The organism is Marinomonas foliarum, from assembly GCF_016906065.1.
Lineage (GTDB): Bacteria > Pseudomonadota > Gammaproteobacteria > Pseudomonadales > Marinomonadaceae > Marinomonas > Marinomonas foliarum.
The window spans coordinates 1,108,014-1,223,356 of sequence record NZ_CP070273.1; the positions used below are offsets into that span (position 1 = coordinate 1,108,014).

A 115,343-nucleotide genomic window follows, 5' to 3' on the forward strand; every position below is an offset into this window, starting at 1 on the left:
ATGCTCACCCGGCTTCCATTCATCAAGCTCAGGACGCATAAGAACAACCGCAAATGGCAAACCATAGCCGCTCAATGATTTCGACATAGTAACAATGTCAGGTTTAATTCCAGCATCTTCAAAGCTAAAGAAAGTGCCTGTACGACCACAACCAGCTTGAATATCATCGACAATTAATAGAACACCGTGTTTCTTACAAACCGCTTCAAGGTTTTGTAACCATTCAAAACTCGCCACATTAATGCCACCCTCACCTTGAACAGTTTCAACGATAACAGCCGCTGGCGTATCTACACCACTACTAGAATCTGACAATACTTTGTCTAGGTATTCGGTTGTTTCAATACCATCACCTAAATAGCCATCAAATGGGACTGTAGAAACACCTGCACCTAATGTTGTCCCTGCTGCGCCACGGTGATGAGAATTACCAGTAACAGATAAAGCACCCAAACTACAACCGTGGAAGCCGTTAGTGAAACTAATAATATTTTCGCGGCCTGTAACATTACGAGCCAGTTTAAGCGCAGCTTCAACTGCATTGGTACCTGTCGGTCCTGTAAACTGCATCATATATTCCAAGCCACGAGGCTCTAAAATATATTGCTTGAAAGACTCTAAAAACTCACCTTTGGCTTTGGTATGCAAATCAAGCCCATGTGTAATACCGTCTTCCATGATGTATTCAACTAGCTTTTCTTTAAAGACAGGGTTGTTATGGCCATAATTCAATGTTCCAGCACCAGCCAAGAAATCTAGGTATTTATTGCCTTCCTCATCAAACAAATGAGCACCGAGTGCACGATTAAAAATTCGAGGAAAAGAGCGTGCATAAGATTGTACTTCTGATTCGATTTCGTCAAAAATTTTCATATTTCTATTATCCTTTTAAGTTCATTACTGTTTTAGATCAAAAAGCTGAGAGCGAAAGCTTGGCTTTCAAGCGTCTCGTCTTCTTAGATCACAAGACTATTGGACCAATCCGAACGAGGTGTTCGGTATCATGCAAGCCGTTAAAGTGAGCCTGTTTATCGAACATCACAGACTCTTCCAAAGGCGCTTTAAGCTGATCAGCAAGACGACGAAACAAAGCCCAAGATCCGTTATTTGCTGCTGTAATACTGGTTTCGATGTAACGCACACCCGAACAATTGGAGCGTTCAAGTAGTGATGAAACCATTTTTTTAGCAAGTCCTTGGCCGCGAGCTTTCTCACTTACCGCAACTTGCCAAACAAACAAAGTATCCAACTGGTTAGGAATAACATAACCAGAGACAAAACCGACTAATTCTCCACTTTCCAAGCTTGCTGCAACCGATGTTTCACTGAAGTGACTGGCTTGCAATAAATTGCAATAGGCGGAATTAGTATCCAATGGAGGGCAAGATGCCACCAGCTGATTCACAGCCATTCCATCTTTTGCTGTTGGTTTTGATAACACTATTTTTTTTGAATCCATAACTACATCCATTAGAAATCAAAGTATTAAGTATCAAACACAATCGATATATAGAAGATTTGCAGGTTTAGTTGAGCGTTTCAGACTGCAAAATAGTTTGATGTCTAATCATTATACCTAAAATGAAATGCTTGGCTACATTTTATTTAGAGAACTAATCATTACATAACTAATATTTATTACATTTATAGTACTAACCACAGCCCCGAGAAGACCAAAAAGCACCTTTCATAGAAGCAAATAGAATAAAAACATCTTTTTTGTTGCATATATGCACTGAAATTCGGAAAATCCTGCCCCTATTCGGAGTTTTGCTGACTAGTCTCTTTCTATTGACTAGCAAAAGTGGGAAGCACAGGTTTGGCTATGAAACCGACTTCGAACGCTGTTTATATATTTATATCAATAACTTAGAGATAACTATGAAGAATAAAACATCGATCCAAGGCTCGTGGGCGAGTCGATGGATTTTCATTTTAGCGGCGACAGGCTCTGCCGTTGGTTTAGGTAATATCTGGAAATTCCCTTACATCACAGGTGAAAACGGTGGTGGGGCATTTGTTCTTGTTTATTTAGCTTGCATACTGATGGTTGGTATTCCAATTATGATGGCCGAGGTATTTATTGGCCGTCGCGCTCGTAAAAACCCTATCAATGCATTAGCAGATGTCGCTGAAGAGTCTGAAAGCACAAAGAAGTGGGGCGTTATTGGTCTCATGGGTATGCTTTCTGGCGTTCTGATTTTCTCCTTCTACTCTGTTGTAGGTGGTTGGGTCCTTCATTACATTAAAGTAATGCTTACAGGTGAAATGATAGGTGTTACATCTGATGCCGCTGGTTCTGCATTTGGTGCGCTACTTGCAGATCCTGCGACACTACTTGGCTGGCACACTCTATTCAGCATTATGTCTATTGCAGTCGTTGCTGCAGGTATCAACAAAGGCATAGAGACAGCAACTCGTATCATGATGCCAGCTTTGTTCGTGCTATTAATCATTTTACTTGGCTACGCTATGACAACTGGTGGTTTTGCTCAAGGCTGGAACTTCATGTTCGAGTTTGATTTCAGCAAACTAACTTGGAATGCTGCTTTAGTTGCATTAGGTCATTCATTCTTTACCCTATCTTTGGGTATGGGAACCATCATGGCGTATGGCTCTTATATGACTAAAGATGCGTCCATCGGTAAAACGGTATTAGCAATCGGCGGCTTGGATACATTAGTAGCTTTGGTTGCAGGCTTAGCCATCTTCCCGATTATTTTCTCAAACGGAATGGATCCTGCCGCTGGCCCAGGTTTGATGTTTATCTCTTTACCTGTTGCTTTTGGTCAAATGGCTTTTGGCCAATTATTTGGTGTTTTGTTCTTCGTTCTTATCGGTGTTGCGGCATGGACATCTGCTATTTCGTTGCTAGAGCCAACCGTCGCATTCTTGGTCGAGCGCCTCAAGATAAAACGTATTACGGCAGCAGTTGGCTTAGGTATTATTGTTTGGGGATTAGGAATTGCATGCTTAGGCTCATTTAGCTTTATGTCTGATGTGACTTTCTTCGGCAAGAACACTTTTGACTTCTTTGACTACATCACTGCAAACATTATGCTTCCATTAGGCGGTATCTTCATTGCTTTGTTTGCTGGTTGGGTCGTAAAAGACAAATTCGCACAAGATGAACTGCAACTTCCAAGTGCTGTTTTTAAATTGTGGAATATATCAATGAAATATACAGCGCCAATCGCTGTTGCCATTGTGTTGTATTTCTTGATCAACCCAATGCAATAAGCGTAATTAAGGTTGCTTCCATAGCCCCATTGGTACTCTTTGCCAATGGGGCTTACTTTTTCTACACACGCCAAATATCACATCGATCTTAGCGCATAATTTTCTCCCGCAGACTGAATTGTCTGACTTAATTCAGCAGTAATGTCCGCTTGTTGGACTTTATTCCAAACGAGCTCATGAAAATAGAATGCAACGGTATTAATAGCGGGCTCTACAATAGCCACCAAACCACCCACTAATAAACTCCCAGTAATAAGGTAAGCAACAGAGAACGCGATAGAAAAATGCATTACTGCAAAAGTCATTGTTTTAGCCATGATGAATCTCCTTCTTTTCGATAATAAGAAGAGTAGTGAAGCCAGGCTCATTATGAAAATATATTATAGATATCCATCTAATAGTTTTTAACATTTAGTCATTGTTAGCTGTGAAGGTTACTCGTGCTATGAAATCATTCACTCCATCAAAAGCCTCTGAATAGATCCTCACTTCCTGCGATTCAATTAGATTACTCTCATTAACCGCTATCCAAAAACTCGCCCCTATAACAGCAACTGGACGCTGCCATTGCTTCATCTGGCACACCAAATCTGCCGCTTTGTTATTCAAATCACTTTCACAAAAAGCCAATACCGACTGAGCCTGAACACCCTCTACTAAACTAAGCCAGTCATTACTTTGCAGAACATTTGGCACCACGCAACATGACAACCCTTTATCTAATAACATGGCTGCAGCCATGTAACACCACAAGCTGCGCTGAGATGACAACCCCGTAATCAACACCTTGTGTGCGCTCTTTTTCTGCACTTTAAAGCTACTTACGCGAGCTATTAAACATGACATTACAATCGATTCACAAAACGCTAAGGCAGCCCCTTTTCCCAACTGCTCAAAGCTAGGCAGCAACCAATCTCGCACAGCAATATCGGCGGGGTATTGAGAAAATATTTGCTGATACATTTGCTCAATTTTTTCACCTTGAAAAGCGTCTGCCGCCATCACAAGAGCCGCTTGCCACTCCAGCCATTCGTTCGATGGAGCAACCGCATCAAACATTACTCCTTGATCTATTAAAGCTCGCACTTTACTGACAGCAACACCCTGCTGAATCCAACGCAAAATCCCTTCGACACGTTGAACGTCACCTTGGTCATACAATCGATGCCCCTTGTTGGTTCGCTTTGGTTTTAGTAAACCGTAACGACGCTCCCAAGCTCGCAACGTGACAGAATTAACGCCTGTTTTTAATGATAGTTCACGAATAGGAAAAAACGCCTCGCTAGCTAAAGGCACAATGTCATCTAAAGGTTCAGGTGTTTTAAGACTTTCCATTCCCAAGTTTTGTTTTGACTGACTCATACTCTTATCCCAATAAATCATCATTCACATAAGGTGATTTACCCATTGTGACCTAAACTTAATATAGCCTTTAAAAACTATACAAATATTTTTTTGTACAATTTAATTGCTTTTGTTGTACAAGATTCTATATTGTATAAGAAAGCAATGCACTAACTGGGAAAACAATATGAGCACATTAACCACCAACCAAATACCAACACCAGCCTTCGATATCGCCATCATTGGCGCAGGCTTAGCTGGCAGCCTGTGTGCGCATTTGTTAGCCCAATCAGGCAATAGTGTTTGCATCATAGACAAAAGCCGTGGCAGTGGGGGGCGTGCCAGTAGCAAAAGACTGGAAGATAATGCTAGCTGCGACCTAGGCACTCCCTTTATCTTAACGCAGCATCCAGACGTGATTACTCTCTTGCAGCAACTAACCAACGAGCAAGTAGCAGCGCCATGGAAACAGCTAAATAAAGGTAACGTACAAGCCTTTGTCGGTACTCCTAAAATGAGCGCTATAACTAGACACTGGATTCAACCAGCTCAATTTATAACAGGCACTCGCATTCACCACCTTGATCAAGTGACACAAGAAGGCGATACAAAGACAAGTTGGCTATTAAGAAATGATAAATATCAACCCGTTGTCATGGCTAAAAAAGTCATCATCGCTGCACCAGCCCCTCAAACGGCATCAATATTGGCTACCCACGAAAAACTAGCCGTACTGTTACTGAGAGCAAATCAAGCGAGCGCTTCTTACCAATCTCAGTGGGCCATGTGGTTAGAAACAGAGCCATGCGATCTAAATGCTCTAATTGAACCTAAAAACTCTTTAATTAAACGCATGATAAAAGACAACTATAAGCCCATGCGAAATAGTGAAAAAGTAGACCGGTGGGTTATACAAACGGATACTAACTGGACAAAGCAGCACCTTGATTCCGATATAGAATGGGTCACTCAAACGTTACTTCAAGCCTTTGCAGAAATAACGGAACACAGAGTATTAAAGCACGGAGAGCCACACCGCTGGTTCCTTAGCCGCTTTTCGGAAAGTATGGGGAATAAATGCTTCGCTTGGTCTCCTGAACATAATGTTGGTCTAGCTAGTGACTGGTTATGTCAGGGCGACGCTGAAGGCGCCTTACTCAGTGCCCTATCACTAGTTAATCATATAAAAGATTCAAAATAGAACAATGACGTTGTCTAATGGAGGACTCATCTATGCCACATTCTCAACCATCACCAGATCAGTTAACACATAAGATTCCCGTGGGTATTAGCGCCTGCTTATTAGGTGAAAATGTTCGCTACAACGGTGGTCATAGCCATTCTGATTATTGTGACAAAGTGCTGAGTCATTATTTTGATTATCAAAAGTTTTGCCCTGAAGTCGCGGCAGGTTTTGGTACACCGCGCCCAACGCTTCGCTTAGAAGGTGATCCAGATTCACCAAGAATGGTCTTTAGTAAAAACTCAGAAGAGGATGTTTCTAATGAGTTTATGGCCGCGTCGAATAAGTATCTAGAAAACCTATCACATCTTGATGGCTACATTTTGATGAAAAAGTCCCCCAGCTGCGGCATGGAGCGCATCAAGGTATATCAAGAAAATGGTCATCCTCATATGCAACGAAGTGCAGGGCTGTTTACCAAAGCCCTCCAGCAGCGCTATCCATTATTACCAGTCGAAGAAGACGGTCGTTTAAATGACCCAGCCTTACGGGAGAACTTTTTATTACGTGTTTTCACCCATCACGACTTCCGCCACAGCATGGGCGAACAAGCAAAGATGAAAGACCTTATCGCTTTTCACAGCCGTTATAAATATATGGTGATGGCACATTCCCAGCCTATTTATCGCAAGCTTGGACGCATGCTTTCTGGTAATGACCCAAGACCCATAGAACAACTAAAAACGGCTTACTTTGAAATACTAATGACGACCCTATCAAAGCCCGCAGCACGCAAAAATCATTGCAACGTGTTGATGCACTTAGTTGGCTATCTAAAACACGCTGTGGATGTGTCCGTTCGAAAAGATATTTTGGATGTGGTTGAACAATACCGTCGAGGCGAAGTAAACCTTGCCACGCCCGTTACCTTGCTCCATCACTACCTAAAACATTACGGAAGTGACTATATAAATCAACAAAGTTACTTCATTCCCTACCCTTCACCACTCGGCATCCGTAATACGGTTTAAGGTAATTCAATAGTATGAAAGTTGAACATCTAGTGTGGTTGCGCAATGATTTACGTCACTTGGATAATCCAGCACTTCATTTTGCCGCCATGGAAGCTCGCTCACAAAATACAAAGCTTGCCGTACTTATTACGCCGACACCAGCACAGTGGGCAGAACATCATGAGTCGAATGCAAAGACGGGATTACGCGCTGGGTTAATCAAAAGCCTAGCAAAAGCACTGGCACCTCTTGGTATTCCCGTACATTTTCTTGAGGTAAATAACTTCAATCAACTGCCTGATGCTATTACCCAATTTTGCCTCAGGCATCACATAAAACATCTTTGGTTTAATCGTGATATGCCAATTCACGAGCAACAACGTGATAAAGCTGTATGTGAACAACTGGCTCAACACCAGATTGACTCTCATATTCAGGCCGCTGACATTATTGTTCCGCAGGATGTACTGAGCCAACAAGGAACGCCATTCAAGGTGTTCACACCCTTTTTTAACCGATGGGTGGCAATGTTAGGTCTACAAGATATAACCCCTCTTGAGTCTCCCGAACCTCAGGCGGCCCCATTACCAGAACCCGATATAGAGTTCACATGGGAGAAGCCTTTTAGAAAAGATTTATGGCCTGCCGATCAAGACACTGCCAAACAAAAGCTTTGGCAATTTTGTCACCATAAAGAGCGCCACTACCAAGCAGGAAGAGATTATCCAATTGAGCCCGCCACCAGCACTTTATCACCTTATCTAGCACTAGGCGCTTTGGGGCCAAGACAATGCTTGGAAGCCATCTTTTATACCTGTAACCAAGAAGAAAAACGCTGGCAGGACAGCATTTGGTTAAAAGAGCTCGCATGGCGAGACTTTTATCGTCAATTAATGATGCACTTTCCTTTTCTGTCTAAACACCAACCGTTCAAAATGGAAACAAACGCCTTAATTTGGCGAAGTAATAAAGAAGAATTCCAAGCATGGTGTGAAGGTAAGACAGGTTTTCCCATTGTGGATGCGGCCATGCGGCAACTGAACCAGACTGGCTGGATGCACAATCGACTAAGAATGGTGACAGCTAGCTTCTTCACCAAACTTATGTTTGCTGACTGGCGTAAAGGCGAAGCATATTTTATGAGTAAACTAATTGATGGTGAGTTCGCAGCAAACAATGGTGGATGGCAATGGAGTGCATCGACAGGCTGTGATGCCGCGCCCTATTTTCGAGTTTTCAATCCCACCAGACAATCTCAAACTTATGACAAAAACGGTGACTTTATCCGTCGCTTTGTTCCAGAACTTGCAAGCTTGGATGCTAAGTCTATCCATGATCCAAAACCTGACCAAAGAAAGCAGTGTAATTATCCAGATCCCATTATCGATTATAAGCCAGCTAGGTTGCATGCCATTGAAGCATTTGACGCGCTAAAAAGCAGATAAATGCTATAAGAGGTATTTTTCGAGTTTACTATGCTTTATGCGAAAAATACCTCTATAGTTTGAGCTGTAACATTATTTTTAAACTTCGCTTTTACAGACTCTAACAAAGCTTTATAATTCGTGAAATTTTTTGGATCTATTACAGCTATGTCTAACTCACCACAACACTTACATGACGTCCTAGTCCACTTGCGACGTATCATCCGCGCCACCGACCTACAATCCAAGCGTGTAGTAAAAGCCTGCGGTTTAACCATTCCTCAAATCATGGTGCTTCGCTCTATTGAAGAACTAGGTGATGTAACTGTACGAAAAATTTCAGACAGCGTGTCATTAAGCCAAGCAACTGTTACCACCATTTTAAATCGCTTAGAAGATAGAAAATACGTTGAAAGAGTTAGAGGTCAAAAGGATAAGCGTATTGTCAATGCACGCTTAACCAGCTTTGGTATTGAAATATTAAAAACGACTCCACCCCTTTTGCATGAAAAATTCATCGATGAATTTGATTCGTTAGAAGGCTGGGAGCAAACCCAAGTACTTGCTTCGCTGCAACGTATAGCGATGATGATGGATGCTGAAACGCTGGACGCTGCTCCTTTGCTTGATATTAACTCGCCAGACGCCTAATAAGCACAAGCTGCTAAGCACCAAAGAACAGAAAGCTAGAAACAAGAATGGCCGCATATTTGCGGCCATTCTTGTTTCTAGAGGGTGGATAATCACTTCAGATTAAGCACGTCCTGCATGTCGTACATGCCAGCAGACTTTCCTTTTAACCAACTTGCTGCACGGACAGCTCCTTTGGCGAAAGTCATACGACTACTAGCCTTGTGAACTATTTCAATTCTCTCGCCTTCAGTCGCGAACCAAACACTGTGTTCACCAACAACGTCGCCAGCACGAATAGTTTCAAAACCAATTTCTTTCTGAGTACGAGCGCCAGTTTGGCCTTCACGACCATATACAGCACATTCTTTTAGATCGCGGCCTAATGCTTCGGCAACTACTTCCCCCATGCGCAACGCAGTACCAGAAGGAGAATCTACTTTATGACGGTGATGCGCTTCTACAATTTCCACATCATAATCATCGCCTAAAATTTGCGCTGCTGTTGCAAGTAATTTAAGAGTTAAATTTACGCCAACACTCATATTTGGAGCAAAAACCACTGATGACTGTTGAGCAGCTTCGTTTAATGTCTCTTTTTCTGAGTCATTTAAACCGGTTGTCCCAACTACAATGCCTTTTTGATACTTAGCGCAAAACGCCGCATTTTCTAAGGTCAAACTTGGTGTAGTAAAATCAATTAATACATCGAAATCGTTCACACAATCTGCTAACGATGCAACGGCTGCAACCCCCAGTTTTCCAACACCAGCGATTTCACCTGCGTCTGCACCAATTAGGCTACTACCAGGTTTTAAAATAGCAGCCCCTAAAGTGACGCCGCTCGCATCGTGAATGGCTGTAATTAGATTTTTACCCATGCGCCCTGATGCGCCAATAACTGCTACTCGCATTTCTCTGCTTCCTCAATTTTGTCTTGGTAAACCATAACAAAAAACCGTCTAAATCTCAGCATTAAAAATCAACAACACTTTTTACAGGCCATAAAAAAAGGAGCGCTAGCTCCTTTATTAAATCTCTACAATAAACATCTAACTAAGGTTTTTAGAAAATCTCGTCTGGCCTCAATTCATCGACCATATCAAGATCAAACTCCAGAACACCATCTGTCGAAATTTCATCCACAGTATTGCGCATTTTCGGGCGTGATGTGTCATTTTGCTTAATAACAATCTCTACTCGTCGGTTTGTTGCTCTATGGGCAGCGGTATCATTTGCCACTAATGGCCGAGTGTCTGCATAACCTGTTACAGCAAAACGGCTTTGATCAAGCTGTCCTGTTGAGAATAGCTCTTCAGCAACAGAAATCGCACGCGCAGAAGACAGTTGCCAATTTGAACGAAAACGACCACTAACGATAGGAACGTTATCCGTATTACCTTCGACAGAAATCGTCCCTTGTATACCAACAAGAACATCACGAATCACATCGATTACAGGAATAAAGTCGTAATTCAGCTCAGCTGAACCTGATTCAAATGAACCTTGGTCTTTAATTCGTATGGTGATGGTTTGTTCCTGTGTTTCAATTTCTACTAAGCCTTTCGAGACTTCCTCACGCATGATCGAGGCGATCATTTGAGCATCACCCTCTGTTTCCTGTATTTTTTTCTCACGATCAAGATCCGCGTTTGATTTATCAACATAAGTTACTGGCGAAGGAGAGCCTGAATCGCTTTGATCTTTTAATTCGGCATCACCAGGCTTACATATCACCTCAAGTGTATTTTCAGGCGTAGTATCTGCCTTTTGTTTAACTTCATTGATTGGTGTTGGCTCAGGTCGACCAGGGCTGAATTCTTGAGCAATCACAGATGTCCCCATAGGAATAGATTCTGCGCTAACCTCACGCTGAACACCAAACGCCATTTTTAATGAACCTGCAATTTGCTTGAACTTGATAACATCCATTTCAGAGAATGAAAGTAACAGCACAAAGAAACACATCAGCAAAGACATGAGATCCGCAAAGGTCCCCATGTAAGCAGGTAGGCCCTCTACACATTCAGGGCAATCTGACTCTTCTTCATCGCTCATTCAAATATTCCATTAACAACTAAAATATTATTCACGTTCTGACCGCTTATTTTCGGCCATATAAGCTTTCAACGCACCATCCAAAATACGAGGATTCTGACCAGACTGAATAGCAAGCAAAGCATCCAATATTAATTTTTGGCAAATTAACTCTTCATCAGCACGAATATTTAGTTTTACTTGCATGGGCAAAAACACCATATTCGCCATCATGGCACCGTACAGTGTTGTTAATAGAGCAACCGCCATAGCAGGGCCAATTGCTTTTGGATCTGACATGTTTGCCAGCATCTGTACCAAGCCAACTAATGTACCAATCATCCCCATGGCAGGGCCAACATCGCCAAAGGCTTTAAATACTTTCGCACCAGCAGTATGCCGTATATAAGCCTGATTCATATCCTTAGATAACTGACTTTTAACAACGGTACTGTCATGCCCGTCTACCAGCATTTGAATCCCTTTCGACAAGAAAGGATGACTCACTTCTCTCCCTTCTAACGAAAGCAGACCACCTTTACGAGCTTCATCAGCCAAGCCATAAATTTCATCAATCAAAGTATCCAGTGGAACACTTTTAAACATGAAGGCTTTTGCTGCAACTTTACCAGCACTCAAAAACTGGCTTAGTGGATATTGCATTAATACAACAAATAAAGAACCAATCAGTACAATCAATATTGATGGCATATTGACGAACATCCCTGCCGATCCACCAACAAAAATAGCTGAGATAATTACTATAAAGGACCCAATAAGTCCTATTAACGTTGCGATATCCACACACGTCTCCTGACAAAAAAGCTATAATACGACCGATACGTTTCTGCAATTCTATACGAAAGTAAGACTAAGAATGACATCTTCTTACATGATTTTTGTAATTTTCCTTAACACTCCCTCGAACAGTAGACCATTTTCTGTTACAAAACGTGGGTTAAAACAAGAGTAGTCATCATGTCTCGAAAAACAACTGTACGTCATTTTGAAGAAAATCTAAGTGAACTAGACTCACTTGTTACTCAACTAGAGTCTAATCAACTTTCTCTAGAGGAAGCATTAAAGGCTTTCGAGAAAGGCGTTAAACTTAGCCAAGATTGCCAATCCGTTCTTACTCAAGCGGAACAAAAAGTTCAAATTCTGCTAGAGAAACAAGATGGCGAGCACCTAGAAACTTTTGACCCGGAATCAAACTCGTGACCTTAGACGATTTTTCTGACTATACTCGTCACCGAGTTAATGATTATTTAAAGCAAAACCTAAGCCTATATACGCCCGCGACACATCTACAAGACGCTATGATGTATAGCCTATTTAATGGTGGGAAGCGAGTTCGACCAATGCTGACCTACGCTGCAGCGTCTTTGTTTGGTCCCGCTTGTGAGCTAACTGACGCGAGCGCTGCTGCCGTCGAGTCTATTCATGCTTATTCATTAATTCATGACGACCTACCAGCAATGGACGACGATGACCTGCGCCGCGGTAAACCCACTTGTCATATTCAATTCGATGAAGCCACTGCTATTCTGGCTGGCGATGCCTTGCAAACTTTTGCTTTTGAGCTATTGAGTGACGTAAAACACCAAAGCACTGATACTCAGCTGCAGTTAATTCAAGAGCTTGTTCATGCTTCTGGCCGTCATGGCATGGTGACAGGGCAAATGATCGACTTAGCCAATGTCGACAAAGACATTGATGTTAAAGCGCTAGAGCAAATGCACCAACACAAAACGGGTGCGTTAATTCGAGCCAGCGTGCGCATGGGTGCTATCAGTACTGGCGCTCATAGTGAACGCGATTTAGCAGCCCTAGACGCTTATGCTGCAGCTATTGGCCTAGCCTTTCAGGTTCAAGACGATATTATTGATATCACCAGCGACACAGCGACACTTGGAAAAACACAATTCTCGGATGAAGAAGCCAATAAGCCAACTTATCCAAAACTGCTAGGGCTAGAAGGTGCACAAGCACTTGCTAAACACCTACATAAACAAGCTATTACAGCGGTCTCACCATTTGGAGAGGCTGCCAAACCCTTAGTTGAGCTCGCGAACTATATTATTGACCGCAACCACTGATATACTTACCCGCTTTTTTAGATTAATTAAATGTGACTAAACCCGTGCCCATGTTCGAAGAGATACCAACAGCGCGCCCTGAAACGCCGCTACTTGATCAAGTCAATTCTCCTGCTGACTTGCGTGCTTTAAAAAAAGAGCAATTACCTGCGCTTGTCCGCGAACTACGAGAGTTCATGCTATATAGCGTAGGACAAACGGGTGGGCACTTTGGTGCAGGACTGGGCGTGGTCGAACTTACTGTCGCTCTGCATTACTTATACAACACTCCTGAAGATCGTATCGTCTGGGATGTAGGCCATCAAGCCTACCCACACAAAATTCTGACGGGACGTCGTGAAGCTTTACTCAACATTCGACAAGAAAACGGTATATCCGGTTTTCCTAAACGCGATGAAAGTGAATACGATACCTTTGGCGTTGGGCACTCAAGTACATCCATTGGCGCTGCGCTTGGTATGTCCCTAGCTGCACGTCAATTAAAAACAAACCGCAAAGCCGTTGCTATCATTGGTGATGGCGCCATGTCTGCTGGTATGGCGTTCGAGGCACTTAATCATGCGGGGGATGTAAAAGCCGATATGCTGGTCATTCTAAATGACAACGAAATGTCCATTTCGAAGCCGGTTGGCGCATTATCCAGTTATTTTGCCCGTATTTGGGCCAGTAAAACTTATGACCACATTAGAGAAGGTGGCAGAAAAGTTTTTTCAGGTTTGCCTTCCGCATTAGAACTGGCTCGAAAAGCCGAAGAGCACATGAAAGGCATGGTATCGCCAGGCATGATGTTTGAAGAACTTGGCTTTAACTATATCGGGCCGATTGATGGCCACGATATGGACCACTTATTAACTACTATCGCTAATCTAAAAGACAGAAAAGGCCCTCAATTCCTTCATGTCATAACAAAAAAAGGCAAAGGCTTTGAACCCGCTGAAGGCGACCCTATCGGCTATCATGCTATCAATAAGATCGAGCCTGATCCGAAACCAAACGTAGAGAAAAGCAAATTACCAAAATACTGTAATGTGTTTGGGAAATGGGTATGTGATGCCGCCGAACAAGATGACAAATTGGTCGCTATCACTCCAGCTATGAAAGAAGGCTCTGACCTCATTGAGTTTGCTGATCGCTTTCCAGAAAGATACTTTGATGTTGCCATTGCAGAGCAACACGCGGTGACATTAGCCGCTGGCATGGCATGTGATGGCGTGAAACCCGTTGTCGCAATTTACTCGACTTTTCTGCAACGCGCTTACGATCAACTTATCCACGATGTCGCTTTGCAAAACCTTGATGTTTTGTTCGCCATTGACCGAGCGGGATTAGTCGGTGAAGACGGCCCAACTCATGCTGGCGTTTACGATTTAAGTTACCTTCGTTGCATTCCAAACATGGTTGTTATGGCGCCTTCTGATGAAGACGAATGCCGTAAAATGCTACAAACAGGCTACGAATACAAAGGCCCCGCTGCCGTGCGTTATCCGCGTGGAACAGGGCAAGGTGTTGATATTGAATCAACATTGAGCACACTTGAAATTGGCAAGTCTCGTACACTAAGAACAGGTCAATCTGGTGTTATCATTTGCGGTTTTGGTCGCCCTACTTACGATGCTCTACAAGCCGCAGATAAATTAGACGCGACCTTGCTCGATATGCGCTTTGTTAAACCGATCGATGAAGAAGCGTTACTTGCTAATCGCGAGGCAAAACTTATCGTAACCGTTGAAGAGAATGCCATCATGGGCGGAGCAGGTTCAGCAGTAAGTGAGTTCCTACTTGCTAACAACATAAACATTCCAACACTTCACCTTGGTTTGCCTGATCAATATGAAGAACATGCCAGCCATTCTTCTATGCTAAAACGCGTAGGGTTGGACGCAGAAGGCATTCAAAAAGCCATCAAAAAGAAGCTGAACTCGCTTTAGAAGACTTCCAATGCTGAATCTAAGCCACGGTCTGTCTTTATGCAGACCGTGGTGCAAACATAATAATCGCCATCCCCAATAGCGCCACCGCAGAACCAAGCATATCCCACGTCGTTGGACGAATACCGTCAACAAACCAGAGCCATAAAACGGCCATGAAGATATAAACACCACCGTAAGCCGCATAGACCCTGCCTGATGCTGTCGGATGCAGCGTTAACAACCAAGCAAATGCCACTAAGCTAAATGCAGCAGGCACTAATAACCAGATTGTTTTGCCTTCACGCAACCAAAGGTAAGGCAAATAGCAGCCAACAATCTCTGCCAGTGCGGTTACCATAAAAAGACCTAGTGTTTTTAACTCAGGCAAAAGGGTATTCCTTCTAATAATCTAATCAACGCACCAAACACATAGGCACAAAGCGAATACCATTAAAATCGGCCTCGCTCCCTGTTACTTCAAACCCATAAGATTCATAAAAGCCAACCGCATTCACTGACGAACGCAGACTGATCTCTTTAGCGTCTGTCGTATTTAATAAAGTACCAAGAAGCCGCTTTCCTATTCCCTGACCTTGCACCGATTTAGACACAAATAAGTGAGTAAGATAATTACCATCACGTAACGCAGCAAAACCAATGACCTCGCCGGAGTCAACGACCTTTAGCGTCTGAAAACGCTCTGTATCAAATGTCGTAATAATATCGGGGAAGACACGCGCTTGGTATTCCACTTTTCCTTGATCATTGAAGTTAGGCAACACGTCCACTGCAGATACTTGACTAATAAAGAGCTTAACAGGTTCTAAATCTGCAACATCCACTTGCTGAATATCCATTTCTACTCCGTAAACGCAGACCTTAAGTCTCAGTATTTCATCTAAAAATATCAGTTTACAAGCGAAGCGAACAATACAGAAGGTTGTTCTGTGAACATTTTTTTAGCTAGCTCTATTGAGACAACAGCATTTGAAGAAGTAAAGACGAAAGTGGCCTAGCCGATCTATTGTTTACAAATCGACTAGGCCACTAAAGGTAACAGGATGAATAATTAAGCAGCTTTTAAACTGCGCTTGTTACTCAAATAGATCATTGTGATCGCGCCAATTAACAACAGAATCGCAATGTATCTGCTGCTATCTAATGGAATAATATTATTTTCCAACCAGCCAAAATGGTCGATGACCAGACTCATAATCAATTGACCTGAAATCGTACAGACTGTCGCTGCTGCTATACCAATTTTAGGCACAGCAAACACCACAATTAACATATACATCACACCAAATAACGCTCCCATAAGCTGCCACTTAGGCGCACTAAAAAGGGTGACGTCATGGTTTGGTTCAAAGAAGAAAAACAGCAAGAAGGAGATAGCGAAACCAATCACAAAAGTCAGCCAAGCACTGGCAATTACGCCAACCGTATTGCCAAGACGGCCATTAATGGAAGACTGAACAGACAGGGCCACACCACCCAATATCAACATAAACACGGCGATAATTACGGTCATACTATTTTCTCCTAACTCAAAAGCCAAAGGGCAGCAACAATCATCACCACAGCCAAAATTCGATACGGATCAATCCCGCGCTTTTCACTGCCCAGCAAACCATAATGATCTATCACCAAACTCATGCCGATTTGCCCTAATAAAACACTGGTCATTGTCATACCTACACCAATAATCGGTGTCGCTATGGTGAGAAAAACAACATAAACAGGCCCTAAGACGCCGCCAGTCAATAACCATTTAGGCTGTTTAAACAACTCAGGTAAATTAGGCTTAGCAAAGAACACCATAATCAATGACAATAATATCGATCCAATCATAAAAATCGCCAACGTCGCTGAAAAATGCCCGACTAACTCGCCTAATGGCCCTAATAGTCCAGCCTCAACAGACAACCCCATGCCAGCGGCCAACACCAAGAGATAAACAATTATTTGCATAGCTTTTATTCCACTCGTTTTCGTTGCGGGCATTGTTCATTGATGCTTAAATTAAATCAATAACACAAATAACAAGTGATAATTGCATTATGAGCATCAAACCACTGAGAGTTTTTCTTTCCGTTGCTAAGACAGGTAGCTTTGTTGCCGCCGCGCGGGAACTAGATTTACCACCCTCCTCTATCTCTCGATACATTTCAGCCCTAGAAGAAGAGCTTGGCCAGCGACTATTTTATCGACACACCCGAGCGGTAAAACTCACCGAAGTGGGCGCCTATTATTTTACGGAAGTGAGAGAAGCATTAACCAGCTTGGATTTGGCCACAGAGCACGCCAAAGGATCGCTTCTTACTCCACAGGGCAATCTGAACATTAATGCGCCCGTTTCATTTGGCCGATTACACTTATGCAGATTAATCGGTCAGTTTCAGCAGCGCTATCCAGACATTAATGTTGAATTGATGCTAACCGATGCCTATGTCGATCCTGTCGCGAATGGCTCTGATATTGTTATTAGAATTGGTGGTTTTGAAGACTCTAGTTTGAATTACCAAGCCATTGCCGACGAACAATTCGTACTGTGCGCAGCACCAAGTTATCTTGAAAGCATAAAAGAAAAAATCGACACCCTAACTCAGCCAAAGCAACTGCTCGATTTAAACTGCTTGGTTTATAAAGGCAATAACGGACGTCGTAGCTGGTTCTTCCAACAGGAAGGCAAGACCGCATTTGAGTACATTGAAGTCACTGGCAACCTATGCAGCAACAATGCAGACATTCTGGTGCAAGCTGCCTTAGCTGGCCAAGGAATTATTTTATTTCCACGCTGGTTAGTATTTAAGCACTTGGCATCAGGAGAATTGGTTGCCTTGCTAGAGAACTGGGAAGGATCAGAGAAAGACACCCAACAAAGCATTTATGCTCTCTATCCAGGCAACAGACTAAAGTCTTCAAAAGTGGTGTATTTTCTTGATTTTATGGCAGACTTTTTTGGCCGTTCGCATCCCTACTGGGATAAACGCCTTATTGAAAACGCATAAGAAAGGGGTAGATGAAAATACACCTCCCCCTTGTGAATCAATAATCTTCGACATTATTTTGCTGTGATTACGTCCATCACTAGCTTGCCGTTCACCTTGATAGGGCCATCTTCTTTCGCACCTAAGGTGTATTCAAAAATACCGGTTTTCATGCCACCAGCCTCACCATGTAACATCAGCATCAACATTTCACCTGATTTAACAGGCTCAGTTAAAATCGCTGATACATCATGATTCATACCTTTTCTAAGTGGTGCATAGGCCACGACAGGACCGGGTTTCATCGCCTTATCTGTACGATGAACAACTAACCAGCCATTGCTATCAGCGGTAACGACATCTGCACTTACTGTACCACCAGATACATCTTGATCACTGCCTTTTACCGAAAGCTTGCCGCTCATTCCACCTGCTAACGCAGCACCAGTCATTGTCAAAATACCTAAGCCAAGTGCTATACGTGAAAATGTATTTTTCATAATAAACTCCTAAATATTGTCTTATTGAGTAGTATTTTCCTTTTACACTGATAGCTACGAGCACAATTGAAAAAGGTTTCAACCAATTAGTGTTTTCTTAGATTTTTTTTAACACTTGAAAATAAATGCCAACCCACCACATATGAGAAGTACAAATCTTTCTAATTAAGAGAAGAGTTAAACGCCAATAAACTCCGACAAAAAAAACAATTTACACCTCTAATTTAGCCCCCCCGCTCAAATACTCAGGGTACCTTTTTCAGCTAAAAAGCAACCAAATCAAGCATATTAGACGCATACAATCACAACTAAAGCGGCTAAATATTTGAAATACAATAATTAGAGATGTAAGTTAATAGTCAACCTCCCATAAGAAAATTAAAAAAGCCTGATAAAAATCATCACTAAAGGACACTATTATGAAAAGTAAACTGCTACTTTCTGTCGCCCTTACCCTAGGCGCTTCAGGGGTGTTCGCGGCTCATCATGAATGCGGAAAAGTGACTATTGCAGACATGAACTGGAGTTCAGCTTCATTGATTGCCAACATTGATAAATTCATTCTAGCCAATGGTTTTGGTTGTGACGCAGAATTAGTACCGGGCGACACAATGCCAACTGGTACGTCAATGATTGAAAAAGGACAACCAGACATAGCGCCGGAACTCTGGACCAACTCTTTCAATGACTTATTGAATCAAGGTGTTGATGAGGGTCGCTTAAAACTGGCAGGCAAATCTCTATCTGACGGCGGTGAAGAAGGCTTCTGGGTTCCTGCTTACATGGTTAAAGAAAATCCTGAACTTGCCACAATCGAAGGAGTAATTAAACACGCAAAAGAATTTCCACACACTGAAGATGACAGCGTATCAGGCTTTTACGGCTGTCCTGCAGGTTGGGGGTGCCAGATTTCTAGTTCTAATTTATTTCGAGCCCTAAAACTGAAGGAAGCAGGGTTTGAATTGATCGACCCAGGTTCTGGCGCGGGTCTGGCAGGCTCCATCGCCAAGGCTTATGAGCGTAAAGCACCATGGTTTGGCTACTACTGGGCACCAACGGCTGTACTTGGTAAGTACAAAATGGTTCAAGTCGACTTTGGCTCAGGTGTGAAAAAAGAGGAATTCCTAAATTGTATTGCGTTAGCAGACTGTTTAGAGCCAACAGTGTCTATGTTCCCACCTTCTCCGGTCTACACCGTCACCACAGACGAATTTGCTGACAAATCACCACAAGCATATGACTACCTAGGCAAACGCTCTTTCACCAATGAGCAAATGAATAGCTTGCTTGCTTGGATTGAAGAAAATCAGGCGGATGGACAATATGCAGCTGAAAATTTTATGTTTGAGCATGAGGATATCTGGTCGAAGTGGGTCAGTACTGAGGTAAAAAACAAACTTATAGCCGCATTAGATAATCTATAAGTTTGTCGTATAACATTCACATTATGAGCATGACCTCTTCCCTGCTCATAATGTTTCCTATCTGATATAACAGAAAGAATACACTATGACAGATCAATCTTGGCTTACTGAATTTCCCGATATGAGCCGTAGAGAACTTCTGGGAATACGAAAAACACTCGATGGTGCATACCGCGATTTTTCACGCGCCTATGGTGATCAAATCGAAGCTTTCTTCGATCCTCTACTAAGTTTCCTAGTATGGTTTGAAAACTTACTGTTAAATACACCTTGGTGGTTAGTATTGGGGGTTCTAGCAGGCTTAGTCTATTTCATGAGTCGATCTTGGAAACTTAGTGCTGGAGTCACTATCTCCTTATTAGCCATTGGTTATTTTGGCATGTGGGATAATACGATGAGAACGCTCAGTATTATTACCGTTTGCACCTTCTTGGCCATCGTCATAGGCATTCCCGTAGGAATCATGATGGCTCGTTCAAATCGAGCGCAATCCATTATCACCCCCTTTTTAGACATAATGCAGACCATGCCTGCCTTTGTGTATTTAATTCCTGTCGTGATGCTATTGGGCATTGGTAAAATTCCGGGGGTAATAGCCGTGGTAATCTACGCCATACCGCCAGTCATTCGCTTAACCAATTTGGGGATTCGACTAGTACCGCACGAAACCTTGGAAGCGGCGACAGCATTTGGAGCAACTCCGACACAACGTTTATTTGGTGTTCAACTACCACTCGCCATGCCAACGATTATGGCTGGTATCAACCAAACTATCATGATGGCTCTTGCCATGGTCGTTATCGCTTCCATGATTGGTGTAAAAGGTCTTGGACAACCCGTTTTGAAATCCATTACCAATCAATATTTCACGCTAGGCCTACTGAATGGATTAGCGATTGTCGCCCTCGCCATCATGTTTGACCGCGTCTCTCAGAGCTATGCAAAGCGTACACAAAAACACCTTGGAGACGTCAAAAATGGACAATAACGTAAGGCCCATTATTGAGATTAAGTCTCTCACTCAAATCTTTGGCAGCAACCCTATAAAGGTACTAGCAAAGGTGAATGACGGGATGAGCAAAAGTGATGTGCTCGCCAAAACAGGCCACACCGTTGGTTTGCGTGACATTAATTTATCGGTTAATCGCGGTGAAATTTTTGTCATTATGGGATTGTCTGGGTCTGGTAAATCCACCTTGATTCGCCATTTTAACCGCTTAATAGACCCAACAGCGGGCAAAATCAAAGTGGAAGGCGAAGACATACTAACTTTAAGTCCAAAAGAATTAGTCGCATTCCGTCGTCATAAGATGTCTATGGTGTTCCAACATTTTGGTTTATTGCCTCACCGCAGTGTTCTGGACAATGTGGGATACGGCCTGTCTGTACAAGGGGAAAAACCTAATATTTGGAAAAACAAAGCCAAAGAGTGGCTTGAAGTCGTAGGTCTAGAAGGCTATGAGGATCAATACCCTTCTCAATTATCTGGTGGTCAGCAACAGCGGGTTGGATTAGCCCGAGCCCTGTGTACGGACGCTGATATACTATTAATGGACGAAGCTTTTTCTGCGCTTGATCCACTGATCCGCTATGAAATGCAAACTCAGTTAATTGCATTACAAGGCAAATTACAGAAAACCATCATCTTCATCACTCACGATCTAGATGAAGCATTACGTTTAGGTGATCGGATTGCCGTACTAAAAGATGGCGAAATGATTCAAGTTGGCACACCTGAAGATATCATTCTCAACCCAGCCGATGATTATGTGAGAGATTTCGCCAAAGACGTGAATCGCGCCAAGGCGTTAAAAGTTAAGCATATTATGGATCGAAGCAAGAACAAAATCATCGACTGCGATTCAGTAGAAGGCTTAAATGATGCGTTCAAAAAGCATGACGCCTTAGTTTGGATCAAAAACAATCAGCTGCAAGGAGTGGTCAGTAAAAACCGTCTAGCGGCTTACCAAGCAGGTCGTATCGATTCACCACTTTTGCATCAAACCAGTGTGAAAGAGAAAGACTACTTACAAACTGTGCTACCGACCGCTCTGTTAACGGACCATCATTTGTTGCCAGTGCTAGACAGTGACAACCAAGTGATTGGCTGCCTTTCAAATGATGCCATTGCAGAAGTATTAAGCCCAAGTTTTGACGCTGCTTGACGACAAAGCTCTGTTCAAAAAAAGATGATACAGATTACTAATCAGCCCTAGCGACCTGCTAGGGCTGATTTCTTAGTTCAACTTTGCACCACCGCGATTCCTTCATCACAAAGACGTTGGATATAGTCTACCGTGAATGGCTGGCCCAGTTGGTACTCCGGTTGGTGAACCGCCTGCAGGTTCAACGCTTATGCCAAACGTCGCGTGGCGAATCACCGCTGGATCGTAATTAATTTGCTTTTGAATAGGGTTAGCAACATTGGCCAACAAACCTAAAGAGCGTGGCGCTGGGCCAATTTCATCAGCCTTAATCCACAACTGATAGGTTTTACCTTCACCTTGTCCCTGCGCACTGACAGGACGAACAGTAAGCTGGCGAGTATCAATATCCAGCGACATGATAAAAGCAGGTTGTTTATCGTCTGCTTGAAACACAGCAACAAAAGGTGCATTAGCTTGAACGGCTGGCACAACAGGTGGCTTAACTACCATAAAGATAGCAAGACAAGCCGCAATGGCCGACGCACCAAACGCACCAAATTGCCAACGCTTCAGCTTGGCCCGCATCGTTTCCATTTCGACAACAACAGCAGAGGCTAAATTTAGTGAACTATTGCTCACAGATTTTTTATCAGTTTGTTGATCGAGCTTAGCTAAAATTTCATCAAACAAACCTTCCCTTGGCTCTGCATCCTGCACATAGTCGTTTAGCCCAGCAAAGTGCGCTTGCCAACATACAATGGCTTGTTCAAGCAAAGGTTCATTCAAACGGCGAGCTTCTACCGCGTCGCGCTCGTCTTTATCCAGAGTACCCAGTACGTACTCTGCTGCTAATGTTTGAATGAATGTTTCTTCGTCGTTATTCATAAGTTCATACAACCTTGCAACTGTTTAATGCTGCGATGAAGCCAAGTTTTAATAGTGCCTAAAGGCTGTTCGAAACGCTCAGCAAGCTCCTGACGGGAACAACCATCAAGGTATGCCGCTTTTATCATTTCCGCACGAGGCGATTCGAGGCCGGTCAAGCAAGACTCAAGCTTTAGTAAATCTCGACTCTTGCTAAAAGAATCATCTGGCGCCATCGAATCATCTACGATTAAATCAAAGTCCACATCAGCATCACTGTCTGGCAATTGATTTTTCCTTACTTCATCAATGGTACGGTTACGTGCAATCGTCGCCATCCAAGTAATCGGTGATGCAAGGCTCGCATCAAAGCTTGATGCTTTATCCCATATTTTAAGGTAAACCTCTTGCAGTACTTCTTCGGATACCGCCTGATTCTTCAAGATACGATAAACAATGCCAAAAAGTTTCCGATAAGTTGCTTCATATAGTTCAGAGAAGGCAGAACGATCTTCTTTTGCCACTCGAATAAGCAAATTCGCCAAGGATTCCGTCGTGTGCTGTTCCGATAATAAAGATTGATTCATAAGACTCGCATCAATTAGGTGCCCACTTCATAAGATGTCAGTATTACACTATTTTTGGTTAAACCCAATTCAAGAAACCATAACCTCAATAAACCACTTTGGCTGCATACCTTCGAAGTCAGTTCGAATATTCGCAGGTAAGTAACTGGCGGAATCTAGCACAAAAGCTTTGCCATCAACCCGCTTAAACACCACCCAATGCCAGAAGTCTTTGCCTTCTTCTTGATGATGCTTAATAGCTAGCAAAGCTAAATCTGGTAGAGTACTCCATGATGCAAAAGGGATCTCTTCGGTCGATGTTCTCGCACCAGCAGCAGACAACATTTGCCTTACATACTGAGTGTCCGACCAAAGAGATTTGTCGTCCGCATAAATTCCCATCGCATTGGCAGAGGCTTTCATTTGTGAATAGGTTTTACCCAGAATATTCGCCACAGCAGCAATGCCGCAACCAGTGGCTTCCTCTTGTATTACAGGTTCAAACACACCCAACTCCCGATAATTTAGGCCCCTCATTTTCATCAGTGCCTTAAAGTCATTAAAAGTTTCTTGGCTAAATACATGAATACCATGCTGCACCAGTAATGCCGCAGCCACGCCTTGCCCTTGCTTTTTAATGCCATCAAACGCGCCATTATAAATTGTTGCACTCCCACAAGATGGGCTGGATTCAGTCAGCATGGCAAAGCGAATATTGTTTGTTTGGCAAGTTTGCAAAGCCAAATAAGCGCCATTTATAAATGCTTCGGAAACATCCTCGCCATCGCTACCTATAACTCTAGAACCGCCCGACAATACATCCGATCCAGCGCCAGCGTCAATCTCGGCTGGCGGCCTAGGTGTAGGCAATCCTCCTGCCACTTCAGGGCAAAAAGACACCAGCTCAAAATGCTCTGCCAACCAACTAAAATCGGCCCGACTCATTGGAAGGTCACTACCGTTATAACGTACTTTACAACCCATTAGACAAGAGCTGACTAACAATTTTTCCATGAGAACTCTTTAAAAAAACAAATAAAAACTAATGGTGCTTTTGCTGGCAAAAAAACCGCTCATTGAAGAACGGCTTTTCAAATTCAGCGTTTAATAAAGGCTATAATTAGCAATTACAGTGTTTTCAACGCCGCCGTGAGTGAGGCCATTTCTTCATCCGTACCAATAGTAATACGTAGATAGTTACCAATACGTGGTTTGTTACTACCAAAGAAACGCACAAGGATGCCCAGCTCTTTTAGAGCCAAGTAAATTTGCTCAGCGTCTTTGTCTGGGTGTGTTGCGAAAACAAAGTTGGTCGCAGAAGGAATGATGTTGAACCCTAACGCTTGCAGATCTTTAACAGACTGCTCGCGCGTAGCGATGGTTTTGTCACAAATCTCTTTTAGATACGCTTCATCTTCCACCGCTGCTGTCGCACCTGCTAAAGCAATGCGATCGATTGGATAAGAGTTGAAAGAGTTCTTCAAACGCTCCAAACCTTCAATCAAATCTGGGTGTCCCAATGCATAACCAACACGAATCCCTGCCAAGGCACGGGATTTAGACAAGGTTTGCACAACCAACAGATTTGGATATTGATTGATCAAAGACGCGGCACTTTGTGCGCCAAAGTCCACATAAGCCTCATCTACTAACACAACCACATCTGGATTCGCTTTTAGAATCGCTTCAATATCAACCAAAGGCAAGGCTTTACCCGTTGGAGCATTCGGGTTGGTTATGACAACACCTGACACATCTAGGTTTTCATAATCTGCAGAGACAATATCGAAATCATCGTTAAGCGGGATCAGTTTTGGTTCGATGCTGTATAAACCAGCGTACACTTTATAGAAGCTATAAGTAATGTCAGCGAAGGCCAATGGTTTACCACCAGCAAAATACCCCATGAAAGCCAACGCCAAGACTTCGTCCGAGCCATTACCAACAAACACTTGGTTCGCTTCTAACTGGTAACTTTTTGCCAAAGCATTTTTCAGCGTGACACAATTTGGATCAGGGTAAAGACGTAAACGCTCACTGACCTCAAGCGCCATCGCCTCTAACGCCTTAGGAGACGGCGAGTATGGACTTTCGTTGGTATTTAGCTTGATGTACTTTTTATCTTGCGGTTGTTCGCCTGGCACATAAGGGTCAAGAGAAGCAATTTTATCTGTCCAAAAACGACTCATGGAATGCTCCGTTGTACGTCATCAAAAATAGAGTATGGAAACAAAATAAGGCCTCAATAGAGGCCTTATAAATACATTACTAAGTATCAGTGACTATCCGGCCTGGGATCAGTCCTGGGGCTTCATATGCGGGAACAACAATACATCACGGATAGATGGTGCATCAGTAAACAACATCACCAAACGGTCGATACCAATACCTTCACCAGCGGTTGGTGGTAGGCCGTATTCCAGTGCATTGATATAGTCTGCATCGTAATGCATGGCTTCATCATCACCTGCGTCTTTCTCTGCAACCTGACGCATGAAACGCTCTGCTTGGTCTTCTGGATCGTTAAGCTCCGAGAAACCGTTAGCGATTTCACGACCACCAACAAAGAATTCAAAACGGTCGGTAATGAAATCATTGTCATCATTACGACGCGCCAGTGGCGATACTTCCGCTGGGTATTCCGTAATGAAGGTCGGTTGATCCAATTTGTGTTCTGCGGTTTCTTCGAAGATTTCCGTCCAAAGCTTGCCAAGACCCCAAATCGGTTTCACGTCGATTTTTAGTTTCTTCGCAACAGCTGTTGCGCCTTCCAATGTTTCTATATCTGCAGCAGTCAATTCTGGGTTGTAGTGCAAAATCGAATCCAACATGCTCATGCGAACAAACGGCGCACCAAAGTCATATTCAGAGCCCTGGTAAGTTACTGTCGTTGTGCCCAGAACTTTCTCAGCCACTTCGCGCAACATAGCTTCCGTTAGATCCATTAGATCTTTGTAGTCTGCGTACGCTTGGTAGAATTCGATCATGGTGAATTCTGGGTTGTGGCGAGTCGATGTACCTTCGTTACGAAAGTTACGGTTAATCTCGAATACACGCTCAAAACCACCGACAACCAAACGCTTCAAGTAAAGCTCTGGCGCGATACGCAAGTACATGCTCATGTCCATCGCATTATGATGCGTAACAAATGGACGCGCTGACGCACCACCTGGAATGGTTTGCAACATTGGCGTTTCAACTTCCATGAAACGACGATCTTCTAGGAAGCGACGAATCGTAGAGATTATTTTTGAACGCACTTGGAAAGTCTCGCGAGACTCTTCGTTTACGATCAAATCAACATAACGTTGACGGTAACGCATTTCCATATCAGACAAACCGTGATGCTTGTCTGGTAATGGACGTAGAGATTTGGTTAGCAATTGCGCTTCTTGCATATCAATATACAGGTCGCCTTTGCCAGATTTGTGCACAGGACCAGAAATACCGATGATGTCACCCAAATCCCATGTTTTTTGATCAGCCAATAGCTCAGGGCTCAAAGCTTTACGGTTTACATAAGCTTGGATTTGACCTGTCATGTCTTGTAACAACATGAAAGCGCCACGGTTACGCACGATACGACCAGCAATACTAACCTTGTGGTCTTTTTCTTCTAGCTCGGCTTTTTCTAGTTCGCCGAATTCCGCTTGAAGATCCGCTGCGTAAGCATCTGGACGAAACGTATTTGGGTAAGCATTGCGCTCAGCGCGAATAGTCGCCAATTTACTACGACGTTCCGCTACTAAACGGTTGTCGTCTGATTGCACTGTGGATTCTGTGTTTTTTTCGTTAGCCATGATTTTGCTATCTACTCTTTTTAAATGTTCTAAATAAGAAACGCCGCGTTATAGGCCTTGCTTTAAGCTTGCAACAATAAACTGGTCCAAGTTGCCATCCAGCACAGCGCCAGTATTAGAGCTTTCCACGCCAGTACGTAAATCCTTGATACGTGATGCGTCCAAAACGTAAGAACGAATTTGACTTCCCCATCCGATATCAGACTTACTGTCTTCTACCGCTTGCGCCGCTTCCGTACGCTTCATCATTTCAAACTCGTACAGTTTTGCACGAAGTTGTTTCATGGCAAAGTCACGGTTAGCGTGTTGAGAGCGCTGATTCTGACATTGTACAACAATGCCTGTCGGAACATGGGTAATCCGCACAGCTGAGTCAGTGGTGTTTACGTGCTGACCACCGGCACCAGATGAACGGTAAGTATCTGTACGGATGTCTGCAGGATTGATTTCAATATCAACATTGTCGTCGATCTCAGGAGAAACGAAGACAGACGCAAACGACGTATGACGACGGTTACCTGAATCAAAGGGCGACTTACGAACCAAACGGTGTACACCGGTTTCTGTACGCAGCCAACCAAAAGCATACTCGCCTTCAAAACGAATAGTCGCGGATTTAATTCCTGCCACATCGCCCGCGGAAACTTCCATCAGCTCAACTTTAAAGCCTTTGTCCTCACCCCAACGCAAATACATGCGCAACAGAATGTTGGCCCAATCTTGAGCTTCTGTACCACCAGAGCCAGACTGAATATCCAAGAAGGCACTGTTTTCATCCATTTCTTTGGAAAACATTCGACGGAATTCTAACTTGGCTAACAGAGTTTCTAACTCTTCTAATTCAAGTTCAACCGCTTCTACAGAATCTTCGTCGTTATCTTCTACGGCGATATCTAACAGTTCTTTAGAATCATTAAGACCTGATTCCATGCTGTCTAGCGTTTCAACAACGGCTTCAAGCGCTGCACGCTCTTTACCGAGTTTTTGGGCGTATTCTGGATCGTTCCAAATAGCTGGATCTTCCAGTTCACGGTTAACTTCCTCTAAGCGTTCTTTCTTTGACTCGTAGTCAAAGATACCCCCGAAGGGTTAAAGCACGAGCTGAAAGGTCTTTTATCTTTGAAAGTATCGGGTTTATTTCCATATTGGCGTCAATTTGCTATAAACAGTGTGGATAAATGTAATTCGGAATTGTAACGAATTTAGTCGCAGCATAAAATGCCATTCGCTACCCAATGATGGAAAAACAGACCATTTTTTGTGGGCCTTGCTATCAAATGGAGTCAATATGGATAAGCCAACTGTTTCAGTCGCCATACTGGGACAAAATTATAAGATTAATTGCCCTAAAGGGCATGAAGCAGATTTGAAAGAAGCTGCTGAATATTTGAATAATCAAATGCGTGAAATCAAAGCCAGTGGGAAAATCATCGGCCTTGAAAAAATTGCCGTTCTTGCGGCATTGAATATTACTCACGATATGCTTAACAACAGAAAATACGCTCGCTCTAACGAGCAACAGTTGCGAGAACTGACATCGCAGCTTGATGCAGCATTAGCGCATGAAACAAAGTTGGTTAACGAATAAACATTCATGGTTTGTTTCTTGATCTACTTTTTTGATTGCAAGCGTAGAACACGAATTTTCTTCATGGAGCACAGAAAACGAATGGGGCGATTGAGTGATTTATCTATCAACATACTCTATACTGCACTTCGTTTCCTGGGTTGTTCGAAGCGGCTTAACGCCCTTGAGCCTATGAGTAATACCCCGGAAAGAGCCTGCTGGTTTGGTGTGCATGTCCGTGCGTCGGAAAGCCTAAAGAATCACAGCTCTCTCCACCTTGAACCACTGGGTTCAAGGCCAATAGCCGAAACGGCAACTTGGGAAACTCTTTTATGACCTCTCATCTAGACCCTAGACAAACACTTCGTCGACAGCTAAGACAAACTAGAAGAAACCTATCAGCAGAAGAACAACTAACCGCTGCGACTCAGCTGGTTTCTTGCATTAAGAATTGTCCTGACCTTCCTGAAATAGAGAACGCTAAACGCGTCGCCTTGTACCTTACAAATGATGGTGAAATTTCCCCACACCTTTTATGCGACTATTATTGGCAACAAGGAATCCAGACTTACCTTCCTGTTGTACAAGGGAAACAATTAACTTTTGCACACTATTCCCCCGATACTGTTTGGCAAGAAAATGTTTTTGGCATTAAAGAGCCCGTGACCACAGAATATCTGTCAGGGGATGAACTGGATATCGTTTTGCTACCTTTGGTGGGATTTGATACAAAAGGTGGTCGTCTTGGTATGGGAGGTGGTTTCTACGACAGAACATTCGCCGACAAGAAAGCCAACGAAAAGCCACTATTGATCGGTTTGGCGCACAACTGCCAAGAGGTAAAAAGTCTGCCTATTGAAGGTTGGGATGTGCCATTACAAGCGATAATAACACCAAGCCATATTATCAATGTCTAAGTTAAAAGACCTAAAATGCGAACGCATACCCTAAAGAAAAGCTAACGCTTCTCGGTGTACTACCGGCTGTTTCTAAACCATAAGCCAAATCAAAGTTTAAGCGCCTACTTAAGGTTAGACCACCTGTTAAATAGCTCAACTGACTGCCTACATGGTTCTTTCTGTAGCCAATACGAATACCGGGGAAGAGAATATTGTCGCTAAAATGAGAAATCGACACTGTACTCCATTGATATTTATCACCCAAAGGCCCGGCAATTGAGTTCACATCAAATGATCCTGCTAGGGACCAGTTTTGATTAACACTCATAATCGCTGCATCAACTGTCAACTGCGCTTTCTTCTTATAAGTTTCATTAAGTGTTAGTTTGTTTTTATCTGCCAATTCAATGGCCACATTACAAGCATTCAATTTAGAACCGGATAAGCCTGCGCAATTACCCAGTTTTTTAAACTTAAACTCTGGTTCATTAACGTTAGCTACCGTCGCACCTAGTTGATAATTCGGCGCAGCCCAGATCGCACCAAGATCTATTCCTATCCCAGAATCAACATAATCGCGGTCAAATATGTAGCTCATCGACAAGCTATCATCACCGTCACCTTCTGATAACACTGAAATTTTTTGGCCTAGGGCCATTCTATGCAAGTTTACTTTCCCCCCTACAATAAGCGCACCACTGACTGGCCTGCCCACCAACTGACTATAACCAACACCAAAGCGATAATCCGTTGCCCGCTTTATAATGACAGAAGAGTTAGATTCAAAATTAAAATCACTGCCTGTATTAACAACTGAAATATCGTCCGCTATTAACCCTAATCGAGCGACGAAAGAAGCACTCGCATCGATAGAAAAAGCGCCTCGATTCCGAGTCTTGTAAATAATTGGTGCAAATGGCGCTTGTAAGGAACCATAGACTTTAACGTAAGCATCGCTTTCTAACGACGCAAGAGAGGCGTTTACTTCAACTAAAGCAGCATTAATTTCAGCTTCGGTACTATAGTCTGCTTCCAGTTTATCACCAAGATCACTAGCTTTGTCCTCTATTCCCTTCACATCACCAATCTCTAACCCAAAATCTAAAGGCCCCAAAAAACCGACTCGAAAATTATTTATGGGGGTCATCAAATAAGATGCGGCAGGATTTGATAAAGATGTCTCTAATGATTGTCTATTTGCGTAGCCCCCTAAAGAAGTATTGGAGCCAATAGGTACATACACGGGCACGGATGCCGCGACATTTATGCTAATAACAACCAAAAATAAAACTAAATACCGCATCAATCCATTATCCATTTCGGGAAAATATTTTATGTATCAGTGCTTCAAATAAAAAAAGCCGACAACCTTAATAAGGTTATCGGCTTTATTTATTAAATCTTTACAGTTTTAGAACGCAGTATCGTAACCAATTGAGAAGAAAGCACTACGAGGCATTTCATCGCCATCTTCGTCTTCAACTGTGTCCAAACCAACAGCAAGATCAATGTTTAGACGCTTAAGAAATGTCAAACCAAAAGTCGCGTAACTTAGCTCAGTACCCGCCATATTTTGACGGTAGCCAGCTCTGAGGCCTGGAAGAAAGTGTGAGTCGCCATAGTAAGACACAGACGCTGCAGCCCATTGATATTCATCACCAACGGCATCTTTAACAGGGTTTGTATCGTAAGACATGCCTAAAGTAACTTGTTTGCCTTTAGTCGAAACAGCTGCATCAATTGTGGTCTGCATTTCCATCACGTATTTGTCTGACGCGGTAATACCGTACTTATCAGAAGCAGCATTCGCTGTAATAGGAGCACCATCAAATTCAGGCTCGTTAATATTCGCAACAGTCACACCAACTTGGTAGTAATTAGACACCCAAACAGCGCCTAAATCGATACCCACACCAGTGCTGCTAACGGCATCATCTGAAATCGAATCTGAAATAGCATCACCCGCTTCAACGTCTTCATCATCTAATTTCACCAAGGCACGACCCATAGAGAGATTATGAAGATTCGCTTTAGCACCACCCACTAACATACCATGGGAATTTTCCCATATAGACTGGCTGTACCCAAGCCCAATCTGAAGGTCAACGGCAGTTTGCGCATAAAATGAAGTATCTGTTGTAATATCACTGCCTACCGCTGTAACGTCATCAGCCAACAAGCTGCCTTTAGCAACAGCAGACACACTTGCATCCAAAATGAACGCAGCATTGTTATCGGTTCTGTAAATCACAGGCATCAAAGGTACTTGCATACCAAGGGATGTTTTTACATACGCGGTATTACCAATTTCATCTAGAATATCATTAGCACGATTAGCATTAGAGCTAGCATTACCAGCATTGGCATTATCAATAAGATCTTCTATCTCTTCAATTTGATCGCCCAGGTCACTCACATCCCCCATCTCGATACCAACACTCAGAGGACCGACAATACCAAAACGGAAGTTGTCTTCATCGTCTTGGTTTACCATTAAAAATGGTGCGGCTGGGTTAGCAAGAGCGGTAGCCAATGCACGTTGGTTAGGCGCATTACTCAAGGTAAAGCTAGAGCCTACTGGCTGATTGACCGGCATTGCTGCCAATACTGCGGTGCTTAATAAGCTGCTTGATACAAGTATGAGTTTTTTCATGATTTAGCCCTTCGCGACACAAAATGTAAGTAATTAGCAAAAAATGATCACCTTTAAACTAATTGTATACGTATTACTTACATTTTTCCTACCCTAAATGAGGGAAAAATATACCAACCAAACACATAAAGCATAAAAAAAACGGCAAACCTAATAAGGTTTGCCGTTTTAATTGTTTTTTTTAAATAAATAGACTAAATGCTATCTAAAGAAAGCTGATACCTAAGCTTTTCCAAATCTTCTGGCGTATCCACACCATGAGTAGGCAAACCATCAGCCAATGCTACTTGCACCTTGATACCTTGATGCAAGAAGCGTAGTTGCTCCAGCTTTTCCCAACGCTCTAATGGCGACATAGGTAAATCCGCGTATCTCGCCAATAAGCTGGCACGATAAACATATAAACCAATATGCCGAAGCGCCGGAAAATCAGTAGGCAGCATACCGGTTCGCTCCAGATTGCTCGCAAAACCATCTCTATCCCACGGCATAGGTGAGCGACTAAAATACAGCGCGCGCTGCTTTTCATCACAAACCACTTTCACCACATTGGGATTAAAGAAGTCTTCGGCCTGATCAATCGCGCAGGCAACCGTTGCCATCTCAGCTTCTTTATCTTGGTTTAACGCGATTACACTTGAATGAATCAAGTTAACCGGTAAAAAAGGTTCGTCACCCTGCACGTTAACGACAATCTCATCGCCCAGCCAACCCATTTTTGCCGCCACTTCAGCAAGACGTTCTGTGCCGTTTTCATGGTCATCACGAGTCATCACCACTGAAGCACCAAAACCTATTGCCGCTTTTTCAATAAGTTGATGGTCTGTGGCAATCGTCACAGACTTTGCGCCAGCCTTCAAAGCGAGCTCATAAACCCACCGTAATACTGGCTTACCACCCAAATCTGCCATTAGCTTTTGTGGAAAACGTTGAGAAGCGTAACGAGCAGGAATAACAATGTGAAAATCAGGTAAAGATTGAGAGGTCATTATTTTTCAAACTCCGGCTTTTGAGCCAATTCATAGGCGTGTTCCAAAGACATTCTAGACGCTAACACCATGTCAGCAACCTCCCTTGCGACGCCTTCACCAGCGGCTTTACTAAGTATAATTGGACAATGACGTTGCAATAAAATATGTGCGTCTGCCGGGCATAGGGCAACACCAATTTTAGGCATGACTTGAAGGTCAATCACATCATCCCCTACATAAGCGGCTTCATCTGGTGTAATCCCCAAACGCTCGACCAACCCATCAAACGCTTCAGCTTTGTTATGACAACCGGGATAGAAATACTCTACTTTTAGCTCTTTCATCCGCTGTCTTAATGGTGCAGAGTCTTTTGCGGTGATCACCGCAACCTGAACGCCCCACTTTGGCAATAACTTCATTGCTACGCCATCTTTTACATTGAAGCGTTTTATGGTTTCGCCTTGCTCAGTATAAAGCAGACGTCCGTCAGTTAGTACGCCATCCACATCAAAAACCACCAGCTTCAAGGCTTGTAGTTTAGCTAACAAACCTTGATCAGCTGCAAGCGCAGGATAAGAAGAAAGAAAAGCCGCATCCATTTATTAAACGCTCGTATCCAATGTTTCGAAGGTTTTTACCAATTCATCAAGCTGTTTCATCTGCTTTAGGAATGGCGCCAATTTACCCAAAGGCAAAGCACATGGACCATCGCATTTAGCATTATCTGGATCTGGGTGGGTTTCTAAAAACAAACTAGACAAGCCAAGTGACATACCGGCACGAGCCAGTTCTGTTACTTGCGCACGACGACCATCGGCAGAATCTTCACGGCCACCCGGACGCTGCAAAGAATGGGTTACATCAAACATGACAGGGAAACCAAACTTTTTCATTTCACCAAAGCCAAGCATATCAACAACCAAGTTGTTGTAGCCCATCATGGTGCCACGCTCACAAAGCATAAGTTGATCATTTCCGGCTTCTTGGCATTTTGTCAGGATATGCTTCATTTCGTGAGGAGCTAAAAACTGCGCCTTTTTTATATTAATTACAGCACCAGTTTTTGCCATTGCAACAACCAAGTCTGTTTGACGAGATAGGAATGCAGGCAATTGAATCACATCTGCTACTTCTGCAACTGGCGCACATTGGTATTCTTCGTGAACATCGGTAATCACTGGCACACCAAAGGTGTCTTTGATCTCTTGGAGAATTTTTAGACCTTCTTCCATACCTGGACCGCGGAAAGAGTTGATAGACGAGCGGTTCGCTTTATCAAAAGAGCCTTTAAAGACATAAGGGATACCCAGCGCCTCTGTTACTTTTACATGCTCTTCTGCAACACGCATTGCCAAGTCGCGAGACTCTAGTACATTCACACCACTGAACAATACAAAAGGAAGGTGGTTAGCTACTTCAACCTTGTTGCCAATTTTAATAATCTTTGATTCTTGAGCTGACTGCGTCATGAGAACTCCATTTTAATCTAGGTTTGCTCACTTTAGACAAATCTAAAGCGGCGTAGAATTTGTTAAGCCGTTTTTTATCGATCGTAAATTTCTAAAATACCGGATACGTTATTCGTATCGTCCACCACAACTAACAAGGTGATTTTATCGTGCAGCATTTGCTCTTCCGCTTGCACTATCATCACATTTTCATTGATGGTTTTTGGATTGGATGTCATTAAACTGGCCATGGTTTTATGTATCATACCCTCGCTTTCTTTTAGCATGGCACGACGTAAGTCACCATCGGTAAAAATACCCAGTAACTTGCCGGCTTGTTGAATCAATACAACACCCATTCTGCCATAAGTCATAACTGTTATAGCGTCTTTTAATGTGGTCTCTGGTGCACAAACTGGCAGGTTATCTTTGTGCATCAGGTCTTTAACACGAGTTAACAGTTTACGACCTAAGCTGCCACCAGGGTGAAAGCGGGCAAAGTCTTGTGGTTGAAAGTTACGGCATTCCATCAAAGCCACGGCCAAGGCATCACCCATGGCAGTTGTCATGGTCGTCGATGTCGTAGGGGCTAAATTATTTGGGCAGGTTTCTTTATCAATAGAAAGATCCAGTACGCAATCGCAATGTTTCGCCAAAGTAGAATCTGTGTTTCCTACCATGGCAATACTTGGGTTTCCGAAACTTTTAAGAGAAGGCAGTAAACGCATCAGCTCTTCGGTTTCACCAGAAAAACTGATCAATACCAAAACATCTTCTGGCTGGATCATGCCTAAATCACCATGAAAGGCTTCACCCGGATGGAGAAAGAAACTAGGCGTGCCTGTTGAGGCTAAAGTAGCCGCGATTTTTTTACCGATTAGGCCAGATTTACCCATGCCACAAATAATGGTACGACCCTTACTTGCAAGAATCATTCGAACGGCTTTGGGGAATTCTTCGGTTACTTGATTGGCTAGATTAGCTAAGGCTTGAGCTTGTGTCGATAAAGTGCGTCGAGCACTTTCAGTAAGGATATCGGAGTGGGTACTCAAATCAGTACTCAAATTAAATAGATCGCTCATAAAGCCTCGCTGCTCAATGTAATAATCGTAAAGTGAAATCATTATACAGAGGAGGAAGCGGAAGAACTATCAAAGAGCAAGCATTCAACACTTACTCTTTGATAAACGCAGAAGAATTATCCTAAGCAGCTAAGAAATTGACCGCTTAAGCTGTCTAAGAATGAAAAATAAGCATTTGTCCCCATCTTCACTTTGCTACCTAATGGATCCAAAGGTGCTGTTTTTACATCAGTACCATCAAGTAAGGTTTTCACTATTGCGGGACTAAATTGCGGCTCACTAAACACACACTGCACTTTGTGCTCTTGGATTTCATGACGGATCTCAGCAACCTTTTTCGCGCCTGGTTTACGCTCTGGGCTGACGGTAATTTCGCCAGCGTGGCTCAAACCATAATGCTGCTCAAAGTAACTATAGCCATCATGGAATACAATATAAGGAACTTTATTGACCTTGTTGAGTGCTTTGCGAATTTCTGCATCTTTCGCACTCAAACCTTTCTCAAAGGACGCCAAGTTCTCTTTGTAATACTCAGCATTCGCCGAATCTAATGACACCAAACGAGCTGTGACAGCTTTTGCCAATACTCTAGCGTTATCAGGTGATAGCCAAACATGTGGATCTACGCCATCATGATGATGTCCTTCGTGTCCTTCGTGATCACCATGCTCTTCGTGATCATGATCATCATGCGCTTCGTGGTCATGATCATCATGAGACTTTTCTGCTTCGTCCTCATCATGATGTTCTTTAGCGAAGTTATGCAATGCCATACCATCTAATGCTAACCACTCGATTGACGAGTCTTCTTTGCCTGCATTTTCAAGTGGTTTTTCTAAAAAGCGTTCTAAAGACTCACCTACCCAAACGACAGTATCTGCTTTCAATATTTTTTTGAGATCCGAAGGACGCATTGCAAAATCATGCGGCGATGCCGTACTAGATACGATCTGCTGTATATCCGCTTTATCACCAGCGATTGCTGCCACTACCATAGAAACAGGCTTAATACTGGTGGCAATAACAGGTTTAGCTAATGCTAAGGGAGATAGAGCAGATACACCTAAGGCAAGAAGAAGTTTGTTCATTATTTACTACCACTTAATTAATGTTATAACGTAACAATACGATATAAAAAAAAGAGATTCAAGCAGTTTGGCTTAAATCTCTTTTTTTACACGCCATGAGCATAGCTCAATTAAGCTGTAAATCGTCCAGTGCTACTGGTCGTACCATCAAACCAGCACGCTGCCCAATCGGAAGGTTCGTGTTGGGGAATACGATGGCATCACCTGTTTGCTTTATATAATAAGCACTCTTCTTCGAATGAGCCATGCGATGGCCTTCTTCAAACTGAGTAAAATTCTTTACCTCATTATCGATAGAGAGCTCATAGCTGTCGTCGTCTTTCACCAAGCTATCCAATACACGAAATACCTGCAAATCAGCTAAAGAAGACTCCGCAAAATCACCCTTTTCTAGTAATAATATTAAGCTGGCATCTAGGTCGGCAAAACGCGACAAATCATTCTCACCAAAAGGATATACTTTCCCAAGCTCTACTGTAAAAGCATGAGCACCGTGCTCCACATAGCTATAGTATGAAAAGGTTGTGGTCGGTTGATGTGACAGCAATACAGCGTTAATACCACTGGCAGATAAGAATGCGAGTTGCTCTTTGTTATACACCGCATTTTTGACATAAGGGTAAACCACAAATTTTTCATGCATTGAGCCGCGAATTGCAGTATGCAAATCATAATGTAACTTTACACACTCTACTTCATTATCAGAAATCGCATAAAAATCACTAATTGCCTGCTCTAGACGCTGAGCCCTCCGGGCTTCAAAGCCTTCGTAATTCTTCCAACCACCATTAAAAAGACGGTTAAGGTTTACGTCACAAAAACGCTTAGCTAAGTTTGCCGCCACAGGATTGCCAATTAATACCAACAACCTTATTTTCAATGAAATTCGACCGTCTAAAACAGCTGCGACCAAGTTGTTCACCAGCTCAATTGGCCCAGTCTCATTACCATGAACTCCAACCGATAACACAAGGCTAATGCGACTTCTTTGCTTAGGTTCAAGGCGTAAAATACCGGTATCTTCAACAAAGCCCGCACCACTTGGAAAAGTGAACTGAAACGGTGCTACAGCATCTTGATTTTCGAGTGTAAAAGCTAAAAAATCATTGTTCAAAATGGACATATTTCACCAACTTTTCCTATCATTTTTTTCACAAGATAAGCCTATAATACGTTTTAATCATACTGTTTTTACACACGTGATCACCCGTAATCTTTGTAGCCGCATGAAATGTATAAAAACAGGTCGCTTTTTTTATACTCTCTCAACACTGAATCGTTTACTTTCTTAACTCGTTAGAAGGCTTTTCTTTCAAGACAAATGCCGATACCCTTTCGTTTTCTACTATATTCACTTTTAAATAGAGTATTTTATGCCTGTAAATGACGAAGTCATTACCTTAGTCGACAGAAGTAACAAGGTCATTGGTGATGTGCCAAGACACTTAATGAACTTTGGCAGAGACTACCATCGTGTTACTTACATCTTGGTATTCAACCAAGCAGGCAATTTACTCGTTCAAAAAAGAACCGATAACAAAGCGTTTTGCCCAGGATTCTACGGTGTAACCACGGGGGGCGTGGTCGAAAAGGGAGAATCCTACATTGATTCTGCGCACAGGGAATTGCAAGAAGAGCTAGGCTTTGATGCTCCACTTGAAAGCCAAGGGGTCTTTTTCACAGAAGGTGAAGGCTTCAAGATATGGGGCAAGATTTTTACTTGCCACTATGATGCGGCAATACATGGCGAGCTAACTTTACAACCTAAGGAAGTCGCTTCAGTCCATGAAATGAGCATGAATAGTATTATAGGTAACACTGGCGAAATACCCTTTACTCCAGACTCACTCAGCGCACTAAAACACTACGCCAATAAATTAACTCAGCCTAAGCCTGATGATCCGCTGTAGTATTCTTTGCTTCCTCTCCATGCTTGCTTCATCGTTCGCACTAGGCGAAGAGCGTTGGCAAAATGACGCGTATATACAAGACAGTTTCATGAAAATTGCCTTAGAGCGTGAATACAAAGAAACCAAACACCCTAAGCTCATCCGCTGGGCCACCCCCATCAAACTGTTTTTTGAAAGCGACAGCGGTGATGCCAATCTACAAAAAGAACTACTTAGTGTTCATGCCCAGCACCTCTCCTACATAACTGGGTTGTCTATCGACTTCACCGATGATCCTAAGCAAGCCAATATTTTTGTCATTTTTACCAACTATGACAATTTGGAAAACAAAGTAAGACAATACATAGGCGACCCAGAAAAAATTCGCACAGCACTGAATGAAGCGATTTGTTTAGGAAATTTTCGCCGTAATAGGAACTACGAGATAACCAGAGGAAGCATTATTATTCCGGTCGATTATGCTCGCATAAAAGCCCGCTTTTTAGATTGCATTGTCGAAGAAATCACCCAACTACTGGGCCTTCCTAATGATTCAAATGATGTATTTCCATCCATTTTCAATGATGTCAGCATCGATTCTTACCTTAGCCCGTTAGATTATTTATTACTTAAAGCGCTCTATTCCCCTCACCTTAAACCGGGAATGGATGTGACACAAACAAGGGCAGCATTCCCTAAAGTATTAGCAGAGCTACACGCCAACAAAGACATAGAAAATGCAGCTCAGCGAGTTCAGAAGCACAGCCTTAAAACATATTTAGGTGATTAATGTGTCTTATAATTCGCCAATCTCATGGACAAAAACAAACCCTGCCATAGATCAATATTATTGGCCTTTTCAGCCGCCTTCTCATAAATTGTGCTTATTCACTCTGCTTTTCCTGTCCAACTTAGGTAAAATGCGCCAACTGAAAATTCATACTGGAGAGTCCTAATGTTTCCTGAGCTAAAAAATGACCGCTTTTTGCGCGCATTACTCAAACAACCTGTCGATACAACGCCTGTGTGGATGATGAGACAGGCAGGACGCTACTTACCAGAATACCGTGCAAGTCGTGCAACAGCTGGCGACTTCTTAAGCCTTTGCAAAAACGATGCATTCGCGTGCGAAGTGACACTTCAACCATTGAAGCGATACGATTTAGACGCTGCTATTTTGTTCTCAGACATTCTTACTATCCCTGATGCAATGGGCTTGGGTCTGTATTTTGAAACAGGCGAAGGTCCTAAGTTCAAACACACCATCCGCAGCCAAGCTGATGTTGATGCAATTCCAGTAACCACTGCCAGTGACCTAGATTATGTAATGAAAGCAGTGACGACGATTCGTCATGCTTTAAATGGGGATGTACCTCTAATTGGTTTCTCTGGTAGCCCATGGACATTGGCAACCTACATGGTAGAAGGTGGTTCCAGCAAAGACTTCCGTCACATCAAAGCCATGATGTACCGTTCGCCAGAAACCCTACACGCCCTACTTAGCAAAATTGCGAAATCGGTTATCGCTTACCTTAATGGTCAAGTCTTAGCGGGGGCTCAAGCTTTACAGATTTTCGACACATGGGGTGGCGTGTTAAGCGGACCAATGTATCAGCAGTTCTCATTGCTTTATATGAAAGAGATTCTGGATGGCTTAATTCGTGAGCATGAAGGCAGAAAAATCCCTGTCATTCTATTCACTAAAAATGGCGGCCAATGGCTAGAAAACATAGCTGCAACTGGTGCCGATGCCCTAGGTTTGGACTGGACAACAGACATATCAGAAGCCCGTGCTCGCGTCGGTCATAGCGTTGCTCTACAGGGTAATATTGACCCTTGCGTTTTATATGCAGGCAAAGAGGTAATAGAGCGTGAAGTAGAAAACGTGTTGTCGGGCTTCGGCACCGGCAGCGGACATGTGTTTAACCTTGGCCATGGCATTCACCAGTTCGTGAACCCAGATCACCCTAAATATTTAATCGATGCTGTCCACGAACTAGGGAGAAAGTACCACGAACCTAAATTCGACGACCTAGATTCATTAAACGGCCTTTAATATTCACGTCCTCACTGTGAGCCTTTTATTGTTGGGCTCACAGTAGTTCATTTATCTAACTTGACAAAACACTGCAGACATACCTTTTCCGCACTCTTCGCTTGCTTAATCCAGACGCCATCCGATTTCCTTATTACACAATCAAACGCCTCATTTACGTAACAACAAACATGATCAACCCCTTGCCCATCTAGCCAAGACAATCGCCCTAATAAACGGCCATTCGTCAGTGGAATTAATACCAGTCGCAGCCGAAAGTTTTTTTCTAATCCCTTAGTTTGATAACAAGCAACACTTTGCGGAGCCGACACACTCGTAAGCTGAACACCTTCTTTATGAAAAAGCAGATCTGTAACATCGGTAAAGAACGACTCTGAACCAAACGTAAAACGATCACTTGATGCTATTGTTTCCATTTTCAGCACCTTATATTAAGGAACATAGGTTCACTAAATGTAGATCATAATCATCGAGCCAGTGGCGACTTTTACAATAGAGTGGTATTTTTAGACTAATTAATGCTTTATTCGTATGGAGAAAAGAAATGAAATTAATCACGGCCATTGTTAAGCCTTTCAAACTAGACGAAGTGCGCGAAGCACTTTCTGAAATAGGGATTAACGGCATTACCGTCACAGAAGTGAAGGGTTTTGGTCGCCAACGAGGCCATACAGAGCTGTATCGCGGCGCAGAATATGTTGTCGACTTTCTGCCGAAGGTCAAGTTAGAGCTTGCTGTAGAAACTGATCAAGTAGAGCGCGCAATTGAAGCTATTCAACACAGCGCGAACACTGGAAAGATTGGCGATGGCAAAATTTTCGTAACAGCACTAGAACAAATCATCCGTATTCGTACTGGTGAAACAGGCGCTGAAGCAATCTAATTATGAGTGAATATAAAAAAAGAGGCCTAGGCCTCTTTTTTTATATTCAACAATCTATCAACCTTTGTCTGGCACCTTAATCGATAAGGTTCCTAGGTAACGATTTTGACGCAATTCAATTTGACGAAAGATCGCAATAATCACAATACTAATCACCAAATAAATAACCCCTGCCGCTATAAAGATTTCCATAGGTGTATAGGTTCTTGCGATGATAGTTCGCGCCATCCCAGTTAAATCCAGAATGGTAATCGTACTCGCCAAAGCACTGCCTTTTAGCATCAAGATAATCTCATTGCCGTAAGCAGGTAAAACGATACCAAAAGCACGAGGCAGTAAAACCCGTCGATACATCTGAGTCTTCGTCATACCAATAACTTTACATGCTTCAACTTCCCCATGCGGAATAGCCTGAATCGCACCACGGAAGATTTCAGCCGTATAGGCAGACGTATTCAATGTAAAAGCAATGATGGCACACCAAAATGGTTCCTTCAGTACCGGCCATAAGAAGCTCTCTCGTACTGCATCAAATTGCGAAGCGCCATAATACACCAAAAATATCTGCACTAGCAGCGGAGTACCACGAAAGAAAAAGATATACGCAAAAGGGATAGCTCTGATCCATCCTATGGGTGAAATCCTTGCTAGTGCAATTGGCAAAGCAAAAATACCACCCAGTATGATAGAGATCATCACTAACTGAAGGCTAACCCAAGCTCCTTCTAACAAACGCGGGAAATATTCAATAACAACCGAAAAGTCCATACATTATCCCCTTGTTAATCCGCGACTGGCTCGTTTTTCCATAAAAGAAACGAACACCATAGAGATAATGGTCAAAGCCAAATACATAAATGCCGCTACCAAATAAAACAAAAATGCTTCTTTGGTACTACTCACTGCGATATTGGCTTTTCGCATAATATCGTCCAACCCAACAACGGAGACTAATGCAGTGTCTTTTAGCAGAACCAAAAACAAATTCCCAAGCCCAGGCAAAGCAATTCGCCATACCTGCGGCAAAATAATACGGTAAAGCTTTCTAATAGGCCCCATTCCTAATGCAGTGGCCGCTTCATGCTGCCCTTTTGGAATGGATTGTAACGCACCACGAAATACCTCAGTGGCATAGGCTCCAAACGTTAGTCCCAACGCTGTTACGCCAGCAGCAAATGCGCCAACCTCAATGTACTCGTCATAACCAAATAATCCAGCTATGGCCATCAAGACACTGGTAGCGCCAAAATAAATGATAAGTACCGTTAGGAGTTCAGGAATGCCGCGAATAATGGTTGTATAGCCATTAGCTATCCACCGAAAAGCACGTACAGAAGATAATTTTGCAGACGCGCCTAGCAATCCTAAAATAAGACCGACGAACAGCGAAGACAAGGCTAGCTCTAAGGTAACAACAGCACCTTGTAACAGCTGATCACCGAACCCATGAAGATCAATCATAGTTTTTTCTCAGAGTAAGCTTAAAGTAAGTTTCTTGGTACAGGAGCACCAAGAAACTCTAAGAAATATCAACACTCGAACACATCAAAGGGTCATTACAATCTCAAATAACAACCCTTTGAAATACCCACTTAGTAGATAGAGAAAGGGAAGTACTTAGCATTAATTTTCTGATAAGTGCCGTCAGCAAGAATCGCATCAAGCGCCTTGTTGATCTTCTCTTTCAATTGCGTGTCGCTTTTACGAACGGCAATCGCAATGTTATCCGTCTTCATGAACGCATCGCCTTTGAACTCAAATGCAGAACCGCTTTCAGAGGTTTTCAGCCAGTTGTAAGTAGGCAATTCATCAGACAAAACGATGTCTAGACGACCAGAAACTAGATCTAAATAAACATTATCTTGGTTATCATAAAATTTAAGGTCAGCTTTGCCTTCAAAGTTATCTTCTAAATACTGCGCACCTAGAGTCGCGCGCTGCGCACCGATAGTTTTGCCAGATAAGTTCGCTAGGTCAAAAGTTTCGCCAACACGACCCATGAAGCGCAAGCCACCAGAGTAATATTTATTAGTAAAATCAACAACTTTCAAGCGATCTTCAGTGATTGACATAGATGCGATGATTGCATCGAACTTACGCACTTTTAGGCCCGGAATAAGACCATCCCAATCTTGCGTTAGAATCTCACAATCCGCAGCCATTTTTGCACACAAAGCACGAGCAATATCCACGTCAAAACCCTGAGGCTTACCTGCTGAATCAATGAAGTTGAATGGCGCCCATGCACCTTCTGTTACAAAACGAACTTTATCAGCTGCTTGTGCAGAAACTGATGATAACGCTGCGCCTAACAATAACGCTGAACCCAATGCTATTTTTTTAAATTTCATTGCAATATCCCCTTAGTATATTTGCTTATATAATCATTTTTGATTTTATATTTTCGTTCGCTTAAATGTGCTGTTAACTTAAAACACACTGGATAAGAAAGCCTTACAGCGTTCTGATTTTGGCGCTCCAAACACTTGATCTGGAGTGCCCTTTTCTTCCACCACACCCTGATGCAAGAAAACAACTTCGCTCGAAACATCACGAGCAAAATTCATTTCATGAGTAACAATCAGCATGGTTCTACCTTCTTCTGCTAAATTGCGCATCACACCAAGCACTTCGCCCACTAATTCAGGGTCTAACGCTGAAGTTGGTTCATCGAACAATATCACCTGCGGATCCATTGCCAATGTTCTAGCGATAGCAACACGCTGCTGCTGACCACCCGAAAGCTGATTAGGATACATATCCTTTTTCTCCGCGATACCAACCTTACGCAATAAATGCTCAGCATACTCTGCTACTTCATGCTTAGGGCGCTTTAGAACATGTAGAGGTCCTTCCATCACGTTCTGAAGAATGGTCATATGCGGCCACAAATTAAAGCTTTGGAAAACAAACCCAATTTGCTGGCGCATTTGAGTAAGTTGCTTCATATTGCTAGCCACTAAGTCGGATTCACCTTGAATCAAATCAAGCTTATTACCGTTAAAAAGAATTTCACCGCGAGTTGGATTTTCAAGCATGTTCACACAGCGTAAAAATGTACTTTTACCTGAACCACTTGATCCCAAAATAGAAATGACATCGCCATCATAGGCTTTTAAAGAAATACCCTTTAACACCTCGACATCACCAAACGTTTTGTGAATATCAATGAGCTCTAACGCCGGGACTTTCGACATGTTCTCTACCTTCTTTATTTTATGTGAACTTATTACTTTTTATCTAGTATATGCACAGTCATTCAACTGCACCAAATCCATGAGGGTAATACACCCTAAGCTAACTAACTAGAATACAAGAATCACGCCAAGAGCAATTCACCCCGTATTTTAAGTTACTTTTTCCAGAGCCGCCTCTTTTTCTTGTCCATTTGGACAGGCGCAGAGCTTTTATTATGAATTTTATTACGCTCTTCTCTTGGCGTAATGCCGAAGAAGCCCTTGTAAGTTGTACTAAAATGGGGCGCAGAACCAAATCCGCACTCTGTACCTATTTCAGTAATCGTCTTATCCGTTTGAGTTATTAGCTGCTTCGCATGTTGAAGACGCAATTCTAAGTAGTATCGAGATGGCACAATATCTAAATTACTCTTAAATAATCGCTCCAAATGCCTCCTAGAAACCCCCACATGATAAGCAATATCATCAGATGATAAGGGTTCTTGAATATTGGCTTCCATTAGCTGAACCGCTTCAACTAATTTAGGCTGACCTGTACCAATACGCGCCTGTAGTGGAATTCGCTGCGGGTCTTCATGCGTTCGTATTCGCTCACAAACAAACTGCTCGGATATCCCACTTGCTAACGACATCCCATGCTGTTTGCCTATCAAAAACAACATCATATCCATGGCCGCAGTCCCACCACTGCAAGTATAACGGTCTCGATCCACTTCAAAAAGGTGATTTGAAACGATCGTCTGTAAAAATTCATCTCGCAAATTTGCCAAACTGCGCCAATGAATCGTGGCTCGATAGCCATCAAGCAAGCCCGCTTTTGCCAATAAATAGCTTCCTGTGCAGACGCCGCCCAAGCCGATGCCTTTTTTTGCTTGTTTTTTTATCCAATTTTCTAAAGTCAGACTTTCGTTTTTTATCCCAGGAGAAGAACCGCATACAAAAATCGCGTCTAAATCACCCAAAGCATCACTTGTTAGATAGTCTGAAACCGTTGAAACACCCGTATTAGAAGGAATTTCTTTTTCTTCATGACTAATAGTGCAAAAAGAATAGAGCTCTTTTCCTGCCACCCAGTTCGCCATATGCAATGTTTCAATAGCAGAGGAAAAACCCAACATGGAATAATGTGGCAACAGCAAAAAACCGTACTTTAATGGTTTTTTACTCGCCTGCATGATTTCTCTTGATGCGAATTCAGTCTTGTACAAAATATTATCCTGCGAACTATAGACAAATAAGGAGTTTATTTCGTTTAAAATGGATAACAAAGGTTTTTTTCGTGTTGGGCAAGACTTTTCTGACCCAATTAACCAGACAACACAACAATGTGTCGCAATTTGAAAAGTTACCCGCTATCAAAGGAGGCGAATTTTCATAATAATCTAACACAGAGTCCTAACCCCATACTTTCGGAAAATTGCATTTACAACTAGTTTTATTAAGAACACCACTCATGAGGGATGAGTTCTAATGACTGATTACAAAAAAAACGAATTGATCGAACGCGTTGAAGTTGAAATAAATGATAACTTTAGTGCCGCAGAAGCAAACAACTTGATTCAACTAACCCGTCTTTACTTTCAGGACTCTCTAACTGAAGACTTGGTTAATGAATCGATAGAAAACCTATATGGCACAATACTTTGCCTTTGGGATTTCATCCAGCAACGCCCAAGCAACCAACCTAAAGTTCGTGTCTACAACCCGAACTACGAGGAGCACAGCTGGCAATCCACTCATACCGTTATCGAAATTCTAACGGATGACATGCCTTTCCTTGTATCGTCTTTCAATATGGCATTGGTTCGTCTTGGCCACACAATTCACCTAACAGCACACCCTGTTGTGCCGGTGGACCGTAATAAAAAAGGCGAGTTGCAAAACATCAACCTCTCTTCCAAATCTCATGAAGCTATGATGCGCTTCGAAATAGACCGCCTTTCAGACATCAACCTTCTTGATGAAATAAAAGATGAGTTACTAAGTAGCTTAGTTGATGTGAAAAAAACCGTCTCAGATTGGCCAACAATGAAAGCCAAACTAAATGACGTTATTGCAGAGTCTGAGCAACTACCACACCTGAAAGCCAATGAAGAACACTTAGAAGTTCTCGATTTCTTGCGCTGGGTAGCGAATGACCACTTTACCTTCATTGGTTTCCGCGCCTATGACCTATCTGTTGAAGGTGAAGAAACACACCTTAAATTAGTCGATGGCTCAGGGCTTGGTACATTCCGCGATATTAACGACAAAAAAGTAAAGCGCGACATTATCTTGCAAGACCACTTAGCCAAGCTTGCAGTCGATACCAGCAACATATTAGTGCTAACCAAATCAACAGCTGTTTCTACTATTCATCGCCCGGTTCACTTAGATTATCTTGGCATTAAGCGCTTCGACAAAAAAGGCAATGTAGTCGGCGAATGGCGCTTCTTCGGCCTTTACTCTTCTGCCGCTTATATTGCTCGCCTGCAAGATATTCCATTATTGCGTAAAAAGCTCAATGTCATCGTAGAAAAAGCCAACGTCGATCCAAATAGTCATAAAGGCAAAAACCTTAAGCATATTTTAAACAGCTACCCGCGTGACGAGATGCTTCAAGCGCCAGTTGATGAGCTTTTTGGAACTATCGAAAGCATTTTGGCAATCCAAGAGCGACGCCAATTGCGCGTATTCCTGCGCAAAGACATTTACGGCCGTTTCCTGAACGCTTTGGTGTATGTACCACGAGATCGTTACAACACGGAATTGCGTATCAAAATGCAAGACATCTTGATGAACGCCTGTAACGGCACAAGCTCTGAATTCAACGTGCAGTTTTCACAATTGGTCTTGGCGCGCGTCAACTTCACTATTCAAATAGCCGATCCTAAGCAAAGCCCAACCATCGACGCAGAAGAAATTCAGCGCAAGATGCAAGACGCAATGAGTTCATGGGAAGACAAGCTATTAACGGCTCTCCATAAAAGCCACGGTGAAGAAAGCGGAAACATTCTTTTCAACGATTATGTGCCTTATTTGCCCGCTGCTTACCGTGAAGATTTCTCTCCAAATGCGGCCGTCCTAGACATTGAACGTTTAGCTCAATTATCCGGTGAAGGCGATATTTCAACGCACATCTACCGTCAAGTTGGACAAACGAAAAACAATTACTTCTTCAAGGTGTATGGTACTGGCACAACACTCATTTTGTCTGACGTATTGCCTATTTTGGAATGTATGGGGTTACGCGTTCTAGAAGCTCGCCCATATGAATTAGATCAAAATGGCGATGGCTCTGCGAACACTTGGGTCGTCGAATTTGCCATCAGCGTAGACGCCGATGTAAACCTTGAAAAGAGCACTCAGCGCGAAGCGTTCCAAGACGCGTTCAACCAGGTATTCAGCCGTCGCGTTGAAAATGACCGCTTTAATGCTTTGGTCCTAAGCGCTTCCCTAACATGGCGTCAAGTCACCATGTTAAGAGCTTTGACCAAGTACTTAATGCAACTTCAAGTGCCTTTCTCTCTTCAATACATGCAGCAAACACTAGAGAAAAACGCAGGTATTGCTCGCCTTTTGGTTCAACTATTCGAACAACGTTTCGACCCTAGCCAAGAAGCCAAGCGTGACGACAAGGTACAAAAGTTACTTGAGAAAATCGATCTAGAATTGGACCAAGTTGCCAACTTGGATGAAGACCGTATTCTGAAACACTACCTTTCTGTGATTCAGGCGATGTTACGCACAAACTTCTATCAAGCAGGCGCTGAAGGCGAAGTAAAAGACTACGTTTCTTTCAAACTGGACCCTTCTCAAATTCCAGCCGTACCACTTCCAAGACCAAAATTTGAAATATTCGTTTATGCGCCTTGGGTAGAAGGTATTCACATGCGTGGCGGTAAAGTTGCTCGTGGTGGCTTGCGCTGGTCTGATCGTATGGAAGATTTCCGTACTGAAGTACTTGGTCTAGTAAAAGCACAAATGGTGAAAAACGCTGTTATCGTTCCATCAGGAGCAAAAGGCGGCTTCGTTGCCAAGCAGCTTAAAAAGAACGCGTCTCGTGAAGAAGTACAAGCAGAAGTTATCCACTGCTACACCACTTTCATTAGCGGTTTGCTAGACATTACTGACAACTTAGTGCAAAACCAAGTGGTTCCTCCACTGTCCGTACTTCGTTACGACGAAGACGACCCGTACTTAGTCGTTGCTGCAGATAAAGGCACAGCCACCTTCTCTGACTTAGCAAACAGCATTTCTGCGAAATATGGTTTCTGGTTAGGCGATGCCTTTGCCTCTGGTGGTTCTAACGGTTACGACCATAAAAAAATGGGCATAACGGCCCGCGGCGCTTGGGAATCCGTTAAACGCCAATTTAAAGAGATCGGTATTGATTGCCAAACGACAGACTTTACCGCTGTTGGCGTCGGTGACATGGCGGGTGACGTATTTGGTAACGGCATGCTGTTATCGAAACACACTTGTCTAATCGCTGCGTTCAACCACATGCATATCTTTATCGACCCAACGCCAGATGCAGAAACATCTTTTACTGAGCGTGAGCGCATGTTCAAACTGCCTCGTTCCTCTTGGGAAGATTACAACAAAGAGCTTATTTCAAAAGGCGGCGGTATTTTCAATCGCTCTGCGAAATCTATCCCTATCAATGCGGATATTCGCAAAGCCTTGGGCATCGAGGGCAATATCAAATCCATGGCTCCAACTGATTTGATCAACGCGATTCTAAAAGCGCCTGTGGATCTACTTTGGAACGGTGGTATCGGCACTTATGTGAAATCCGAAGGCGAATCCCATGCTGATGCTGGCGACAGTGCTAACAACGGACTACGCGTAAACGGTAAAGAGCTACGTTGCAACATTGTTGGTGAAGGCGGTAACTTAGGTTTAACTCAACTAGGTCGTATTGAGTTTGCCCAAAAAGGCGGCTTGATAAGCACAGATGCGATCGATAACTCTGCGGGCGTAGATAGCTCGGATCACGAAGTAAACATCAAGATCTTACTTAACCGCGTGGTCGAGAACGGTGACCTGACCGAGAAGCAACGTAACAGCTTATTGGCCGAAATGACGGATGAAGTGGGTAAATTGGTGTTACGCCACAACCGTGGCCAAAGCCACGTATTGTCTTTGGCAAACGCACAGGCACCAGAGCGTTTAACCGATCATTGGCGTTTGATTCAATCTCTTGTCCGTGAAGGTCGTTTGAACCGTGAAATCGAGTACTTGCCTAGTGACACGCAAATCAAAAAGCGCTTGAACAAGGGCCAAGGCTTAACACGCCCAGAGATATCGGTACTACTTGCTTATTCAAAAATCAAATTATCTGAGCAGCTAGTAGAAGACAGTATTGGCGAAGACGTGGATTTGACCACTCAGATCAACGAGTACTTCCCAACACAGCTGACCAAGCACTTCGGCGGCCAAATGTCGTCACACCCGTTGATTCAAGAAATCATAGCCGGGCACGTGACAAACAACCTAGGCAACCGCATGGGGCCAACGTTTACAACTTACATGCAAGAAGAGACAGGCGCATCTTCGTTGAACGTCGTTCGAGCCTACATGGCAGCAGAAGATATTTTTGGTATTCCAGCGCTTTGGGATGCGATCAACAACTTGGACTTCACTGTGTCTAACACAGTATTGAATAGCCTGTTAATTCGCATTCAAGGACTTCTAGAGAGAGCAACTCTATGGTTACTGCGTAATACACGTGAAAGCCTGTCAATCCAGCGCTTAAAAGACACTTATAAGCCTGGCGTTGAAGTGATTAGAGCCAATATGCAGGCAATTTTGACAGAATCAAGCCAAGAGCATTTGGCCGATATTGCTACTGGCCTTGTCGAGAAAAACATCCCTACTGAGATAGCGGAAAGATTGTCTTCTCTGCATTACCTATTCTACGGACTAGACATAATCCGTGTTGCAGCGAATACCGACACGGAAGTCCTAGATGTGGCTCAAACTTATTTCGCCCTTGAAATGGATCTAGAGTTGCACTGGTTGCGTCACAAAGTCAGCGAACTGTCAGCTGATGATATGTGGCAACGTCGAGCAAAATCAGGGTTAGGCGACGAAGTCGACAATAGCTTAAGAACCCTCACCCAAGAAGTTATTCAGTCCAGTGTTGATATCAAAAAACTGGAACTACGTTTAACTCATTGGCGCGAGTCAAATAGTGACAGTATCAAACATTACCGTGCCGCTTTTAGCGAAATAAAAGCGGAAAGCGAATTAACACTCGCCATGGTAACTGTCGCTATTCGTGAGTTGAGAAATCTGATATAAACCAACAGGTGGCCGCCATTGCGGCCGCCTATTTTTAAGAGGTCTTTTTTTAGGATGGATAGAAAAGTGACACAACAAGTAACGAGAGCAACCTTTGACGAAGTAATGGTTCCTAACTATGCACCTTCTGCGATTATTCCAGTGCGTGGCGAAGGCTCTCGCATATGGGACAAAGAAGGCAAAGAATACATCGACTTTGCAGGCGGCATTGCTGTTACTGCATTGGGTCATTCCAATCCAACTCTCGTCAACGTCATGCGTGAGCAAGCTGGACAACTTTGGCATTTATCCAATGTCATGACTAACGAACCAGCACTGCGATTGGCTAAAAAATTGACTGAAAAGACCTTTGCTGACCGAGTCTTCTTTGCAAATAGTGGTGCAGAAGCCAACGAAGCGGCTTTTAAACTCGCTCGTCGTTACGCGTTTGATCATTTCGGTCCTGAAAAACATGAAATCATTGCTTTTAACAAGTCTTTCCATGGCCGTACCTTGTTTACTGTTTCTGTGGGCGGACAAGCAAAATACAAAGAAGGTTTTGAGCCGACACCAGGCGGCATCAAACATTGCGACTACAACGACATAGAACAACTTAAAGCAATCATCAGTGATAAGACTTGCGCCGTAGTCATGGAGCCTATTCAAGGCGAAGGCGGTATCATTCCGGCCAACATTGAATTTGCTAAACAAGTACGTGAACTGTGTGATCAACACAACGCATTATTGGTTTATGACGAAGTTCAATCCGGCGTAGGCCGTACAGGCACCTTCTTTGCGTATGAGCAGTTAGGTGTAACACCTGATGTATTAACAACCGCTAAAGCACTTGGTAACGGCTTCCCTGTTGGCGCTATGTTAGCTACAGAGAAAGCGGCAAAAAGTTTGGCCTTTGGTACTCACGGCAGCACTTATGGCGGTAACCCAATGGCTTGCGCTATTGCTGAAGCCGTTGTTGATATCGTTGATACTCCTGAAGTACTCAGCGGCGTGGCAAAGCGTCATGACTTATTTGTTGAAGGCCTGAAAGCGCTAAACGAAAAGCACCATGTCTTTAAAGAGATTCGTGGTATGGGTCTTTTGATTGGTGCTGAAATGATTGATAGCCTTGCTGGAAAAGCTGGCGAGATCATTAAAGCCGCAGCCGAAGAAGGTTTATTTGCTCTTGTTGCTGGTCCAAACGTATTACGTTTAGCCCCGTCTTTGATCATTCCAGAACAAGATGTTGCCGAAGGCCTTGCTCGACTAGATAAAGCCATTGCAACTGTAGTGGCAAACAACAAAGCTGCATAAGCGATTCAGCACTAGACAAAACAATTAAAAATCGGACTTAGGTCCGATTTTTTGTTAAAGACCCGCGAAAAATAAAAAACTATTATTCGCCTCCCCTGGCATCTACTCTAATAGATAAATCTTACTTAAAAGCTTTTAGTAAGATATCAGAAAACCCATAATTTTTTACTTAAAAGATTGAAAAGATAACAATCTGTAGATAATATCGTCGAAAATTTTAGGATATATATCTATACAAGAGGGAAAAAGGAATGACTCCACTTAAATTCAATGGATCTGGCTCAGAATATTTCAAAATATGGATAGTAAATATCCTACTAACAATTGTTACACTAGGCCTATATAGACCATGGGCAAAAGTTCGAACCTTACGCTACTTCTATGGTAATACTGAACTTGATAATTCAAACTTTGAATACCACGCAACAGGCAAACAACTGTTTGTCAGTTTCATAATTGCCGTTGCACTGCTTCTTGTATACTTGGTTATTAGCCAATTAAACCCAATATTAGGTCTCATCCTACCAATCGCCCTTCTTATTGCTTTACCGTGGATTATTTGGCGCTCAATGAAGTTTAACCTTAGTATGTCCAGCCACCGAAATGTACGCTTTGGCTTTAATGGTGAAATTTCTGGATCTTATATTGCTCTACTAGCCTATCCTATCGGATTGCTAGCTGCTGGTATTGCTGCATTGTACTTCGTTAGTCAAATAAGTATTTGGCTAGCCCTTGCCTTATCTTTGATCGCATACCCTGCTTATTTCGCAATGATTAGTAAGGTTACCAATAGCTATGTAGTGAATGGCTCTCATTTTGGTCAAGGTCAATTTTCAACCAATCTTGAATTTAAGCCTTTTTTCATGATTATTTTGAAAGCAGCAGGTCTAGCTTTTCTATTTTTACTAGTCGTGGTGATTGTCGCATTTGCCGTTATTTTTAGTAGTGGAAATTCTGGTAGCCTTGGATCTTTATTTGAAGCAATAACAAATTTAGGTACAAGTGGAAATGCTACTAGCTTTATATTTGGCATGATTATTTCTATATACGGCATTTTTATTTTGGCGGGACTTTATCTTCTTTCATACATAAAAGCTCGCCAACGCATGTACCTTTTCAGTAAAACAACCTTAAATAAATCTATCACATTTGAGTCAACATTAACGACTAACAAATATTTTTCGGTCATGCTAACAAACTTATTATTATTAGTTTGCTCCCTAGGCTTGGGCTACCCTTGGGCAGCTGTACGTCTTTACCGCTACAGCATTGAAAATATCAATATTCAAGCTGAGGAAGGTTTTAATGACTTTATCTCTAAGCAAAGTGGTGAAGAAGGTCCCTTAGGCGAAGAACTTGGCGATGCCTTTAATGCTGATATTGGTGGACTTGCTGTTTAATGATCGAAGGTAGGTTATATCAAGCAGGGGCGTCCAACTTTGTGCCTGCAAGGTTACTTATCTCTGGAAATGACTTTCAGCTTTATGCTGAAGGTCATTCTGTTATAGGTGGAAGCTGTGTAGAGCTTCACACTTCACATCGACTAGGCAATATTGCTCGAAAAATAACACTTCAAGATGGCAGTGTTTTTGAGACAAAAGATAATAACGCCATAGACAAATTACTAAAACCCAAAAGCCATGCTTCTCGTGTTATGGCTTTTGTAGATACCTTAGAAAAAAATCTTTCCTTGGTGATTTTAAGTACTTTTATTATTGCTGGTGCTGTATTTATTAGCTTCAAATGGGGGCTACCTGCAGTTAGTCATGCAATTGCCGAAGCTCTGCCTAATTCAGTTAATCAGTCTTTATCAAGTCATGCCTTACAGTTTCTAGATAAGAGCATTTTAGAACCTAGTAAATTGCCAAAATTAAAACAGCAAGATATTCGCCAGAGCTTCGATCGCAATATAGCGCCTTTATATCAATCAAGCGATACACCTAAATTCACGCTGCATTTCCGTCATTGGCCATCAGATACGAAAAACAGTATCGCCAATGCATTAGCACTACCTGATGGCAATATCATAGTCACTGATCGATTGGTCGAACTCGCACAAAATAGTAATGAAATTAATATCGTTCTGTTGCATGAAATGGGGCATATTGTAGAGCGCCATACTCTAAAAAGAGTGATTGAAGGGGGCATTATTACCGTCACCTCAGTACTTATATTCGGCGATATGAGTTCTATTTCCGATTTAGGTGTTGGTGTAGGATCGCTACTTATCAGCAACGCATATTCTCGTGAATATGAGTCGAAAGCTGACCTGTTTGCATATCAACTCGCTTTAAAAGCAAAAATCCCCCCTTCTAGTTTAGGAGACATATTAACTAGAATGGAAAACGATACACATGATGATGTAAATCAGACAAATAAGAACACTGCTACTAAAAAAGTATTAGGTATATTATCTACTCACCCGAATAGAGAACAACGTACTATAATGGGAAAACATTATCAGGCTTGTTTTGATAAAAGCATAACCCAATGCCCCTTAGTCCAGAACTAAAAAACTTCCAAGTATCAATAACTCCCAACCTCATATACTGATATAGCATATCCTATCAAACGCCCCTTCCCCTCCGACTTGAACCTGAGTCAACTCTCCATTTTCTATTGCTAATTGAGTCACTAGACACGATGGCATTTTCATCGCTCTCCCTTGCTCAAAAATCGCTTGCTGATAACCAAAGTGTCGATGCAAATAACAGGCTAGCGCACCGCTCGAACTGCCGGTAGCAGACTCTTCAGGAATACCAACCGCTGGCGCAAAATTTCGACAACTTGCCGTATAAAACGCTTCTGGCGGGTTCATTTCAAATACGTGAAATCCGACACATTCATGCTGCTGACAAAAATGCGTTATCGCATCATTATCAACTTCAAGGCAATCCAGCACGCCATAAGGAACAGGAACCATAAGATCAATCAAGCCAGTAGAAATAGTTTGAATAGGCAAACCTGTTTGAGCTATCAGTGACGGTTGAATACCTAACATAGGTGCGATCTCTTGAGCACTATATTCGGCAAACCAAGTTGGTAAACTTTGGCTCATTAAAACATCACCGTTTAATGCCACGTCTACAGCTAATACACCCGCTTTAGTTTCTTGCCTATAACGTCCAGCCGGAATATATTGCAAATGATGTAGCAACCAAAAAGAGCTTAACGTGGCGTGGCCGCAGAAATCGACCTCCACGGTGGGAGTATAAAAAGATACGTGGAAATTAGCCTTATCACTTTTGCTAACAAAAGCTGTTTCCGATACACCAACTTGCTTCGCTATGAATTGCTTCTGTGGTTCGGTTAACGAATCCGCATTCAACACTACACCGGCTAAGTTTCCACCTTTTCCGGCAATAGAAAAAGCCCTAACTAAATACACCTCAACTTGTTCCATATAACGAGTCCGTCTCCCTGATTTGGTACAATATCGCTTTATTATAGTTAAAATGTTTATCTCTTAGCTAATTATCGCCTTTTTTACTGATTCCTTGTGGGCTGTTTGATTGTGATTATCACTTGACTGGTTTAAGCTCAGATACATCGTCATTAAACAATCCCGCGTAAATCAATGGTTTATGGCACCTTCAACCTATCAGATATAGAGAAACGACACTGTGTTTCAATCTTTCTTTCCAAAACCTAAATTATTTTTTCTTAGCTTTGCCTTATGGGCACTTGTTTGCGTCATTGGATGGTACTCTATCGTTCAGGACTTAGGACACATTTTAAGTCTAGGTTCTCTTTTTGGTGTCCACTTTCCTGAAGCTTTGGCAGAAGGCGCTGATGCCACAGCACAAACCGCTTTTCAGAGTGCACAAAATACTGCATTAGATGTGTGGCTATACCAATATATGGCGGCTTGCTATCTAGTATTTATTAGTATTTGGGTTATTTATGGTGGTCAGAAATGGGCTAAATGGTCAGTCATTGGTTCAGGATTAATCGTATTTATAACTTGGTTCCAAGTACAAGTAAGTGTGATGCTAAACGAGTGGTATGGCAGCTTTTACGACCTTATTCAAAAAGCATTAGCAGAACCGAATAGTATTCTACTGTCTGACTACTATGCTCAGCTATCTACTGTAGCAGTCATCATAATGGTTGCTATAACAGTGTCCGTTCTTAGCAACTTTTTCATCAGTCACTACGTATTCCGCTGGCGTACAGCTATGACTAATTACTACACTTCCAAATGGGATCAGGTACGCCATATTGAAGGTGCATCACAGCGTATTCAAGAAGACACCATGCGCTTCGCTTCTATTGTCGAAGGGCTAGGAGTGAGCCTTTTAAGATCTGTTATGACGTTAATTGCCTTTTTGCCTATTTTATGGAGCTTATCTGGATACGTTAAAACCCTTCCACTTGTTGGTGAAGTCCCACAAGCATTAGTATTCACCGCCATTATATGGTCAATATTCGGTACTCTTTTACTGGCGCTAGCAGGCATTAAACTTCCTGGCTTGGAGTTTAAAAATCAACGTGTTGAGGCTGCTTACAGGAAAGAACTGGTTTATGGTGAAGACCACGCTGACAGAGCAACGCCAATTAGCCTTACTGAACTGTTTGATAACGTACGTAAAAACTACTTTCGCCTGTATGCAAACTATCTATATTTCAATGTCGTTCGTTACGGTTATCTTAATGTTGGGCAGTTTGTTCCACTGATTGTATTAGCACCATCTATCATTGCTGGCGCTTTCACCCTAGGCATTATGCAGCGCGTTCTAAACGCCTTCAACCAAGTTGAGAATTCGTTTCAATACCTAATCAACTCTTGGACAACGATTGTAGAACTATTATCTATTTACAAACGTTTGAAAGCATTTGAAGCAGTGATTGACAATCAACCACTGCCTGAAGAAGACGCGGCGTTTCTAGATAAAGAACATAGCTAACCTAGTTAGCTAAAATACAATTTTAGACATGAAAAAGCCTCGCCAGATAACATCTGGCGAGGCTTTCGTTGTTTTGTACTGTCAAATCGATCAGGTCAAACGTTAACGTTTATATTCTGACCTAGATTATCCGTCGTGGTGTGCGATCCGCTATTCGCAGCAGGTGTTACACTTTTTGCAGCTTCCTCTAATAAGGTAAGCTCTTGTTCTGCCTTTTGTTGCTGAGCAACTTTTGACAAGCTTGCACTGTATACTTCACTAGCATAATCCATCGCAGGACTACTCAAACCATTAATGCTTGGCATTTTTCCTCCTATAAACCTACGAACGCTGTTAGTGTTTGTAGGTTATTCACTGATCAAAAAAACATCAATGTAATTAGTATAGCCAGAGAATAACATATTTACGAATGTCTTTTTGTAAACTGGATAAAATTCACTCAAACTCTCTGATCCGTAACAAAGCTATCCCAATATTGGCTGACCAAACTCTGATTACTGACCAGCTTTTCATTTTGAATGACTCGACTCTGCTGCTGCAAACTCAACCGATGAACAAAAGATCGATACAAAGTATAAGTGTCTGTCATCTTCTCTGCTTGTTCAGTGTCTAACAACCCAACACCGGCCGCCGCTTCTAACTGGCGAACATTATCAGAAAAACGCATGAGTTCAGGATACAGATGTGACCAAGCCAATACCAAGTACTGCACCATAAATTCAATATCTATAATACCACCAGCCCCCTGCTTAAGATCAAAGCCTTTTTCTTTACCACCGGTATCAAGATGAGCACGCATTTTTTCACGCATTTTAATCACTTCTGCTTTTAGTTCATTTCGATCTCGAACCGAAGCAATAACCTCTTTACGACAATCTTCAAACTTAGCCAGTAGATTAGACTCTCCAGCCAAACCGCGGGAGCGCGTCAAGGCTTGATGCTCCCAAACCCAAGCTTCTTTTTGTTGGTAATCTTGAAATGCTTCCAAACTAGAGACCAGCAAGCCTGAATTACCAGAAGGGCGTAATCGCATGTCCACTTCATACAAACGACCCGCTGCAGTAAAGCTAGTGATCATATGAATCAAGCGCTGCCCAAGTCGAGTATAGAAGGTTAAGTTGTCGATACTACGCTCACCATCTGTACTCCCTGTAGATTGTGCATCATGAATAAACACAAGATCCAAATCTGAATCGTAACCCAGCTCCCAGCCACCTGATTTTCCGTAACCAATAATTGCTAATTGTGGTGTATAAGCTGCTTCACCTTGGCTTACAGGGAAGCCATGCTTCTTCGTCAAATATTGCCAAGACTGCTGTAACACCTGATCAAGAAGAACTTCTGCCAACCAAGTTAAGTGATCACTCACTTTCATGACAGGTAATATCTCGGTGATATCGCACGCTGCGATTCGTAAAATAATAGAACGCCTAAAGCGACGCATAGCGTCCATTTGCGCTTCCTCATCCTCTTCCGGCAAGCGCAATAATATCTGCTGAAGCTCTTCAGCTAGCATAGCCTTATCTGGTGGAGAAAATAATGTATTAGCGTCTAACAGTTCATCTAACAATGCTGGCGTTGTCGAAATTGCCTCGGTAAACCAAACACTTTCTCGACATAAACGAATCAGATGAGTCAGCGCGGTTTGATTTTCACATAGCAGTACCAAATAAGCCGTTCGGCGCAATACCGCTTCTAATATAGGAAAAACACGCTCTAACACTAAATCAGGATTAGCTTCATCCATTAATTTCGTTATGAGTGCAGCTAAAAATACAGCAAGTCGTTCATGACCAATGGGTTGCATGTACACTACGGTGCGTGAGCTAAGCAATTGTGAGATTCGTACAATAGCTGCCTCTTGATCTTGCCACATAATCAGTTCAATGGCGTCTTCAATGGCTTCTTTATCTTCTGGATGCTTGATCAATAAACGCCATGTTTCTTGGCTCTTAACCTCTTCACTACTTTCATTACCGTCGTCGATTAATGCCACAAAAGAGCGATGAACATTGTTACGCACTTCCCATAGGCGTTCATCTAACGCCTCCCAAGAAGGAAACCCAACCAGCAAGGCTATGCGTGTACGCGCTCTTTCATCTTCGGGCAATAATTGAGTTTGCTCGTCATTCACGGCTTGCAAAGCATGCTCGGTTCGACGTAAAAGCAAATACGCTTCACGTAACTGCTCGACTTCCTCAGCAGGCAAATAATCCTGCTTAACAAGGTAAGGCAAGACTTTCATCAAGGCGGGTGTTTGCAACTTCTGATCTCGACCACCATGTAGAATCTGCAAAGCTTGAGCTATAAACTCCACTTCGCGAATGCCGCCCTCGCCTAGTTTAATATTATGCTCTATGCCTTTACGGCGAACTTCCTTTGCGATCATTTGCTTAAGATCTCGCAGCGCTCCTATTGCACCAAAATCTAAATACTTGCGATAAACAAAAGGCTTTCGTAACGCTTCGAATTCACAAACATCCAATGCGCTTCCTGCCATAACCCGGGCTTTGATCATGGCGTAGCGCTCCCAATCTCGGCCTTGATCTTGGTAATAATTCTCTAGAGAGTCCATATTCAAAACCAAGGCACCAGACTGACCAAACGGCCGCAAGCGCATGTCGACTCTAAATACAAAGCCATCAGCACTTACCTGATCCAAATGCTGAATCAGTTTTTGACCTAACTTAGTAAAGTATTCTTGGTGAGATAAACTTTTTTTACCGCCTTGAGTATCACCATGTTCACGGAACGCAAAAATGAGATCAATGTCGGAAGACAGGTTTAACTCATTGCCCCCCAATTTCCCCATACCAATCACAATCATTGACTGAGGTTGGCTGTTGCTATCCAATACCTGACCATACAAGGCAAGGTAGTGCTGCGTTGTCCATTGCAAGCTGGCGTTAACACAGGCATCGGCTAAACCGCTTAGGCGCGACGTTAGCTCGGTCAATGTTAGTTGCTGCTGAATATCCAAGGCGATCAGTCGCACCATCCACCATTGTCGATACAAACGTAAACGCTTAATAAAACTAGCTTCGTCCAATGGCTCCAATGATTCTGTTGGGCAAGCCTTCGCTTCACATGAAAAAAACACTTCACCTGCCATCAACGCTTCTACTGATGGCTTTTCAGGTAATTCGTTAAGCGTTAATAGATCATCTAACCAATGAGGAAAGCGGGTAAACTGCTGATGCAAATACTCACTCAAAATCCACAATGGCTCTAATGTCTCAATTTGCTCTTGGCTTAATGCATCAAGGCCATGCCTTTCTCGTGCGTCTTGAACATGCTCCAATAACAATGAACGAGAAAGAGATTGCTCACAAAATATCGCGTAATTTGGGTTTAAATGAGGTGGTGTCACAGGGCTTCCTTACAACATTTTCTTTTTATTTTTTCGTTACAACATAGACCATTAAGCTTGGCTGTTTAACCATTGCCCGACAAGTAACATATTGACGCCAATGTTTGTCATGCCAGCTAACTGTTTTAACACAACAGATTCGTCTGCTAAATAAGGCATTAACTCATTATCTAACGCGGTTAATTGCTGCGCTAATGTGTCTGGTAAGCAGTTTTTCAACTGCGCCATAGAGTGACGGAATGGTTGCAAAAGCGCTTCATCCTCCATGAAATACATTGCCTCCCAATACACTAACCATACTTCATACCAATACGCCGCCAGCTCAATAGAGCTTGACGTCGCAAGTGGTTTATCAGGGAACTCTATCTGCCCATATTTCAAACGTACGCCTTTTTGAGCCTTAGAGACAATGCTCACTTGCACTGGAACCTGTTCAGCCAACTGCAGCGCAAATTGATATAAACCAGATTCGTTACCTTGCTTCAACTCCAACTCCAACTCGCAAATAGCGTCTTCACCATAGGGTGAGGTAACCAACCCTTGATCACAAACCACTTCCATCTTGGTTTCTTGGGATTGAATATTCCAAACTTGTCGCTCAAAGTCCGTACGATATACTTCTATCAGTTCACCAGCCCAAGACATATCCTGTAGGCTTTCTGGCAGAGGCACTTCACTCAATAGCGATAAATCTAATTGGTCATTAGGTAAAAACCACTCCCACTCTCCTCGGGCGTGCATGCCAATACGATTACTACCACGAGTTTTTACCGTTTGAATAAAGGTATTGTTCACCGCTCGGATACGTATTGCCACTCCCCCTTTCATGAGACTGGCGTCTTCAGTATCAAAATAGGCGTTCATCAAAGCCAAGGTTGGCTGACGAGATTGATCATCGGTATCAGAAAGCGCACAAATTTCATCAAGAAAATCACTTGCGCACTTGAGATAGTCTGACTGAAGCATTAACTTTAGCTCTAGCTCGGTAGCCATAATATACGAACCTCTAAAACCTTTGCTGTTGAGCAAACAGCAAAGAAAAAATAATGTGCGAGCAAGTGTACCAGATGCCTAGCGTACAGTAGTAATATTCGCTAATAACTCGGATTCAAGGAACACTTTCTATGCCCGCATTGCCTTCGCTCATTAGTATGATGTCTCAGCTTATTGCATCGCCTTCTATCAGTTGTAGTCAAGCTGATTGGGATCAGTCAAACAAAGGCGTTATTCAATTGCTTGAAAGTTGGCTCAATTCCCAAGGCTTTCAATGCGAAGTGATGCCTTTGCCAGACAATCCCAATAAATTCAATTTGATTGCGACGCTTGGCAGTGGAGATGGTGGTTTAGTATTATCCGGTCACACAGATACCGTCCCTTACGATAAAGGCCGCTGGAAATCAGACCCGTTCAAGCTGGAAGAGAGAGAGAAAAAACTTTACGGTCTTGGCAGCTGCGACATGAAAGGCTTCTTTGCCATTGTGATTGATACTGTTCGACAAATGCAGCTATCCAATTTAAAGCAGCCACTGATTATCCTGGCAACAGCTGACGAAGAGAGCTCTATGTCAGGCGCTAGAGCACTTGTAGATCAAGGCACATTAAAGGCTCGCTATGCACTAATAGGTGAACCCACATCATTAACTCCTATTTATGCCCACAAAGGCATTATGATGGAGCGAATCCAAGTCACAGGACAGTCTGGTCACTCCTCTAATCCATCACTGGGGAACAACGCGCTGGATGCCATGCACGATGTCATGTCAGAATTAATGTTATTTCGTCAGCAATTAAAAGCAAACTACCGTGATACCAGTTTTGTTATCGACTACCCAACAATGAATTTTGGCTGCATTCATGGCGGCGATAATCCGAATCGAATTTGTGGACGTTGTGAGCTTGAGTTTGATCTACGAGCCCTTCCAGGAATGAGTAATCAAGCACTCATGGCAGAAATTGCTGCCATACTTCCTCGTATCGAAGAACAAACAGGCACAATAATACAGTTAAATAGCTTATTTCCTGATGTTCCGTCTTTTTATACATCGGTCGAATCGGATATCATAAAAGCTTGTGAAGTCTTAACTAAACGCCAAGCAAGTACAGTGGCGTTTGCAACCGAAGGCTCCTTCCTAAATCAAATGGGAATGGAAACGTTGATTTTAGGGCCGGGCTCAATTGATCAGGCTCACCAGCCAAATGAATTTATGGCACTGGATCAAATTCAACCTATGCAAGAGGTAATTCGCGGTCTTATCGAGCGTTTCTGCCTTCAATTAAACGAGCAACAAAATGAGGAATAGCGTGCCTGAAGAATTCAACTATGTGGACTGGTTCCGCCATTCTTCCCCCTATATTAATGCCCATAGGGGAAAAACCTTCGTCATACTGATCCCAGGTGAGGCGGTTGAGTGTGCTCACTTTTCAAGCATTATTCATGACCTTGCTTTGCTGGATTCATTAGGAATCCGCCTTGTGTTAGTACAAGGTGCACGCCCACAAATTAGCCGAGTTTTAGCCAATCGTCGTTTAGTTAGCCATGTAGAAGACGATTACCGAGTGACACCGCAAGACCAATTATTAGATATTATTCAAGCCTCTGCGGCGGTGCGCGTTCAGCTGGAAGCTCAATTGTCTATGGGCCTTTCAAATACACCAATGGATGGCGCAAGACTAAAAGTTTGTAGTGGTAATTATGTTATCGCCAGGCCTTTGGGTGTCGTTGATGGCATTGATTACGGCCATACAGGTGAAGTTCGCCGTATTGATACAGAAGCCATTTTTCGCTTGCTTGAAGACGATAACATGGTGCTACTTCCACACCTTGGCTTTTCACCAACTGGTGAAGTATTTAACCTAAAAAGTGAAGACGTCGCTATTCAAGCAGCCACCCAACTAAAGGCTGACAAGCTTATTATTTACGCTGAAGAAGAAGGCGTCTTTAAAAGTGATGGTGAGCTTTACTCTGAGCTTTTGACAAAGGACGCAGAAGCCATTCTGAAAGAAAAGTCGCTCTCTAGCATTACCCACGCAGCGTTAGATGCCTGCGTGCAGGCGGTCCGCAAAGGCGTGCCGAGAGCGCATTTGATTTCGTACAATGAAAATGGTGGTTTGCTGCAAGAACTCTTCACTCGTGAAGGCTCAGGCACCATGATCGACGAAGACAGTTATGAACAACTGCGCCCAGCACATATTGATGATGTTGGCGGCATGATGGCATTGCTATCCCCGTTAGAAGAAAAAGGCATCTTGGTTAGACGATCACGCGAGCTGTTAGAAAATGAAATAGACCGCTTTATTGTCATCGAACGAGACGGTGCGATTGTCGCTTGTGCAGCTTTGTATCCTTTTGAACAAGAATATTCTGGTGAGTTAGCTTGTTTGGCCGTATCCCCAGACTATAGGGGATCTAACCGTGGTGAACGCTTACTAAAAGGCATAGAACAAGCTGCTAAGCGGCTTAATCTCTCAATGCTTTTTTTACTTACCACTCGAACAGCCCATTGGTTTATCGAACGAGGCTTTAGCGAAACAACATTGGCAAGTTTACCAACGCAAAAACAAGCGCTGTATAACTATCAACGTAACTCCAAAATCTTCGCTAAAAAATTGTAATACCTAAAAATTTACAAGTACAAAGTCATAAACGACCCAGAGAGCTTATCTCTAGGTCGTCATTGATTCTTATTCAGTCCAGTGCTTTACAGTAGTCACTAAACTCCACGAGAATATAAAGTTCTTTATTTAGCTGCACTGTACCTTGAATACAGTGATGGTCTCGGTACTCAAGGCCATTTGTATCCACATTTTGTGGTATATCCATCACCTGTTCGACTTCCTCAACCCGAACGCCAAAATGACCAGTAGGAAAATCCAATACAATAATATGACCTTCCTCCTCACATTCATTAGGGTCTAATTTCAACAGGTGCGTACCATACAAAACAGTGACCATATTCCCACGTACGTCAATCATTCCCTCTACGCCTTCGTTTGCACCGGGCACAGGTGCTGGAGACTGGTAACTCAGAACTTCTTTTACGTTAGAAAGAGAATGAATGTACCGCTCATCACCCAAACGAAAGCAGATCCCTTTCTCTACAACTTGCTCCACAACCTAACCTCCAAAACAATACGCCACTTAAATCAGACTTATTCTAAGTAAGTCATTTTGCTTATAAAAATAGTTACACGTCTAACCTTTATTAACAAGTTTTAGGCATAAAAAAAAGCGGCTCCATGGCCGCTTTTTCTATCTAATTACGCTATTCCATGATTTTGAACGGAATAAACATTGGGTAACCCTGCCTGATAACTCGCATTGGCACTGAACGCCCATTGGGAATATCTTTAGCAATACCAGTAAAATTCGCCACATTCTCAATGCGCTTTCCATTCAGCATGGTGATCACATCACCTGGTTGAAGTCCATTGCGTGCCGCTGTACCACCAAGCACTTGCTCAATGACAACGCCACCTTCAATTTCAAATTTCTTAGCCATGTCTGCTGGCACTTCTCCAACAATCATACCTAGACGGTTTTGATCTTGTTGCGATTGCGCAATGACTTTAGGGTCATTAGGGCGTGCTTCAAGCGTCACCGAGATAGTTTGTTCTTTACCATCTCGATATACTCTGGCATCAACTTTTTCACCCGCCTTCATTTGCCCTACAATATAAGGCAGCTCACCAGAATGCGCGATAGATTCACCATTAAATTTCAAGATAATATCGCCTGATCTTAAGCCTGATTTCTCTGCTGGTGAATCAGGTAATACGCGACTGATTAAAGCACCGTTTGATCTGTCTAAACCAAATGATTCAGCCAGTTCATTATTTACATCCTGAATCAGTACGCCCAGCCAAGCGCGAGAAACCTTACCATCGCTCTTCAGCTGATCAACCACAGACATGGCAACTTTAGAAGGAATCGCAAATGACACGCCCATAAAGCCACCAGAACGAGTATAGATTTGCGAATTTATACCAACAACTTCACCATCTAAGTTAAACAAAGGGCCACCCGAGTTACCTGGGTTAATCGCCACATCTGTTTGAATAAAAGGCACATAGTTATCAGAGGGTAAATTTCGCCCTGTTGCACTGACAATACCGGCAGTAACCGTGTAGTCAAAACCAAATGGTGAGCCAATCGCTAATACCCACTGACCTGGTTTAAGCTTGTCTGAGTCGCCCATTTTTACAATAGGTAAATCATCGGCATCGATTTTCAGTAAGGCTAAATCGGTACGTGGATCGGTTCCAACTAACTTAGCAACATATTCACGACGATCGTTTAGACGCACATGAATAACATCTGCACCATCAATAACGTGGTTATTGGTCAAGACGTAACCATCATGTGAAACAATAAAACCAGAACCTAAAGAACTGCGCTGCCCTTGTTGTGGTGGCGCTTGCTGTCCGAAAGGCTGCTGACCAAAGAAGTGCTTAAAGAACTCGTTAAGCTCTTCACTATTTGGCCCTAATTGCTGACCACTTTCGTTAGCCGTTTTTGTGGTAACAGCCTGTTCAGTACTGATATTCACGACAGCGGGGGACGCTTCTTCAACTAACTCGGTGAAGTCAGGCAGAGAAGCAGCATGAGAAAGCATTGAAGTCATCAAAAAAGTGCTGACTACGATCATGCTTACGTGTTTGAGCAATCTGTTCATTGATTGGTCTCCTTAAGACGTACCAAATTCATTACAGTGCCAGGTGAAGATCATTAGACATCTATGGCGTCACAACCAAAGGGATATGACCGTCATTAAGTGCCTCAATTCGTAAGATTTTTGGATAATAATCCAAGTTATGCATTTCTTTTTTCGACTTGTTACGCGCTAGCAATAAACCACCCGCGAAACCAATAATAGAGAAAATAACCGCAATCCCAGACTCGCCATTCCATAAGGATGGCAGAACAGCGCCACCGACTAAGCCAAGCAAAGGAATCAGATACATCCAAACAGATGCTTGTAGCAATGTATCTTCTGGAATACCAACTACAACACTTTGACCCACTTTCACATTAAAAGAGTCAATTGCTTTCATGCGCATTCTATTGGATGAAGAAACTTGCGCAATCGCATGATGACCACAGCCGTGACGCGCACGACAAGAAGTACAAGTGCTTGTTCGAATCGTTTCGACATCAGCAAACCCCTCTTCTATAGATAACACTTTTCCAGATTCTTCAATCATGCTCTGGCCTTGGCATAAATACGGTCATCAGTTTTTCAATTGTAGGCTCTGGTACTTCGCCCACCATAGTTAACAAATACAATTGATCTTTTACCTTGATACTACGCTCACCTGCAATGGTCGCCCCCATATTCAAAATCGACATGGATTTGGGTTTCATTGTTGGCTCAATAAACACGGAGACCGTTGTCATGCCATCTGATAGCAGCAGCATACTAGTACCATGATTCAAAGAACGCGCTTCAGGCCAAACTAAGGAAAATCCCTTAGGCAGCCAATCGAATTGCCAAAGGTTTTTAACTCGTCTTGGCGGTGTATCAACAACAGACTCTGCGTAACTACCCTCTTTGGGGACAAAGTCTTTATCTTTCAAGTCTGGCGCAAAGTTAACAGAAGTAAATTGGATTCTTTCTAATAACTTACCGTCTTTTTTCATCATGTCATGCTTTAAAAGAAAGTGGTTTTCTTCATCTAGCCAAAACTGATGTCCGTAGCGATATTGATCCTTCGGTACAAGCTTTACAGCGACCACTTTACGGCCAGCAATCCGGCTTATATTGTCACTAATCACCATTTCGTAGCCTTTAATAAGTCGATCACTTTCAACGTCTTTAAAGCGTCTAAAAGGCGGTATCAGTGGAGCACGCGTATTGGCAACCATTGCATTAGGGTAGACAGAAATTATTTTGTCATCAATGCGTAAAACTTCGATTTTGTCACCATCTAAATCCACTAAACTTTCATATTCAACGCCATTCATCAGACCATGGCGAACACGCATACTGTTCATATTCATAGCTTCAGAATGCACAAAAACGCCATCATAACTAAGTGTCGAAAATGACTGAGTCATACTTCTTAACAAATGCAGAGCATCTGGCGATTTATTACCTGCCAAGCTCGTTCCTGAGATAATAAGACACAGTACCGTGAAAAAAATGTGAAATGGCGAAATCAATTTCATAAATTACTCTTTTATCGGGTAACTAACGACACGGGCCATAGGAATCATGCCTTGACCTACTGTCATTGTCGCTTGCTCAGCATGCTGTCTAAGGTAATGCTGTAACTTCACATTATCGAACTGCAATGCTTCGCCGTCTAATTCTGCTAAAGGCGTCACTACCATATCAGGCAAAGACGAACGAACATCCGCTGTTAAATTTGGCGCTTGCGATTCTGTTGTTAACATTTCATTTCCAGCAAAGATAACGACAAACGTTACGCTGGCTGCAATTGCTACACTAGACAGTGCCATGCGCCAAGCTGGTCGAGAAGCGTGCTTACTTTCTGTAGGTAACACAAAAGGTAGCAGGTTGCTTTCCTCTGAATTGTCTTGCACATCTGAAAAAGAGGCGTCGACATCCAATTCAGCTCGAATACGAGACAACAAACCCCCTTCAAGTCCAACGGCTACGGATGACTCTTTATGAAGTGTTTGTTGAATCAAGTGAAAGTTTTCTAACTGTCGGCTTATATCGTTACTGTCTGCGTTTAATAAACACTCTAAATCCTGCTCTGTTGCCTCGCCATCGAACATAGCGGACAGGCTTGGGAGCACGTCAGGGTAACCATTCACATCTAGGGAGTTACCTTTCTCTCGGGAGCTATGATTTTCTGATAAATCATCATTTAAAGCTTTCATCTTTACTCTCCTGACCCCGTCAAGGGACGTATGTGTTTTTCTACCGCCTCTCGAGCACGAAAAATACGTGAGCGAACCGTCCCCACAGGACAGTCCATAATCAACGAAATATCTTCATAACTCAGGCCATCAAACTCTCGTAGTGTTAATGCACTGCGCAACTCTTCTGGCAATTGTTGAATGGCATAATGAATCGCTTTTTCAAGGCGATCACTGTTTAATTTAGCTTCAGGTGTGTCTATATCCGCTAAGGACTCATAGACGCTGAATACTTCTTCATTATCCAGCTCAACATCAGATTCAGGCGGACGACGAGAACGGCTGACTAGGTAGTTTTTTGCTGTATTGACAGCAATACGATACAACCAAGTATAAAAAGCACTTTCCCCACGAAAACTTCCAATCGCTCGATACGCCTTTATAAAGCTATCTTGAGCTACGTCTAATACTTCACTTCTGTCTTGTACATAACGTCCAATTAAGCCAATCACCTTATATTGATATTTGACTACAAGTAGATCGAAAGCCCGCTTGTCGCCCTGCTGTACTTTTTCAACTAACGCCTGATCTGAAGACGTTTCGTGCTGCATAGGCACCTCATGTAAAAAAACCTGTTCGTCTGCGCCTTTGCTACTTAAAGAGAAGACAACGCGCATCCCTTTGAGTTCCCGCTTGATAGTCTAAACAACCTGTTTAGACGAGAGAAAACGAACTCAAAACGACAAAGTATGATGAATATTCAAAATGTGATCTCAGAAAGTATTCACTATTCAGTAACAACAATAGTAACATTAATTTTTTAGTCATAATTAGATCAATACAATGAGCCGACATTACAAATACGACATCGTCATTATTGGCGCAGGCGCTGCTGGATTAACACTTGCTCTTGAGCTGGCTGACCAGCATCGTGTGGCAATTTTGACCAAGGCCGATATCCGTGAAGGCTCTACATTGTATGCACAAGGTGGCGTTGCTGCTGTATTGTCAGACAAAGACACCATAGATTCTCATATTGATGACACGATTGACGCTGGCGTTGAGCTTGGTGACCCGGATGCCATTCGCTTTACCGTTGAACATTCTAAAGAAAGTATTGACTGGCTAATAGATCAAGGCGTGCCATTCACCCGATACGGTGAAAGCGAAGAGTATCATCTAACAAAAGAAGGTGGTCATAGCCATAGACGCATTATCCATAGCGCAGACGCTACTGGATTGGCTATATCAAAAACTTTAATTAAAAATGCCAGCAAGCACCCAAATATCGATTTTTACCCCGATCGTGTTGCGATCGATGTCATTACCACGGACAAACTTGGCATTGACGGCCCTAATCGTGCTGTAGGTGTATACGCTTTAAATCTAGACGATGATGTCATCGAGGTCTTCCACGGCCAGTTTATCTCTTTGGCGTGTGGTGGCAGTAGCAAAGTTTATCTATACACCAGCAACCCTGACACTGCTTCTGGCGATGGTATTGCCATGGCATGGCGTGCAGGTTGCCGAGTAGCAAACATGGAGTTTAACCAATTCCATCCAACATGCCTTTACGACTCAAAAGCAAAAACCTTTTTGATATCTGAAGCTGTGCGTGGCGAAGGCGGTAAACTCTTGCTTCCAGATGGCTCTTCGTTCATGGCGAAGTTTGACAAGCGCAAAGAGCTAGCGCCTCGAGACATTGTTGCTCGTGCAATTGACCATGAAATGAAACGTCTCGGTATTCATCATGTTTTGCTAGATATATCTCATAAAGACCCTGAATTTATCAAAGAGCACTTCCCAACCATTTATAAACGCTGCTTGGAATACGGTCATGACATGACCAAAGGGCCGATTCCAGTCGTACCCGCTGCTCACTATACTTGCGGTGGTGTCGTGGTAAATCGCCACAGTGCAACCGATATAGACAACTTATACGCTATCGGCGAAACCGCTTATACAGGGCTTCATGGCGCAAACCGTCTTGCTAGTAACTCTTTACTAGAGTGTATTGTATTTGCCCGTTCAGCGGCTCACCATATATCCGAATACAAGCAAAAAACAAATGATGTAACCATTCCGGACTGGGATGAAACTAAAGTCACAAACTCAGATGAAGATGTGGTAATTACCCATAACTGGCAAGAATTGCGACGCTTTATGTGGGATTATGTTGGCATAGTCAGAACGGATAAACGCCTATTAAGAGCCAAACATCGTGTTGATTTATTGTTATCTGAGATTCAAGAGTTTTATACTAACTATAAGATTTCTAACGATTTACTCGAACTCCGAAACCTCGCTGTCGTGGCAGACTTAATTATACGTTCAGCCATGTCGCGCAAAGAAAGCCGAGGTTTGCATTTTACTCTGGATTACCCAGAAAAACTCGCCTCCAGTTCTCCAACGATACTCACACCCAAGCAAACAGATGAAGAAAAAGCGTCTAGTTTCTAGAACTAAAACGTTTTTTAGCCTCTTCACTGCGGCGCAGTAAAATTTGCTGTGCCGCGAAAGAGAGCAACGTATGGTATTCATCCAGCGGAACACTGTCTCGATAAATAACTCGGTAACTTGGCCAAATACTCGCAAGAAATGCCTGATCGGGATCCACTCTAGCAATCAATTGAAGATTGTTAGCGCGCACAAATATTAGCCTTTCATAACGTCCACGCTTAAATAAAAATGCACCCTGCTCACCAATCCCAACCAGTTGATTCTCTCTAAGAAATGCACGAACTAATAATATTATACAAAACAGTCCAACACCGACATAAAACAATGCCCGCCAAAAAGCGGGCATCCAAAAAACTTGCAGTAAAGCCATATAAGCCAGGACCGTCAACAGCCATAAGCTTAAACCGATCCAAGAGCGTTTAAGCTCGGTAGTTTTCAGGCTGAACACGAGTCAAAATAACATTAACAATGCGGGCATGATCTTCATCTTCTGGCACTTCACTTTGCATAAACCAAGGGAACAATTCCTGATCCTCACAGGTTAACAAACGAGTGAACCTCTGTTTATCTTCCTCTTCCAATGTCAGATACACATCCGATAAAAAAGGTTCAAGAAGAACATCAAGCTCTAACATGCCTCGACGACACTGCATTTTAAGACGTTTAAAACTCAATGATTCCACTGTTTCACTCATGACATAACCCCTTAACTAGAATGTCGCCATTATAGCCATTTATGTAAAAAAAACGAAAACGCCTCGGCATAGATTACTGACATTTGTCATGTAAAACCTTATTAGTCAAAGAGATAGCCCCATAAAAAGAACCGCAAAAGAGTATTATATTGACTCAATTACAGCCAATTAACACCAAATGAAACAAAATAGTACAATTATTGGCATATTATGTATTAACAGGTCAATTATTATATAACTTATATTGATAATCACTTGATAACCAATTATCAAGAATTAGGTACGACTATAAAAACAAAGAAACTCCAAACTGGGGGAAACCTATGAAACGCCTTACCAAGAATACCCTAACTTATGCGGTATCTATCACAGCAGCGATGACTGCTGCGAGTGCATTCTCTGCAACACAAATCACAGTGGCTACAGTAAATAACGGTCACATGATTGAAATGCAAAAACTGACTCCTGAATTTGAAAAAGCCAACCCAGGTATAAAAGTAAAATGGGTAACTTTGGAAGAAGGTGTGCTACGTCAAAACGTTACTCAAGACATTGCAAATGGCAGTGGACTCTATGACGTAATGACAATCGGTATGTATGAAGCGCCTATCTGGGGCGAGCGTGGTTGGCTACAAGCAGTAGACACAAGCGGAAACTACGATGAAAAAGATATTCTGCCATCTATTCGTGGCGGCCTATCTTATGACGGCACTATGTATGCAGCACCATTCTATGGCGAGAGCTCTATGGTTATGTACCGTAAAGACCTTGTTAAAGCCGCTGGAATGGAAATCAATGACCGTGACAGCTGGGAACATATTCGTGACGTCGCTGCTGCCGTTAATAACCCAGATGAAGGTATCTACGGAATTTGCTTACGTGGTAAAGCCGGCTGGGGTGACAACATGGCCTTTATGACTGCCATGGCAAACTCTTTTGGTGCTCGTTGGTTTGACGAAAACTGGAAGCCTCAGCTAGAAACTAGCGAATGGAAAGATGCCGTTAGCTTCTACGTTGATTTGTTAACAAAATATGGCCCTCCTGGCTCAAGCAGCAACAGCTTTAATGAAAACTTAGCATTATTCAACGAAGGCAAGTGCGGCATGTGGATTGATGCCACTATCGCGGCATCTTTCGTGACTGATCCTAAACAAAGTAAAGTAGCAGACAAAGTTGGTTTTGCACAATCACCTTACTCTGTTACCGAAAAAGGGGCTAACTGGCTATGGGCTTGGGCACTTGGTATTCCAGCTGCAACGAAAAATGCTGAAGCAGCACAGAAGTTTGTCCGCTGGGCAACCTCTAAGGAATACATTCAGCTAGTGGGTCAAAAGAATGGCTGGGCAGCCGTACCTACAGGTACGCGAACCAGCACATATGAAAACCCTAAGTTCCAAAAAGCTGCTGTCTTTGCTGACGCTGAATTGAAAGCTATTAATTCTGCGGATCCAACTGACAGTACATTAAAACCATCACCTTATGTTGGTGTGCAGTTTGCTGCTATCCCTGAGTTCCAAGCAATTGGGACAACAGCAGGTCAAATGATCTCAGGTGCATTATCTGGCTCTATGACAGTCGATCAAGCCTTGAAATCTGCCAATACCTCTGCAGATCGTCAAATGCGTCAAGCGGGTTATTACTAACCTTTTTTAAGCTCGACAAAGAAATAGGGCTGAAAAGCCCTATTTCTTACTTTTGATTCGTTCTATTTAAGAACAAGCACCCTGCTTATAATAAGAGAAACTCACCATGAAGCGCTCAATCACTCGCTTATTAATGGCACCATCAGTCATCATGCTTTTGGTTTGGATGATCATCCCATTATCCATGACCATTTATTTTTCAACCATTCGCTACAACTTATTGTACCCAGGTCAAAACAACTTTGTCGGCTGGATGAACTTTGAGTTTTTTATCACCGACCCCGGCTTCATTCCTGCGGTATCGAACACTCTCATTCTGTTACTCTCCGTTTTGATTATCACGGTGGTTGTAGGTGTGATGCTGTCCGCTTTGATTGATAAACCATTTTTTGGGCAAGGCATTGTCCGCGTTTTATTAATATCTCCTTTCTTCATCATGCCAACAGTCAATGCATTGATTTGGAAAAATATGATGATGAACCCTGTCTATGGCATTTTCGCATGGATATCTGAATCACTCGGCTTCGAGCCAATAGATTGGCTATCTAGTTATCCGTTGATGTCCGTCATTATCATGGTCAGCTGGCAGTGGCTGCCGTTTGCTATTTTAGTGTTTGTGACCGCTCTTCAATCCCAAGATACTGAGCAGAAAGAAGCCGCTCAAATGGACGGTGCTACAGGCTGGCACATCTTTCGCTACTTAACTATTCCACATCTTGCTCGCCCTATTGCTGTGGTAGTAATGATCGAAACCATCTTTTTGTTGGCTGTATTTGCTGAGATTTTCGTCTCAACAGGTGGCGGCCCAGGTTACGACAGTACCAACTTGGCGTATTTGATTTATAACCAAGCGCTTCTTCAATATGACGTTGGTGTGGCTTCTGCTGGTGGTTTGTTTGCCGTATTGCTTGCCAATATTGTAGCCATTTTCTTAATTCGTGCCGTTGGCAAAAACTTAACGGTGTGAGGTGAATACAATGACACTTAATCAACAACGTAAACTAAAAACCATTCTGACTGGCTTGTTCGCATGGACAGTCGCATTGGTGTTATTTTTCCCGATTTTTTGGATGTTTATCACCTCGTTCAAAACCGAATTGCAGGCGATTTCCGTGCCACCATCACTATTTTTTGAGCCCACACTGGATAACTTCCGAATTGTTCAGGAACGCAGTGATTACCTTCACCATGCTTGGAACTCAGTCGTTACGTCATTTGGTTCTACCATCATCGCTTTGATCATTGCCATCCCAGCGGCTTACTCCATGGCGTTTTTCCCTGGTAAACGCACCAAAGACATTCTGCTTTGGATGCTCTCTACCAAAATGCTTCCAGCCGTAGGTGTTTTGGTACCGATTTACATCCTTTGCCGAAACTATGGTTTATTGGACTCTAAAACAGCTTTGGTGATTATTTTCACCCTGATGAATTTGCCCATTATCGTTTGGATGCTGTTTTCTTACTTTAAAGATCTACCAAAAGAGATTCTAGAAGCAGCCCGCATGGACGGCGCCACACCTTGGGACGAAGTTGTCAAAGTCGTTTTACCGCTGTCCGTCGGTGCTATCTCGTCTACAGCTCTTTTGTCTATCGTACTTTGCTGGAACGAAGCATTCTGGTCTCTCAACTTAACCGCCTCCGATGCCGCGCCATTAACCGCGATGATCGCCTCTTACTCAAGCCCTGAGGGTTTGTTCTGGGCGAAGCTGTCTGCAGCCTCCACGCTTGCTTGCGCACCGATCGTCATTTTCGGTTGGTTCTGTCAAAAACAATTGGTCCAAGGCCTTACATTCGGCGCCGTAAAATAATTATTAGGAAGCTTTTTTATGACTTACTTAGCGATTACAGATCTACAAAAACATTACGACAATTACCATGCTCTTCGCGGTATCAACCTTTCTATTAGTGAAGGCGAATTCGTCGTCTTCGTTGGTCCTTCTGGCTGTGGTAAATCCACTTTGCTACGCACTATTGCTGGCCTTGAATCCAGCACAGGCGGAAGCATAGATCTAGATGGCAGAGACATTACTGAAGTCGCGTCATCAAAGCGTGACCTTGCCATGGTGTTCCAATCTTATGCGCTGTATCCACATATGACGGTAGCAGACAACCTGTCGTTTGCTCTCCGTCTTGCCAAAGTATCTGACGCGGAAATCAAAGACAAAGTCCGTTCAGTGTCGGCTTCTTTGCAACTTGATGCATTATTAGAGCGTAAACCGAAAGAACTATCTGGTGGTCAGCGTCAACGTGTTGCCATTGGCCGAGCTATCGTTCGCCAACCTAAAGTTTTCTTGTTTGATGAACCACTCTCTAACTTAGATGCAGCCCTTCGTGTGCAAATGCGTTTGGAGTTGGCTCGCCTACACAAAAAACTTGGCACTACCATGATTTATGTAACTCATGATCAGGTCGAAGCAATGACCTTGGCTGATCGCGTAGTTATTCTTAATGCAGGTCAGATAGAACAAGTCGGCACGCCATTAGAACTTTACCGCCAACCTAACAGCCGCTTTGTTGCAGAGTTCATTGGCACGCCAAAAATGAATCTCATCCCAGCTAATAGAATTGTGCGCAATGAAGACACGTTATCGATCGATTTATTAGGACAACAAATACCTTTCCCTGCTAACCGCTTGAAGGGACCGTTGCCGGACTCTGTTGTCATTGGCATTCGCCCAGAGCACATGTCCTTGGTGGAAACCGATGGAGATTTAACCGGACGCATTGAACTGGTTGAACATTTAGGTTCAGAGGCCTATGCCCATCTACAGCTGTCTAGTGATCAAACTATTATCATCAAAGCGCCCGCTCGAACAGAGCTAAAAGACGGTCAAGAAGTCAATATCAAAATTGATGTTTCAGAAATCATTTTGTTTAACGAAAGTGACCGTGTCATCTCTGTTATTCCAGAGGAAGCGTAATATGGCTAATTACTTACAAGCTTCCTCCAATGTGGAGCAGCTTTGCGTACAAAACTATGCTAAAGATGCTATTCAAGCAGGCATAGTCCACTTGGGAGTAGGCGCTTTTCACCGCGCCCACCAAGCTGTGTACATTGATCGACTGCTAGCTCATACCGCTCAACAAAACTGGGGGGTTATTGGCGTCAATATTCGCCCACAAGATAGTCAAGCTTTCGATCGTTTTATTAAGCAAAAAGGCGAATATATCTTAAAAACCATGGCTGCGGATGGCACAACGAATTACGAGCACATTCGCTCTATTGTTCAGCAAATTGACGGAGCGCAAGCACCGAAGAAAGTCGATGAGACACTTGCTGACGCTAAGATTCAACTCGTCACCTCCACTGTCACAGAGGGCGGTTACTACCTTGATGAAAACCGCCGTTTGATGCTTGAGCACCCAGCATTAAAGGCGGACATAGAAGGGGCACGTAACACTCTTTATGCTTTCTTATATGCAGGGCTTAAACTTCGCAGCGAAACGTCAAAAGCCAAAATTACGCTGCTGTGCTGCGATAACCTTCGCCATAATGGTGAATTGCTCAAAACCGGCCTGATGCAATTTTTAGAAGCTAAGAATGATTACTCTTTAGCAGCATGGGTTGCTGTCAATGTGTCTTTCCCTTGCTCTATGGTTGATCGTATTACGCCTAAGCCAAGCCAACAACATGTGGATGATGTTCGCGCCCGCTTTGGTGTTGATGATGATATGACCGTCATGGGCGAGGACTTTATTCAATGGGTAGTGGAAGACAATTTTGTAGGCGAAAAACCCGCTCTTGATCTAGTTGGTGTTCAATTCGTTGATAAGGTGGACCCGTTTGAAGAGGCGAAGATTCGTATTCTTAATGCTGGTCACACCTGTGTTACGTATCAAGCGGCATTAAAAGGTCTCACTTACTTTGATGAAGCCATGCGAGACGATGAATTAAAACAGTATTTTACAGACTTTATTCTGCAAGACTCGATTCCAGCTATTGGTGATTCAGTGGTGGATCTACCCGCTTATTTCGAAATTATTGCGCAGCGCTTTAGCAATGCCAATATTGGTGACACGGTTGAGCGTATTTGTACGGACGGTTATGCCAAGTTTCCGATTTTCGTTTTCCCAACACTGGAAGGCGTTTATCGCAAAGGCCGCACTCCGACAAAAACGATCCAAGGCATTGCTAGTTGGTTTACTTTTATGCAATTGTCGAATCAAGGCAAAGTAGCTACACCATATCATGAGCCAAACAAGGCCTCATTGGCTGCGTTTGGTAATGATGCTGCTGGTATTCAGGCTTTTGCTACAGATCGGTTCTTATGGGGTAACATACCAACTGAATTTCCTGATTTTGTTGTTCAGCTTACGCAAGCTATTCAGACAAATATGGAAAAGTATGCTTAGATAGAAGTATCTCTAATTCAAGAAATTAAGGTATTACAATTTAGTTATTACCTTAATTTTTTGAGTGCATTTTTATAAAAGAATAAGAACATAAAACAGCGCACGATGCAGAGACATCACCATCTTTCGCTGTTTGAGCGAGAATATTATGCCCAATACCGCCAAACGCATCACCCCCGAATATGAAATTGTTCAAGACAACGAAACTATTCGCTATCTTGAACATGGGCATCCAAGTGATCTTATTCGTTGGCATGCTCATGATGACTATGAATTGCATTTTATAGTCGCAACATCAGGTAAAGTATTTGTTGGGGACTACATTGGAAATTACTCTCCCGGCCAACTCATTTTGACCGGCCCCAGACTTCCTCACAATTGGATATGCCAAGACGATCAACAAGTTGTACAACTCAGAGACATGGTAATCCGCTTCGACCATGAGTCTTTTTCCAATGGCATGAAAATCATCCCTGAACTTGCTGAAGTCCTACCTATGCTGGCAAGAGCAAAATCTGGTATCGAGTTTTTTGACCTAGACCATAAGTTTTTAGAAGAAATATTTCGGAATGTAAGGGATTCGAGTGGTTTATCACGACTGATTATTGCTCTGCCTTTATTGCAAAAGCTCGCACAAAGTCGGAGCTACCGCTTACTTTCAACGGTACAAATCGACCTAAAATCCAATGAGACGCTGCAACGGAAAATAAATACGGTTGTAGATTATGTCTCCCAAAATTACAGCCAAGATATTACGCTTTCTAGCGTAGCCAGTTTGATAGGCATGTCCGATAGCCATTTTTCACGCTTCTTTAAAAAAGCAACAGGGAATCGTTTTATTGAGTTTGTAAATCGCGTTAGAGTCAGCCGCGCTTGCAGTTTATTAACAGAAACCGATCAACAAATCGCTACTATTTGCTTTCAAGTCGGATTCAATAATGTCGCCAACTTTAACCGTCGATTTCATGAATTAAAAGGCGTTACCCCAAGAGATTTTCGCTCTCAAAGTAATATTCACATTGAAGGTGTAGTTCCCGTATCATAATAACTTAAAGCAACAAGTACACATCAAAAAAAACGCCGTTGTACATTACCTGTTCAACGGCGTTTATCTTATTTAGACAAGGATATCTATAAAGAGATCAGAGAGGCCAACTTCTCATTAAACCCTTTAGTGGATTGGTAAAAGGATTTATATAAAGTGTATTTGTCTTGGTAGTATCGTCCGAAAGTCGGATCAGGCTCATTCACTTCCAATACATCTGGCATAGTGCAATATTCTGCAATCAGTAACTCTATGTCTTTGCCTTGGCTATGTTGCTCACCTAACAAGGCCAAACGCGCCGCTCCCAAACCAGGACCGACATCACCACCATCACGGTAAATAAGACGTTTATTTAATACATTGGCAATAATTTGGCGCCACATGGCAGAGCGAGCTCCGCCCCCAATAAGTGACAATTCATCCACAAAGCTACCAGCGCTGTCCAAGGCATTTTGACAATCCAATAAAGAGAATGCCACACCTTCTAATATTGCCAGCGTCATCATTTCGGTATTCGTGATGTTGGTCAGACCGACAAATTGCCCGTTCGCCAAAGGGTCATTGTGCGGCGTTCGTTCACCGCTAAGATACGGTAAAAACAACACATTGGTGCGTTGGGTTTCACTATCCTCTAAAGCATCTAACAACTCAGCAACTGATTTATCCACCAGCTTTGCAAACCAAGCTAAAGAGTTTGCGGCACTAAGAGTGACACCCATTTGGTGCCAACGATTAGGCAACGCATGACAAAATGCATGTACTGTATTTTCTGGATTGGCTTTATGGGATTCACTCACTGTGAAATAAACACCAGATGTACCCAATGAAATAAAGCCTTGACCAGGGTTCGTTATACCCATACCGACCGCACCAGCAGCGTTATCACCGGCACCAGCCACTAAAGGCAATGGAGGCAATTGCAACTCTTGCGCTGTTGTATCCGATAATCTTCCCACCATGTCGCAGCCTTCATAAACCGTAGGCATATTAGACTGAGTTAACCCAGTGGCAGCCAATAAAGCATCGTCCCATTGTCGTGTTTGAGGGTTTAGCCAAAGCGTACCTGCAGCATCAGAGCAGTCTGACGACATAATACCTGTCAATCGATAAGCCAAATAGTCTTTAGGAAGTAGAACGAATGCCAGCTTTTCGAAGATTTCTGGCTCATTCTCCTGCACCCAACGTATTTTAGGGGCTGTAAAGCCAGGCATAGCAAGATTACCTGAGCGCTCCATTAGTTCAGGAAACTGCGTCATCAATGCTGTACATTGAGTTTGACTACGGCCATCATTCCATAGGATACAAGGCCGTAAAATGCTACCTTGAGCATCAAGCAAAGTAGCGCCATGCATTTGTCCAGAAAGGCCAATTGCCTTTAATTTACTTAAATCTAAACGCTGCTGTAACTGCTGAATCACCTCTATGCAAGCTTGCCACCATGACTCAGGGTCTTGCTCCGACCAGAGAGTTTGAGGCGAGCTAACGACCAAAGAAACCGACTCTTGCGCTAGAACGTTTCCATCAGTATCAATAACAACCCCTTTCAACCCAGAGGTTCCAAGATCAAGACCTAAATACATTTCGTTACTCATCTTCTCAAGAAATAGTAGTTTATTTTGTTCTGTTATCTGGCATGCTATAACCAACAAACTCATACATCACCATACTCGAAATAATAGTGATGATAGTCAATGAAATTTGACGAATTGGCCTCTTTAGTACAAACAGATCATAAAAACGGTTAGTTTAAGTGAATATCATAATTGACCAAATCAGATAAGCCAGTTGGTAATCCAAATACAGCTTCAATAGGTAGCAAGTAATCTAATGCAATGGTTGAGTAGTTTTTTTATTTCCCAAGTAGATCAAAGCCAACTAACAATGGGGAGTTACAACTACCTACTTGTTATCCTTTCTATTTTCCTAGCATCTAGCGCCTCTTTTTTTGCTTTGCATTTCGCCTCTGTTGCTCAGCACATTGTTATCGAAAAATACAAGACTATCGCATTAGTGTCTGGTTCATTCATCATGGCAGGCGGTATCTGGAGCATGCATTTTGTCGGAATGCTGGCATTTAATATGGGCCATAGCGTTACCTATGACCCACTACTCACTACATTGTCATTAATCCCCGCTATTTGGGCATCCTACGTGACCCTCAAGCGATTAATTATTCCTGATTTAAATATCTGGCAGCTGCTTACAAGTGGAATACTTGTCGGAAGTGGCATTGGCGCTATGCATTATTTAGGCATGGAAGCAATGCAGATGCCGGTCCAACTCAAGTATGACCCTACCTGGTTCTTTGCTTCTATTGTCATAGCAGTTGTTCTCGCATTTATCGCGCTGTCTACTCACTATTATGTAAGAAAAATGTGGTCGAATTTAGACTCTAAATGGGTCAGCTGCATTAGTGCGCTCATTATGGGCGCAGCTATTTCAGGTATGCATTATGCAGGCATGGCTGGGGCAAGGTTCATTACGTCAGGCGACGAAATGATGTCTCATTCTCATATGCAAGAAACCTCTAACGACTACCTTTCTCTTGTCGTCGCCATTATTACCTTATTACTCTCTATCCTAGCAGTAAATGTCGCGTCACAATTACGCTACCGCCAACTTTTACTAGAGAAAACAGCCAGTGAACAACGCTTAAAGACCACCTTAGATACCGCTGTTGATGGCATTATAACGGTCAATAGCCACGGTATTATCAAAGAGTTTAATCATGCCGCTATCAGAATTTTCGGCTGGCAAGAACAGGAAATCATCGGTCAGTCTTTTGGTATCTTGTTCTCACCTGAATACACAGACGAATATAACACCTCGCTGGAGCATTTTCGTAAAACAGGAGAAAGCGAGCTAACAGGCAAAGATAGAGAAATTCTCGCTCTTCACAAAGATGGCCATACGTTTCCTATTCGGTTGGGCGTAGGTAGGGTCGACTTGCTCGATGAAGAAACACTTTTTGTTGGTTTTATTAGTGACATATCCGCTAGAAAGTCGCTGGAGGAATCCATTAAAAAAAGTGAGCAACAGTACAGCTCTCTTATGAAAAATATCCCAGGTGCGTCTTTTCGCTGCCTAATGAATGACCACTGGACCGCCCTTTTTATCAGTGACGCAATTTACGATCTAACAGGATGGCAAACAGACGATTTCTATCAAGAAACAATTTCACTTGGCCAACTCCTTCATCCAGATGACTTAGAGAGCGTAACAGCAGCGATTAATGAGGCCGAAAAGGAATATAAGTCTTATGAGATTGAATATCGCTTAAAACACAAAGATGGCCATTATGTTTGGGTGCTAGAAAATGGTTCAGTAATTCATAACAAAAACGGCGAAGCCGAATGGATAGACGGCGTTATTTTGGACATTTCACAGCGCATAAAAATGGAAGACGAGCTGCGTTTAGCAAAAGAAAAAGCCGAAGAATCCGCAGAAAGTAAAGCGTCATTTCTAGCCAACATGAGCCATGAAATACGTACCCCAATGAACTCAATTATTGGTTTTTCCGACATTCTACTAGAAGCCGATATTTCAGGTGAAAGTAAGCAGCACCTAGCCACAATTAGCAAATCGGCACGTTCTCTATTACACCTGCTGAACGACATACTCGACAGCGCAAAATTAGAAAAGAACAAGTTGGACTTAGACATCCGAGCCTTCTTACCTGCAAACATGGTGGATACCGTTATATCCACACTTTGGTTACAAGCTCGGTCAAAAGGCTTAGAGCTGAACTTTCATATAGAACCCAATGTAGCGAATACTTATTTAGGCGCTGAAGACAGAATCAGACAAGTTCTGATGAATATACTAGGAAATGCGATCAAGTTTACTGAAAAAGGCAATGTGACCTTAACCATTAGCAAGCTTGTCAATGGCAACCTTCGCTTTACAATTAAAGACACTGGAATTGGCATACCGCAGGAACGACTCAAGAACATTTTTGATCCCTTTACTCAAGCAGATGCTTCAATGAGCCGCCGCTTCGGTGGAACAGGCTTAGGAACCAGCATCTCGAAACAACTCGTCAATCTCATGGGTGGCGAAATCTTTGTGCGCAGTGAGCTAGGAAAAGGCAGCTGTTTCTATTTTGACCTTCCACTTAAAGAATCAAAAATACAGCCGGAAGTTAACTCAACACAACTCTCAACCATCTCCCCTAAAAGAATCTTATTGGCCGACGACATAGAACAGAACCTAACTCTGCTGACTTTACTATTAAAGCGCTATGGTCACGCCATTTTTTTAGCGAACGACGGCATCACTGCTGTAGAACAATTTAAAGAAATAAAACCAGACATCGTCCTTATGGACATTCAAATGCCCAATATGGATGGGTTGACCGCAACCCAGATAATACGAAGCTACGAAAAAGAGCAGGCTTTAAAACATACGCCAATTATCGCATTAACGGCCAATGTTTTAATGGAAGATAAATTAGACGCACAGCGAGCGGGTATGGATGGGTTTGCCAATAAACCCATTGATATCCAAGTGCTTATTGGCGAAATGGCAAGGGTTCTTAATGAGGTACCTACAGCACTGCAATTAGATCACGCTCAGAACAGCCCATCAAATGGCCAAAGCCAACAAATCCATATGAAAAAAGGCCTTGCCCTATGGCGAGATCGCTCTGTGTACCTAGATGAATTATCTACATTTTCTCAGCAAAACTATAACTTAAGCAGTCGTTTCTCCAATTATTTGAGCAATGAAGAATACGCTGAGCTTTATGCATTGGCTCATGCAATTAAAGGGACTGCAGGCAACCTCGCTTTGATTCCCCTTTCTAAAATAATGACGACACTAGAGCGAGCAGCTCAAGACAAAGATGAACACCAATGTCATAACAGCATCGAATCATTGGATGTGCTATTTCCTCATATATTAAACGAACTTAAACAGTTAACCGAAAGTGAAGCAAATGGTACTGAAAACAAGCAGCAAGAAGGCCCACCGATACTTACTAACACTCAGCTGTTGCCGTTGCTTGAAACGCTAATAAAGGCAGTAGAATCTTACGAAATTGATGATAATACTATCGATTTAATCATTTCAGGGGCTCCAAAGCACCTAAAACCTCAAGTAGTAGATATTGCTCAATCTATTTCTAACTTTGACTTCGACAAAGCCATTGAAAGTATTAGCGCTCTCAAGGAGCAACTGATAAAGGAGGCTAATTCATGAGAATTGGTAGCAAACAAGCCCCTCGAATCCTAATAGTCGATGACGAACCTTCAAATTTAAGAGTATTAAGGCAGGTACTTCAAGCCGCCCGTTACCGTTTGTCATTTGCTAGATCTGGCCAAGACGCCTTAAACTTGGTCGAAAAAGAACAAGTAGATCTAATATTGCTGGACATTATGATGCCAGAAATGACTGGTCTAGAGGTGTGCGAACGCTTAAAACAAAACCCTGAAACCGCTCATATTCCGGTGATTTTTGTCACAGCTCTCAAAGACAGTGTTGATGAAGAAAAGGGCTTTGAAATTGGCGCGGTTGATTACATCGCAAAACCTATTACTCCCGCTATAGTACTCGCTCGAGTCAAAACGCACCTCTCCTTAATTCGTGCCGATGAGCTGCTTAACACCCACATAGACTTAATCCAACGACTGGGGCGTGCAGCAGAATACAAAGACAACGAAACAGGCATGCATGTGCAACGTATGAGCCGCTATGCAAAGGTCATTGCTTTGGCCTATGGTTTTTGTGAAGAATCAGCCGATGACCTCATGATGGCAGCGCCTATGCATGACATAGGCAAAATAGGCATTGCCGATAAAATACTACTTAAGCCGGGCAAGCTGACGGACGAAGAATATGAAATTATGAAAACACATGCACAAATTGGTGCTGAAATCCTATCTAATCCAAGCTCTCACCTTATCGAGCTCGCTCATTCTGTTGCTATTACTCACCATGAGAAATGGGATGGAACAGGCTATCCAAACAGTTTATCAGGAGAGGACATTCCTATCGAAGGACGAATTGTTGCTCTAGCCGATGTATTTGATGCCCTGACCAGTGAGCGTCCTTATAAAAAAGCATGGCCCACCGAAGAAGCAATCAGCTATATTATGGAGCAGAGCGGCAAACATTTCGATCCAGCACTTCCCCCACTACTGAAGCAAGAACTGGACACAATATTAGCGATCAAAGCTCAATTTGCAGAAACAGAGATAGAATAAAATTCATTATCACCTATCTATTGAAAAGCAAAAAATAGTCATTACAAATAAGCTAACTTCACAAAAAATGTCTTACTCTATTTTTTGTTCATCTATTTACGGAAAGTTTTATGCCCTCGCTTCAAGATATTATTGATTCAACGCTGCTCAAACAAGATGTCATCGCAAAACTGCCTGATATTGGTGCTTTGCGCGTCTCAGGCCCAGACGCTAAAAAGTTCCTACAAGGGCAAATAACCTGTGATATTAATACTTTATCAGCATATTCTGGGCTTTATGGCGCTATTTGTAATATAAAAGGTCGCATCATTACAAACTTCTACTTGGTACAGAGCAACGAAGATATTCTAATGCTAATGGCAAAGGACTTAGTAGAAAAAACCCTATTACACCTGAAAAAGTACGCGGTCTTTTTCAAAACTGAGCTAACGGATGCTCAAGACGACTTTACGATTTATACCAAGTTAACCTCGGAAGGTGCGGAATCCTCGCAGCTAGCAACAACCAGAAACAATGAAACCATCACTTTGACTCTGGGCAATACACCACTAAACATTGAATGGTTAATCACAACGTCAACAATAGAAGAAACAAACAAAGAATTGGCAGCACTTAGCTTGCTCGCAGCTCGTCCAGTGATTACCTTGGAGCAAAGTGAAACAACCCTTCCGCAATGGCTGAATATGCAAAGCACTGGTGGCATTAGCTTTACTAAAGGCTGTTATACTGGACAAGAGATCGTTGCTCGAATGCAATACAAGGGGAAGTCGAAAAAGCAGCTTAGCTTAATAACCTGGGAAGGAAAATCAGAGACAACAAAAGAGCTTGTCGATGAGCAAGGCAAAAGCGCAGGTCAAATCTTTGCAACTTCTCAAATCAACAATACGCACTTCGCTCAAGCTATTTTAAACATTGATCCAAGTGACACCAAGCAACTCCTGCTAGGTAACGAAGAAGTAACCTTATTGCCTCTTCCATATTCGCTGGATAGCAAAAAATAGCCCTTCGCATAGAGGATCTTAACGATAAGCGTGCGATTCTCTTAACCACTCTTAAAACGGCAAACCAAACTGGGCACCGTCTTCGCTTCCTCTGCCTTCTATTGGCTCTAATGCCCATTCAATAGGCTTTTTATTTTGTTGTGTTAGATATTCATTGGCCTTTGAAAAGTGGTGGCACCCAAAAAAGCCTCGATAGGCCGACAAAGGCGATGGATGAACACTTTCTAAAACGCAGTGCTTTTCTCTATCAATAGAGCGACCCTTTTTCTGTGCGTAAGATCCCCACAACATAAACACCACGCCTTGATGCTTCCGATCAATTAGCTCGATAATTTTGTCGGTAAAGATTTCCCAGCCTTTATTTTGATGAGAGTTTGCCTTACCCGCTTCAACAGACAACACACTATTGAGAAGTAGAACCCCCTGTTCAGCCCACTGCAATAAAAAACCATGTTGTGCTGGAGCAATGCCTAAATCAGCTTCAAGTTCTTTATATATATTCACTAAAGAAGGCGGCACTTTTACCCCTGGCTTTACCGAAAAAGATAAACCATGAGCCTGATTCTCACCGTGGTAAGGATCTTGTCCTAAGATCACTACCTTCACCTGCTTAAATGGTGTGGTATTTAACGCATTAAAATATTCTGCTCGCGAGGGATAAATTATCTTTGTTTTTTGTTCTTCACAAAGAAATGTTCGCAAGTCATGCATGTATTCTTTTTCAAGTTCACTGGCTAAATAGTGTTGCCAGTCTCCTGTTAATTCCATTATTCATTTCTCTTTTGTATATCGAGCCAGTATTAGGCACAGAATGGATTGAGCGAAGGCATCGCTTTGAACTCATAATAATACGCCAAAGAAATAGAATCCTCTGGAGTTACCAAATGCTTTAGTAATAACCAAGCCATCTCCCTTACTGCATACGCTTTTTTATACTCTGAGATTGCTTCTAAAGCCGCTGTAAAAGGCAAATCCACATCATACTCTGCCAATAAAAGCATCGTTTGTCTTTCATCTAAATTATGCGACTTTGCTACCACTGCAAGATCAAATAGTGGATCACCCACACCACAGTACTCCCAGTCGATGAACCATAATTGTTCATTATCCATGAGGATATTCTTTGGATTCAAATCATTGTGACAAAGCGCTGGCTTCAGCAACGGATTCGGCTGTAGTAGCTGGCTAACAATAGATTTAAGATATTCATACTCGTTCAGCAATACGGCATCATTTTCAATGTAAGAGTAAATACCGCTTAAGTAATGTTCAATGACGTCAAAAACAGCGTATTGATGATTTGTAATTGGTAGGTCTTGATGACTAATTGCTAATGCCTGAGCAATTCGAGCAATATCTTTATCCACATGAGCAACAGACCAATCAAGCGAGGGCTGAGCAACAAACTGGCAAGCTACTGCGCCCTTTTGATCATGCCAAAGTACAGCGGGAGATAAGCCTAATATAGCGGCACTCTTTAGCGTTTCCACTTCATTAACTCGATTAATATAAAATATATCGCTATCAATAAAGGGTACACGTAATACCAAACGAGCACTGTGCCCCCAATCAATTAAGTATGCTTCATTAGAAAAGCCTTCTTCAAGTGAAGTGGTTTTAATCTTGTCGCAGCTTGGTAAAATACAAGCCAGATTTGCGAAATACTCAGATAATTCAGTCATTTTTCATCATTTTATTGCCAGAAATGTAAGTCGCTGTCAGAATGTACAACTGAACCATCCGAGTCAATAGACAACTTTGAAGCAGATCAATGAATAAACACGAAGACATTATTCGTAAAATACAAGAACGCTTAAGCACACTAAGCAAATCCGAGCGAAAAGTTGCGGAAGCGATTCTTGTCGACCCTAAAACGACTATCCACTCAAGTATTGCAAAATTGGCAGCTAGAGCTGAGGTGAGTGAGCCAACCGTAAACCGTTTTTGCCGTAGCCTAATCGGCAGCGGCTTTCCGGATTTTAAGGTATCGCTAGCTCAAAGTCTTGCCACAGGTACGCCATACGTTAACTTAAACGTGGAACCAGACGATGCGCCTGGAGCAGTCACAGCGAAAATTTTTGAAGCGGCGAAAAACAATTTAACTCGAGCTCAAGAGATTTTGCCTGAATCGTTAATCAGCAGAGCTGTCGATGTGCTCGCCCAAGCTCGACGCATTGAATTTTATGGTTTAGGTGCATCTGGACCCGTTGCGAAAGATGCTCATCATAAATTTTTTCGCCTAAACATGCCTGTTGTTGCTTACACCGACATATTGGTACAGCGCATGGCTGCGGCCGGTGCTCATTCAGGAGATGCTATTGTTGTTATTTCCTACACTGGACGAACATTACCGCTTATTGAAACGGCGCGTGTTGCTAGGGCGACTGGCGCGTCGGTCATTGGCATTACCAATCCAGACTCTCCGTTAACAGAACATTGTTCAATTGTACTTCCTATCGAAGAAACTGAAGACACTGATATTTATACGCCGATGAGTTCGCGTATTGTTTATCTAACGTTAATAGATGCACTTGCTACTGGCGTACTTTTAAAGCGTGGCCCTGAGTTCAACGCCCACCTTAAAAAGCTAAAACAAAGCGTTCAGGACACTCGACTACCAAAAGTAGAAAAGAAATAACCCCCTGTAAGGCGCACTGGTTGCGCCTTACTTCTTTCATAAATTTCTTTATGATTCCTAAGTTTTTGTTCGAATCCATCTACTCAGCAAGCAAACCAGATTTTTTTGTAAATTTGCGAGAGCATTTTGAAAGATTATCTCCCCCCAGCCACTTAGAATCCGCCCGAGTCTTGAGGTAGATTAAAATGCCGTCCATTCTCTTTACAGTCAGGCGATTATTTTTTACACCTAATATCGATGACTCTCATGATAACGATTTAGACGTTACCACTTTTCGGGACACGAATAAGTAACCCAACTTATTCAAAGCTGTTCCACACAAAACAATTCCGACTAGGGGACAATAATAATGATAGAAAGCAGCTATGCGATCAGCTTTACCTTCCTAGCCTATCTAGTAGTTATGCTAGGTATTGGGCTTTATGCTTACAAACTCACTTCCAGCTCTGAAGATTACTTTCTTGGTGGGCGCTCACTAGGCCCTTGGCCTACGGCTCTTTCCGCTGGCGCTTCAGACATGAGCGGTTGGTTGCTGCTTGGGGTACCGGGTTACGCTTTTGCCTCAGGTTTAGAAGCCGTTTGGATTACAGGTGGTCTTCTTGCCGGCACATGGCTAAACTGGCTTATCTGTGCAAAACGCCTAAGAACCTACAGTATCAAAGCAAACAATGCTTTAACGCTTCCAGATTTCCTGTCTACTCGTTTCAATGATAAATCTAAGCTAATTCAAACGATTTCAGCTCTATTCATCCTACTGTTCTTCTTATTTTATACAAGTTCTGGATTAGTTGCTGGCGGTAAGTTATTTGAAACTGTATTTGGCTTAGATTACACCTATGCCGTGGTTATCGGCACAGTATGTGTTGTGTCTTACACGCTATTTGGTGGCTTCCTTGCAGTTGCATGGACAGACTTGGTCCAAGGCCTAATGATGAGCGCAGCGTTAATTATCGTGCCTCTTGTTGCATTGGATGGAGGCTGGTCTGAGCTGTCTAGCACACTGACAGCTAAAAACCCGGAGTTGCTAGATATTTGGACAAGTGTGAGCGGTGAACCATTAACGGCAATTGGTATTATATCTCTTGTTGCTTGGGGTCTCGGCTACTTTGGTCAGCCTCACATACTAGCGCGCTTCAAAGCATCTCGTTCTAATAAAGACATCAAAACGGCCCGTCGTATTGCGGTTATCTGGACATTTATCTCAATGGTTGGTGCTATATTAATCGGTCTTGTTGGTATCACATTTGTTGATAACAACCTAGCTGGCACATTAGATGATCCCGAAAAAATCTTTATGATTCTTGTTAATGCCGTCTTCCACCCTGTGGTTGCGGGTATTCTTCTTGCCGCTATTTTGGCCGCAATTATGAGTACTGCAGACTCTCAATTGTTAGTATCATCTTCTGCATTAGCTGAAGACTTTTACAAACAACTATTCAACAAAGAAGCCACGCAAAAACAAATCGTTAACGTTGGACGTTTTGCTGTTGTGGCGATTTCAATTGTTGCTTTAGTGCTTGCCCTAAACCCTGAAAGCTCTGTGCTTGGCTTAGTGTCTTATGCTTGGGCAGGTTTCGGTGCGGCATTTGGTCCTGCTATTCTTCTAAGTTTGTTCTGGCGCAATATGAACCGTAACGGCGCCCTAGCAGGCATCATTATCGGTGGTGTTACCGTCGTTGTATGGAAGCAATTAACAGGTGGTATCTTCGACCTATACGAAATCCTTCCTGGCTTCGTATTTTCAAGCATCGCAATCATTGTTGTCAGCATGGCTACAGGCAAACCAGAAGAGTCTGTAACCGAATCTTTTGATGAATACGAGAAAGCTCTAGATACAATGAACTAAGTAATAAGAGCAACAAGCTCACTGAGTTTATTGCTTTAGAAGGCTCGAACCCATAAATAGGTTCGGGCCTTTTTTATGCCCACAGGAAATTGAACACCTTTTGGTTCAAGAGAAATACATATTTAAATATAAGACTTTATAAGCATAAGAGTTAACGAACACTAACAGGAGAAGGAGAAGGAGAAGGAGAAGGAGAAAGTTTAGACAAAAAAATGGGGCTTGAAACAAGCCCCCAAACACCATTTACTAACAAATGTTAGTAGTCAGAGGAAAGGTTTAGTCATTAAACAGGCTACATGCACCTTGTTCAGCACCGCTTACTAGAATGCGTTGTGCGCTAAATAGTTCACGCCCCATGCCTTGATGGGAATCCGTTAAATCTTGCTGAGCCGCTTCACGTCGATTCAGCTCTTCATCAGAAACTAGGACAGACAAAGTTCCTTCAATAGCATCCAAGCGCACCATATCGCCATCTTGAATTTTAGCAATCAATCCACCCGCTAGTGCTTCTGGTGTTAGGTGAATAGCCGCAGGCACTTTACCAGATGCACCGGACATGCGACCGTCGGTTACTAACGCCACTCGATAACCTTGATCCTGTAAATTACCAAGGTAAGGTGTCAATTTATGCAATTCTGGCATACCCAATGCTTTTGGCCCTTGAAAGCGAACCACAGCCACACAGTCACGTTTTAGCTCACCACTCGCAATAGCATCAGCCAATGCATTTTGACTGTGAAATACAGCCGCTGGCGCCTCTATAATTCGATTTTCATCTTTTACGGCAGAAACTTTAATTACAGAGCGACCAAGATTACCTTTTAACAAAGCCAAGCCGCCTTCTTTGCTGAAAGGGTTATCAATCGGTCGCACTACATTCATATCTAAACTTTCATCTGTGCCATCACGCCACACTAAATTATCGCCATCTAGGAAAGGCTCTTTGGTGTAATGTGTTAAACCTTTACCGACGATAGTATTTACATCTTCATGCAACAAACCACCTTTCAGTAATTGCTTAACCAAAAATGCCATACCGCCAGCCGCATGAAAATGATTAATATCCGCTTGGCCATTCGGGTAAATTTTAGTCAATGATGGTACAACTTTAGAAAGAGCAGAAAAGTCATCCCAAGTAATAATAATGCCTGCCGCACGAGCGTAAGCCACAATATGCATGGTATGGTTAGTTGAACCACCCGTTGCCAATAAACCAACAATCGAGTTAACAATGCTGCGCTCGTCAACTATTTCATATAAAGGTCGATAATCTCGGCCAAGCGCTGTGATCTTAGTGGATAACTGAGAAGCGTATTTAGTCAACGCACCTCGCAATGGATCATCAGGGTTAACAAAAGACGAACCAGGAAGCTGAAGCCCCATGATTTCGACCAACAACTGATTCGAGTTAGCTGTACCATAAAAAGTGCAAGTACCTGCGCTGTGGTAAGACGCTGATTCCGCTTCAAGCAATTCTTCTCGAGTTGCTTGTCCTTGTGCATAACGCTGACGAACGGCCGCTTTAGCCACGTTGGTGATACCTGAGCGCATTGGGCCTGCAGGAATAAATAAAGCCGGTAAATGACCAAAACGTAATGCAGCTATTAACAAGCCGGGAACAATTTTGTCACAGATCCCCAAGTAGATAGCTGCATCAAACATATTATGAGAAAGCGCTATCGCGGCACCTTGTGCAATGTTATCTCGGCTAAATAAGCTCAATTCCATCCCATCTTGCCCTTGAGTGACACCATCACACATGGCAGGTACGCCGCCTGCAAATTGAGCGACTGAGCCCATTTCTTTTACAGCAGAACGGATTTGATCTGGGTAGTTTTCGTAAGGCTGGTGAGCGGATAGCATATCGTTGTATGACGACACTATTCCTATATTTGCCTCATCCATTAGCGTCAGTTTTTGTTTATCCTGAGGTTCGCATGCAGCAAAGCCGTGAGCTAAGTTACCACAGGACAACTTCCCTCTATGTGGCCCTTGCTCTTGTGCTTTTCTCATATCTTTAAGGTATTGCTCACGCAAGGTTTTACTACGCTCAATGATGTCGTTCGTTACCTTAGCAACAATCGGATTCATGCCTATCTCCGTTTCTCATTCTGTTATCTCAGCAAGCTGCTTGACACTATTTTTATGTAATATTACTACATTTTGATTTTATTTCACGCCAAAAATCCCATAAAACCAACTAAAAACGCATTATTTTGTAATTTTTTTACATTAAGGATTCGAAAAAAGCATTTTTTCCGCTAAAATCTTCCGACATTTGTAATATACTTCTATGCAACATGATCAATAACCACCAACTGATCAAAATATAGTCAAACTGTAAGGAATTTGTTACTAATCCTTGCTTAAAAAATTACTTATGTAGTATTTTTACGTCAAAGAACATTATTGAACGCTAATTGTTCGAATTCGAACAATTAGTAACTTTCGCACTATTTAGAGGTGAGTATGACAATTAAAGTAGCTATCAATGGTTATGGACGCATTGGCCGCAACACGCTTAGAGCTTTGTATGAATCAGGCAAGCGTGATCAAATCCAAATTGTTGCGATCAATGATCTAGGCGACTCCAAGACCAACGCTCATTTAACAAAATACGACACTGTACACGGTCGTTTTGGTGAAGAAGTCACTTTTGATGATGAAGCTCTTTATGTCAACAAAGACAAAATCCGAACTTTTTCTGAACGCAACCCTGCGGACCTTCCTTGGGCTGAATTAGGTGTTGATGTTGTTTATGAGTGCACAGGATTTTTTACAACAAAAGAAAAAGCCAGTGCACACATCACAGCGGGTGCAAAGAAAGTCATTATTTCTGCACCAGGAAAAGAAGTTGACGCAACAGTTGTATTCGGTGTTAACCAAGATGTTCTTACATCTGATATGACAGTTATTTCTAACGCTTCTTGTACAACTAACTGCCTAGCACCTGTAGCTAAGCCATTAAGCGATAAACTGGGCATCGAAAGTGGTTTAATGACTACTATCCATGCTTACACTAACGATCAGCGCCTGTCTGACGTCTATCACGAAGATCTATACCGTGCTCGTGCTGCAGCGCAAAATATGATTCCAAGTAAAACTGGTGCTGCTGCTGCTGTTGGTCTTGTTGTGCCAGAATTGGTTGGTAAATTTGATGGCATGGCGGTTCGTGTGCCTACAATCAATGTGTCTTTGGTTGACCTAACTTTCCTAGCACCACGCGAAACGACAGTAGAAGAAGTTAATAAAATTATAGAAGACGCAATCAAAGCGGATCCTATTCTTGCTCAGGTATTGCATATCAATTATGAACCTCTAGTTTCTTCTGACTTTAACCACAGCACTTACACATCTAACTTTGATGCAACACAAACTCGCGTTCAAGGTAAGTTGGTTAAAATAATGGCTTGGTATGATAACGAATGGGGCTTCTCAAACCGAATGCTCGATAATACTATCGCATTAATGACTGCTAAATAGTCAAAATACACGAAGGCTGCTGACGCAGCCTTCGTCGTCTCTTATACTTCTCTTCACGCTTTCTAATCTTTGGTACTTAACATGACTCGTAGAACTAAAATTGTTGCCACTTTAGGCCCTGCTTCCAGCTCACCAGAAATGATCGAAAAACTGATTTTGGCTGGAGCGAATGTTTTTCGCTTAAACTTCTCCCACGGTCAACCAGAAGATCACATTAACCGCGCGGAAGTGGTTCGTGAAATGGCGAAGAAAAATAATCGTCATGTTGCAATCCTTGGTGACTTACAAGGTCCTAAAATCCGTATTGCACGCTTTAAAGATACAAAAGTTGAACTGAAGGACGGAGCGACTTTTATTCTTGATGTAGGCTTTGACAAAAACAACGGTGACGAAACTCGAGTTGGTATTGATTACCCTCAACTGGCGAAAGACTCTCAACCAGGTAACATTTTGCTTCTTGATGACGGACGAGTTGTCCTGGAAGTATTAGAAGTGAAAGGCCAAGAAGTTATTACTAAAGTCATCGTTGGTGGTGCTTTATCAAATAACAAAGGTATTAACCGTCAAGGTGGTGGACTGTCTGCAGCGGCACTTACCGATAAAGATCGCGAAGACATCAAAACAGCGGCGGCATTAAAAGCCGATTACTTAGCCGTTTCTTTCCCTCGCTCTGCAGAAGATCTTCACGAAGCTCGTGCACTAGCGGAAGCTGCTGGCCTCAAAGCGGGTATCGTATCTAAAGTAGAACGTGCGGAAGCGGTTGCAGACAACGAAACACTGGATGCTATCATCCTTGCCTCTGACGCCGTTATGGTTGCTCGTGGTGACCTCGGTGTTGAAATTGGTGATGCAGAATTAATCGGCGTACAAAAGCACATGATCAAGCGTTGTCGTCAGTTGAACCGCCCTGTTATTACAGCAACTCAAATGATGGAAACCATGATTACTAGCGCAATGCCAACTCGCGCGGAAGTGTTTGATGTTGCTAACGCTGTACTAGACGGTACGGACGCAGTCATGCTGTCTGCCGAAACCGCTGCTGGCGCATACCCAGAAGAAGTAATTAAAACCATGAACCGTGTTTGTCTGGGTGCTGAAAAGCAACCAGCAATTAACCGTTCTAAGCACCGTATTGATGTTACTTTTACTAGTATCGATGAAACAATTGCTATGTCTGCTATGTACGCTGCCAACCATTTGGAAGGCGTTAAAGCTATCATTAGCTTAACTGAATCTGGCACAACACCACTTCTAATGTCTCGCATCAGCTCTGGTCTGCCAATTTATGCATTATCTCCAAATCAAGCCACCCTGAATAAAGTGAACCTTTATCGTGGAGTAACACCAGTAGCTTTCTCTTCACAGGAGTACAATGTAGACACTATTATTACTGGCTTGGTTGACCATGTTAAATCGCTTGGCCTAATCAAAGATGGTGACCTTGTTATAGTAACTAAAGGTGATCACCTAGTAAGTTACGGCACAACAAACATGATGAAAGTGGTTAAAGTGGGCGCAGCTGAGGAATAATCCACAGTGAAAAACAATACACTGCAACAAAAAACCATCATGACACCAGAGCGTAAAAATGTTGCTCTGGTTGCTCATGATAATATGAAACCTGCTCTTATCGAGTGGGCGGAAAAGCACAAAAAAAAGCTAATCAAACATAACCTCATGGCAACTGGGACAACAGGGAATTTAATGCATAAGCAATTAAACGTTCCTGTACAATCTCTCATTAGCGGCCCTTTAGGTGGAGATCAGCAACTTGGTGGTCTCATTGCCGAAGGTAAAATTGATGTATTGATTTTTTTCTGGGATCCGTTCGAGCCGATGCCGCATGACCCAGACATTAAGGCTTTACTTCGAGTCGCTGCGGTCTGGAACATTCCGATTGCATGCAGTGTTTCTTCAGCAAACTTTCTAGTTTCTTCCCCATTGTTTGAAACGGAGTTTGAACGACAGATTCCGGATTACGATAAATACCTAAAAGAGCGACTTTAGTCGCTCTTTTCTTTACTACTACTATGTTTGAACTTAAGTACTTCTACGCTCCTCAAAGCTCGCGGTTTACTTCAAAATCGGCTATATTAGCCGCCAATTGTTACCATGCATAAACGTGTTAGGCCGCGTTTAGCGAAGTAAACTTACTAATTAGATTCAACATACAACCCCCTCAACATCACGTTGGATACAACTTATAGGAGAAGAGTTTTGCAAGCAGATGTAGCCCTAATAATGGGATCAAAAAGCGACTGGGCGACAATGGAAGGTGCCGCAGAAATAATGGATGCTCTTGGCGTAAGCTACCACGTTGAAGTTGTGTCCGCGCATCGAACACCAGTTAAACTTGCAGAATTTTCAGAAAGCGCTGCAGACAAAGGCTTTAAGGTCATTATTGGCGGTGCAGGTGGCGCGGCTCATTTACCTGGTATGGTAGCTGCTCATACACGCTTACCTGTTTTAGGTGTTCCTGTGCAAAGCAAAGCTCTAAACGGCATGGACAGCTTACTTTCTATCGCTCAAATGCCGAAAGGCGTTGCTGTTGGAACCCTTGCCATTGGTAGCGCTGGCGCTTTCAATGCAGGCTTATTAGCTTGCCAAATTCTAGCTGTTTCTAACCCTGAGCTTGCGAAAAGAATTGAAGCTTTCCGCACGAATCAAACCGAAACTGTGTTAGCGAATCCAGACCCAAGAGAGGCTTAATCTATGTCAGTGCTATGGGTATTAGGTGCAGGTCAATTAGGCGCGATGCTAAAGCAGGCAGGAACACCACTTGGTCTTGATGTTCGTCCAGTTGATATTGAGTCAACAGAGACACTGGCTCTGTCACCAACAGACATTGTGACAGCAGAAAGAGAGGAGTGGCCAGAGACCGTGGCGACCAAACAACTCGCTACGCACAGCAACTTTGTCAACTTAACCACCTTTCCACAGCTAGCGGATCGACTAACACAAAAGCAGTGGCTAGATCGTCTTGCCCTAGCTACAGCGCCCTGGTTTCCTGTTGAATCAGATTCAACAGCTACATATGCTTATGAGACATTAGGTGAACGTGTTCTCATGAAGCAGCGTCGCGGTGGCTATGATGGCAAAGGACAATATTGGTTAAAACAATCTGAAGAAACCGAAATCCCTGAAGATTGGAAAGGACGCGCAATTGCAGAGCAAGCCATCAACTTTGATGAGGAAGTCTCTTTAGTCGGTGTCAGAGGAAAAGATGGTGAAACACATTTTTACCCTCTAACCCTCAATTTACACATTAACGGCATCCTATACGCCTCCATATCACCATTAGAACGCCTGAAGCCTCTACAGAGCAAAGCTGAGGCGATGCTTAGTAAACTAATGGACGCTTTAGACTATGTTGGTGTAATGGCTATGGAATGCTTTCGCGTAGGTGATAAGCTACTCATCAACGAGCTTGCTCCGCGAGTCCATAACAGCGGACATTGGACTCAAGCAGGTGCAAGTGTTTGTCAGTTCGAGAACCATGTACGAGCTGTAGCAGGCTTACCGCTGACGCCATCAGAAGTTAAGAATCAAAGTATGATGGTCAACTTGATTGGCGTCGATCTCAACTATGATTGGCTCAACTTACAAGGCTTAGAGCTTTATTGGTATAAAAAGGAAGTGCGTCCAGGAAGAAAAGTCGGGCATCTTAATTTTTGCTCTGGTAACCCAGAAATACTTCAGGCAGCACTCAGAAAATTGAATATGCCAGCTCCTTACCCAGAAGCACTAGCTTGGCTATCTGAGCATCTACCTCAAAAATAGCCGTTTACTAAAGAAACCTATCAATGCCGCTATCAACCATGATACGCGGCATTTTTTATTCAAGGAATTCAAAACACCTTCCATGCGTTTACGACCCACAAATACAAAAGTGCAAATAAATGTCTAAAAAAATGCAAAAACAAAGCTTTTAAGCTTGTTTAGTTTATAAAACCCCTTATTCTTGTTGATTGAGCTAAAAACAGCTTAGTAAATATAAAAATAGCAGCACACATTTATAGATGCTGATTAAGGAACTTTGAATGAGTCATATTGAACTAGACAGTTATGATTGGCGATTGCTACGAGCACTGCAAACAAATGCAAGATTAAGTAATGTTGCCTTGTCCGAACAAGTGAGTTTATCACCGTCACAATGCTCTCGACGCTTACAGAGACTTGAACAAAACAATCTAATAGAAGCTTACTTTACTCAATTAAATGCCAGTGAGCTTGGTTATCAAATAACCGCCTTTGTTAGTGTCACTCTCGACAAGAGAACCAAGAATTCTGATAAAGAGTTTAAACAGGCAATTGAGGCGATTCCTCAGATATTAGAATGCTATTCTGTCAGCGGTGACTCTGATTATTGGCTGCGAGTCATTAGTGAAAACCTACCATCGCTTTCTTCTTTTTTAAGCGAGTCACTTTCCAGTCTAACCTGTGTTCGAGATCTTACTTCAACAGTAGTACTGAATCGTATCAAGCATGCCCCCTCTATACCCTTACCAAACTAATAATAGAGAGCTTAAAGCGGTAGAAACTAGCAATATCAGAACAAATGCCGCCTTAAACTTCAGGTAAGCAACGAATAACCATAACAGCACCGACCAAAGTGATGAATGAAAATATCAAAACGAGAGTTTCTAGGGAAACTACGTAAGATAATAAGCTGATACTACTCATACCTAACAAAATAATACCTATGACTGTATTACTAACAGATACATAGCTGGTACGCCTATTCCCCTCTCCCAGATTAACTAAATACGTCTTACGCCCAATACGAATGCCTTGATGCGCGATACTAAGAACAAAATATAACAGAGGTAAAAACCAACTTCCCGAGAACATCTCTAGCTCAAAATTAGCACTAAAAAATAATCCCACCCCAGATAACACACTTAATAACGAAGAAAAAACCATCACCTGGCGGCTGGAATAATCGGAAAAAAGCCCCCAAAACGGAGAAGACAACAAAGAAGCCAAACCACTTACCAATATAAATAAGCCCAAAGTGAAAACTGAATTTTGAGCGTTATTTTGAGCGTTATTTTGAGCAATTAGAACGTAATAAGGCGCACTTAAAGCAGCACACAAAAACAACGATCGGGCGATAACAAATGAACGGAATGTCCGGTCTGTTCGTAATAAAGCAAACTCCTTAAATACGCTAAGTAAACTCGAGCTTACTCCACCCACTTCACTAAAAGGCTCTCGTACGAACGAGTAAATTAAAGCAGCAACTAACCAAATAAATGTAGCTGCAACAATCCCCCAAACGTAGAGACCTGTATTGTTATGAAGACTGTCAAAGCCGAGTAACATACTGAAAGCAATGATAATAGTTATAAAACCAGCGGCACTAGCTGACCAACCAGTCACACTCCCTCGTTTATTTTTAACTATAGTCTTGCCCAAAACATCTTTAGACGCGACAGAGTTCAATCCCCTCGCAACACTAAAAACAACTAATCCACTAATAATCACCCAACCAGCAGAGTCACCTTCGAGCAATAAGGCGGCAAAGCCAATCAATACGACACATAAAGATTGGATAACACTTCCAAGCACCCACACCCACTTCCTAATTTTTATCTTATAAATAAAGTGAGCAATAATAACCTGCGGTAACAAAGAGCCAGACTCACGAATAGGTACAAGCCACCCTAACAAAAACAAGGGTGCACCTACGCTTTGTAGAAGCCAAGGAAGAGTAACCTTAGGGTTAATCAAAACATCCCCTAAATTAATTAAAAAATTTGATACGACTAACCTGTATACATTCGCCTTATCAACTTTCTTCTGTGCTTCTTTATCTAACATAGAGGTACTCTGAGGTTAATATCTGTATTGCCGTTATTTTAAACGAAAAAAACCCTGACAGCGTTAGCTATCAGGCCTTCTTGATATAAAGCTTGACGATGCTTATCCCCTTGCGAGACTAGCATGGGCGATGGTGATTCCCCATAACGAAAAAACCCCGACCTGCTGAGCAGGACGGGGTTTCTCTTAATATAAAGCTTGACGACGACCTACTCTCACATGGGATCTCCCACACTACCATCGGCGATGGCGCTTTTCACTTCTGAGTTCGGGATGGGATCAGGTGGTTCAACGCCTCTATGATCGTCAAGCAATTCGTTTTGCGTTTGTTTTGAGCTATGCGTTGATTGCATTGTCTTTCGACTTGTCTCAAAACACGCGAATACGTGCTTGGATCTTTAACAATTCATTTTGAAATAACGTGTATCAAGTATTAAACCGGATCGTATTATGTGTCTTTTTAACGTTTTCGTTAAAACCACTTTGGTGTTATATGGTCAAGCCTCACGAGCAATTAGTATTGGTTAGCTCAATGCCTCACAGCACTTACACACCCAACCTATCAACGTCCTAGTCTCGAACGGCTCTTTAGGGGACTTATGTCCCAGTGAGATCTTATCTTAAGGGAGGCTTCCCGCTTAGATGCTTTCAGCGGTTATCCCGTCCGAACATAGCTACCCGGCAATGCCACTGGCGTGACAACCGGAACACCAGAGGTTCGTCCACTCCGGTCCTCTCGTACTAGGAGCAGCTCCTCTCAAATCTCAAACGTCCACGGCAGATAGGGACCGAACTGTCTCACGACGTTCTAAACCCAGCTCGCGTACCACTTTAAATGGCGAACAGCCATACCCTTGGGACCGGCTTCAGCCCCAGGATGTGATGAGCCGACATCGAGGTGCCAAACACCGCCGTCGATGTGAACTCTTGGGCGGTATCAGCCTGTTATCCCCGGAGTACCTTTTATCCGTTGAGCGATGGCCCTTCCATACAGAACCACCGGATCACTAAGACCTACTTTCGTACCTGCTCGACGTGTCTGTCTCGCAGTTAAGCGTGCTTTTGCCTTTACACTCTATGCATGATTTCCGACCATGCTGAGCACACCTTCGTGCTCCTCCGTTACTCTTTGGGAGGAGACCGCCCCAGTCAAACTACCCACCACACAGTGTCCTCGATCCCGATAAGGGACCTGAGTTAGAACCTCAAACATACCAGGGTGGTATTTCAAGAGTGGCTCCATGCAAACTGGCGTCTGCACTTCAAAGCCTCCCACCTATCCTACACAAGTAGGTTCAAAGTTCACTGTGAAGCTATAGTAAAGGTTCACGGGGTCTTTCCGTCTAGCCGCGGATACACAGCATCTTCACTGCGATTTCAATTTCACTGAGTCTCGGGTGGAGACAGTGTGGCCATCGTTACGCCATTCGTGCAGGTCGGAACTTACCCGACAAGGAATTTCGCTACCTTAGGACCGTTATAGTTACGGCCGCCGTTTACTTGGGCTTCGATCAAGAGCTTCGCTTGCGCTAACCCCATCAATTAACCTTCAAGCACCGGGCAGGCGTCACACCCTATACGTCCACTTTCGTGTTTGCAGAGTGCTGTGTTTTTAATAAACAGTCGCAGCCACCTGGTATCTTCGACCGACTAGTGCTTACGGAGCAAGTCCTTCACACCGGCCGGCGTACCTTCTCCCGAAGTTACGGTACCATTTTGCCTAGTTCCTTCACCCGAGTTCTCTCAAGCGCCTTGGTATTCTCTACCTGACCACCTGTGTCGGTTTGGGGTACGGTTCGATCATATCTGAAGCTTAGAAGTTTTTCCTGGAAGCATGGCATCAACCACTTCGCCCAAAAGAGGGCTCGTCGTCAGTTCTCGGTCTTAAAGGGACCCGGATTTGCCTAAGTCCCAAACCTACCGCCTTAAACACAGACAACCATCGCTGTGCTGGCCTAGCCTTCTCCGTCTCTCCATCGCAATATGTACGAGTACAGGAATATTAACCTGTTTCCCATCGACTACGCATTTCTGCCTCGCCTTAGGGGCCGACTCACCCTGCCCTGATTAACATGGGACAGGAAACCTTGGTCTTCCGGCGGGGGAGTTTTTCACTCCCCTTATCGTTACTCATGTCAACATTCGCACTTCTGATACCTCCAGCCTGCCTTACAGCTTGACCTTCAACGGCTTACAGAACGCTCCTCTACCATGCCTAGTAAACTAAGCATCCGTAGCTTCGGTGTACAGTTTGAGCCCCGTTATATCTTCCGCGCAGGCCGACTCGACTAGTGAGCTATTACGCTTTCTTTAAAGGATGGCTGCTTCTAAGCCAACCTCCTAGCTGTCTAAGCCTTCCCACATCGTTTCCCACTTAACTGTAACTTTGGGACCTTAGCTGACGGTCTGGGTTGTTTCCCTTTCCACGACGGACGTTAGCACCCGCCGTGTGTCTCCCGTAATTGCACTCATTGGTATTCGGAGTTTGCATGGGGTTGGTAAGTCGGGATGACCCCCTAGCCCAAACAGTGCTCTACCCCCAATGGTGAGATACGAGGCGCTACCTAAATAGCTTTCGAGGAGAACCAGCTATCTCCGAGCTTGATTAGCCTTTCACTCCTATCCACAAGTCATCCCCAGCCTTTTCAACGGATGTGGGTTCGGTCCTCCAGTTGATGTTACTCAACCTTCAACCTGCTCATGGATAGATCGCCCGGTTTCGGGTCTATTCCCAGCAACTAAACGCCCTATTAAGACTCGGTTTCCCTACGGCTCCACTATGTGCTTAACCTTGCTACTGAAAATAAGTCGTTGACCCATTATACAAAAGGTACGCAGTCACGGAACAAGTCCGCTCCCACTGCTTGTACGTACACGGTTTCAGGATCTATTTCACTCCCCTCACAGGGGTTCTTTTCGCCTTTCCCTCACGGTACTGGTTCACTATCGGTCAGTCAGGAGTATTTAGCCTTGGAGGATGGTCCCCCCATATTCAGACAGGATAACACGTGTCCCGTCCTACTCGTTTTCATGATTAAGGTGTTTTCGTATACGGGGCTATCACCCTCTATCGCGGCACTTTCCAGAGCCTTCTACTAACACCAAAACCACTTAAGGGCTAATCCCCTTTCGCTCGCCGCTACTTAGGGAATCTCGGTTGATTTCTTTTCCTCCGGGTACTTAGATGTTTCAGTTCCCCGGGTTCGCCTCCACACAGCTATGTATTCACTGTGGGATACTCTACAAGTAGAGTGGGTTTCCCCATTCGGACATGTTCGGATCAAAGTCTGTTTATCGACTCCCCGAACCTTTTCGCAGATTACCACGTCCTTCATCGCCTCTGACTGCCAAGGCATCCACCGTGCACGCTTGGTCACTTGACCATATAACCCAAAATAGTTTTTTACGATTCCAAAAGGAAAAGTAGAAACATAAATCAGACCACATACCAAAGAGCTTTTGTGTCTCTTTGGATTTACGATAATAGAAGTCACTAGGTTAAAGTGAACTTCCACCGGTTTAACGCTTGATTCATCGTTATTTCAAAATTCGAATTGTTAAAGAGCAAGTTTAGTGCAAAGCACTAAGTCAGAGACTAAAAATCACCCAACACACGAATGTGAAAGATGTTTAGCGTCTTGCTTAGAACTCTCTTCTAATCTTTTACACAGAGTGATCATCATCAGTAAATGGTGGAGCTATGCGGGATCGAACCGCAGACCTCCTGCGTGCAAAGCAGGCGCTCTCCCAGCTGAGCTATAGCCCCATTACTAACTAGATCGTATTTGGTTAATCGGAGAAGATATCTCCAATCAAATACCAGAATCTCAAGAACAAGGCTTTTAAGGTCGACGTTTAGTTTGCTAAACGAGGGCTTAAATAACGCGGTTATTGATATACTGGTGGGTCTGGGCCGATTTGAACGGCCGACCTCACCCTTATCAGGGGTGCGCTCTAACCAACTGAGCTACAGACCCAAATACTTTCTGTGCTTCTTATAAATTAGATATCAGATAATTTGTGTGAACGCTCACCAGAGGTTTCTATCGTTTAAGGAGGTGATCCAGCCCCAGGTTCCCCTAGGGCTACCTTGTTACGACTTCACCCCAGTCATTGACCACTCCGTGGTAACCGCCATCCCCGAAGGGTTAAGCTAGCTACTTCTGGAGCAATCAACTCCCATGGTGTGACGGGCGGTGTGTACAAGGCCCGGGAACGTATTCACCGTGACATTCTGATTCACGATTACTAGCGATTCCGACTTCATGGAGTCGAGTTGCAGACTCCAATCCGGACTACGACGTACTTTCTGGGATTCGCTTACTATCGCTAGTTCGCAGCCCTCTGTATACGCCATTGTAGCACGTGTGTAGCCCTACTCGTAAGGGCCATGATGACTTGACGTCGTCCCCACCTTCCTCCGGTTTGTCACCGGCAGTCTCCTTAAAGTTCCCACCCGAAGTGCTGGCAAATAAGGATAAGGGTTGCGCTCGTTACGGGACTTAACCCAACATTTCACAACACGAGCTGACGACAGCCATGCAGCACCTGTCTCAGTGTTCCCGAAGGCACCAAAGCATCTCTGCTAAGTTCACTGGATGTCAAGAGTAGGTAAGGTTCTTCGCGTTGCTTCGAATTAAACCACATGCTCCACCGCTTGTGCGGGCCCCCGTCAATTCATTTGAGTTTTAACCTTGCGGCCGTACTCCCCAGGCGGTCTACTTATTGCGTTAGCTGCGCCACTAAGTCATTACAACCCAACGGCTAGTAGACATCGTTTACGGCGTGGACTACCAGGGTATCTAATCCTGTTTGCTCCCCACGCTTTCGCACCTCAGTGTCAGTATCAGTCCAGGGTGTCGCCTTCGCCACTGATGTTCCTTCCTATATCTACGCATTTCACCGCTACACAGGAAATTCCACACCCCTCTACCGTACTCTAGCCTGCCAGTATCGGGTGCCATTCCAAGGTTGAGCCCTGGGATTTCACATCCGACTTAACAAACCACCTACGCGCGCTTTACGCCCAGTAATTCCGATTAACGCTTGCACCCTCTGTATTACCGCGGCTGCTGGCACAGAGTTAGCCGGTGCTTCTTCTGGGGCTAACGTCAAAATAACTAGGTATTAACTAGCTACCCTTCCTCACCCCTGAAAGTGCTTTACAACCCTAAGGCCTTCTTCACACACGCGGCATGGCTGGATCAGGCTTTCGCCCATTGTCCAATATTCCCCACTGCTGCCTCCCGTAGGAGTCTGGGCCGTGTCTCAGTCCCAGTGTGACTGGTCATCCTCTCAGACCAGTTAAAGATCGTCGCCTTGGTAGGCCTTTACCCTACCAACTAGCTAATCTTACGCAGGCTCATCTAATAGCGGAAGGCTCCGAAGAGTCCCCTCCTTTCCCCCTTAGGGCGTATGCGGTATTAGCATGCGTTTCCACATGTTGTCCCCCTCTACTAGGCAGATTCCTACGCGTTACTCACCCGTCCGCCGCTCGTCAGCAGGAGCAAGCTCCCCTGTTACCGCTCGACTTGCATGTGTTAAGCCTGCCGCCAGCGTTCAATCTGAGCCATGATCAAACTCTTCAGTTAAAAAGTTTGCTTACTCAAAATCTATTACACTAACAATAACTTAATCGACTCATCATCCCTAAGAACAATAAGCCAACATAAAGCGAATTGACGTGTTAGACGTTTCGCAAGACTTCAATTTTTTTGATCATCTCGAATCAGTTAAAAACCAATCCGGACAATCTTCTGAAGCCTCTAGCGAGCGCCCACACAAATTATCTGATTATCTATTTTAAAGAGCGTTTGACGTGTCGTTGAACTTGCTTACCAAGGTAAGTTGCAAACCGTTGCTTGCGTTGTTCTCCGTGTCAGTGGGGGCGTATAATACATTCTGAATTTTTTAGCGCAAGCTCTTTTTGCTCTTTTCTGAAAGTTTTTTTGTTTTTAGCTATAAAGTCCCAAATAAACAAAAGGCACCTAAGTGCCTTTTGTTTAATGAATGAACCTTCTCACCTAATAGTACTACCTACAAGACAAACAAGTGATGCTTCTTTTTACCTAGTTTTACTAAGAAGTACTTACCGAAGTAGCCATTCTGTGCAGTAAAAATCTCGGCCGCCCCCATGTTATCATTTAGACCTTTAGCAGCACCATTTACAAAGACAGAGTCTCGCTGAAGTGCATCTTTTACCTGTTTACCGCTTGCTGCGAGCCCCGCGTCTGCCATTAAACTAGTCAAAGGAGTTTGAGCCAAATCCACTTCACTCAATGAGCTACTTGGAAGACCATCTAGTTGAATTTGCTCGAGGTCTTGTTCACTAAGTTGGTCCGCCTCCCCACTAAACAACGCTTGAGTAATACGCTGAGCAGCTTGGAGACCTTCATCCCCATGAACCAAGCGAGTTGCTTCGCGAGCCAAAATGGCCTGCCCTTGAGGCTTACCTGTGCTTTCTTGATCCGTTTTTTCAATCACTTCAATCTCTTCAAGACTAAGGAAGGTGAAGAACTTCAAGAACTTATACACATCAGCGTCAGCTGTATTCATCCAAAATTGGTAAAACGCATACTGACTTGTTTTAGCAGAATCCAACCAAACGGCACCAGACTCTGTTTTACCAAATTTAGTACCATCCGACTTAGTAACAAGCGGCACTGTCATACCAAATGTTTGGGCTTGATTTTGACGACGGGAAAGATCAATCCCACCAACGATATTACCCCATTGGTCACTACCACCAATTTGTAAAGTGCAGTCGTACGCACGATTCAACTCAGCAAAATCCATACCTTGCAGCAAGGCATAAGAAAACTCAGTAAAAGATATCCCAGCACCTTCTCTATTCAACCGTTGCTGAACAGACTCTTTATTGATCATTGAGTTAACAGAAAAATGCTTGCCGATATCGCGTAAAAAATCCAACACGCTCATTTCCCCTGCCCAATCAAGGTTATTCACCACACGAGCAGGGTTAGGCACATTATCGAATTTTACAAACTGACTAACTTGCCCACGAATCTTCTCTGCCCATCCAGCAACAATGTCAGATGTATTCAACTGACGTTCAGCAGCCTTAAAGCTTGGATCACCGATAAGTCCTGTCGCGCCACCTACCAACGCAATGGGGTTGTGACCTGCATCTTGGAAACGCTTAAGCACAAGGAGAGGCACAAGGTGCCCCAAGTGCAAACTATCCGCCGTTGGATCAAAACCACAATAAAGAGTACGACTTCCAGCATCTAGATGTTTTTTTAGCTCTTCTTCTGCCGTCATTTGGGCGACAAGTCCACGAGCTTGCAAGTCATTTAATAGGTCTTTACTGCTTACAGTCATTATTTTGATCCATATCCTGATTAGTTTATCGTACTTAAGCATTCAATTATAAAAGTAATGTTGGTAGGATTATAAGGCTTTTATAAAGATTTTTTGGGTACACATTTTGATAAAGTTATTACCAACAAAGCATTTACTTCTGATTGCAGCGATAAGTGCATTCCTCGCCATAGTACTCATAGTGCTCCCAGAGGAAGAAATCGTCGACAACAATGAAATATCATTTGAAGCGAACTTCGAAGTAATCGACCAGTCACAGCTTATGCTTCATGACCTACAAAAGCTCACACCTAGAAACAATATCCCTCTTTCTAGCACTACAGAGCAACAGTATAGCGGAACCCCCTACGAAGCCCCTGTACCAGACACATTAGCAAAAAAATCCAGCCCTCCAACTTTTAAAACACAAGCGGTTGAAGTTAAATCTGGCGACTCCTTATCAAAGATTCTATCCAAGGCAGGCATATCCGCACAGGATATATACAAAGTCTCTCAAGCTGATAAAAAGCAAAAAACATTGCTTCAGATGAGACCAGGCCAAGAGATAAACTTCACGACAAATGAAGTTTCTGGCGAACTGACTCATTTAACACTAATTTTAAATCGTTTAGACAGTGTTGCCTTTGAAAGAAATGATAATGAATTTTCAAGATCTGAAGCATCAAGAACCCCAGAGGTAAACCAGACCTACAAAGAAGCCGAGATAAACAACTCTTTATTTGTCGATGGTTTAAGAGCTGGTATAGATCAACCTCTTTTAATTGAACTAGCTAATATTTTCGGATGGGATATCGACTTTGCGTTAGATATTAGAAAAGGCGATAGCTTGAGCGTACTTTATGAAGAGAAATTCCTTGATGGAGAAAAAATTGGAAATGGCAACATCATCGCCGCCCAATTTATCAATAATGGTAGAACGTATCAGGCAATTAGATTCCAAACCGAAAAAGGTGCAAATTACTATACACCTGACGGGCTAGCGATGAGAAAAGCCTTCATACGAACACCTGTCGACTTCACTAGAATTTCATCTAAATTCAACCCAAATCGTTTACATCCAATTTTCAAGACAAGTCGGCCACACAGAGGTGTTGACTATGCAGCAGCCAGCGGGACACCAGTTAAAGCAGCTGGCGATGGTAAAATTTCCTTTGCGGGCAAGCAAAATGGCTATGGAAATGTCGTCATCATCGATCATGGCAAAGGGTACCAGACACTTTATGCGCACCTAAAAGGGTTCGCTAGAGGCACTAAACGTGGTGCAAGAGTAAAACAAGGACAATTTATTGCCTATGTAGGACAAACAGGTTGGGCAACAGGCCCTCATCTACATTATGAATTTAGGATCAACGGTACTCACAAAAACCCTGTCACCGTTAAACTACCTAACGATGATCCTATGCCTAAGAAGGACTTACAAAAGTATCTTCCTTACGCAAAGCAAATCGTTGCGACGCTAGCGAACTCGCACTCCCCTACCTTTGCACAAAAGCTAGCTTCATTAAAAGATTAACGCAGACATAAAAAAAGCAGCCATATGGCTGCTTTTTACATATCACAACAAGATTAAATTGCGCTGTTAACAAACTCGATCAACTGAGATTTAGAAACCGCACCAACTTTAGTTGCAGCCACTTCACCGCCTTTAACAATCAGCAAAGTAGGAATACCACGAACATTGTATTTTGGCGCCGTCTCTTGGTTTTCATCAACATTCAGCTTAACCACTTTAATTTTGCCCGCGTATTCAGCTGCTACGTCTTCTAGAACAGGCGCGATCATTTTGCAAGGTCCACACCAAGGAGCCCAAAAATCCACAAGAACTGGGATATCTGAATTCAAAACCTCTTCTGCAAATTGCGCGTCAGTAATCTGAACTGTATTTTCACTCATATATAAGTTCCTTAAAAAATCTCTTTAACCAATGAATGGGGCTAGTGTACCACTAAATCATGAGGGTAAAAATGTGTTCAAACAAATTAAAATAATAGAAAAAAACTATAATAACAAAGAACGAATAGCCGTTGGTAACTCCAACAGTGAATGGACTTCCGCATGCGAACGAGCTCCCCATTCATCCTCCCAGCGTTGAGCACCATGACGATTAAACCAAACACTTCTCGCTCCAGCATTTGATGCTCCAAACACATCATCAACTGGGTGATCACCGATATGGATGATATCCGTCAGGTCAACGCCCGCCTGTTTCGCTGCCATAGAAAAGACATCTACAGAAGGTTTAGCAACACCTAGTTGATCGGCACGAACAGCAAAATCAAAATATTGCCCTAGACCAACATAAGGATGAAACACATCGGCATTGCCATTCGTAATAACAGCCATTGAATATTCTTGACTCAAGGATTCCAAAACACCAACAGCATGTGGATAAAGATCCACTTTCTGCCGCCATTCACAAAAGTGTGCCAAGGCAGCACTTGCAACAGAATCCGCTTCCTCTGATGGCAAGCCGAATTGTTTTAAAGCAAGTTTATAAATAGCCAAACGTATTGCAGTTAAATTCGGTGCAATCTCAGGATTTGACAGTATAACTTGGCCTTTCAGCTCTTCTCGAACAGAAAAAGGGAACTGACGGGAGAAACCAGGGAAACGCGTTTCAAACCAAGACTCCATTGCGTATTCTGCACGAGTAATAACGGGAGACACATCCCACAAAGTGTTATCTAAATCGAAGGTAATCAACACACTCATGGCAGCAACCTCAATAAAATTGCACTTAACAAATCAGCAACGTATTGAAGAAACAAAGCCCCCTTCTCTTTATCAAAAGCAGATTTACTTTCCGCCCCCAACACAAGAACACCACACCTTTTAATTTCACCCCCCGCTCTAGACAGTAATGGCAAAACAGCAACAGACTCGATCGAAGAGGCACCATCAGCAAAAAGGTAATTCATTTCATTAGCTGGCAGTACGCCACAAAAACAATCAGAGAAACCTGCGGCATGAGACAAAAATGCATCATCTTCCACTAGCTGATGAGTCCTAATAGCACTATCGGGAAACTCACCATACAAGATAAGCGCATGGTGGGATACTTCAAAATCATCGCGCACCATGTCATCAATAACAACAGCAAGGTCATCTAAAGAACTGCAAGTAAGGCCAGCCAAAACTAAACGACGACTCTTTTGCATAGTAGACTCATTATCACGAGCGACATCTACAAGACGCTCAAACTGACTACGGTAGTCCGCAGTCGTCTTTCGCAATAGATTCACTTGATACTCAAGCAACGAAATCACTTTTCCATTAACTGGATGAGGAAGCGTCAGGCTCTCCAACAAATCAGTATGCCGGCTAAAAAAGTCCGGTTTTTGTGACAAATATTGAACAACATCGTCTTCGCTCATAATTCCTCTATAGGTAAATTTGACCTTCGAATACTTTCTCAGCAGGGCCTGTCATCAGAATAGGCAACCCCTCCCCCTGCCATTCAATATGCAAATCACCACCACGTAGATGTGCAGTGACTTTAGGTGACAACCAACCTTGCTTAATTCCAGCAACTACAGCAGCACAAGCACCAGTGCCGCAGGCTTGAGTTTCACCCACGCCACGTTCAAATACACGTAAGTTGATTTCATCAGAACTAATAACCTGCATAAAACCAACATTTACTTTACGAGGAAAGCGTTCATGGCACTCGATTAAGGGCCCAGTCTTTGCTACTTCACTATCAATGAGCTGATCAACTTTGATCACAGCGTGAGGATTACCAACAGAGACCGGTGTAATGAAATATTCCGTATCACCAGCCATGACACTATAAAGCCCATCACAAGGCCCCGCAGTAAATGGCAAATCTTCTGGCGCAAAGCTTGGCTCGCCCATATCTACCGTAACAAGACCACCATCCAGCACACGTAACTGAATAGCGCCACGCTTTGTCTCGACATTAATGATACGTTTATTGGTTAATTCACGGTCTAAAACAAACTTAGCAAAGCAACGAGCACCGTTTCCACAATGCTCCACTTCACTGCCATCAGAGTTATAAATACGGTAACGAAAATCCATATCTGGGTTCATCGGTGGCTCGACCACTAATAGCTGGTCAAAACCGATCCCCCAATTACGGTCACTCAATTTCTCGATCTGTTGTTTATTAAAAAACACTTTACGAGACACGGCATCAACGACGACAAAGTCATTACCTAGACCATGCATTTTGGTAAATTTTAACAACACGACGAACTCCTCAGTCTGGCAAGATTTGCTCACCAGCTAACTGATGCTCAATCGTTTCACGAGCACGAATTAAATGCGTTGTGTCACCGTCAACCATCACCTCGGCCGCACGATTACGGCTATTGTAGTTTGACGCCATCGTAAATCCGTACGCTCCTGCTGAACGAACAACCAATAAATCACCAGCCTGAATATCCAATTCACGGTCTTTACCTAAAAAATCCCCCGTTTCACAGATGGGACCAACAAGGTCATAGCTCCGCTTACCTTCTGAAGTAGGTAACAAAGATACCGGAACAATATTCATCCATGCGCCATACAAAGAGGGACGAATAAGATCGTTCATTGCGCCATCAATAATGGCAAAATTTTTGTGAGGTGTGCATTTTAAAAACTCAACTTGTGTCAACAAAACACCCGCATTTGCTGCAATAGAACGACCTGGCTCAAAAGCCAATTCAAAATCCTTACCTTTTACTTTATCCAGTAAAAGTTTTGCGTATTCCGCTGGTTCTGGTGGCACTTCATCACGGTAACGAACGCCCAGACCGCCACCAAGATCAAGATGCTTAATCTTAATCCCTTCAGCGGAAAGCTCATCAACCAAACCGATTAGACGATCAAAGGTATCTAAGAAAGGTTTAAGCTCTGTCAGCTGCGAGCCAATGTGGCAATCTACACCCATAACATTTAAGTTAGGCAATTCGTGCGCAATTTTATAAATGCGAACTGCGTCTTGGATATCGATACCAAACTTGTTTTCTTTCAAGCCAGTAGAGATATATGGGTGAGTTTTTGCATCCACATCTGGGTTAACACGCAAAGAAACAGGTGCTATTTTGCCCATTTCCCCTGCGACCTGGTCTAGTCGATATAATTCCGCTTCAGACTCAACGTTGAAACAGTGAATACCAACCTCAAGCGCTCGACGCATTTCGGCTGCCTGCTTACCTAATCCAGAAAACATAACCTTTGAAGGGTCACCACCGGCTTTCAAAACACGTTCCAATTCACCAACTGAAACGATGTCAAAACCTGACCCAAGTCGAGCCAATACATTTAAAATCGCAATATTGGAGCAGGCTTTTACGGCATAACAAATTAAAGTTGGGTGCGATGCAAACGCATCTGCATATGCTTTGTAATGACGTTCTAACGTAGCACGAGAATAAACGTAACAAGGTGTTCCGTACTGATTAGCGATATCTGATAAAGCAACATCCTCTGCGTACAGAGTTTGATTTGAGTAATTAAAAAAATCCAAAGGGGAATCCTCAGCTATAAAGACGACTCTTGTTGTGGCACAGCAGCATCATTTGGCAAATAAAGAGCACCTTTATTTCCACAAGCGGCCAAAACAACAGCCAAAACACATACTAAAGCCCACTTAGACATCATCTTATCTCTTCTATTTTTGATTGAGACAGTATACCTTGCAGCCAGTTCGTTTCCCAACCCCAGCGAGTTAATTACATGGATAATCTTTTCAAAGAATTCTTTCAATAGATTTAGCATGCGTACGAGCTTGAATTTGCTATATTAGCCTCAAGCTATAAAGTACCGACTTAACTTGGACTCAAACATCACCAACATCAATAAAGCGCGAACAATAAGAAAGACTATGAGAAACAGGATTGCCCCATGGATGGCTGCACTTGCCTGCGCCATCGCAATACACATACTCATAATTGAAATATCAGAAAACCAACATTGGTTTGATATAGACACTCGACCTTCCACCTTTGAATTATTGTTATTACCTGCACAAAACAGCCAAAACGATCAACCTGTAGAAGCAGGTACATTTGCACAAGATAAAGAAATGACATCTTCTGACACACCTGAAGATGCACATCCCACAAACACAGAACAAGTTGAGCCATCATCTGCCAATAACACTGAAGTTCCGACAGGCAAAGAGCTCAGTGAAAGAGAAATTGAATTTGATCCCGAAGAGATCGTTAGCAACATGAATAACGAGTTAGCAGATTCTGCGGATGGATTGCAGGAAGGCGAATTACAGAGTACCGAACAGGGCTCTATTTTGGCCCCATCGCAATTAAACTTAGATAAACCGGACCTTCTAGATTTATCAAAAGTATCCTTATCACCAGAAGCAACCAACGAATCACTAGCTGATGTTTTCTCCGCTGAACTAAGGGATAAAATTGAAGAATCCAAAAAAGCACAAAAAGACTATCTGAAAGGCCTAACAAAAGAAGTGGACTACCCAATAACAAAAGACGCGGATGGAACACGCTATGTCAACATCAAAGGGGTTTGCTGGAAACTACCCAAAGAAGGCAGCAATGAAGGTTGGGCCATTGTGTTTGACGGCTGCGGTGTCAAATCCAAACTTTTTCACTTTGAACTAAATATTTCACCTAGCATCATCACAAATGAAGTATTAGGTCCGGATTCGCCATTCAACCTAGATCAACCAATAAAACAATAACCCTCTGAGGCCTGACACACATAAAAAAAGCGGCAACCCTAAGGTTACCGCTTTTTTAGCATTGTCATTTAGTCTAGCAAAACTTAGCGCGCAGCTAAATCTGCTTTAGCGCGCTCTACTGCTAGTAACACTTGAGCTGGAGCCGTTCCACCAATGTGATTACGGGCCGCAACAGAACCTTCAAGTGTCAAAACATCAAAAACATCCGCTTCAATCATGCTACCGAAAGACTGTAGCTCTTCCAGCGTCATTTCGGATAAATCTTTACCTTCTTTCACGCCATAGCCAACCGCTTTACCAACGATTTCATGAGCGTCTCGGAAAGCCACACCGTGACGAACCAAGTAATCCGCCAAATCGGTTGCAGTAGAGAAACCACGGCGAGCCGCTTCATACATATGCTCTTTACGAGACTCTATTGCAGGAATCATATCGGCAAAGGCACGCAATGAACCTTTTAGCGTGTCAACCGTATCAAACAAAGGCTCTTTGTCTTCTTGGTTATCTTTGTTGTACGCCAGACACTGAGACTTCATCAAAGTTAACAAGCCCATCAAATGTCCGTAAACACGACCGGTTTTGCCTCGAACCAATTCTGGCACATCAGGATTTTTCTTCTGCGGCATAATAGATGAGCCTGTACAGAAGCGATCTGGCAAATAAATGAAATTAAACTGCGCAGATACCCACATCACCATCTCTTCTGCCCAACGAGACATATGCATCATGATGATAGACGCTGTTGCCGTGAACTCGATAGCAAAATCTCGGTCACTAACAGAATCCAATGAGTTATAAGTCGGACGCTCAAACCCTAGTAACTCAGCGGTCATATGACGATCAATCGGATAAGTTGTACCCGCTAGCGCCGCCGCACCAAGCGGTAAAATATTAATACGTTTACGGCAATCCACCAGACGCTCGTAATCACGCTGCATCATTTCATACCAAGCCATCAAATGATGACCAAAAGTAACTGGCTGAGCCGTTTGCAAGTGAGTAAAGCCCGGCATAATTGTATTGGCTTCTTTTTCCGCCAAACTCAAAATCCCCTGCTGAAGTCGAGTCACTTCTTCCATCAAGAAATCCACTTCATCACGCATATAAAGGCGAATGTCTGTGGCTACTTGGTCGTTACGAGAACGACCTGTGTGCAGTTTCTTGCCAGTAATACCGATCTTCTGCGTCAAGCGAGCTTCGATGTTCATGTGGACATCTTCTAACTCAACAGACCACTCAAACTCGCCACGGGCAATTTCATCTTCAATTTCGGTCAGACCCTGAATAATCTGATCTCGTTCTTCTTCCGTCAAAACACCAACGCTAGCCAGCATTTTGCCGTGAGCAATTGACCCTTGAATATCCTGTTTAGCCATACGTTGATCAAACTCAACAGACGCAGTAAAACGCGCGACAAACGCATCAACAGGCTCAGAAAAACGACCACCCCATTGCTGGTTCGTGGTTTTATTAGTATCAGTCATTCGGTTGGTTCCCACACAAATTCAAACAGCTGCCAAGAGTACATTAAGCGCCTCGACTTATAAAGCATTGAAAGATG

The 115,343-nt window shown here is 43.0% G+C and carries 102 protein-coding genes, 2 tRNA genes, 3 rRNA genes, 1 other RNA gene and 1 pseudogene (1 of these 109 only partly in view); 46 read left to right on the forward strand and 63 right to left on the reverse strand.

Annotated elements, in window-relative coordinates:
* Both ectB and ectA read right to left on the reverse strand, forming a co-directional pair.
* Window positions 1–873: the 5' portion of a diaminobutyrate--2-oxoglutarate transaminase gene (gene ectB, locus JSY38_RS05100; protein ID WP_205115651.1), read on the reverse strand. 441 nt of this gene lie to the left of the window's left edge; only the first 873 of its 1,314 coding nucleotides appear in the window; it begins with the start codon at window positions 871–873; its stop codon lies beyond the left edge, outside the window.
* Window positions 874–961: 88 nt separating this feature from the next.
* Window positions 962–1,459: a diaminobutyrate acetyltransferase gene (gene ectA / locus JSY38_RS05105; protein ID WP_239544359.1), complete on the reverse strand. Its 498-nt coding sequence runs from the start codon at window positions 1,457–1,459 to the stop codon at window positions 962–964.
* Between the two features lie 422 nt (window positions 1,460–1,881).
* Between ectA and JSY38_RS05110 the strand changes: the two genes are divergently transcribed.
* Window positions 1,882–3,240: a sodium-dependent transporter gene (locus JSY38_RS05110; protein ID WP_205115652.1), complete on the forward strand. Its 1,359-nt coding sequence runs from the start codon at window positions 1,882–1,884 to the stop codon at window positions 3,238–3,240.
* 77 nt (window positions 3,241–3,317) lie between these two features.
* On the opposite strand, the gene JSY38_RS05115 is transcribed toward JSY38_RS05110, so the two are convergent.
* On the reverse strand, window positions 3,318–3,557 hold the full coding sequence (locus JSY38_RS05115) for a DUF2061 domain-containing protein (RefSeq protein ID WP_114410697.1): 240 nt from the start codon (window positions 3,555–3,557) through the stop codon (window positions 3,318–3,320).
* A 94-nt stretch (window positions 3,558–3,651) separates the two neighbouring features.
* The gene (locus JSY38_RS05120; protein ID WP_205115654.1) at window positions 3,652–4,602 is read right to left on the reverse strand and encodes a MerR family transcriptional regulator; all 951 of its coding nucleotides are present in this window, start codon (window positions 4,600–4,602) and stop codon (window positions 3,652–3,654) included.
* Between the two features lie 169 nt (window positions 4,603–4,771).
* Here JSY38_RS05120 and JSY38_RS05125 point away from each other — a divergent pair, with 169 nt between their 5' ends.
* The 4 genes from JSY38_RS05125 (at window position 4,772) to JSY38_RS05140 (ending at window position 8,855) form a co-directional block, all read left to right on the forward strand.
* A complete protein-coding gene (locus tag JSY38_RS05125) occupies window positions 4,772–5,785 on the forward strand; it encodes an NAD(P)/FAD-dependent oxidoreductase (protein WP_205115656.1) in 1,014 nt (337 codons plus the stop codon).
* A gap of 32 nt (window positions 5,786–5,817) precedes the next feature.
* Window positions 5,818–6,798 (forward strand): YbgA family protein, encoded by a 981-nt coding sequence (locus JSY38_RS05130; protein WP_114410694.1) that lies wholly within the window; start codon window positions 5,818–5,820, stop codon window positions 6,796–6,798.
* 14 nt (window positions 6,799–6,812) lie between these two features.
* Window positions 6,813–8,225, forward strand: coding sequence for a deoxyribodipyrimidine photo-lyase (phrB, locus tag JSY38_RS05135; protein ID WP_205115660.1), 1,413 nt, complete (start codon window positions 6,813–6,815; stop codon window positions 8,223–8,225).
* Window positions 8,226–8,372: 147 nt separating this feature from the next.
* On the forward strand, window positions 8,373–8,855 hold the full coding sequence (locus JSY38_RS05140; protein ID WP_114410692.1) for a MarR family winged helix-turn-helix transcriptional regulator: 483 nt from the start codon (window positions 8,373–8,375) through the stop codon (window positions 8,853–8,855).
* A gap of 92 nt (window positions 8,856–8,947) precedes the next feature.
* On the opposite strand, the gene dapB is transcribed toward JSY38_RS05140, so the two are convergent.
* The 3 genes from dapB to pomA form a co-directional block, all read right to left on the reverse strand.
* The gene (dapB, locus tag JSY38_RS05145; RefSeq protein WP_114410691.1) at window positions 8,948–9,748 is read right to left on the reverse strand and encodes a 4-hydroxy-tetrahydrodipicolinate reductase; all 801 of its coding nucleotides are present in this window, start codon (window positions 9,746–9,748) and stop codon (window positions 8,948–8,950) included.
* Window positions 9,749–9,899: 151 nt separating this feature from the next.
* Window positions 9,900–10,892 (reverse strand): flagellar motor protein MotB, encoded by a 993-nt coding sequence (locus JSY38_RS05150; protein WP_114410690.1) that lies wholly within the window; start codon window positions 10,890–10,892, stop codon window positions 9,900–9,902.
* Between the two features lie 27 nt (window positions 10,893–10,919).
* Entirely contained in the window at window positions 10,920–11,675 is a 756-nt protein-coding gene (pomA, locus tag JSY38_RS05155) for a flagellar motor protein PomA (RefSeq protein ID WP_114410689.1), read from the reverse strand.
* 174 nt (window positions 11,676–11,849) lie between these two features.
* Here pomA and JSY38_RS05160 point away from each other — a divergent pair, with 174 nt between their 5' ends.
* Genes JSY38_RS05160 through dxs form a run of 3 tightly spaced genes read left to right on the forward strand, consistent with a single transcriptional unit; the run spans window position 11,850 to window position 14,898 of the window.
* A complete protein-coding gene (locus JSY38_RS05160; RefSeq protein WP_205115662.1) occupies window positions 11,850–12,092 on the forward strand; it encodes an exodeoxyribonuclease VII small subunit in 243 nt (80 codons plus the stop codon).
* Entirely contained in the window at window positions 12,089–12,970 is an 882-nt protein-coding gene (gene ispA / locus JSY38_RS05165) for a (2E,6E)-farnesyl diphosphate synthase (protein WP_114410687.1), read from the forward strand. The genes JSY38_RS05160 and ispA overlap by 4 nt, the downstream gene beginning before the upstream one ends.
* A gap of 50 nt (window positions 12,971–13,020) precedes the next feature.
* The gene (gene dxs, locus JSY38_RS05170; RefSeq protein ID WP_205116688.1) at window positions 13,021–14,898 is read left to right on the forward strand and encodes a 1-deoxy-D-xylulose-5-phosphate synthase; all 1,878 of its coding nucleotides are present in this window, start codon (window positions 13,021–13,023) and stop codon (window positions 14,896–14,898) included.
* A gap of 37 nt (window positions 14,899–14,935) precedes the next feature.
* Here the strand turns inward: dxs and JSY38_RS05175 are convergent, their stop codons facing one another.
* The 4 genes from JSY38_RS05175 to JSY38_RS05190 form a co-directional block, all read right to left on the reverse strand.
* A complete protein-coding gene (locus JSY38_RS05175; protein ID WP_205115664.1) occupies window positions 14,936–15,268 on the reverse strand; it encodes a YnfA family protein in 333 nt (110 codons plus the stop codon).
* Window positions 15,269–15,293: 25 nt separating this feature from the next.
* A complete protein-coding gene (locus JSY38_RS05180; RefSeq protein ID WP_205115666.1) occupies window positions 15,294–15,737 on the reverse strand; it encodes a GNAT family N-acetyltransferase in 444 nt (147 codons plus the stop codon).
* 212 nt (window positions 15,738–15,949) lie between these two features.
* Entirely contained in the window at window positions 15,950–16,411 is a 462-nt protein-coding gene (locus JSY38_RS05185; protein WP_205115668.1) for a DMT family transporter, read from the reverse strand.
* A gap of 11 nt (window positions 16,412–16,422) precedes the next feature.
* A complete protein-coding gene (locus tag JSY38_RS05190; RefSeq protein ID WP_114410682.1) occupies window positions 16,423–16,851 on the reverse strand; it encodes a DMT family transporter in 429 nt (142 codons plus the stop codon).
* An 89-nt stretch (window positions 16,852–16,940) separates the two neighbouring features.
* On the opposite strand from JSY38_RS05190, the gene JSY38_RS05195 reads away from it, so the two are divergent.
* The gene (locus JSY38_RS05195; RefSeq protein WP_205115669.1) at window positions 16,941–17,891 is read left to right on the forward strand and encodes a LysR family transcriptional regulator; all 951 of its coding nucleotides are present in this window, start codon (window positions 16,941–16,943) and stop codon (window positions 17,889–17,891) included.
* Window positions 17,892–17,944: 53 nt separating this feature from the next.
* On the opposite strand, the gene JSY38_RS05200 is transcribed toward JSY38_RS05195, so the two are convergent.
* Window positions 17,945–18,370, reverse strand: coding sequence for a DUF7282 domain-containing protein (locus JSY38_RS05200; protein ID WP_114410680.1), 426 nt, complete (start codon window positions 18,368–18,370; stop codon window positions 17,945–17,947).
* A gap of 419 nt (window positions 18,371–18,789) precedes the next feature.
* Between JSY38_RS05200 and JSY38_RS05205 the strand changes: the two genes are divergently transcribed.
* From JSY38_RS05205 to JSY38_RS05215, 3 genes are all read left to right on the forward strand, one after another.
* Window positions 18,790–19,794, forward strand: coding sequence for an ABC transporter substrate-binding protein (locus JSY38_RS05205; protein ID WP_205115670.1), 1,005 nt, complete (start codon window positions 18,790–18,792; stop codon window positions 19,792–19,794).
* 85 nt (window positions 19,795–19,879) lie between these two features.
* Entirely contained in the window at window positions 19,880–20,782 is a 903-nt protein-coding gene (locus JSY38_RS05210; protein WP_205115671.1) for an ABC transporter permease, read from the forward strand.
* Complete coding sequence (locus tag JSY38_RS05215) at window positions 20,772–21,959, forward strand: quaternary amine ABC transporter ATP-binding protein (RefSeq protein WP_205115672.1); 1,188 nt, start codon at window positions 20,772–20,774, stop codon at window positions 21,957–21,959. The genes JSY38_RS05210 and JSY38_RS05215 overlap by 11 nt, the downstream gene beginning before the upstream one ends.
* A 105-nt stretch (window positions 21,960–22,064) precedes the next feature.
* On the opposite strand, the gene JSY38_RS05220 is transcribed toward JSY38_RS05215, so the two are convergent.
* The 7 genes and pseudogenes from JSY38_RS05220 to prfB all read right to left on the reverse strand — a co-directional run bounded on the left by JSY38_RS05220 (window position 22,065) and on the right by prfB (window position 28,315).
* Window positions 22,065–22,826, reverse strand: a complete 762-nt coding sequence (locus JSY38_RS05220; protein WP_205115673.1) for an anti-sigma factor — start codon at window positions 22,824–22,826, stop codon at window positions 22,065–22,067.
* Window positions 22,823–23,392 (reverse strand): sigma-70 family RNA polymerase sigma factor, encoded by a 570-nt coding sequence (locus tag JSY38_RS05225; RefSeq protein WP_205115674.1) that lies wholly within the window; start codon window positions 23,390–23,392, stop codon window positions 22,823–22,825. The genes JSY38_RS05220 and JSY38_RS05225 overlap by 4 nt, the downstream gene beginning before the upstream one ends.
* 69 nt (window positions 23,393–23,461) lie before the next feature.
* Window positions 23,462–23,878 carry a hypothetical protein gene (locus JSY38_RS05230; RefSeq protein WP_205116692.1) on the reverse strand — a complete coding sequence of 139 codons (417 nt, stop codon included), beginning with the start codon at window positions 23,876–23,878 and terminating at the stop codon, window positions 23,462–23,464.
* Between the two features lie 72 nt (window positions 23,879–23,950).
* Window positions 23,951–24,385, reverse strand: a pseudogene (locus JSY38_RS05235) (2-thiouracil desulfurase family protein); the annotation flags it as partial.
* A gap of 113 nt (window positions 24,386–24,498) precedes the next feature.
* The gene (gene hisC / locus JSY38_RS05240) at window positions 24,499–25,560 is read right to left on the reverse strand and encodes a histidinol-phosphate transaminase (RefSeq protein WP_205115675.1); all 1,062 of its coding nucleotides are present in this window, start codon (window positions 25,558–25,560) and stop codon (window positions 24,499–24,501) included.
* 108 nt (window positions 25,561–25,668) lie between these two features.
* The gene (lysS, locus tag JSY38_RS05245) at window positions 25,669–27,171 is read right to left on the reverse strand and encodes a lysine--tRNA ligase (protein ID WP_205115676.1); all 1,503 of its coding nucleotides are present in this window, start codon (window positions 27,169–27,171) and stop codon (window positions 25,669–25,671) included.
* 48 nt (window positions 27,172–27,219) lie between these two features.
* Window positions 27,220–28,315 (reverse strand): peptide chain release factor 2 gene (prfB, locus tag JSY38_RS05250; protein ID WP_114410672.1). Its coding sequence is split into 2 segments (ribosomal slippage): window positions 27,220–28,242 and window positions 28,244–28,315, totalling 1,095 coding nucleotides; the frame shifts between segments, so codons are not numbered across the junction.
* Window positions 28,316–28,459: 144 nt separating this feature from the next.
* Between prfB and JSY38_RS05255 the strand changes: the two genes are divergently transcribed.
* The 3 genes from JSY38_RS05255 (at window position 28,460) to JSY38_RS05265 (ending at window position 29,655) form a co-directional block, all read left to right on the forward strand.
* On the forward strand, window positions 28,460–28,759 hold the full coding sequence (locus JSY38_RS05255; RefSeq protein WP_110577302.1) for a cell division protein ZapA: 300 nt from the start codon (window positions 28,460–28,462) through the stop codon (window positions 28,757–28,759).
* Window positions 28,760–28,888: 129 nt separating this feature from the next.
* Window positions 28,889–29,066: non-coding RNA, 6S RNA (ssrS, locus tag JSY38_RS05260), on the forward strand.
* Between the two features lie 4 nt (window positions 29,067–29,070).
* Window positions 29,071–29,655: a 5-formyltetrahydrofolate cyclo-ligase gene (locus JSY38_RS05265; RefSeq protein ID WP_114410671.1), complete on the forward strand. Its 585-nt coding sequence runs from the start codon at window positions 29,071–29,073 to the stop codon at window positions 29,653–29,655.
* Window positions 29,656–29,665: 10 nt separating this feature from the next.
* Here the strand turns inward: JSY38_RS05265 and traF (JSY38_RS05270) are convergent, their stop codons facing one another.
* The 8 genes from traF (JSY38_RS05270) to astE form a co-directional block, all read right to left on the reverse strand.
* Window positions 29,666–30,940, reverse strand: a complete 1,275-nt coding sequence (traF, locus tag JSY38_RS05270; RefSeq protein ID WP_205115678.1) for a conjugal transfer protein TraF — start codon at window positions 30,938–30,940, stop codon at window positions 29,666–29,668.
* 108 nt (window positions 30,941–31,048) lie between these two features.
* Window positions 31,049–32,290 carry a conjugal transfer protein TraF gene (gene traF / locus JSY38_RS05275; RefSeq protein ID WP_205115680.1) on the reverse strand — a complete coding sequence of 414 codons (1,242 nt, stop codon included), beginning with the start codon at window positions 32,288–32,290 and terminating at the stop codon, window positions 31,049–31,051.
* A 194-nt stretch (window positions 32,291–32,484) separates the two neighbouring features.
* The gene (gene kdsB / locus JSY38_RS05280) at window positions 32,485–33,279 is read right to left on the reverse strand and encodes a 3-deoxy-manno-octulosonate cytidylyltransferase (RefSeq protein WP_205115681.1); all 795 of its coding nucleotides are present in this window, start codon (window positions 33,277–33,279) and stop codon (window positions 32,485–32,487) included.
* Complete coding sequence (locus JSY38_RS05285; protein WP_205115682.1) at window positions 33,279–33,860, reverse strand: KdsC family phosphatase; 582 nt, start codon at window positions 33,858–33,860, stop codon at window positions 33,279–33,281. The genes kdsB and JSY38_RS05285 overlap by 1 nt, the downstream gene beginning before the upstream one ends.
* Before the next feature lie 3 nt (window positions 33,861–33,863).
* Entirely contained in the window at window positions 33,864–34,730 is an 867-nt protein-coding gene (gene kdsA / locus JSY38_RS05290) for a 3-deoxy-8-phosphooctulonate synthase (RefSeq protein ID WP_114410666.1), read from the reverse strand.
* A gap of 74 nt (window positions 34,731–34,804) precedes the next feature.
* Window positions 34,805–35,791, reverse strand: a complete 987-nt coding sequence (locus JSY38_RS05295) for a KpsF/GutQ family sugar-phosphate isomerase (protein ID WP_205115684.1) — start codon at window positions 35,789–35,791, stop codon at window positions 34,805–34,807.
* A 116-nt stretch (window positions 35,792–35,907) separates the two neighbouring features.
* Window positions 35,908–36,879 carry a zinc ABC transporter substrate-binding protein ZnuA gene (gene znuA, locus JSY38_RS05300; RefSeq protein ID WP_205115686.1) on the reverse strand — a complete coding sequence of 324 codons (972 nt, stop codon included), beginning with the start codon at window positions 36,877–36,879 and terminating at the stop codon, window positions 35,908–35,910.
* A 106-nt stretch (window positions 36,880–36,985) separates the two neighbouring features.
* Window positions 36,986–38,002: a succinylglutamate desuccinylase gene (gene astE / locus JSY38_RS05305; protein WP_205115687.1), complete on the reverse strand. Its 1,017-nt coding sequence runs from the start codon at window positions 38,000–38,002 to the stop codon at window positions 36,986–36,988.
* A gap of 250 nt (window positions 38,003–38,252) precedes the next feature.
* Between astE and JSY38_RS05310 the strand changes: the two genes are divergently transcribed.
* The 3 genes from JSY38_RS05310 (at window position 38,253) to hemE (ending at window position 40,824) form a co-directional block, all read left to right on the forward strand.
* Window positions 38,253–38,789 carry an NUDIX hydrolase gene (locus JSY38_RS05310; protein ID WP_205115688.1) on the forward strand — a complete coding sequence of 179 codons (537 nt, stop codon included), beginning with the start codon at window positions 38,253–38,255 and terminating at the stop codon, window positions 38,787–38,789.
* A gap of 19 nt (window positions 38,790–38,808) precedes the next feature.
* The gene (locus JSY38_RS05315) at window positions 38,809–39,558 is read left to right on the forward strand and encodes a DUF2927 domain-containing protein (protein ID WP_275586987.1); all 750 of its coding nucleotides are present in this window, start codon (window positions 38,809–38,811) and stop codon (window positions 39,556–39,558) included.
* A 165-nt stretch (window positions 39,559–39,723) separates the two neighbouring features.
* The gene (gene hemE / locus JSY38_RS05320) at window positions 39,724–40,824 is read left to right on the forward strand and encodes a uroporphyrinogen decarboxylase (protein WP_114410661.1); all 1,101 of its coding nucleotides are present in this window, start codon (window positions 39,724–39,726) and stop codon (window positions 40,822–40,824) included.
* 47 nt (window positions 40,825–40,871) lie between these two features.
* Here the strand turns inward: hemE and JSY38_RS05325 are convergent, their stop codons facing one another.
* Window positions 40,872–41,240, reverse strand: a complete 369-nt coding sequence (locus tag JSY38_RS05325; protein ID WP_205115690.1) for a hypothetical protein — start codon at window positions 41,238–41,240, stop codon at window positions 40,872–40,874.
* A 128-nt stretch (window positions 41,241–41,368) separates the two neighbouring features.
* On the opposite strand from JSY38_RS05325, the gene JSY38_RS05330 reads away from it, so the two are divergent.
* Window positions 41,369–41,707, forward strand: a complete 339-nt coding sequence (locus JSY38_RS05330; protein WP_110577288.1) for a P-II family nitrogen regulator — start codon at window positions 41,369–41,371, stop codon at window positions 41,705–41,707.
* A 57-nt stretch (window positions 41,708–41,764) separates the two neighbouring features.
* Here JSY38_RS05330 and JSY38_RS05335 read toward each other — a convergent pair whose 3' ends face one another.
* The 5 genes from JSY38_RS05335 to JSY38_RS05355 all read right to left on the reverse strand — a co-directional run bounded on the left by JSY38_RS05335 (window position 41,765) and on the right by JSY38_RS05355 (window position 46,079).
* Entirely contained in the window at window positions 41,765–42,475 is a 711-nt protein-coding gene (locus JSY38_RS05335; protein ID WP_114410659.1) for an ABC transporter permease, read from the reverse strand.
* A 3-nt stretch (window positions 42,476–42,478) separates the two neighbouring features.
* Complete coding sequence (locus tag JSY38_RS05340; RefSeq protein ID WP_114410658.1) at window positions 42,479–43,168, reverse strand: ABC transporter permease; 690 nt, start codon at window positions 43,166–43,168, stop codon at window positions 42,479–42,481.
* Between the two features lie 131 nt (window positions 43,169–43,299).
* Entirely contained in the window at window positions 43,300–44,058 is a 759-nt protein-coding gene (locus JSY38_RS05345; RefSeq protein WP_114410657.1) for a transporter substrate-binding domain-containing protein, read from the reverse strand.
* A 78-nt stretch (window positions 44,059–44,136) separates the two neighbouring features.
* Window positions 44,137–44,904, reverse strand: coding sequence for an ABC transporter ATP-binding protein (locus tag JSY38_RS05350; RefSeq protein WP_114410656.1), 768 nt, complete (start codon window positions 44,902–44,904; stop codon window positions 44,137–44,139).
* A gap of 155 nt (window positions 44,905–45,059) precedes the next feature.
* Window positions 45,060–46,079, reverse strand: coding sequence for a GlxA family transcriptional regulator (locus JSY38_RS05355; RefSeq protein ID WP_114410655.1), 1,020 nt, complete (start codon window positions 46,077–46,079; stop codon window positions 45,060–45,062).
* Window positions 46,080–46,374: 295 nt separating this feature from the next.
* On the opposite strand from JSY38_RS05355, the gene JSY38_RS05360 reads away from it, so the two are divergent.
* From JSY38_RS05360 to JSY38_RS05375, 4 genes are all read left to right on the forward strand, one after another.
* Entirely contained in the window at window positions 46,375–51,192 is a 4,818-nt protein-coding gene (locus JSY38_RS05360; protein WP_205115692.1) for an NAD-glutamate dehydrogenase, read from the forward strand.
* 54 nt (window positions 51,193–51,246) lie between these two features.
* Window positions 51,247–52,482 carry an aspartate aminotransferase family protein gene (locus JSY38_RS05365; protein ID WP_114410653.1) on the forward strand — a complete coding sequence of 412 codons (1,236 nt, stop codon included), beginning with the start codon at window positions 51,247–51,249 and terminating at the stop codon, window positions 52,480–52,482.
* Between the two features lie 251 nt (window positions 52,483–52,733).
* Entirely contained in the window at window positions 52,734–53,882 is a 1,149-nt protein-coding gene (locus JSY38_RS05370) for a YjgN family protein (protein ID WP_205115698.1), read from the forward strand.
* The gene (locus tag JSY38_RS05375) at window positions 53,882–54,994 is read left to right on the forward strand and encodes a M48 family metallopeptidase (protein WP_205115699.1); all 1,113 of its coding nucleotides are present in this window, start codon (window positions 53,882–53,884) and stop codon (window positions 54,992–54,994) included. The genes JSY38_RS05370 and JSY38_RS05375 overlap by 1 nt, the downstream gene beginning before the upstream one ends.
* A gap of 30 nt (window positions 54,995–55,024) precedes the next feature.
* Here the strand turns inward: JSY38_RS05375 and JSY38_RS05380 are convergent, their stop codons facing one another.
* A complete protein-coding gene (locus JSY38_RS05380; protein ID WP_205115700.1) occupies window positions 55,025–55,885 on the reverse strand; it encodes a PhzF family phenazine biosynthesis protein in 861 nt (286 codons plus the stop codon).
* Between the two features lie 220 nt (window positions 55,886–56,105).
* On the opposite strand from JSY38_RS05380, the gene sbmA reads away from it, so the two are divergent.
* A complete protein-coding gene (gene sbmA / locus JSY38_RS05385) occupies window positions 56,106–57,389 on the forward strand; it encodes a peptide antibiotic transporter SbmA (RefSeq protein ID WP_205115706.1) in 1,284 nt (427 codons plus the stop codon).
* Window positions 57,390–57,484: 95 nt separating this feature from the next.
* Here sbmA and JSY38_RS05390 read toward each other — a convergent pair whose 3' ends face one another.
* From JSY38_RS05390 to JSY38_RS05400, 3 genes are all read right to left on the reverse strand, one after another.
* Entirely contained in the window at window positions 57,485–57,694 is a 210-nt protein-coding gene (locus JSY38_RS05390) for a hypothetical protein (protein WP_114410650.1), read from the reverse strand.
* 134 nt (window positions 57,695–57,828) lie between these two features.
* Window positions 57,829–60,759: a bifunctional [glutamate--ammonia ligase]-adenylyl-L-tyrosine phosphorylase/[glutamate--ammonia-ligase] adenylyltransferase gene (gene glnE, locus JSY38_RS05395; RefSeq protein ID WP_205115709.1), complete on the reverse strand. Its 2,931-nt coding sequence runs from the start codon at window positions 60,757–60,759 to the stop codon at window positions 57,829–57,831.
* Window positions 60,760–60,810: 51 nt separating this feature from the next.
* The gene (locus tag JSY38_RS05400; protein ID WP_205115710.1) at window positions 60,811–61,752 is read right to left on the reverse strand and encodes a CYTH domain-containing protein; all 942 of its coding nucleotides are present in this window, start codon (window positions 61,750–61,752) and stop codon (window positions 60,811–60,813) included.
* 131 nt (window positions 61,753–61,883) lie between these two features.
* On the opposite strand from JSY38_RS05400, the gene argE reads away from it, so the two are divergent.
* Entirely contained in the window at window positions 61,884–63,059 is a 1,176-nt protein-coding gene (argE, locus tag JSY38_RS05405; RefSeq protein ID WP_205115711.1) for an acetylornithine deacetylase, read from the forward strand.
* The gene (argA, locus tag JSY38_RS05410; RefSeq protein ID WP_114410646.1) at window positions 63,049–64,371 is read left to right on the forward strand and encodes an amino-acid N-acetyltransferase; all 1,323 of its coding nucleotides are present in this window, start codon (window positions 63,049–63,051) and stop codon (window positions 64,369–64,371) included. Before argE ends, argA begins: the two co-directional genes overlap by 11 nt.
* 73 nt (window positions 64,372–64,444) lie before the next feature.
* On the opposite strand, the gene JSY38_RS05415 is transcribed toward argA, so the two are convergent.
* The 6 genes from JSY38_RS05415 to rpoE all read right to left on the reverse strand — a co-directional run bounded on the left by JSY38_RS05415 (window position 64,445) and on the right by rpoE (window position 69,195).
* Window positions 64,445–64,870: a chemotaxis protein CheW gene (locus tag JSY38_RS05415; protein ID WP_205115715.1), complete on the reverse strand. Its 426-nt coding sequence runs from the start codon at window positions 64,868–64,870 to the stop codon at window positions 64,445–64,447.
* A gap of 151 nt (window positions 64,871–65,021) precedes the next feature.
* Complete coding sequence (locus JSY38_RS05420; RefSeq protein WP_205115717.1) at window positions 65,022–66,431, reverse strand: DegQ family serine endoprotease; 1,410 nt, start codon at window positions 66,429–66,431, stop codon at window positions 65,022–65,024.
* 61 nt (window positions 66,432–66,492) lie between these two features.
* Window positions 66,493–66,960 carry a SoxR reducing system RseC family protein gene (locus JSY38_RS05425; RefSeq protein WP_114410643.1) on the reverse strand — a complete coding sequence of 156 codons (468 nt, stop codon included), beginning with the start codon at window positions 66,958–66,960 and terminating at the stop codon, window positions 66,493–66,495.
* Entirely contained in the window at window positions 66,953–67,924 is a 972-nt protein-coding gene (locus JSY38_RS05430) for a MucB/RseB C-terminal domain-containing protein (protein ID WP_205115720.1), read from the reverse strand. Before JSY38_RS05430 ends, JSY38_RS05425 begins: the two co-directional genes overlap by 8 nt.
* Window positions 67,925–67,927: 3 nt before the next feature.
* Complete coding sequence (locus JSY38_RS05435) at window positions 67,928–68,605, reverse strand: sigma-E factor negative regulatory protein (protein ID WP_239544369.1); 678 nt, start codon at window positions 68,603–68,605, stop codon at window positions 67,928–67,930.
* Window positions 68,606–68,607: 2 nt separating this feature from the next.
* A complete protein-coding gene (gene rpoE / locus JSY38_RS05440) occupies window positions 68,608–69,195 on the reverse strand; it encodes an RNA polymerase sigma factor RpoE (RefSeq protein WP_205115722.1) in 588 nt (195 codons plus the stop codon).
* Between the two features lie 232 nt (window positions 69,196–69,427).
* On the opposite strand from rpoE, the gene nadB reads away from it, so the two are divergent.
* The gene (gene nadB / locus JSY38_RS05445) at window positions 69,428–71,044 is read left to right on the forward strand and encodes an L-aspartate oxidase (protein WP_205115724.1); all 1,617 of its coding nucleotides are present in this window, start codon (window positions 69,428–69,430) and stop codon (window positions 71,042–71,044) included.
* On the opposite strand, the gene JSY38_RS05450 is transcribed toward nadB, so the two are convergent.
* Both JSY38_RS05450 and JSY38_RS05455 read right to left on the reverse strand, forming a co-directional pair.
* Window positions 71,034–71,414, reverse strand: coding sequence for a hypothetical protein (locus JSY38_RS05450; protein ID WP_205115725.1), 381 nt, complete (start codon window positions 71,412–71,414; stop codon window positions 71,034–71,036). The genes nadB and JSY38_RS05450 overlap by 11 nt on opposite strands.
* Before the next feature lie 49 nt (window positions 71,415–71,463).
* Entirely contained in the window at window positions 71,464–71,739 is a 276-nt protein-coding gene (locus JSY38_RS05455; RefSeq protein ID WP_114410638.1) for an FAD assembly factor SdhE, read from the reverse strand.
* A 323-nt stretch (window positions 71,740–72,062) separates the two neighbouring features.
* Between JSY38_RS05455 and JSY38_RS05460 the strand changes: the two genes are divergently transcribed.
* The 6 genes from JSY38_RS05460 to JSY38_RS05485 all read left to right on the forward strand — a co-directional run bounded on the left by JSY38_RS05460 (window position 72,063) and on the right by JSY38_RS05485 (window position 78,780).
* On the forward strand, window positions 72,063–73,382 hold the full coding sequence (locus JSY38_RS05460; protein ID WP_205115727.1) for an ABC transporter substrate-binding protein: 1,320 nt from the start codon (window positions 72,063–72,065) through the stop codon (window positions 73,380–73,382).
* A 106-nt stretch (window positions 73,383–73,488) separates the two neighbouring features.
* Window positions 73,489–74,349 carry a carbohydrate ABC transporter permease gene (locus JSY38_RS05465; RefSeq protein WP_114410636.1) on the forward strand — a complete coding sequence of 287 codons (861 nt, stop codon included), beginning with the start codon at window positions 73,489–73,491 and terminating at the stop codon, window positions 74,347–74,349.
* Window positions 74,350–74,359: 10 nt separating this feature from the next.
* Complete coding sequence (locus JSY38_RS05470) at window positions 74,360–75,190, forward strand: carbohydrate ABC transporter permease (RefSeq protein WP_114410635.1); 831 nt, start codon at window positions 74,360–74,362, stop codon at window positions 75,188–75,190.
* 18 nt (window positions 75,191–75,208) lie between these two features.
* Complete coding sequence (locus tag JSY38_RS05475) at window positions 75,209–76,303, forward strand: ABC transporter ATP-binding protein (RefSeq protein WP_114410634.1); 1,095 nt, start codon at window positions 75,209–75,211, stop codon at window positions 76,301–76,303.
* Between the two features lies 1 nt (window position 76,304).
* Complete coding sequence (locus JSY38_RS05480; protein ID WP_205115729.1) at window positions 76,305–77,735, forward strand: mannitol dehydrogenase family protein; 1,431 nt, start codon at window positions 76,305–76,307, stop codon at window positions 77,733–77,735.
* A gap of 148 nt (window positions 77,736–77,883) precedes the next feature.
* Complete coding sequence (locus JSY38_RS05485) at window positions 77,884–78,780, forward strand: helix-turn-helix domain-containing protein (protein WP_114410632.1); 897 nt, start codon at window positions 77,884–77,886, stop codon at window positions 78,778–78,780.
* 86 nt (window positions 78,781–78,866) lie between these two features.
* On the opposite strand, the gene xylB is transcribed toward JSY38_RS05485, so the two are convergent.
* Window positions 78,867–80,360: a xylulokinase gene (xylB, locus tag JSY38_RS05490; RefSeq protein ID WP_205115730.1), complete on the reverse strand. Its 1,494-nt coding sequence runs from the start codon at window positions 80,358–80,360 to the stop codon at window positions 78,867–78,869.
* 247 nt (window positions 80,361–80,607) lie between these two features.
* Here xylB and JSY38_RS05495 point away from each other — a divergent pair, with 247 nt between their 5' ends.
* The 3 genes from JSY38_RS05495 to ygfZ all read left to right on the forward strand — a co-directional run bounded on the left by JSY38_RS05495 (window position 80,608) and on the right by ygfZ (window position 85,984).
* On the forward strand, window positions 80,608–83,979 hold the full coding sequence (locus JSY38_RS05495; RefSeq protein WP_205115731.1) for a PAS domain S-box protein: 3,372 nt from the start codon (window positions 80,608–80,610) through the stop codon (window positions 83,977–83,979).
* Window positions 83,976–84,983, forward strand: coding sequence for a response regulator (locus JSY38_RS05500; RefSeq protein WP_114410630.1), 1,008 nt, complete (start codon window positions 83,976–83,978; stop codon window positions 84,981–84,983). Before JSY38_RS05495 ends, JSY38_RS05500 begins: the two co-directional genes overlap by 4 nt.
* A 110-nt stretch (window positions 84,984–85,093) precedes the next feature.
* A complete protein-coding gene (gene ygfZ / locus JSY38_RS05505; RefSeq protein WP_205115732.1) occupies window positions 85,094–85,984 on the forward strand; it encodes a CAF17-like 4Fe-4S cluster assembly/insertion protein YgfZ in 891 nt (296 codons plus the stop codon).
* Between the two features lie 51 nt (window positions 85,985–86,035).
* On the opposite strand, the gene ung is transcribed toward ygfZ, so the two are convergent.
* Together ung and JSY38_RS05515 are read right to left on the reverse strand one after the other, a co-directional pair.
* Complete coding sequence (gene ung, locus JSY38_RS05510) at window positions 86,036–86,752, reverse strand: uracil-DNA glycosylase (RefSeq protein WP_114410628.1); 717 nt, start codon at window positions 86,750–86,752, stop codon at window positions 86,036–86,038.
* Window positions 86,753–86,784: 32 nt separating this feature from the next.
* Complete coding sequence (locus tag JSY38_RS05515; RefSeq protein WP_114410627.1) at window positions 86,785–87,666, reverse strand: choline kinase family protein; 882 nt, start codon at window positions 87,664–87,666, stop codon at window positions 86,785–86,787.
* Window positions 87,667–87,755: 89 nt separating this feature from the next.
* Between JSY38_RS05515 and hexR the strand changes: the two genes are divergently transcribed.
* Window positions 87,756–88,622, forward strand: coding sequence for a transcriptional regulator HexR (gene hexR / locus JSY38_RS05520; protein WP_114410626.1), 867 nt, complete (start codon window positions 87,756–87,758; stop codon window positions 88,620–88,622).
* Window positions 88,623–88,971: 349 nt separating this feature from the next.
* Window positions 88,972–90,468 (forward strand): sodium/proline symporter PutP, encoded by a 1,497-nt coding sequence (gene putP / locus JSY38_RS05525; RefSeq protein WP_114410625.1) that lies wholly within the window; start codon window positions 88,972–88,974, stop codon window positions 90,466–90,468.
* Between the two features lie 276 nt (window positions 90,469–90,744).
* On the opposite strand, the gene edd is transcribed toward putP, so the two are convergent.
* Entirely contained in the window at window positions 90,745–92,559 is a 1,815-nt protein-coding gene (gene edd / locus JSY38_RS05530; RefSeq protein WP_205115733.1) for a phosphogluconate dehydratase, read from the reverse strand.
* Between the two features lie 378 nt (window positions 92,560–92,937).
* Between edd and gap the strand changes: the two genes are divergently transcribed.
* From gap to JSY38_RS05560, 6 genes are all read left to right on the forward strand, one after another.
* The gene (gap, locus tag JSY38_RS05535) at window positions 92,938–93,951 is read left to right on the forward strand and encodes a type I glyceraldehyde-3-phosphate dehydrogenase (RefSeq protein ID WP_205115735.1); all 1,014 of its coding nucleotides are present in this window, start codon (window positions 92,938–92,940) and stop codon (window positions 93,949–93,951) included.
* Window positions 93,952–94,032: 81 nt separating this feature from the next.
* On the forward strand, window positions 94,033–95,481 hold the full coding sequence (gene pyk / locus JSY38_RS05540; protein WP_114410622.1) for a pyruvate kinase: 1,449 nt from the start codon (window positions 94,033–94,035) through the stop codon (window positions 95,479–95,481).
* 39 nt (window positions 95,482–95,520) lie between these two features.
* Window positions 95,521–95,958 carry a methylglyoxal synthase gene (locus tag JSY38_RS05545; protein WP_114410781.1) on the forward strand — a complete coding sequence of 146 codons (438 nt, stop codon included), beginning with the start codon at window positions 95,521–95,523 and terminating at the stop codon, window positions 95,956–95,958.
* A 210-nt stretch (window positions 95,959–96,168) separates the two neighbouring features.
* Entirely contained in the window at window positions 96,169–96,660 is a 492-nt protein-coding gene (purE, locus tag JSY38_RS05550) for a 5-(carboxyamino)imidazole ribonucleotide mutase (RefSeq protein ID WP_114410621.1), read from the forward strand.
* A 3-nt stretch (window positions 96,661–96,663) separates the two neighbouring features.
* Window positions 96,664–97,731: a 5-(carboxyamino)imidazole ribonucleotide synthase gene (gene purK / locus JSY38_RS05555; protein ID WP_205115737.1), complete on the forward strand. Its 1,068-nt coding sequence runs from the start codon at window positions 96,664–96,666 to the stop codon at window positions 97,729–97,731.
* 260 nt (window positions 97,732–97,991) lie between these two features.
* Window positions 97,992–98,465, forward strand: coding sequence for an Lrp/AsnC family transcriptional regulator (locus JSY38_RS05560; protein WP_114410619.1), 474 nt, complete (start codon window positions 97,992–97,994; stop codon window positions 98,463–98,465).
* Window positions 98,466–98,517: 52 nt separating this feature from the next.
* Here JSY38_RS05560 and JSY38_RS05565 read toward each other — a convergent pair whose 3' ends face one another.
* The 7 genes from JSY38_RS05565 to tyrS all read right to left on the reverse strand — a co-directional run bounded on the left by JSY38_RS05565 (window position 98,518) and on the right by tyrS (window position 107,115).
* A complete protein-coding gene (locus JSY38_RS05565; RefSeq protein WP_205115738.1) occupies window positions 98,518–99,774 on the reverse strand; it encodes an MFS transporter in 1,257 nt (418 codons plus the stop codon).
* Between the two features lie 196 nt (window positions 99,775–99,970).
* A 5S ribosomal RNA gene (gene rrf / locus JSY38_RS05570) occupies window positions 99,971–100,085 on the reverse strand.
* Window positions 100,086–100,267: 182 nt separating this feature from the next.
* Window positions 100,268–103,157: ribosomal RNA gene (locus JSY38_RS05575) — 23S ribosomal RNA — on the reverse strand.
* A 307-nt stretch (window positions 103,158–103,464) separates the two neighbouring features.
* Window positions 103,465–103,540, reverse strand: a tRNA-Ala gene (locus JSY38_RS05580).
* A gap of 134 nt (window positions 103,541–103,674) precedes the next feature.
* Window positions 103,675–103,751: transfer RNA gene (locus JSY38_RS05585), tRNA-Ile, on the reverse strand.
* 74 nt (window positions 103,752–103,825) lie between these two features.
* Window positions 103,826–105,365 (reverse strand): 16S ribosomal RNA (locus JSY38_RS05590).
* Together the 16S, 23S and 5S rRNA genes with 2 tRNA genes alongside form the textbook arrangement of a ribosomal RNA operon.
* A gap of 445 nt (window positions 105,366–105,810) precedes the next feature.
* Window positions 105,811–107,115, reverse strand: a complete 1,305-nt coding sequence (gene tyrS, locus JSY38_RS05595; protein WP_114413708.1) for a tyrosine--tRNA ligase — start codon at window positions 107,113–107,115, stop codon at window positions 105,811–105,813.
* Window positions 107,116–107,221: 106 nt separating this feature from the next.
* On the opposite strand from tyrS, the gene JSY38_RS05600 reads away from it, so the two are divergent.
* Entirely contained in the window at window positions 107,222–108,628 is a 1,407-nt protein-coding gene (locus JSY38_RS05600) for a peptidoglycan DD-metalloendopeptidase family protein (RefSeq protein WP_205115739.1), read from the forward strand.
* 53 nt (window positions 108,629–108,681) lie between these two features.
* Here the strand turns inward: JSY38_RS05600 and trxA are convergent, their stop codons facing one another.
* The 6 genes from trxA to lptM all read right to left on the reverse strand — a co-directional run bounded on the left by trxA (window position 108,682) and on the right by lptM (window position 112,725).
* Window positions 108,682–109,008: a thioredoxin TrxA gene (gene trxA, locus JSY38_RS05605; RefSeq protein WP_110577410.1), complete on the reverse strand. Its 327-nt coding sequence runs from the start codon at window positions 109,006–109,008 to the stop codon at window positions 108,682–108,684.
* Between the two features lie 105 nt (window positions 109,009–109,113).
* A complete protein-coding gene (locus JSY38_RS05610; protein ID WP_205115740.1) occupies window positions 109,114–109,827 on the reverse strand; it encodes an HAD family hydrolase in 714 nt (237 codons plus the stop codon).
* Entirely contained in the window at window positions 109,824–110,489 is a 666-nt protein-coding gene (locus JSY38_RS05615; protein ID WP_205115741.1) for a DUF484 family protein, read from the reverse strand. Before JSY38_RS05615 ends, JSY38_RS05610 begins: the two co-directional genes overlap by 4 nt.
* A 7-nt stretch (window positions 110,490–110,496) precedes the next feature.
* On the reverse strand, window positions 110,497–111,327 hold the full coding sequence (gene dapF / locus JSY38_RS05620; RefSeq protein WP_205115742.1) for a diaminopimelate epimerase: 831 nt from the start codon (window positions 111,325–111,327) through the stop codon (window positions 110,497–110,499).
* Between the two features lie 10 nt (window positions 111,328–111,337).
* Window positions 111,338–112,591 carry a diaminopimelate decarboxylase gene (gene lysA / locus JSY38_RS05625; protein WP_205115743.1) on the reverse strand — a complete coding sequence of 418 codons (1,254 nt, stop codon included), beginning with the start codon at window positions 112,589–112,591 and terminating at the stop codon, window positions 111,338–111,340.
* Between the two features lie 14 nt (window positions 112,592–112,605).
* Window positions 112,606–112,725, reverse strand: coding sequence for an LPS translocon maturation chaperone LptM (gene lptM / locus JSY38_RS05630; RefSeq protein WP_205115744.1), 120 nt, complete (start codon window positions 112,723–112,725; stop codon window positions 112,606–112,608).
* Window positions 112,726–112,948: 223 nt separating this feature from the next.
* On the opposite strand from lptM, the gene JSY38_RS05635 reads away from it, so the two are divergent.
* Entirely contained in the window at window positions 112,949–113,782 is an 834-nt protein-coding gene (locus JSY38_RS05635; RefSeq protein ID WP_205115745.1) for a hypothetical protein, read from the forward strand.
* 83 nt (window positions 113,783–113,865) lie between these two features.
* On the opposite strand, the gene argH is transcribed toward JSY38_RS05635, so the two are convergent.
* Complete coding sequence (argH, locus tag JSY38_RS05640) at window positions 113,866–115,266, reverse strand: argininosuccinate lyase (protein ID WP_114413715.1); 1,401 nt, start codon at window positions 115,264–115,266, stop codon at window positions 113,866–113,868.
* Window positions 115,267–115,343: the final 77 nt, after the last annotated feature.

Excerpts from the sequence above, each read along its gene's own strand:
- ectA (WP_239544359.1), bottom strand. The coding sequence starts at position 1,459 with ATGGATTCAAAAAAAATAGTGTTATCAAAACCAACAGCAAAAGATGGA.
- JSY38_RS05110 (WP_205115652.1), top strand. The coding sequence starts at position 1,882 with ATGAAGAATAAAACATCGATCCAAGGCTCGTGGGCGAGTCGATGGATT.
- JSY38_RS05115 (WP_114410697.1), bottom strand. The coding sequence starts at position 3,557 with ATGGCTAAAACAATGACTTTTGCAGTAATGCATTTTTCTATCGCGTTC.
- JSY38_RS05120 (WP_205115654.1), bottom strand. The coding sequence starts at position 4,602 with ATGAGTCAGTCAAAACAAAACTTGGGAATGGAAAGTCTTAAAACACCT.
- JSY38_RS05125 (WP_205115656.1), top strand. The coding sequence starts at position 4,772 with ATGAGCACATTAACCACCAACCAAATACCAACACCAGCCTTCGATATC.
- JSY38_RS05130 (WP_114410694.1), top strand. The coding sequence starts at position 5,818 with ATGCCACATTCTCAACCATCACCAGATCAGTTAACACATAAGATTCCC.
- phrB (WP_205115660.1), top strand. The coding sequence starts at position 6,813 with ATGAAAGTTGAACATCTAGTGTGGTTGCGCAATGATTTACGTCACTTG.
- JSY38_RS05140 (WP_114410692.1), top strand. The coding sequence starts at position 8,373 with ATGTCTAACTCACCACAACACTTACATGACGTCCTAGTCCACTTGCGA.
- dapB (WP_114410691.1), bottom strand. The coding sequence starts at position 9,748 with ATGCGAGTAGCAGTTATTGGCGCATCAGGGCGCATGGGTAAAAATCTA.
- JSY38_RS05150 (WP_114410690.1), bottom strand. The coding sequence starts at position 10,892 with ATGAGCGATGAAGAAGAGTCAGATTGCCCTGAATGTGTAGAGGGCCTA.
- JSY38_RS05160 (WP_205115662.1), top strand. The coding sequence starts at position 11,850 with ATGTCTCGAAAAACAACTGTACGTCATTTTGAAGAAAATCTAAGTGAA.
- dxs (WP_205116688.1), top strand. The coding sequence starts at position 13,021 with ATGTTCGAAGAGATACCAACAGCGCGCCCTGAAACGCCGCTACTTGAT.
- JSY38_RS05180 (WP_205115666.1), bottom strand. The coding sequence starts at position 15,737 with ATGGATATTCAGCAAGTGGATGTTGCAGATTTAGAACCTGTTAAGCTC.
- JSY38_RS05185 (WP_205115668.1), bottom strand. The coding sequence starts at position 16,411 with ATGACCGTAATTATCGCCGTGTTTATGTTGATATTGGGTGGTGTGGCC.
- JSY38_RS05190 (WP_114410682.1), bottom strand. The coding sequence starts at position 16,851 with ATGCAAATAATTGTTTATCTCTTGGTGTTGGCCGCTGGCATGGGGTTG.
- JSY38_RS05195 (WP_205115669.1), top strand. The coding sequence starts at position 16,941 with ATGAGCATCAAACCACTGAGAGTTTTTCTTTCCGTTGCTAAGACAGGT.
- JSY38_RS05200 (WP_114410680.1), bottom strand. The coding sequence starts at position 18,370 with ATGAAAAATACATTTTCACGTATAGCACTTGGCTTAGGTATTTTGACA.
- JSY38_RS05205 (WP_205115670.1), top strand. The coding sequence starts at position 18,790 with ATGAAAAGTAAACTGCTACTTTCTGTCGCCCTTACCCTAGGCGCTTCA.
- JSY38_RS05210 (WP_205115671.1), top strand. The coding sequence starts at position 19,880 with ATGACAGATCAATCTTGGCTTACTGAATTTCCCGATATGAGCCGTAGA.
- JSY38_RS05215 (WP_205115672.1), top strand. The coding sequence starts at position 20,772 with ATGGACAATAACGTAAGGCCCATTATTGAGATTAAGTCTCTCACTCAA.
- JSY38_RS05220 (WP_205115673.1), bottom strand. The coding sequence starts at position 22,826 with ATGAATAACGACGAAGAAACATTCATTCAAACATTAGCAGCAGAGTAC.
- JSY38_RS05225 (WP_205115674.1), bottom strand. The coding sequence starts at position 23,392 with ATGAATCAATCTTTATTATCGGAACAGCACACGACGGAATCCTTGGCG.
- hisC (WP_205115675.1), bottom strand. The coding sequence starts at position 25,560 with ATGAGTCGTTTTTGGACAGATAAAATTGCTTCTCTTGACCCTTATGTG.
- lysS (WP_205115676.1), bottom strand. The coding sequence starts at position 27,171 with ATGGCTAACGAAAAAAACACAGAATCCACAGTGCAATCAGACGACAAC.
- JSY38_RS05255 (WP_110577302.1), top strand. The coding sequence starts at position 28,460 with ATGGATAAGCCAACTGTTTCAGTCGCCATACTGGGACAAAATTATAAG.
- JSY38_RS05265 (WP_114410671.1), top strand. The coding sequence starts at position 29,071 with ATGACCTCTCATCTAGACCCTAGACAAACACTTCGTCGACAGCTAAGA.
- traF (WP_205115678.1), bottom strand. The coding sequence starts at position 30,940 with ATGCGGTATTTAGTTTTATTTTTGGTTGTTATTAGCATAAATGTCGCG.
- traF (WP_205115680.1), bottom strand. The coding sequence starts at position 32,290 with ATGAAAAAACTCATACTTGTATCAAGCAGCTTATTAAGCACCGCAGTA.
- kdsB (WP_205115681.1), bottom strand. The coding sequence starts at position 33,279 with ATGACCTCTCAATCTTTACCTGATTTTCACATTGTTATTCCTGCTCGT.
- JSY38_RS05285 (WP_205115682.1), bottom strand. The coding sequence starts at position 33,860 with ATGGATGCGGCTTTTCTTTCTTCTTATCCTGCGCTTGCAGCTGATCAA.
- kdsA (WP_114410666.1), bottom strand. The coding sequence starts at position 34,730 with ATGACGCAGTCAGCTCAAGAATCAAAGATTATTAAAATTGGCAACAAG.
- JSY38_RS05295 (WP_205115684.1), bottom strand. The coding sequence starts at position 35,791 with ATGAGCGATCTATTTAATTTGAGTACTGATTTGAGTACCCACTCCGAT.
- znuA (WP_205115686.1), bottom strand. The coding sequence starts at position 36,879 with ATGAACAAACTTCTTCTTGCCTTAGGTGTATCTGCTCTATCTCCCTTA.
- astE (WP_205115687.1), bottom strand. The coding sequence starts at position 38,002 with ATGTCCATTTTGAACAATGATTTTTTAGCTTTTACACTCGAAAATCAA.
- JSY38_RS05310 (WP_205115688.1), top strand. The coding sequence starts at position 38,253 with ATGCCTGTAAATGACGAAGTCATTACCTTAGTCGACAGAAGTAACAAG.
- JSY38_RS05315 (WP_275586987.1), top strand. The coding sequence starts at position 38,809 with ATGCTTGCTTCATCGTTCGCACTAGGCGAAGAGCGTTGGCAAAATGAC.
- hemE (WP_114410661.1), top strand. The coding sequence starts at position 39,724 with ATGTTTCCTGAGCTAAAAAATGACCGCTTTTTGCGCGCATTACTCAAA.
- JSY38_RS05325 (WP_205115690.1), bottom strand. The coding sequence starts at position 41,240 with ATGGAAACAATAGCATCAAGTGATCGTTTTACGTTTGGTTCAGAGTCG.
- JSY38_RS05330 (WP_110577288.1), top strand. The coding sequence starts at position 41,369 with ATGAAATTAATCACGGCCATTGTTAAGCCTTTCAAACTAGACGAAGTG.
- JSY38_RS05335 (WP_114410659.1), bottom strand. The coding sequence starts at position 42,475 with ATGGACTTTTCGGTTGTTATTGAATATTTCCCGCGTTTGTTAGAAGGA.
- JSY38_RS05340 (WP_114410658.1), bottom strand. The coding sequence starts at position 43,168 with ATGATTGATCTTCATGGGTTCGGTGATCAGCTGTTACAAGGTGCTGTT.
- JSY38_RS05345 (WP_114410657.1), bottom strand. The coding sequence starts at position 44,058 with ATGAAATTTAAAAAAATAGCATTGGGTTCAGCGTTATTGTTAGGCGCA.
- JSY38_RS05350 (WP_114410656.1), bottom strand. The coding sequence starts at position 44,904 with ATGTCGAAAGTCCCGGCGTTAGAGCTCATTGATATTCACAAAACGTTT.
- JSY38_RS05355 (WP_114410655.1), bottom strand. The coding sequence starts at position 46,079 with ATGCAGGCGAGTAAAAAACCATTAAAGTACGGTTTTTTGCTGTTGCCA.
- JSY38_RS05360 (WP_205115692.1), top strand. The coding sequence starts at position 46,375 with ATGACTGATTACAAAAAAAACGAATTGATCGAACGCGTTGAAGTTGAA.
- JSY38_RS05365 (WP_114410653.1), top strand. The coding sequence starts at position 51,247 with ATGGATAGAAAAGTGACACAACAAGTAACGAGAGCAACCTTTGACGAA.
- JSY38_RS05370 (WP_205115698.1), top strand. The coding sequence starts at position 52,734 with ATGACTCCACTTAAATTCAATGGATCTGGCTCAGAATATTTCAAAATA.
- JSY38_RS05375 (WP_205115699.1), top strand. The coding sequence starts at position 53,882 with ATGATCGAAGGTAGGTTATATCAAGCAGGGGCGTCCAACTTTGTGCCT.
- JSY38_RS05380 (WP_205115700.1), bottom strand. The coding sequence starts at position 55,885 with ATGGAACAAGTTGAGGTGTATTTAGTTAGGGCTTTTTCTATTGCCGGA.
- JSY38_RS05390 (WP_114410650.1), bottom strand. The coding sequence starts at position 57,694 with ATGCCAAGCATTAATGGTTTGAGTAGTCCTGCGATGGATTATGCTAGT.
- JSY38_RS05400 (WP_205115710.1), bottom strand. The coding sequence starts at position 61,752 with ATGGCTACCGAGCTAGAGCTAAAGTTAATGCTTCAGTCAGACTATCTC.
- argE (WP_205115711.1), top strand. The coding sequence starts at position 61,884 with ATGCCCGCATTGCCTTCGCTCATTAGTATGATGTCTCAGCTTATTGCA.
- argA (WP_114410646.1), top strand. The coding sequence starts at position 63,049 with ATGAGGAATAGCGTGCCTGAAGAATTCAACTATGTGGACTGGTTCCGC.
- JSY38_RS05420 (WP_205115717.1), bottom strand. The coding sequence starts at position 66,431 with ATGAACAGATTGCTCAAACACGTAAGCATGATCGTAGTCAGCACTTTT.
- JSY38_RS05425 (WP_114410643.1), bottom strand. The coding sequence starts at position 66,960 with ATGATTGAAGAATCTGGAAAAGTGTTATCTATAGAAGAGGGGTTTGCT.
- JSY38_RS05430 (WP_205115720.1), bottom strand. The coding sequence starts at position 67,924 with ATGAAATTGATTTCGCCATTTCACATTTTTTTCACGGTACTGTGTCTT.
- JSY38_RS05435 (WP_239544369.1), bottom strand. The coding sequence starts at position 68,605 with ATGAAAGCTTTAAATGATGATTTATCAGAAAATCATAGCTCCCGAGAG.
- rpoE (WP_205115722.1), bottom strand. The coding sequence starts at position 69,195 with ATGCAGCACGAAACGTCTTCAGATCAGGCGTTAGTTGAAAAAGTACAG.
- nadB (WP_205115724.1), top strand. The coding sequence starts at position 69,428 with ATGAGCCGACATTACAAATACGACATCGTCATTATTGGCGCAGGCGCT.
- JSY38_RS05450 (WP_205115725.1), bottom strand. The coding sequence starts at position 71,414 with ATGGCTTTACTGCAAGTTTTTTGGATGCCCGCTTTTTGGCGGGCATTG.
- JSY38_RS05455 (WP_114410638.1), bottom strand. The coding sequence starts at position 71,739 with ATGAGTGAAACAGTGGAATCATTGAGTTTTAAACGTCTTAAAATGCAG.
- JSY38_RS05460 (WP_205115727.1), top strand. The coding sequence starts at position 72,063 with ATGAAACGCCTTACCAAGAATACCCTAACTTATGCGGTATCTATCACA.
- JSY38_RS05465 (WP_114410636.1), top strand. The coding sequence starts at position 73,489 with ATGAAGCGCTCAATCACTCGCTTATTAATGGCACCATCAGTCATCATG.
- JSY38_RS05470 (WP_114410635.1), top strand. The coding sequence starts at position 74,360 with ATGACACTTAATCAACAACGTAAACTAAAAACCATTCTGACTGGCTTG.
- JSY38_RS05475 (WP_114410634.1), top strand. The coding sequence starts at position 75,209 with ATGACTTACTTAGCGATTACAGATCTACAAAAACATTACGACAATTAC.
- JSY38_RS05480 (WP_205115729.1), top strand. The coding sequence starts at position 76,305 with ATGGCTAATTACTTACAAGCTTCCTCCAATGTGGAGCAGCTTTGCGTA.
- JSY38_RS05485 (WP_114410632.1), top strand. The coding sequence starts at position 77,884 with ATGCCCAATACCGCCAAACGCATCACCCCCGAATATGAAATTGTTCAA.
- xylB (WP_205115730.1), bottom strand. The coding sequence starts at position 80,360 with ATGTATTTAGGTCTTGATCTTGGAACCTCTGGGTTGAAAGGGGTTGTT.
- JSY38_RS05495 (WP_205115731.1), top strand. The coding sequence starts at position 80,608 with ATGCAATGGTTGAGTAGTTTTTTTATTTCCCAAGTAGATCAAAGCCAA.
- JSY38_RS05500 (WP_114410630.1), top strand. The coding sequence starts at position 83,976 with ATGAGAATTGGTAGCAAACAAGCCCCTCGAATCCTAATAGTCGATGAC.
- ygfZ (WP_205115732.1), top strand. The coding sequence starts at position 85,094 with ATGCCCTCGCTTCAAGATATTATTGATTCAACGCTGCTCAAACAAGAT.
- ung (WP_114410628.1), bottom strand. The coding sequence starts at position 86,752 with ATGGAATTAACAGGAGACTGGCAACACTATTTAGCCAGTGAACTTGAA.
- JSY38_RS05515 (WP_114410627.1), bottom strand. The coding sequence starts at position 87,666 with ATGACTGAATTATCTGAGTATTTCGCAAATCTGGCTTGTATTTTACCA.
- hexR (WP_114410626.1), top strand. The coding sequence starts at position 87,756 with ATGAATAAACACGAAGACATTATTCGTAAAATACAAGAACGCTTAAGC.
- putP (WP_114410625.1), top strand. The coding sequence starts at position 88,972 with ATGATAGAAAGCAGCTATGCGATCAGCTTTACCTTCCTAGCCTATCTA.
- edd (WP_205115733.1), bottom strand. The coding sequence starts at position 92,559 with ATGAATCCGATTGTTGCTAAGGTAACGAACGACATCATTGAGCGTAGT.
- gap (WP_205115735.1), top strand. The coding sequence starts at position 92,938 with ATGACAATTAAAGTAGCTATCAATGGTTATGGACGCATTGGCCGCAAC.
- pyk (WP_114410622.1), top strand. The coding sequence starts at position 94,033 with ATGACTCGTAGAACTAAAATTGTTGCCACTTTAGGCCCTGCTTCCAGC.
- JSY38_RS05545 (WP_114410781.1), top strand. The coding sequence starts at position 95,521 with ATGACACCAGAGCGTAAAAATGTTGCTCTGGTTGCTCATGATAATATG.
- purK (WP_205115737.1), top strand. The coding sequence starts at position 96,664 with ATGTCAGTGCTATGGGTATTAGGTGCAGGTCAATTAGGCGCGATGCTA.
- JSY38_RS05560 (WP_114410619.1), top strand. The coding sequence starts at position 97,992 with ATGAGTCATATTGAACTAGACAGTTATGATTGGCGATTGCTACGAGCA.
- JSY38_RS05565 (WP_205115738.1), bottom strand. The coding sequence starts at position 99,774 with ATGTTAGATAAAGAAGCACAGAAGAAAGTTGATAAGGCGAATGTATAC.
- tyrS (WP_114413708.1), bottom strand. The coding sequence starts at position 107,115 with ATGACTGTAAGCAGTAAAGACCTATTAAATGACTTGCAAGCTCGTGGA.
- trxA (WP_110577410.1), bottom strand. The coding sequence starts at position 109,008 with ATGAGTGAAAATACAGTTCAGATTACTGACGCGCAATTTGCAGAAGAG.
- JSY38_RS05610 (WP_205115740.1), bottom strand. The coding sequence starts at position 109,827 with ATGAGTGTGTTGATTACCTTCGATTTAGATAACACTTTGTGGGATGTG.
- JSY38_RS05615 (WP_205115741.1), bottom strand. The coding sequence starts at position 110,489 with ATGAGCGAAGACGATGTTGTTCAATATTTGTCACAAAAACCGGACTTT.
- lptM (WP_205115744.1), bottom strand. The coding sequence starts at position 112,725 with ATGATGTCTAAGTGGGCTTTAGTATGTGTTTTGGCTGTTGTTTTGGCC.
- JSY38_RS05635 (WP_205115745.1), top strand. The coding sequence starts at position 112,949 with ATGAGAAACAGGATTGCCCCATGGATGGCTGCACTTGCCTGCGCCATC.
- argH (WP_114413715.1), bottom strand. The coding sequence starts at position 115,266 with ATGACTGATACTAATAAAACCACGAACCAGCAATGGGGTGGTCGTTTT.